Annotated in this window: 83 protein-coding genes, 7 pseudogenes and 2 riboswitches (2 of these 92 only partly in view); of the genes and pseudogenes, 54 read left to right on the top strand and 36 right to left on the bottom strand. The window is 72.6% G+C overall.

Annotated elements, in window-relative coordinates:
• The 11 genes from ACZ3YO_RS22880 to ACZ3YO_RS22930 all read left to right on the top strand — a co-directional run.
• Positions 1-1,446, top strand: the final stretch of a protein-coding gene (locus ACZ3YO_RS22880) for an SDR family NAD(P)-dependent oxidoreductase (RefSeq protein WP_465572202.1). Its footprint begins 7,947 nt before the window's first position; the window shows 1,446 of its 9,393 coding nt (coding positions 7,948-9,393); its start codon lies off the left edge, out of view; the stop codon is at positions 1,444-1,446.
• A gap of 100 nt (positions 1,447-1,546) precedes the next feature.
• Complete coding sequence (locus tag ACZ3YO_RS22885) at positions 1,547-2,902, top strand: PfaD family polyunsaturated fatty acid/polyketide biosynthesis protein (protein ID WP_465572204.1); 1,356 nt, start codon at positions 1,547-1,549, stop codon at positions 2,900-2,902.
• Positions 2,903-3,257: 355 nt separating this feature from the next.
• Complete coding sequence (gene fabD, locus ACZ3YO_RS22890; protein WP_465572207.1) at positions 3,258-4,355, top strand: ACP S-malonyltransferase; 1,098 nt, start codon at positions 3,258-3,260, stop codon at positions 4,353-4,355.
• A 54-nt stretch (positions 4,356-4,409) separates the two neighbouring features.
• Complete coding sequence (locus ACZ3YO_RS22895; RefSeq protein ID WP_465572209.1) at positions 4,410-5,669, top strand: hydroxymethylglutaryl-CoA synthase family protein; 1,260 nt, start codon at positions 4,410-4,412, stop codon at positions 5,667-5,669.
• Positions 5,657-6,439: an enoyl-CoA hydratase/isomerase gene (locus tag ACZ3YO_RS22900; RefSeq protein ID WP_396323111.1), complete on the top strand. Its 783-nt coding sequence runs from the start codon at positions 5,657-5,659 to the stop codon at positions 6,437-6,439. Before ACZ3YO_RS22895 ends, ACZ3YO_RS22900 begins: the two co-directional genes overlap by 13 nt.
• Positions 6,440-6,442: 3 nt before the next feature.
• Complete coding sequence (locus tag ACZ3YO_RS22905; protein WP_396323110.1) at positions 6,443-7,186, top strand: polyketide synthase; 744 nt, start codon at positions 6,443-6,445, stop codon at positions 7,184-7,186.
• A 13-nt stretch (positions 7,187-7,199) separates the two neighbouring features.
• A complete protein-coding gene (locus ACZ3YO_RS22910) occupies positions 7,200-7,445 on the top strand; it encodes an acyl carrier protein (protein ID WP_396323109.1) in 246 nt (81 codons plus the stop codon).
• Positions 7,426-8,682 carry a beta-ketoacyl synthase N-terminal-like domain-containing protein gene (locus ACZ3YO_RS22915; protein WP_465572212.1) on the top strand — a complete coding sequence of 419 codons (1,257 nt, stop codon included), beginning with the start codon at positions 7,426-7,428 and terminating at the stop codon, positions 8,680-8,682. Before ACZ3YO_RS22910 ends, ACZ3YO_RS22915 begins: the two co-directional genes overlap by 20 nt.
• A gap of 64 nt (positions 8,683-8,746) precedes the next feature.
• Positions 8,747-9,712, top strand: coding sequence for an acyltransferase domain-containing protein (locus tag ACZ3YO_RS22920; protein ID WP_465572215.1), 966 nt, complete (start codon positions 8,747-8,749; stop codon positions 9,710-9,712).
• A gap of 49 nt (positions 9,713-9,761) precedes the next feature.
• Positions 9,762-10,670, top strand: a complete 909-nt coding sequence (locus ACZ3YO_RS22925; RefSeq protein ID WP_396323106.1) for an SDR family NAD(P)-dependent oxidoreductase — start codon at positions 9,762-9,764, stop codon at positions 10,668-10,670.
• Between the two features lie 96 nt (positions 10,671-10,766).
• Positions 10,767-12,035, top strand: a complete 1,269-nt coding sequence (locus ACZ3YO_RS22930; RefSeq protein ID WP_465572219.1) for an acyltransferase family protein — start codon at positions 10,767-10,769, stop codon at positions 12,033-12,035.
• A gap of 102 nt (positions 12,036-12,137) precedes the next feature.
• Here the strand turns inward: ACZ3YO_RS22930 and ACZ3YO_RS22935 are convergent, their stop codons facing one another.
• Complete coding sequence (locus tag ACZ3YO_RS22935; protein ID WP_465572221.1) at positions 12,138-12,812, bottom strand: 4'-phosphopantetheinyl transferase family protein; 675 nt, start codon at positions 12,810-12,812, stop codon at positions 12,138-12,140.
• A 131-nt stretch (positions 12,813-12,943) separates the two neighbouring features.
• Positions 12,944-14,149, bottom strand: coding sequence for an alpha/beta hydrolase family protein (locus ACZ3YO_RS22940; protein ID WP_465572224.1), 1,206 nt, complete (start codon positions 14,147-14,149; stop codon positions 12,944-12,946).
• Positions 14,150-14,495: 346 nt separating this feature from the next.
• On the opposite strand from ACZ3YO_RS22940, the gene ACZ3YO_RS22945 reads away from it, so the two are divergent.
• Complete coding sequence (locus ACZ3YO_RS22945) at positions 14,496-15,806, top strand: cytochrome P450 (protein ID WP_465572227.1); 1,311 nt, start codon at positions 14,496-14,498, stop codon at positions 15,804-15,806.
• Positions 15,807-15,851: 45 nt separating this feature from the next.
• Here ACZ3YO_RS22945 and ACZ3YO_RS22950 read toward each other — a convergent pair whose 3' ends face one another.
• On the bottom strand, positions 15,852-16,298 hold the full coding sequence (locus ACZ3YO_RS22950) for an SRPBCC family protein (RefSeq protein WP_465572229.1): 447 nt from the start codon (positions 16,296-16,298) through the stop codon (positions 15,852-15,854).
• Positions 16,299-16,820: 522 nt separating this feature from the next.
• Here ACZ3YO_RS22950 and ACZ3YO_RS22955 point away from each other — a divergent pair.
• Positions 16,821-18,854, top strand: coding sequence for a HelD family protein (locus ACZ3YO_RS22955; protein WP_465572452.1), 2,034 nt, complete (start codon positions 16,821-16,823; stop codon positions 18,852-18,854).
• A 342-nt stretch (positions 18,855-19,196) separates the two neighbouring features.
• Positions 19,197-20,702 carry a cytosine permease gene (locus ACZ3YO_RS22960; protein ID WP_465572231.1) on the top strand — a complete coding sequence of 502 codons (1,506 nt, stop codon included), beginning with the start codon at positions 19,197-19,199 and terminating at the stop codon, positions 20,700-20,702.
• 177 nt (positions 20,703-20,879) lie between these two features.
• Here ACZ3YO_RS22960 and ACZ3YO_RS22965 read toward each other — a convergent pair whose 3' ends face one another.
• Complete coding sequence (locus ACZ3YO_RS22965; RefSeq protein WP_465572234.1) at positions 20,880-22,598, bottom strand: PKD domain-containing protein; 1,719 nt, start codon at positions 22,596-22,598, stop codon at positions 20,880-20,882.
• Between the two features lie 212 nt (positions 22,599-22,810).
• Positions 22,811-23,980, bottom strand: a complete 1,170-nt coding sequence (locus ACZ3YO_RS22970) for a CopD family protein (RefSeq protein WP_465572237.1) — start codon at positions 23,978-23,980, stop codon at positions 22,811-22,813.
• A gap of 319 nt (positions 23,981-24,299) precedes the next feature.
• A riboswitch (cobalamin riboswitch) is annotated at positions 24,300-24,520 on the top strand.
• A gap of 164 nt (positions 24,521-24,684) precedes the next feature.
• Here ACZ3YO_RS22970 and metE point away from each other — a divergent pair.
• From metE to ACZ3YO_RS22985, 3 genes are all read left to right on the top strand, one after another.
• Positions 24,685-27,000 (top strand): 5-methyltetrahydropteroyltriglutamate--homocysteine S-methyltransferase, encoded by a 2,316-nt coding sequence (gene metE, locus ACZ3YO_RS22975; RefSeq protein WP_465572239.1) that lies wholly within the window; start codon positions 24,685-24,687, stop codon positions 26,998-27,000.
• A 311-nt stretch (positions 27,001-27,311) separates the two neighbouring features.
• A riboswitch (cobalamin riboswitch) is annotated at positions 27,312-27,431 on the top strand.
• A gap of 96 nt (positions 27,432-27,527) precedes the next feature.
• On the top strand, positions 27,528-28,604 hold the full coding sequence (locus tag ACZ3YO_RS22980; protein ID WP_465572242.1) for a peptidase: 1,077 nt from the start codon (positions 27,528-27,530) through the stop codon (positions 28,602-28,604).
• Positions 28,605-28,638: 34 nt separating this feature from the next.
• The gene (locus ACZ3YO_RS22985; RefSeq protein ID WP_465549296.1) at positions 28,639-29,118 is read left to right on the top strand and encodes a flagellar hook-length control protein FliK; all 480 of its coding nucleotides are present in this window, start codon (positions 28,639-28,641) and stop codon (positions 29,116-29,118) included.
• Between the two features lie 69 nt (positions 29,119-29,187).
• On the opposite strand, the pseudogene ACZ3YO_RS22990 reads toward ACZ3YO_RS22985, so the two are convergent.
• The 3 genes and pseudogenes from ACZ3YO_RS22990 to aceA form a co-directional block, all read right to left on the bottom strand.
• Positions 29,188-30,055 (bottom strand): annotated as a pseudogene (locus tag ACZ3YO_RS22990) (3-hydroxybutyryl-CoA dehydrogenase).
• A gap of 22 nt (positions 30,056-30,077) precedes the next feature.
• On the bottom strand, positions 30,078-31,688 hold the full coding sequence (gene aceB, locus ACZ3YO_RS22995; protein WP_465572246.1) for a malate synthase A: 1,611 nt from the start codon (positions 31,686-31,688) through the stop codon (positions 30,078-30,080).
• Between the two features lie 162 nt (positions 31,689-31,850).
• Positions 31,851-33,143: an isocitrate lyase gene (gene aceA / locus ACZ3YO_RS23000; RefSeq protein WP_465572249.1), complete on the bottom strand. Its 1,293-nt coding sequence runs from the start codon at positions 33,141-33,143 to the stop codon at positions 31,851-31,853.
• 349 nt (positions 33,144-33,492) lie between these two features.
• On the opposite strand from aceA, the gene ACZ3YO_RS23005 reads away from it, so the two are divergent.
• The 6 genes and pseudogenes from ACZ3YO_RS23005 to ACZ3YO_RS23030 all read left to right on the top strand — a co-directional run bounded on the left by ACZ3YO_RS23005 (position 33,493) and on the right by ACZ3YO_RS23030 (position 42,094).
• Complete coding sequence (locus ACZ3YO_RS23005; RefSeq protein WP_465572252.1) at positions 33,493-34,902, top strand: short-chain fatty acyl-CoA regulator family protein; 1,410 nt, start codon at positions 33,493-33,495, stop codon at positions 34,900-34,902.
• Between the two features lie 588 nt (positions 34,903-35,490).
• Positions 35,491-36,726 (top strand): annotated as a pseudogene (locus tag ACZ3YO_RS23010) (prenyltransferase/squalene oxidase repeat-containing protein); the annotation flags it as partial.
• Positions 36,727-37,145: 419 nt separating this feature from the next.
• A complete protein-coding gene (locus ACZ3YO_RS23015; RefSeq protein ID WP_465572255.1) occupies positions 37,146-38,363 on the top strand; it encodes a hypothetical protein in 1,218 nt (405 codons plus the stop codon).
• 10 nt (positions 38,364-38,373) lie between these two features.
• Positions 38,374-39,591, top strand: coding sequence for a CbiQ family ECF transporter T component (locus ACZ3YO_RS23020; protein ID WP_465572455.1), 1,218 nt, complete (start codon positions 38,374-38,376; stop codon positions 39,589-39,591).
• Positions 39,588-41,231 (top strand): ABC transporter ATP-binding protein, encoded by a 1,644-nt coding sequence (locus ACZ3YO_RS23025; protein ID WP_465572257.1) that lies wholly within the window; start codon positions 39,588-39,590, stop codon positions 41,229-41,231. Before ACZ3YO_RS23020 ends, ACZ3YO_RS23025 begins: the two co-directional genes overlap by 4 nt.
• The gene (locus ACZ3YO_RS23030) at positions 41,228-42,094 is read left to right on the top strand and encodes an ECF transporter S component (protein WP_465572259.1); all 867 of its coding nucleotides are present in this window, start codon (positions 41,228-41,230) and stop codon (positions 42,092-42,094) included. Before ACZ3YO_RS23025 ends, ACZ3YO_RS23030 begins: the two co-directional genes overlap by 4 nt.
• Before the next feature lie 120 nt (positions 42,095-42,214).
• On the opposite strand, the gene ACZ3YO_RS23035 is transcribed toward ACZ3YO_RS23030, so the two are convergent.
• Positions 42,215-43,114, bottom strand: a complete 900-nt coding sequence (locus tag ACZ3YO_RS23035) for a CAP domain-containing protein (protein WP_465572262.1) — start codon at positions 43,112-43,114, stop codon at positions 42,215-42,217.
• A 200-nt stretch (positions 43,115-43,314) separates the two neighbouring features.
• The gene (locus ACZ3YO_RS23040) at positions 43,315-44,427 is read right to left on the bottom strand and encodes a basic secretory protein-like protein (protein ID WP_465572265.1); all 1,113 of its coding nucleotides are present in this window, start codon (positions 44,425-44,427) and stop codon (positions 43,315-43,317) included.
• Between the two features lie 264 nt (positions 44,428-44,691).
• On the opposite strand from ACZ3YO_RS23040, the gene ACZ3YO_RS23045 reads away from it, so the two are divergent.
• Positions 44,692-46,758, top strand: a complete 2,067-nt coding sequence (locus tag ACZ3YO_RS23045) for a serine/threonine protein kinase (RefSeq protein ID WP_465572267.1) — start codon at positions 44,692-44,694, stop codon at positions 46,756-46,758.
• A gap of 55 nt (positions 46,759-46,813) precedes the next feature.
• On the opposite strand, the gene ACZ3YO_RS23050 is transcribed toward ACZ3YO_RS23045, so the two are convergent.
• The 7 genes from ACZ3YO_RS23050 to ACZ3YO_RS23080 form a co-directional block, all read right to left on the bottom strand.
• On the bottom strand, positions 46,814-49,816 hold the full coding sequence (locus ACZ3YO_RS23050) for an AfsR/SARP family transcriptional regulator (RefSeq protein ID WP_465572270.1): 3,003 nt from the start codon (positions 49,814-49,816) through the stop codon (positions 46,814-46,816).
• Between the two features lie 250 nt (positions 49,817-50,066).
• Positions 50,067-51,902, bottom strand: coding sequence for a glycoside hydrolase family 15 protein (locus ACZ3YO_RS23055; RefSeq protein WP_465572273.1), 1,836 nt, complete (start codon positions 51,900-51,902; stop codon positions 50,067-50,069).
• A 280-nt stretch (positions 51,903-52,182) separates the two neighbouring features.
• Positions 52,183-53,220, bottom strand: a complete 1,038-nt coding sequence (locus tag ACZ3YO_RS23060; protein ID WP_465572276.1) for a sugar ABC transporter substrate-binding protein — start codon at positions 53,218-53,220, stop codon at positions 52,183-52,185.
• Between the two features lie 79 nt (positions 53,221-53,299).
• Positions 53,300-53,998: a FadR/GntR family transcriptional regulator gene (locus ACZ3YO_RS23065; RefSeq protein ID WP_465572279.1), complete on the bottom strand. Its 699-nt coding sequence runs from the start codon at positions 53,996-53,998 to the stop codon at positions 53,300-53,302.
• 143 nt (positions 53,999-54,141) lie between these two features.
• A complete protein-coding gene (locus ACZ3YO_RS23070; RefSeq protein WP_465572282.1) occupies positions 54,142-55,173 on the bottom strand; it encodes an ABC transporter permease in 1,032 nt (343 codons plus the stop codon).
• Positions 55,157-56,728, bottom strand: a complete 1,572-nt coding sequence (locus tag ACZ3YO_RS23075) for a sugar ABC transporter ATP-binding protein (RefSeq protein ID WP_465572285.1) — start codon at positions 56,726-56,728, stop codon at positions 55,157-55,159. Before ACZ3YO_RS23075 ends, ACZ3YO_RS23070 begins: the two co-directional genes overlap by 17 nt.
• Positions 56,729-56,811: 83 nt before the next feature.
• Positions 56,812-57,858, bottom strand: coding sequence for a sugar ABC transporter substrate-binding protein (locus ACZ3YO_RS23080; protein ID WP_465572288.1), 1,047 nt, complete (start codon positions 57,856-57,858; stop codon positions 56,812-56,814).
• Between the two features lie 520 nt (positions 57,859-58,378).
• Here ACZ3YO_RS23080 and ACZ3YO_RS23085 point away from each other — a divergent pair.
• The 10 genes from ACZ3YO_RS23085 to ACZ3YO_RS23130 all read left to right on the top strand — a co-directional run bounded on the left by ACZ3YO_RS23085 (position 58,379) and on the right by ACZ3YO_RS23130 (position 67,311).
• Positions 58,379-59,230 carry a fumarylacetoacetate hydrolase family protein gene (locus tag ACZ3YO_RS23085; protein ID WP_465572291.1) on the top strand — a complete coding sequence of 284 codons (852 nt, stop codon included), beginning with the start codon at positions 58,379-58,381 and terminating at the stop codon, positions 59,228-59,230.
• Between the two features lie 11 nt (positions 59,231-59,241).
• A complete protein-coding gene (locus ACZ3YO_RS23090; RefSeq protein ID WP_465572293.1) occupies positions 59,242-60,582 on the top strand; it encodes an L-fuconate dehydratase in 1,341 nt (446 codons plus the stop codon).
• Positions 60,579-61,340, top strand: a complete 762-nt coding sequence (locus ACZ3YO_RS23095) for an SDR family NAD(P)-dependent oxidoreductase (protein ID WP_465572295.1) — start codon at positions 60,579-60,581, stop codon at positions 61,338-61,340. The genes ACZ3YO_RS23090 and ACZ3YO_RS23095 overlap by 4 nt, the downstream gene beginning before the upstream one ends.
• Positions 61,337-62,332, top strand: coding sequence for an aldo/keto reductase (locus ACZ3YO_RS23100; protein WP_465572299.1), 996 nt, complete (start codon positions 61,337-61,339; stop codon positions 62,330-62,332). The genes ACZ3YO_RS23095 and ACZ3YO_RS23100 overlap by 4 nt, the downstream gene beginning before the upstream one ends.
• Entirely contained in the window at positions 62,332-63,072 is a 741-nt protein-coding gene (locus ACZ3YO_RS23105) for a (Fe-S)-binding protein (protein WP_465572302.1), read from the top strand. Before ACZ3YO_RS23100 ends, ACZ3YO_RS23105 begins: the two co-directional genes overlap by 1 nt.
• Positions 63,069-64,556 (top strand): lactate utilization protein B, encoded by a 1,488-nt coding sequence (locus ACZ3YO_RS23110; RefSeq protein ID WP_465572304.1) that lies wholly within the window; start codon positions 63,069-63,071, stop codon positions 64,554-64,556. Before ACZ3YO_RS23105 ends, ACZ3YO_RS23110 begins: the two co-directional genes overlap by 4 nt.
• Positions 64,553-65,206 (top strand): LutC/YkgG family protein, encoded by a 654-nt coding sequence (locus tag ACZ3YO_RS23115; RefSeq protein WP_465572307.1) that lies wholly within the window; start codon positions 64,553-64,555, stop codon positions 65,204-65,206. The genes ACZ3YO_RS23110 and ACZ3YO_RS23115 overlap by 4 nt, the downstream gene beginning before the upstream one ends.
• Positions 65,203-65,514 (top strand): L-rhamnose mutarotase, encoded by a 312-nt coding sequence (locus ACZ3YO_RS23120; protein WP_465572309.1) that lies wholly within the window; start codon positions 65,203-65,205, stop codon positions 65,512-65,514. Before ACZ3YO_RS23115 ends, ACZ3YO_RS23120 begins: the two co-directional genes overlap by 4 nt.
• Entirely contained in the window at positions 65,511-66,371 is an 861-nt protein-coding gene (locus tag ACZ3YO_RS23125; RefSeq protein WP_465572311.1) for an amidohydrolase family protein, read from the top strand. Before ACZ3YO_RS23120 ends, ACZ3YO_RS23125 begins: the two co-directional genes overlap by 4 nt.
• A 244-nt stretch (positions 66,372-66,615) precedes the next feature.
• Entirely contained in the window at positions 66,616-67,311 is a 696-nt protein-coding gene (locus ACZ3YO_RS23130) for a FadR/GntR family transcriptional regulator (protein WP_380392138.1), read from the top strand.
• A 145-nt stretch (positions 67,312-67,456) separates the two neighbouring features.
• Here the strand turns inward: ACZ3YO_RS23130 and ACZ3YO_RS23135 are convergent, their stop codons facing one another.
• Positions 67,457-68,458: a 1-aminocyclopropane-1-carboxylate deaminase/D-cysteine desulfhydrase gene (locus tag ACZ3YO_RS23135; RefSeq protein WP_465572316.1), complete on the bottom strand. Its 1,002-nt coding sequence runs from the start codon at positions 68,456-68,458 to the stop codon at positions 67,457-67,459.
• Between the two features lie 275 nt (positions 68,459-68,733).
• Here ACZ3YO_RS23135 and ACZ3YO_RS23140 point away from each other — a divergent pair, with 275 nt between their 5' ends.
• Entirely contained in the window at positions 68,734-71,550 is a 2,817-nt protein-coding gene (locus tag ACZ3YO_RS23140; RefSeq protein WP_465572319.1) for an SdrD B-like domain-containing protein, read from the top strand.
• Positions 71,551-71,829: 279 nt separating this feature from the next.
• Positions 71,830-72,555: a hypothetical protein gene (locus ACZ3YO_RS23145; protein ID WP_465572321.1), complete on the top strand. Its 726-nt coding sequence runs from the start codon at positions 71,830-71,832 to the stop codon at positions 72,553-72,555.
• Between the two features lie 54 nt (positions 72,556-72,609).
• Here ACZ3YO_RS23145 and ACZ3YO_RS23150 read toward each other — a convergent pair whose 3' ends face one another.
• Complete coding sequence (locus ACZ3YO_RS23150; RefSeq protein WP_465572324.1) at positions 72,610-73,920, bottom strand: right-handed parallel beta-helix repeat-containing protein; 1,311 nt, start codon at positions 73,918-73,920, stop codon at positions 72,610-72,612.
• 67 nt (positions 73,921-73,987) lie between these two features.
• Between ACZ3YO_RS23150 and ACZ3YO_RS23155 the strand changes: the two genes are divergently transcribed.
• From ACZ3YO_RS23155 to ACZ3YO_RS23170, 4 genes are all read left to right on the top strand, one after another.
• Positions 73,988-75,208 carry a Dyp-type peroxidase gene (locus ACZ3YO_RS23155; RefSeq protein ID WP_465572326.1) on the top strand — a complete coding sequence of 407 codons (1,221 nt, stop codon included), beginning with the start codon at positions 73,988-73,990 and terminating at the stop codon, positions 75,206-75,208.
• Positions 75,209-75,448: 240 nt separating this feature from the next.
• A complete protein-coding gene (locus tag ACZ3YO_RS23160; RefSeq protein ID WP_465572329.1) occupies positions 75,449-76,147 on the top strand; it encodes a hypothetical protein in 699 nt (232 codons plus the stop codon).
• Between the two features lie 272 nt (positions 76,148-76,419).
• The gene (locus ACZ3YO_RS23165) at positions 76,420-77,640 is read left to right on the top strand and encodes an ROK family protein (protein WP_465572332.1); all 1,221 of its coding nucleotides are present in this window, start codon (positions 76,420-76,422) and stop codon (positions 77,638-77,640) included.
• A gap of 121 nt (positions 77,641-77,761) precedes the next feature.
• Positions 77,762-79,096, top strand: a complete 1,335-nt coding sequence (locus ACZ3YO_RS23170; RefSeq protein WP_465572335.1) for an LLM class flavin-dependent oxidoreductase — start codon at positions 77,762-77,764, stop codon at positions 79,094-79,096.
• A gap of 129 nt (positions 79,097-79,225) precedes the next feature.
• Here ACZ3YO_RS23170 and ACZ3YO_RS23175 read toward each other — a convergent pair whose 3' ends face one another.
• The 7 genes from ACZ3YO_RS23175 to ACZ3YO_RS23205 all read right to left on the bottom strand — a co-directional run bounded on the left by ACZ3YO_RS23175 (position 79,226) and on the right by ACZ3YO_RS23205 (position 85,273).
• Positions 79,226-80,116, bottom strand: coding sequence for a TauD/TfdA dioxygenase family protein (locus tag ACZ3YO_RS23175; protein ID WP_465572337.1), 891 nt, complete (start codon positions 80,114-80,116; stop codon positions 79,226-79,228).
• A 36-nt stretch (positions 80,117-80,152) separates the two neighbouring features.
• Entirely contained in the window at positions 80,153-80,512 is a 360-nt protein-coding gene (locus tag ACZ3YO_RS23180) for a 4Fe-4S dicluster domain-containing protein (protein ID WP_465572340.1), read from the bottom strand.
• Positions 80,509-82,098, bottom strand: coding sequence for an FAD-dependent oxidoreductase (locus tag ACZ3YO_RS23185; RefSeq protein WP_465572343.1), 1,590 nt, complete (start codon positions 82,096-82,098; stop codon positions 80,509-80,511). The genes ACZ3YO_RS23180 and ACZ3YO_RS23185 overlap by 4 nt, the downstream gene beginning before the upstream one ends.
• Positions 82,099-82,108: 10 nt before the next feature.
• A complete protein-coding gene (locus ACZ3YO_RS23190; RefSeq protein WP_465572346.1) occupies positions 82,109-83,023 on the bottom strand; it encodes an ABC transporter permease in 915 nt (304 codons plus the stop codon).
• Positions 83,020-83,844 carry an ABC transporter ATP-binding protein gene (locus ACZ3YO_RS23195; protein ID WP_465572349.1) on the bottom strand — a complete coding sequence of 275 codons (825 nt, stop codon included), beginning with the start codon at positions 83,842-83,844 and terminating at the stop codon, positions 83,020-83,022. Before ACZ3YO_RS23195 ends, ACZ3YO_RS23190 begins: the two co-directional genes overlap by 4 nt.
• A gap of 7 nt (positions 83,845-83,851) precedes the next feature.
• A complete protein-coding gene (locus tag ACZ3YO_RS23200; RefSeq protein ID WP_465572352.1) occupies positions 83,852-84,907 on the bottom strand; it encodes an ABC transporter substrate-binding protein in 1,056 nt (351 codons plus the stop codon).
• 282 nt (positions 84,908-85,189) lie between these two features.
• The gene (locus ACZ3YO_RS23205; protein ID WP_352296006.1) at positions 85,190-85,273 is read right to left on the bottom strand and encodes a putative leader peptide; all 84 of its coding nucleotides are present in this window, start codon (positions 85,271-85,273) and stop codon (positions 85,190-85,192) included.
• Positions 85,274-85,491: 218 nt separating this feature from the next.
• Here ACZ3YO_RS23205 and ACZ3YO_RS23210 point away from each other — a divergent pair, with 218 nt between their 5' ends.
• The 5 genes and pseudogenes from ACZ3YO_RS23210 (at position 85,492) to ACZ3YO_RS23230 (ending at position 89,612) form a co-directional block, all read left to right on the top strand.
• Positions 85,492-85,875, top strand: a complete 384-nt coding sequence (locus ACZ3YO_RS23210; protein WP_465572355.1) for a cupin domain-containing protein — start codon at positions 85,492-85,494, stop codon at positions 85,873-85,875.
• Between the two features lie 527 nt (positions 85,876-86,402).
• Positions 86,403-86,705, top strand: a pseudogene (locus tag ACZ3YO_RS23215) (alpha/beta fold hydrolase); the annotation flags it as partial.
• A 73-nt stretch (positions 86,706-86,778) separates the two neighbouring features.
• On the top strand, positions 86,779-87,549 hold the full coding sequence (locus ACZ3YO_RS23220; RefSeq protein WP_465572357.1) for a thioesterase II family protein: 771 nt from the start codon (positions 86,779-86,781) through the stop codon (positions 87,547-87,549).
• Positions 87,550-87,858: 309 nt separating this feature from the next.
• Positions 87,859-88,221 (top strand): amino acid permease, encoded by a 363-nt coding sequence (locus ACZ3YO_RS23225; protein WP_465572360.1) that lies wholly within the window; start codon positions 87,859-87,861, stop codon positions 88,219-88,221.
• Positions 88,222-88,256: 35 nt separating this feature from the next.
• Positions 88,257-89,612, top strand: coding sequence for a GH1 family beta-glucosidase (locus tag ACZ3YO_RS23230; protein ID WP_465572363.1), 1,356 nt, complete (start codon positions 88,257-88,259; stop codon positions 89,610-89,612).
• Between the two features lie 84 nt (positions 89,613-89,696).
• Here ACZ3YO_RS23230 and ACZ3YO_RS23235 read toward each other — a convergent pair whose 3' ends face one another.
• From ACZ3YO_RS23235 to ACZ3YO_RS23250, 4 genes and pseudogenes are all read right to left on the bottom strand, one after another.
• Positions 89,697-90,062 (bottom strand): RHS repeat domain-containing protein, encoded by a 366-nt coding sequence (locus ACZ3YO_RS23235; RefSeq protein ID WP_465572366.1) that lies wholly within the window; start codon positions 90,060-90,062, stop codon positions 89,697-89,699.
• 464 nt (positions 90,063-90,526) lie between these two features.
• Positions 90,527-93,700 (bottom strand): trypsin-like peptidase domain-containing protein, encoded by a 3,174-nt coding sequence (locus ACZ3YO_RS23240; RefSeq protein ID WP_465572369.1) that lies wholly within the window; start codon positions 93,698-93,700, stop codon positions 90,527-90,529.
• Positions 93,697-94,047 (bottom strand): trypco2 family protein, encoded by a 351-nt coding sequence (locus ACZ3YO_RS23245; protein WP_465572372.1) that lies wholly within the window; start codon positions 94,045-94,047, stop codon positions 93,697-93,699. Before ACZ3YO_RS23245 ends, ACZ3YO_RS23240 begins: the two co-directional genes overlap by 4 nt.
• A 173-nt stretch (positions 94,048-94,220) precedes the next feature.
• Positions 94,221-94,391 (bottom strand): annotated as a pseudogene (locus tag ACZ3YO_RS23250) (pirin family protein); the annotation flags it as partial.
• Between the two features lie 117 nt (positions 94,392-94,508).
• On the opposite strand from ACZ3YO_RS23250, the gene ACZ3YO_RS23255 reads away from it, so the two are divergent.
• From ACZ3YO_RS23255 to ACZ3YO_RS23275, 5 genes and pseudogenes are all read left to right on the top strand, one after another.
• Positions 94,509-95,255 carry a hypothetical protein gene (locus ACZ3YO_RS23255; protein ID WP_465572376.1) on the top strand — a complete coding sequence of 249 codons (747 nt, stop codon included), beginning with the start codon at positions 94,509-94,511 and terminating at the stop codon, positions 95,253-95,255.
• Positions 95,170-95,628 carry a tyrosine-type recombinase/integrase gene (locus ACZ3YO_RS23260; protein WP_465572379.1) on the top strand — a complete coding sequence of 153 codons (459 nt, stop codon included), beginning with the start codon at positions 95,170-95,172 and terminating at the stop codon, positions 95,626-95,628. The genes ACZ3YO_RS23255 and ACZ3YO_RS23260 overlap by 86 nt, the downstream gene beginning before the upstream one ends.
• Before the next feature lie 531 nt (positions 95,629-96,159).
• Complete coding sequence (locus ACZ3YO_RS23265; RefSeq protein ID WP_465572382.1) at positions 96,160-96,885, top strand: hypothetical protein; 726 nt, start codon at positions 96,160-96,162, stop codon at positions 96,883-96,885.
• Positions 96,886-97,071: 186 nt separating this feature from the next.
• Positions 97,072-97,257 (top strand): annotated as a pseudogene (locus ACZ3YO_RS23270) (family 1 glycosylhydrolase); the annotation flags it as partial.
• A 319-nt stretch (positions 97,258-97,576) separates the two neighbouring features.
• Positions 97,577-97,705 (top strand): annotated as a pseudogene (locus ACZ3YO_RS23275) (family 1 glycosylhydrolase); the annotation flags it as partial.
• Positions 97,706-97,883: 178 nt separating this feature from the next.
• Here ACZ3YO_RS23275 and ACZ3YO_RS23280 read toward each other — a convergent pair.
• Complete coding sequence (locus ACZ3YO_RS23280) at positions 97,884-100,025, bottom strand: MMPL family transporter (protein ID WP_465572385.1); 2,142 nt, start codon at positions 100,023-100,025, stop codon at positions 97,884-97,886.
• A gap of 256 nt (positions 100,026-100,281) precedes the next feature.
• On the opposite strand from ACZ3YO_RS23280, the gene ACZ3YO_RS23285 reads away from it, so the two are divergent.
• The 4 genes and pseudogenes from ACZ3YO_RS23285 to ACZ3YO_RS23300 all read left to right on the top strand — a co-directional run bounded on the left by ACZ3YO_RS23285 (position 100,282) and on the right by ACZ3YO_RS23300 (position 102,681).
• The gene (locus ACZ3YO_RS23285; protein ID WP_465572388.1) at positions 100,282-100,956 is read left to right on the top strand and encodes a TetR/AcrR family transcriptional regulator; all 675 of its coding nucleotides are present in this window, start codon (positions 100,282-100,284) and stop codon (positions 100,954-100,956) included.
• 376 nt (positions 100,957-101,332) lie between these two features.
• Positions 101,333-101,464, top strand: a pseudogene (locus ACZ3YO_RS23290) (family 1 glycosylhydrolase); the annotation flags it as partial.
• 51 nt (positions 101,465-101,515) lie between these two features.
• Positions 101,516-101,791, top strand: a complete 276-nt coding sequence (locus ACZ3YO_RS23295; RefSeq protein WP_465572391.1) for a hypothetical protein — start codon at positions 101,516-101,518, stop codon at positions 101,789-101,791.
• A 140-nt stretch (positions 101,792-101,931) separates the two neighbouring features.
• Positions 101,932-102,681 (top strand): SpcZ, encoded by a 750-nt coding sequence (locus ACZ3YO_RS23300; protein ID WP_465572393.1) that lies wholly within the window; start codon positions 101,932-101,934, stop codon positions 102,679-102,681.
• A 33-nt stretch (positions 102,682-102,714) separates the two neighbouring features.
• Here ACZ3YO_RS23300 and ACZ3YO_RS23305 read toward each other — a convergent pair whose 3' ends face one another.
• The 5 genes from ACZ3YO_RS23305 to ACZ3YO_RS23325 form a co-directional block, all read right to left on the bottom strand.
• The gene (locus tag ACZ3YO_RS23305) at positions 102,715-103,587 is read right to left on the bottom strand and encodes a TauD/TfdA dioxygenase family protein (RefSeq protein WP_465572396.1); all 873 of its coding nucleotides are present in this window, start codon (positions 103,585-103,587) and stop codon (positions 102,715-102,717) included.
• Between the two features lie 48 nt (positions 103,588-103,635).
• Positions 103,636-104,328, bottom strand: a complete 693-nt coding sequence (locus tag ACZ3YO_RS23310) for a hypothetical protein (RefSeq protein ID WP_465572399.1) — start codon at positions 104,326-104,328, stop codon at positions 103,636-103,638.
• On the bottom strand, positions 104,291-105,340 hold the full coding sequence (locus tag ACZ3YO_RS23315) for a GSCFA domain-containing protein (protein ID WP_465572401.1): 1,050 nt from the start codon (positions 105,338-105,340) through the stop codon (positions 104,291-104,293). Before ACZ3YO_RS23315 ends, ACZ3YO_RS23310 begins: the two co-directional genes overlap by 38 nt.
• 67 nt (positions 105,341-105,407) lie before the next feature.
• Complete coding sequence (locus ACZ3YO_RS23320; protein ID WP_465572404.1) at positions 105,408-114,596, bottom strand: amino acid adenylation domain-containing protein; 9,189 nt, start codon at positions 114,594-114,596, stop codon at positions 105,408-105,410.
• Positions 114,596-115,343, bottom strand: the 3' portion of a protein-coding gene (locus ACZ3YO_RS23325) for a non-ribosomal peptide synthetase (protein WP_465572406.1). The gene runs 3,263 nt beyond the window's last position; only the last 748 of its 4,011 coding nucleotides appear in the window; its start codon lies beyond the right edge, outside the window; it ends in the stop codon at positions 114,596-114,598. Before ACZ3YO_RS23325 ends, ACZ3YO_RS23320 begins: the two co-directional genes overlap by 1 nt.

Here is a 115,343-nt window from a genome sequence, read left to right on the forward strand (position 1 = left end):
CGGCCCGAGAACGTGGCCCTGTTCTGGGCCCGGGGCGGGAGCGTGCCCTGGGACGCCGTCCCGCGCGAGGGCCGGGCGCCGCGGATGCTGCGGACGCTGCCGACCTACCCGTTCGACCGGAAGCGGCACTGGCTGCCGGAGGTGACCGAGGGTCGGCCGCAGGCTCCCGTGGCGCCGTCGGCCCTGCCCGTGAGCAGCGAGGCCGCCCCGGCGCACACCGGCGCCGCGGAGCGGATCGCGGCTCTCGTCGCCGACCTGCTGGGCGTGCCGGTGGACGCGCTCGACCTCGACGCCCCGCTCGAGGACCTCGGGTTCAGCTCGATCCTGGCCATGCAGCTGGTGAAGGGCGTCCAGACGGAGGTCGACCCCGCGGCCGACCTCCAGGCCCTCGCCGACTGCCGGTCCACCCGGGACCTCGTGCGCCGCTTCGGCTCCGCCGCCCCGTCCGGTGCCACGGCCGCCGTCCCCGCGGCGCCGGCGCGCTTCCCCGAGGTGATCCGCCTCAACGCCGGCGCCGAGGGCCGGCCGGTCTTCTGGTTCCACGGCGGGCTCGGCGGTCTTGAGGTCTACGGCGCGATCGCCGACAGCTTCGGGCGGCCCTTCTACGGGATCCAGGCACGCGGCTGGATGTCCGACGCCGCTCCGCTCAACGGCATCACGGCGATGGCGGCCCACTACGCGCACATCATCCGCACCGTCCAGCCCGAGGGGCCCTACGATCTGGGCGGCTACTCGCTCGGCGGTCTGCTCGCGTACGAGGTCACCCGTCAACTGCAGGAGCAGGGCGAGACGGTGGAGACCGTCGTGATGGTCGACGCGATGTACGGTGACCGGGTCAAGGAGATGACCATGTCGCGCAGGGACATGGTGCTCCAGCAGGTCAACGCCCTGCTGTTCGCGGCCGTCAGGCCGGCGCCGGAGCGCTTCGCGGAGGCGTTCATCGCCGCCGCCGAGGTGGACTGGAGCCAGGGCGACGACGAGCTGCTGGACCGGCTGATCGCCGTCGCGCAGGAGCGCGGCCTGGGCGGCTCCGCGCAGGCGCTGCGCGCACGCGTGGAGCAGAACGTGCGCGTCCAGGAGGCCTACGGGGTCCTGGAGTACGACGTGCGGCCGCTCGCCCGGCCGGAATCCGTCACCTGCTTCTACTTCCGCAACAAGAGCGGCCTCTTCTACGGGGAGCTCGAAGCCGTCTTCTCCACCCAGGAGGACGGCACGGCGCTGGACCAGGTGAACTACTGGGAGGAGTGGCAGAAGCAGCTGCCGAACTTCCACCAGACCGACGTGGACTCCTCGAACCACTTCGTGATCCTCAGCGACCCGAAGTCGCTGGCGGCCATCCGCTCCTTCTGCGAGCTGTTCTACTCCGGCAGCCGGGAGGAGAAGCGGATCGCGGCCGCGAAGACCTGGGTCGGCCGGCGCAGGCGGGGGTCGCGCAGCAAGAAGTGACCGGGGCGCGGTGCCCGTAGGAACGGTAGGAACAGTGGGCGGGGCGGCCGCCTCCCGGAAGCGGGGGCGGCCGGCTCCCGGCCGTCGAGCAGGGGGCTGCATGGACAGGGTGGCACGGAGGCTCGGGAGCGAGCCCTTCCGCAGGGACTTCGGAGTCGACTACGCGTATCTGTCGGGATCGATGTACCGGGGAATCGCCTCGAAGGAGTTGGTGGTCGCCATGGGGCGCAGCGGCTTCATGGGCTTCCTCGGTGCGGCGGGCCTGAGCCACGACCGGGTGCGGGGCGACATCGCCCACATCCGCCGGGAGCTGGCGCCGGACCGGCCGTTCGGCGTCAACCTGCTCTGCAACCTTCAGGATCCGGCGCGGGAGACGGCCAACGTCGAGCTGCTGATCGGCGAGGGCGTCCGCTTCGTCGAGGCCTCGGCCTTCGTCAAGGTGACGCCGGCCCTGGTCCGGTACCACCTGAGCGGGCTGCGCCGGGCGCCCGACGGCACCGTCGTGCGCGGCAACCGGATCCTGGCGAAGGTCTCCCGGCCGGAGGTGGCCCGGGAGTTCATGCGGCCCGCGCCCGCGGAGATCGTCGCGGGGCTGCTGGCCGAGGGCCGGGTCACGCCCGAGCAGGCGGAGCTGGCCCGGGGCATCCCGGTGGCCCAGGACCTCTGCATCGAGGCGGATTCGGGCGGCCACACCGACCGCGGCGTGCCCACCGTGCTGCTGCCGTCGATGCAGGGCCTCCGCCGCGACCTGACGCGGGAGTTCGGCTATGCCGAGGCGATCCGCCTCGGGTCCGCGGGCGGGATCGGCACCCCGCAGGCGGTGGCCGCGGCCTTCACCATGGGTGCGGACTTCGTGATGACCGGTTCGATCAACCAGTGCACGGTGGAGGCCGGGATCACCGACGCGGTGAAGGACCGGTTGCAGGGAATCGACGTCCAGGACACCGACTACTGTCCGGCGGGTGACATGTTCGAGATCGGCGCGCTGGTCCAGGTGCTGAGGAAGGGCGTGCTCTTTCCGGCCCGGGCCAACAAGCTCTTCGCGCTCTACCGGACGTACGACTCCTGGGACGCGATCCCGGAGGGTACCCGGCGGCAGATCCAGGACACGTACTTCAAACGGAGCGTGGACGAGGTCTGGCGGGAGACCAGGGAGCATCTGGAGCGGACGGGCCGGGTGGCGGAGATCGGGCGGGCCGAGCGCAGCCCGAAGCGCAAGATGGCGCTGATCTTCCGCTGGTACTACGGCTACACCAGCCGGCTGTCGTTCTCGGACCCGGAGCGCGACCCGGCGAACGTCCAGGTGCACACCGGCCCGGCGCTCGGCTCCTTCAACCAGTGGGCGAAGGGGACGCCGCAGGAGAGCTGGCGCAACCGGCACGTGGACCGGATGGCGGCCGGGCTCATGCGGGAGGCCGCCGAGATTCTGACGCAGCGTCTGAACGCCCTGGCCTGAGGGCCGGGGTGGTGGACCGTCGGCCCCCGCGCGACGGTCGATGGGGATTGTCACACTGGTCACCCCGTGCAGCCAGGCACTATGATCTGATTATCCGTCACGGTCGGTGACCAAGGGGGGGCCACAAAGGCTGATGTCACGTCATCCGGCGACCGGTGGTACGCGGTCGAGCGGGGCGGGACGAGGTGCCGGCCGGCGAGAAGCACGGGGAGCCGCGGGCATTTCCGGGACGGGCCGGTAAGGGGCAGCGCGCTCGGCGCCCCGGCGCACCACATTCATCGCAGCACGAGCAGTCGAGCGGTCGAGCGGTCGAGCAAGCATCGCCAACACACCGAAAGACGAGAAAGGGTTCTCCATGCGGACGTACGTCTTCCCCGGGCAGGGATCGCAGCGGAAGGGAATGGGCGGCGCGCTGTTCGACGAGTTCGAGGACCTCACCCGGGCCGCCGACTCGATCCTGGGCTACTCGGTCAAGGCCCTCTGCCTGGAGGACCCCGAAGGCCTGCTCAAGCAGACCGAGTACACCCAGCCCGCGCTCTACGTGGTCAACGCCCTCTCCTACTACCGCAAGCTCCGGGAGACCGGCCTGGTCCCGGACTTCGTGGCCGGTCACAGCCTCGGCGAGTTCAACGCGCTGCTGGCCGCCGAGTGCTTCGACTTCGAGACCGGCCTGCGGCTGGTGAAGAAGCGCGGCGAGCTGATGGCCCAGGCCACGGGTGGCGGCATGGCGGCCGTCCTGAACGCCTCCGAGAAGGAGATCAGAACCGTCCTGGAGCAGAACGACCTCACCTCCGTCGACCTGGCGAACTACAACACGCCGTCGCAGATCGTGATTTCGGGCCTGGTCGAGGACATCAGGGCCGCGCAGCCGCACTTCCAGACGGGCAATCACCTCTTTGTCGCGCTGAACACCAGCGGCGCCTTCCACTCCCGCTACATGGAGCCGGCCCGGGCCGAGTTCGCGGAATTCCTCGCCGGCATCCCCTTCTCCGAGCTCCGGATTCCGGTCATCTCGAACGTGACCGGTAGGCCGTACGAGAACGACCTCGTCAAGGAGAACCTGGCGAAGCAGATCGTCAGCTCGGTGCGGTGGACCGACACCGTGGAACACCTCCTCGGTTACGAGGGAATGGAGTTCGAGGAGATCGGGCACGGCGACGTCCTCACCAAGCTGGTGAAGAAGATCCGTCGCGAGATCCCGAACCCGGCCCGGCACGCGGCGCCCGCCGCCAAGCCGCTGCCGGCGGCGAGGCCGCGCCCGACGGCGGCGGACCTGGTCCGGCAGTGGAACGAGGCGCACCCGGTCGGGACCCTCGTGAAGTCCACCGCCGGCGACTACGGAGACCTCCGGACCGCGACCGAGGCGACCGTCCTCTTCGGTCACCGGCCGGCCGTCTACATGAACGGCTACCGGGGCTACTTCGATCTCACCGAAATCGAGCCCGTCCACTAGGTCCTGCGCAGCGAACCGGCCCGAGCAGTCCAGTAAGCCCCAGGGAGAGAAAAGATGACGACCGTCGGAATCGAAGCGATGAACGTCTTCGCCGGCACCTGCCAGGTCAACGTGGAGAAGCTGGCGATCCACCGTGGACTCGACACCGCGAGGTTCGACAACCTCCTCATGAAGGAGAAGACCGTCGCGCTGCCGTACGAGGACCCGGTGACGTTCGGTGTCAACGCGGCGAAGCCCATCATCGACGCGATGTCCCCCGAGGAGCGGGACCGCATCGAACTCGTCATCACCGCGACCGAGTCGGCCTTCGACTTCGGCAAGTCCATGAGCACGTACTTCCACAGCCTGCTCGGACTCAACCGCAACTGTCGTCTCTTCGAGATCAAGAACGCCTGCTACTCGGGCGTGGCGGCCCTGCAGATGGCGGCCAACTTCATCCTCGCGCAGACCTCCCCGGGCGCGAAGGCCCTGGTCATCGCCACCGACATCACGCGCTTCATGGTGGCCGAGGGCGGCGACGCGCTGTCCGAGGACTGGTCCTTCGCCGAGCCGAGCGGCGGCGCCGGCGCCGTGGCGATGCTCATCAGCGACACCCCGAACGTCTTCCAGATCGACGTCGGCGCCAGCGGCTACTACGGTCACGAGGTGATGGACACCTGCCGTCCGCTCGCCGACAGCGAGGCGGGCAACGCGGAGCTGTCGCTCCTCTCCTACCTCGACTGCTGCGAGAACGCCTTCCTGGAGTACCAGCGGCGCGTCGGCGACGTCGACTTCGTGAACAGCTTCGGCTACCTGGCCTTCCACACCCCCTTCGGCGGGATGATCAAGGGCGCGCACCGCAACCTGATGCGCAAGTTCGTCAAGGCGCGCCCGGCGGCGATCGAGGAGGACTTCCAGCGCCGGATGCACCCGGGGCTGACGTACTGCCAGCGCGTCGGCAACGTCATGGGCGCGACCACGATGCTCTCGCTCGCCAGCACCATCGACAACGCGGACCTCTCCAGCCCCCAGCGCGTCGGCGTCTTCTCCTACGGATCCGGCTGCTGCTCGGAGTTCTTCAGCGGCGTCGTCCGCCAGGAGAGCCAGGACCACGTGCGCCGCTTCGACATCGAGAAGCACCTGGACAAGCGCTACGAGCTGAGCATGCCCGAGTACGACATGCTGCTCCGGACCAACCACGCCGTGAAGTTCGGCACCCGCAACGCCGTGCTCGACACCGGCATCGTGCCCGAGGCCCGGAAGACGCTCGGCAGGGAACTCCTCTTCCTCAAGCGGATCAACGAGTTCCACCGGGAGTACGAGTGGCTCTCCTGAACACCGCGGAGTTCGAGACCGTCAAGGTCAGGTTCCAGGACGAGATCTGCTTCCTCCAGCTCCACCGGCCCGACGCCGACAACGCGATCAACCGCCGGCTGGTCGAGGAGTGCACCGCCGTGGTGCGCCACTGCGAGGAGCACGCCAAGATCCTCGTCCTGGAAGGCCTGCCCGAGGTGTTCTGCTGGGGCGCCGACTTCCGGGAGCTGGGCTCCCAGGAGAGCGGCGGCCACGAGAAGTCGCACGCCGAGGCCCTGTACGACCTCTGGCTCGCGCTGGCTCTCGGCTCGTTCGTCTCCATCGCGCACGTCCGCGGCAAGGTCAACGCCGGAGGCCTGGGCTTCGTGGCCGCCTGCGACATCGTCGTGTGCGAGGAACGGTCGGTGTTCAGCCTCTCGGAGCTGCTCTTCGGCCTCATGCCGGCGTGCGTCCTGCCGTTCCTGATCAGGAAGGTCGGCCCGGCCAGGGCCAACTACATCACGCTGACCACCCAGCCGTTCACCGCCCGGCAGGCGGTGGAATGGCAGCTGGTGGACGCCGGCGAGGAGAACAGCGGCAACCTGCTGCGCAAGCACATCCTGCGCCTGCGCTACCTGCCCAAGACCGGCATCACCCGCTACAAGAAGTACCTGCGCAACCTCGACGACATCCTGCTCCCCTCCCGGGAGAAGGCCGTCGAGGCCAACCGGGAGGTGTTCTCCGACCAGGAGAACCTGCAGAAGATCGCGCGCTACGTGAACACAGGGAAGTTTCCCTGGGAAGGGGAGTAGGACATGCCGGGCGCAGCCGTCGACTACACCCAGCTCGGACCCTCCGTGGTCCGGATCACCATGCAGGACAAGGAGCACAAGAACACCTTCTCCGACGAGCTCATCATCGGCCTGAGCGACGCCTTCGGGAGGGTCAAGGCCGACGAGCGGTGCAAGGCGGTCATCCTCACCGGCTACGGCACCTACTTCGCCAGCGGCGGCCGGAAGGAGAGCCTGCTGCAGATCCAGGACCGGCAGATCAGCTTCACCGACTCCGACATCTACGGCCTGGCGCTGGACTGCCCCGTTCCCGTCATCTCCGCGATGCAGGGCCACGGCATCGGCGGCGGCTTCGCGATGGGGCTCTTCTCCGACTTCGTGATCCTCAGCCAGGAGAGCATCTACACCACCAACTTCATGCGGTACGGCTTCACGCCGGGCATGGGGGCGACGCTGATCCTCCCCAAGAAGCTCGGCTTCAGCCTCGGCGAGGAGATGCTGCTCTCCGCGAAGACTTACTACGGCCGCGACCTCAAGGAGCGGGGGATTCCCTTCCCCGTCCTCCCGCGTGCCGAAGTGCTGCCCTACGCCGTCGAGTTGGCCGAGACCCTGGCCGAGAAGCCGAGGCTCTCGCTGATCACGCTCAAGGACCACCTGGTGGCCGAGCTGCGCGCGGAGCTTCCGCGCTACATCGAGCGCGAGGTGGCCATGCACGACAAGACCTTCCACCAGCCCGAGGTCCGCGACCTCATCACCTCCCAGTACTAGGAGAGCCGACAACATGTCGAACCAGGACGTCTTCAACCTGATCGTCGAGCACACCCGCGAGGTCATCCCGGAGCTGGAGGAGCACACCTTCGACCCGGCGGACTCGCTGAAGGACCTCGGCGCCAACTCCATCGACCGGGCCGAGATCATCATGATGACGCTGGAGTCGCTGGAGGTCAGCATCCCGCTGTCCGAGCTGGCGAACGCGAAGAACATCGGTGACCTGGCGGGGCTCATCCATGGCAAGTCGAACTCCTGACACCCGCGATATCGTCGTCACCGGCCTCGGCGTCACCAGTGCGGTGGGGCAGGGCAAGGACGACTTTGTCGCCGCACTCCTCGGCGGCCGCCACGCCTTCGGCACGATGCGGCGTCCCGGCCGGCAGGTGCCGCCTGCCCCGGCCGGCCGGGACGGTGCCGAACAGGCCTTCCTGGGTGCCGAGATCGTCACGCTGACCACGCCCGCGGCCATCCCGGCGCGGGTGCTGCGGACGGCCTCGCTGTCCTCGCAGGTGGCCCTGGCCACCCTCGACGAGGCATGGCACGAGGCCGGACTGGACGACGTCGACCCGCGCCGCATCGGCCTGGTGATCGGCGGGTCCAACGTCCAGCAGCGGGAGCTGACGCAGCTGCACGCCCGCCACGCGGACCGCCCCGAGTTCCTGCGTCCCACGTACGGCATGGCCTTCATGGACACCGACCTGTGCGGGTTCTGCACCGAGGCCTTCCCGATCCGGGGCTTCGCCCAGACGCTGGGCGGAGCCTCGGCCAGCGGGCTGCTCGCCGTGCTCCAGGCGGTGCGGGCGGTGCAGTCGGGCCAGGTGGACGTCTGCATCGCCATGGGCGCGCTGATGGACCTCTCGTACTGGGAGTGCCTGGCGTTCCGGGCGATGGGCGCGATGGGGTCGAGCCGCTGGGCCGACGACCCGGCCGCCGCCTGCCGCCCGTTCGACCGGGGCCGGGACGGCTTCGTCTTCGGCGAGGCCTGCGGCGCGGTCGTGGTCGAGCGGGCGGGTGCCCGCCGGCACCCCGCGCCGTACGCGCGGTTCCTCGGCGGCGCCACCGCGATGGACGGCAACCGCAACCCCAACCCCTCGTTCGACGGTGAAGTCGGTGTCGTACGGGCGGCGTTGGCGGAGGCCGGTCTCCCGGCGTCCGCGGTGGACTACGTCAATCCGCACGGCACCGGATCGCCCACCGGGGACGACACCGAGCTGCGGGCGCTGCGCGAGTGCGGCCTCACCGGGGCGCGTATCAACGCCACCAAGTCGATCACCGGGCACGGGCTGAGCGCGGCCGGCGCCGTGGAGGTCGTCGCCACGCTCCTGCAGATGCGCGAGCAGAAGCTGCACCCCACCCGTAACCTGGCCGACCCGGTGGACCCGTCGTTCCACTGGGTGCGCGAGCAGGCGGAACCCTGGTCGTTCGAGACGGCCGTCAGCCTCAGCATGGGCTTCGGCGGGATCAGTTCGGCGATCTGCCTGCGGAAATGCTGACCGCGGCGGCGCTCCGGAACGCCGCAGTCCCGCCCACGACCGACACCCCTTGGAAGCACCGGCGATGACCAAACCCACTGTGTTCATGTACTCGGGCCAGGGCTCCCAGTACTTCCACATGACCCGCGAGCTGTACGAGCAGCACCCGCGCTACCGGCTCTGGCTGGACCACTGCGACGAGATCGCCTCGCCGATCCTCGGCAAGTCGCTGCTGGACACCGTCTTCGACCCCGGCCGCCGGAAGAGCGACCCCTTCGACTCGCTCGCGGACTCCAACGCCGCGCTGCTCTGCGTCGAGTACAGCCTGACGCGGGTCGTGCAGGAGCTCGGCTACCGGGCGGACTTCCTGCTCGGCTACAGCCTGGGGGAGATCACCGCGGCCGTGGTCGCGGAGGTCTTCCCGCTGGAGCTCGGCATCTCCTTCGCGGTGGACTTCGCGCACCTGCTCGCCGAGCGGACGCCGCGCGCCGGCATGCTGGCGATCGTCGGCCCGCCGGAACTCCTGGACACCCACGCCGCCCTGTTCGCCGGCTGCTGGGTGACGGGCCGCAACTTCGACGGCAACTTCGTGGTCAGCGGGCACGCCGCGCAGATCGACGGACTCCAGGCCGCCCTCAAGCGCGAGGGCGTGCTCTGCGAGCGGCTGCCCGTGAACTGGGGCGTGCACACGGAGCTCATCGACCCCGTCGGGGCGGAGGTCCGCGGCCTCCTCGGCGGCCTGGACTTCGCGCCGCCGCAGATCCCGATCGTCTCCTCCACGGCCGCCGGGCCGGTCGACGCCGTGACGGCCGACGGGATCTGGGCCGCCATGAGAAATCCGGTGGAATTCGCGCGGACCATCGGGAAAATGACCGCCGAGACCGACGCGACCTTCATCGACCTCGGACCCAGCGCCACGCTCGCGACCTTTGTGAAGTACCTCCTTCCGCCGGGCAGCGGCTCTGTGCAGACCAGCACCATCAACCGTTTCGGAAACAACCTGAAATCGATGAGCGATTTTCAGGAGCAGACGGCCTCGACAAGAGGCTGACGGCCTCGGACCGAGGCCGATCATCGGAGTCCTGGAGGAGAACCCGGTCATGGCAGCGCAGAGCAGCGCAATCAGAATCTACAAGGACGCCACCGCGATCATCACGGGCGGCGCGTCGGGAATCGGCCGCGCACTGGCGGAGGACCTCGCCGCCCGCGGCTGCGAGGTGGTCCTGGCCGACCTCCAGCTGGAGCAGGCCGAGGAGACGGCCGCCCGGATCAGGGCCGCCGGCGGGAAGGCCACCGCGGCCCGGCTGGACGTGACCGACCACGCCGAGTTCGCCCGGCTGGTCAAGGACACGGTCGCGCGGACCGGGCGCCTGGACTACCTGTTCAACAACGCCGGCATCAGCCACGGCATGGGCGCGGGTGCCCGGCACTACCGGATCGAGGACTGGCGCCGCGTCATCGACGTCAACCTCGGCGGCACCGTCAACGGCGTCCAGGCCGCGTACAACGTGATGATCGACCAGGGCTTCGGCCACATCGTGAACACCGCCTCCATGGCGGGCCTGGTCCCGAGCCCCGGCACCACGTCCTACGTGACCACCAAGCACGCCGTCGTCGGCCTCTCGCACAACCTGCGCGCCGAGGCCGCGCAGCTCGGCGTGCGGGTCAGCGTGCTCTGCCCGGGCGTCATCCGGACCCCGTTCATCGAGGGCGGCGCATACGGCCGCGAGGTCGAGGGCGTGACCGGCGAGCAGACCAAGGAGATGTGGGAGGAGAAGAAGCCCATCTCTCCCGAGGAGTTCGCCAAGAAGGCGCTCGACGCGGTCGCCAAGAACCAGGGCGTCATCATCGTCCCCGGATTCTGGAAGCTGTTCTGGTGGCTCTTCCGCATTTCCCCGTCGTTCTGCCTCAACATCGCGACGAAGAACTTCAAGGACCTCGGACGGAGCACCGCCTCCGGCGGTCCTCGCCGTGCGGAGAGCGCCGCATCGGCCGCACCGGAAAAGTAACGCCGGGTTCTCTTCGGCACGTACCGCCTTTCCACTGTCCGACGCGACCGATTCTTCCGCGAGGAAATCATGAAACAACAGAGTAGTAGCCCGTCGGTGGCCATTCCTGCGCAGGCTGCGGCTCCCCCGAAAGCGCCCTCCGAGCGGTACCACGGCCTGGACGCGCTCCGCGGCTTCGCGCTGCTGCTCGGTGTGCTGCTGCACGCGACGCTCGCCTTCATCCCCGGGTTCACCTACACCGGCTGGCCGATCGTCGACAACTCCCCGAGTTCGCCGCTCGCCTTCGCCTACTTCGTCATCCACCTCTTCCGGATGCCGGTGTTCTTCCTGCTGGCCGGCTTCTTCGGCCGGATGCAGTACCGGCGGCTGAAGGCGCGCGGGTTCTTCAAGGAGCGCAGCAAGCGCATCCTGCTGCCGCTGCTCTTCGGCACCCTGCTGGTGCTGCCGATGAACGTGATCCTGATCGCCGTGGTGCTCGGGATCAAGGACCCGGTGACCAGCCTCGTCCCGGCCCGGGCGATCGTGCCCATCCCGCTGGCGCACCTCTGGTTCCTCTGGGTGCTGTACTGGCTCTACGTGGCGGTGCTCGTCGGGCACAAGCTGCTCGGCCTGTTCCGCAAGGGCGGGGCGTCCTCCCCGGAGGGCGGCGCCGTGGAGCGGGCAGTCGGCTGGGTCTGCGCCCGCGGCCTCGAACCGGTCGTGCTGGCGCTGCCCGTCGCGGTCTGCCTCTACTTCTTCGACCAGTGGCACCTGTGGGAGGGTCTGCCCACGCCCAACACCGACCTGGTGCCGCAGCTGCCGACCATCGTCGGCTACGCGGTCGCGTTCTCGTTCGGCTGGTACCTGCAGAAGAACCCCGGGACCCTCCAGGGCTGGCGCCGCCGCTGGGTCGCGTACGTCGCCGCCGCGGCCGTCGTGACCGTCGCCACGGCCGCCCTCGGCGGCTTCGACCCGGAGTCCTCGCTGGTCACCGTCGACGGTCACGCCGCGCTGGAGCCGCTCACCGGTACGACCAAGCTGCTCTGCGCGCTGGGCTACGGGCTGGCGGGCTGGCTCTGGACGCTCGGGCTCGTCGGTGCCGCGCTGCACTTCTTCGCGGACTTCAGCCCGGTCCGGCGCTACATCGCGGACGCCTCGTACTGGATCTACATCATCCACATGCCGCTGGTGATGGCCCTCCAGGTCGTGGTGCGGGACTGGCCGGTGCACTGGGCGCTCAAGTACCCGCTCATCCTGGCCGTCGCGCTGCCGATCCTCTTCCTGAGCTACCACTACCTGGTCCGCTCGACCTGGATCGGGAAGATGCTCAACGGCCGGCGCTACCCGCGGACCCTGCCCGCCGACCCGGCCCGGGCCCAGGGCTGATCCTCCCGGCCGATCGCACGCCGATCGCAGGCCGATCCTCCGGGCCGCTGCCGACAGGCAGTGGCCCGGAGCCGTCTCCGCGCCGAGTCACCGCCGGAGCCGTCACTGCCCGGAGTGTCGCTCCAGTGCGATCGCGGTGACGACGAGACCGCCGCGGCAGAGCCACCGGCCGCTGAACCCCTCCAGGTGCCTGCCCCCGGCGCTCACCCCCGGGACGAGCAGTCGCGCCGAGAACGTACCCGCCTCCGGATCGAACCCCAACTCCGCCTCCGAGAAGTCGAGTTCGCGCGCCGCCAGCGGATACCAGGTCTTGAACACCGCCTCCTTGGCGCTGAACAGCAGCCGGTCCCAGCAGACGTCCGGCGCTGCGGCCGCCAGTTCGCGCAGCCGGGCGCGTTCCGCGGGCAGCGAGACGAACTCCAACAGGTCGTCCGGAAGCGGCTCGTTGGGCTCGGCGTCGATGCCCAGCCCCAGGTAGTCCGACGCGCGGCCCACGGCGGCGGCCCGGTACCCGGCGCAGTGGGTCATGCTGCCGACGACGCCCGCCGGCCACTGCGGCGCACCCCGCGTCCCCGCCACCAGCGGCGCCGCCGCGACCCCCAGCCCGTTCAGGGCCCGCCGCGCGCACATCCGGACGGTGGCGTACTCCCGCCGCCGCTTCGGCACGGCGAGCGCGACGGCGGCGGCCTCCTGCGGGTACAGCGCGGCGAGGGCCGCCTCGTGGTCGGTGAACGCGTGCGCCGTACCGGCGGGCGGGGGTATCAGTTCCTCGATCACGACGCTTCCGCGGTCTCCTCGTTGTCACGGACGGACCCGCCCCGGAGTCTTCCGCCCGCCGTCGAGCGGCGTCAACCCCGGGACCGGCGCGGGGACCGCGGCGCGGGGCGTGGGCGCCGCGGTCCGTCGCCTCACGGAAGGAACTGCACTTCGGGGAAGGCAGAGGACGGGCCGTCGAGGAGGTGTCCTCGGCGGTGCCGCAGGTGCAGGTCGAAGAACGCGAGCGGGTAGGCCTGCTGGATCCGCACCGCCCGGACCGGATCGAGGGTGCCGATCCCGCCATGCAGCTGCTCGTCGCTGATTCCGGCCGACTTCGCCAGCTGCGGGAGCAGCACCTGGTTGTCGCCGTACGAGCTGTGGACCGCGCCGTCGGCCTGGACGTTGAGCCGCCATCCCCGCAGGTGCGACCAGAACCCGGCGACACTGGGCTCCTGAGCACGGGTGAAGTGGGCGGTCATCATCATGAACGGCCGGTCCAGATCGGCGGTGATCATCGGATCCATCGGGCCGTCGAGGCTCAGCCCGGCCCTGACCCGCTGGTCGTCGATCATGACGCGGGCGGTCGCCGTCCCGCCCTTCGACGCGCCGAACATGCCGATGCGGCGCAGGTCGAGGGCGCCGGCCAGGCCGGCCGGCAGCGGCCGGTGCCCGGCATCGGGATTGCGCCCGGTGGCGAGGTCCTCGATCCGGTCGAGGACGAACCTGATGTCCGTGGCGAAGTCCGCCGGGCCCAACGAGTGTTCCGGGTCCCTGAGCGGGGCGATGATCCGCCCGTCGGGGAACTCGGCGAACGTGTCGTGCGTGTGAGCTACCGTCACGACGACGTACCCGTGGCTGGCGAGCTCCTGAACCACGATGGTGTTGTCGGCGCGGTGGTCGTGCGCGCCGTGCGAGAACACGACGACGGGCAGTCCGCAGCCCGTCCGCGCGACCGGAGCGCCCTCGCGGCCGGCCGTCAGCGGCGAGAGTGCGGCGTCGGCGGGGAGCCCCGCGGACGCCAGGTACGCCCGTAGACTGCCGGCGGTCATCCAGGGCGCCGCCGGATACCGCCCGACGTCCCGGGCGGGGTACCACACGCTGGCCATCAACTCGCGGAAGCGGCCCGGTCCGGCCACGGGATCCGGGCGTGAGGAGTCGACGAGGTGCAGCGACACCGTGCCCACCGGGTGCGGTCCGGTGGGCGCGGGGAGGGTGAGCCGTACCGGGCCCGACGCGGCCGGAGCCGCCCACGCCGGGCGTGCGACTCCCAGCGGCACGGTGATGCCGGCCGCCAGTACCGCCCCCATCATGTGACGTCGTGTCAGTTGCTTGCGGCCCGTAAGCGGCGTGGTGGTCATGGTCTCTCCCTGGGTCTCCCGGGCCGGTGCGGCCCATGGTTCTCGATCTTCGGATGTGCCCGTGGTCGCGCACCGGTGCGCAGCCCGAGGGGTGTGCCGTTCGGTCGAGCCCCGCCCGTGCCACTCTCCGGACGAAGGAGGCCCCTGGCGGATGATCACCACCTGCGCACGGATGGAATGCTGGCATGCGCCGCGCCCGGGGGCATCCGGCCGCCGGATGATCCACCGCGCGCCGTCGGCCTGCAGGCGTACGCCCGTAGGCTGACGCGGTCCCGGCAGACGAGCTCCGGTCCACTCATGGCGGCATCCTGGTGCGGGGCCGGGCGCTGCCGTACGGTACGTCGGCGTGACGCTCGACCAAGCGAACGTGAACCGGATCTTCCTCCCCGGGACCTATGCCGACGGGGTGCCGTACGGGCTCTTCCGGGAGCTGCGGACGGCCGCCCCGGTGTGGTGGGTCGAGGAGCCGGCGGTGGGCAACTGGCCCCCTGGGCCCGGCTACTGGGCGGTGCTGCGGCACGCCGACGTGAAGCACGTGCTGCGCAGCCCCGAACTGTTCTCCTCGCACCTGGGCGCGACCCAGATCCGGGACCCGGACTCCGCCACGGACCTCGAGTTCGCCCGCACGATGATGCTCAACCAGGATCCGCCGGATCACTCCCGGCTGCGCCGCATCGTCGCGGGGGCGTTCACTCCGCGCGCCCTGCGCGAGTTGGCCGCCGGCATCGAGCAGCACGCGGCGGACGCCGTCCGGCAGGTGCGTGCCCAGGGTGAGACGGACGTCGTCCGGCTCGTCGCCGACCTGCCCGTGCGGACGCTCGCCTGGATCATGGGGGTGCCGGACCGGGACCGGCAGCTGCTCCAGGACTGGGCGAACCGGGTGATCGGCTACCAGGACGCGGACTACGCCCACTCCAGCACCACCGACCCGGCCCACCTCACCGACCTCGGCCGGGCCGCGCTCGCCCACCGCCCCACCACCTGGACCACCCCGGACGGCCGCCCGGTCAACCCCCGCTCCCGCGCCGCCCTCGCCGACATGTTCGCCTACGCCCACGCCCTCGCCGAACGGCCGCGCCCCGGAAGCCTGTTGGCGCGGATGCGGGAGGGCGGGCTGAGCGCCGCGGAGTTCGAGACCATGTTCTTCCTGTTCGCGGTCGCCGGCAACGAGACGGTCCGCAACGCCCTGCCAGGGGGCCTGCATTCGCTGCTGACCCACCCCGGGCAGTACCGGCTGCTGCTGGAGCGGCCGGAGCTGACCGCCCCGGCCGTCGAGGAGATGCTGCGCTACTGGCCGCCCGTGCTGGACTTCCGGCGCACCGCCACCCGGGACGTCGAGCTGGGCGGGCGGCGGATCCGGCGCGGGGAGAAGGTGGTGGTCTACCACGCGTCCGCCAACCGGGACGAGAGCGTCTTCCCCGACCCGGACCGCTTCGACCTCACCCGCACCCCGAACGACCACGTCAGCTTCGGCCACGGCCCGCACTTCTGCGTCGGCGCGCAGCTGGCGCGCCTGCAGATGACGATGATGCTCCGGCACGTCCTTACCGAACTGCCCGGGCTGGCGTTGGCCCCGGGCGCGTCACCCGACCGGCTGGTGTCGAACTTCCAGAACGGTCTCAAGCGACTGCCGGTCCGGTGGCAGCCCCGCCGCTGACGCGTGGCCGGTCCTCTGGCGCGGGTCCCGGCGGCAGCCTCGCCTTCACCGGCTGGACAGGGCGGTGGCCGCGGCGTCGAGGATGGTGCGGAAGGCGCGGGTGATGAGCGGCCGGGCGAGCAGGCGGGTCAGCGGGGCGCCGAGCAGGGGGAGGGGGATCTCGGCGCGGGTGGTCCACCGGACGTGGGTGCCGCCGGCGACCTCGGTGAAGGTCATGCGGCCGAGTTCGTGGCGGGACGGCGGCAGGCTCCGTTCGACGACGTACTCGGTGGCGTACGGCGGGTCGTAGTGGGTGATGCGCTCGCTGAACCAGCCGATGAGCCAGAGGTGGCTGCGGACGGCGCCGACGCCGTAGGGCGCGTCCTGGCCGCGCCGTGCCAGGCGGCAGCGCAGCACCAGCGGTGAGGCCGTGTAGTTGGTGGTCGTGGTGAGCCAGGTGAACACGTCGTGGACGGGGGCGTGGATGACGCGTTCGACGGTGATGGTTTCCATGGTGGCTGTCCTCCTCGGCCGGGCGGGCGGGGCGCCGGGTCCTCCTCCGGGCGCGCCAGGGAGACGACCCGCACCGGTGAAGCGTGACCGCCTCTCGCCGTGACGTGCGCCATAGTCGCGAGGCCCTCCAGTCCGTGGGGCGGTTCCCGTGCGGGGCGGAGGAAGTCGCCCAACTACCCTGTGGGGAAAGAATAGTGATCGCACGTCATCTTTTTGCCGAGGTCTTCACTCCTCCGGTCGTGGTCGGCGGGCCGTGGCTGTCCGGTGCCGCGGCGGGGCGGACGGACCGCCGGTGGGCGGCTGGCCGGCGAGGTGTGCAGGCGCCGGCCGGACGGTCTGACCGACCTTCACTTTGCCGACCTGCGGCGGCAGTAGCTCTCGAGGCCAGGGTGCGAGACGTAAGTCAAGCCTTACTTTCGAAGAGGTTTGGCCGCATAGTGGTGGCTCGAACTTGAGAGGGGCCCTGATTTGTCGCAGGTCAACGTTGGTGCCGCGGGTGTCGTGGAAGCGGAGCGGGCCGAGGTGTCCGCCGTGTACGGGCTGCTCGAGCAGCGGCTCGCCGGTGCGCGGGCGGAGCTGGTCCAGGTGCTGGCGGCGCCGGCCGAAGGTGCGAGCGAGTCGTACGAGCGGGAGCTCGCCGCCGGGCGGCTGACCAGCGAGGTGCGCCGGCTGGAGGGGGCGCGGGAGGGGCTGGTGTTCGGCCGGATCGACGCCGGGGACGGCTTCTCCCTGCGGATCGGCCGGATCGGCCTGCACGTGGACGAGAGCGACCTGCCGCTGCTGGTGGACTGGCGCGCGGACGCCGCCCGCCCGTTCTACGAGGCGACCGCCGTCCACCCGATGGGCCTGCGGCGCCGGCGTCACCTGCGGATGGCGCAGGGCTCGGTCGTCGGCGTGAGCGACGAGCTGTTGGACGGCTCCGCCCCCACCGACGAGGACGTCGTCGGCGACAGCCCGTTGGCCGAGGCCCTCCAGGCGCGGCGCACCGGCCGCATGGGTGCGGCGGTCGCCACCCTCCAGGCCGAGCAGGACGCCATCGTGCGGTCCCGGCACCGGGGGGTGACGGTGGTTCAGGGCGGGCCCGGCACCGGAAAGACGGTGGTCGCGCTGCACCGGGCCGCCTACGTGCTGTACGCGTTCCCGAAGGCCGCCGAGCGAGGCGTACTGGTGCTCGGGCCGAACGCGCGGTTCCTCGACTACATCTCCCAGGTGCTGCCCTCGCTCGGCGAGAACGACGTGGTGCTGGCGACCTGCGCGGAACTGGCCGGCGTCGAGCCCGGCGCCGTGGAGCCGGCCGGGGCGGCGCGCCTGAAGGGCGGCGCGGTGCTGGCCGAGGCCCTGGCGGGCCTGGTGCGCGCGCGGCAGGCACCGGAGGGCGGGTTCGCCGTGCGGGCGGGCCAGGAGTGGGTGCGGCTGGACGACGAGGAGGTGGCCAGGGCCAGGGACGCCGCCGCCCGCCTCGACCTGGGCCACAACCGCGCCCGCCAGGTGTTCAAGGAGCTCCTGGCCGACGCCGTCACGGACGCGATGGAGCGCGGCGCCCTGGAGGCGCTGGAACTCATCGACGCCCAGGTGCTCCAGCTCACCGGCATCGACCTCGACCGCGTCGCCGCCTCGGACCTGCGCAACCTCGGCCTGGAGGGCGCGCCCGCCCCGGACCCCCAGGACGAGTTCGACGCGGACGCCGTCCGGGCCGGCCTGCTGGACGATCTCGGTGTCGAGCGGGCGGTGGAGGAGCTCTGGCCGCACCTGCTGCCCGAGGACGTCGTCCGCGACCTGCTGGGCAGTGCCGACCTGCTCGCCCGGTACCTGCCGCAGCTGACCGACGAGGAGCGGGCCGGTCTGCTGCGCGCCCCGGACGCCCCGTGGACCGACGCCGACGTGCCGCTCCTGGACGAGGCGGCCGCCCTGGTCCACGGCGCGCCGGAGCGGGTGTACGGGCACGTGGTCGTCGACGAGGCGCAGGAGTACACCGCCATGCAGTGGCGGATGGTCGGCCGCCGGTGCCCGGCGAGGTCGATGACGCTGGTCGGCGACTTCGCCCAGGCGGGCCCGGCGACGACCGCGCGCGGCTGGGAGGAGGCGCTGGCCCCGCAGTTCGGCACACGGTTCGCCCTGCACACCCTGACCGTCAGCTACCGCACCACCGAGGAGATCCTGGCCGCCACCCGGGAGCTGCTCGCCGAGATCGCCCCCGGCCAGACCCCGAGCCGCTCGATCCGCCACGGCGATGCGCCCCGCACCCTCACCACCGCTCCGGACGCCCTCACCGCCGCGCTCGCCGCGGAGCTGGATGCCCAGGCACTGGCGCACCCCGGCGAACTGGCCGGCGTGATCTGTGCGGACGCCAGGATCCCGGAGCTGGCCGCCGCGGGTATCGCCGACCGGGCGCGCCTGGTCCCGGCCTCCCAGGCGCGCGGCCTGGAGTTCGACACCGTCCTGGTCGTCGATCCCGCGGAGATCACCGCGGCCCGCCCGGGCGGCGAACGGGATCTCTACGTCGCCCTGACCCGGCCCACCAAGCGGCTCTGCACGGTCACCGTCACGCTTGCGTGACCCGGCCGGAGCGGCGCGGCCCGGCCCGGGCGTGTCTGTCGGGCGGCGCGGCCCGGTCAGCGGGCGCTGCGCGGTCATGCGGCCCGGCCCGGCCATGCGGCGCCGCCCAGCCGGGGGGCGCTGCGCGGTCGGGCGGGTACGCACGGTGGGCCTGTGCGCCGCCGGCCGTAGCACCCGACAGCTCTGCCGGGCCGCCCGGAGCCGCGCTGTGGAGGATCGGACGGTGTTCCCGCGTGCCGCCGGCACGAAGCATGGATGGGTTGGCGCGGCCCGGTCCGCGCCGGCAGCCAGTGGCGATCCCCTCCCCGTTCCGCCGCTGCGAGCACCAGGAAGACGATGCACATGTCCCAAGCCCCGTCCGCCGGCGGCCACGCGCTGATCGAACAGCACGGCGTCGACACCATCCCCGAGGCCGAGCGCACCAGTACGCCACGTGATGTGCTGTCCATCCTGGTCGGCTCGAACCTCGCGTTCGGCGTCGTGGTCTTCGGCTGGCTCCCGGTCTCCTTCGGCCTCTCGTTCTGGGCCGGTGCCACCTCCCTGGTGCTCGGCACCGCCCTCGGCATCGCGCTGACCGCGCCGCTGGCCCTGGTGTCGCTGCGCACTGCCACCAACCTGTCCACCAGTTCCGGTGCCTTCTTCGGCGTCCGCGGGCGGCTGCTCGGCTCGGTGATCGGGCTGCTGCTGTCGCTGGGCTACACGGCCCTGGCGCTCTGGGTCGGCGGCGACGTGGTGGTCGGCGCGCTCAACCGGATGCTCGGGCTGCCCGCAGGCGGCGTATCGTACGTGGTGACCTACAGCGTGCTGGCCGCGCTGAGTGCGACGGCGGCCGTCTTCGGCTACCAGCTGTTGCTCAGGATGGAACGCGTGCTGATGTGGGCCATGGGCGCCCTGCTGCTGGCCGGCCTCTTCGCCTTCGCCCCGCAGTTCGACGGCTCCGCGCACGGCGAGTACCTGCTCGGCGGCTTCTGGCAGACCTGGCTGCTGGCGGTGGTCGCCGCCGGGCTGAGCGGCCCGATCGCATTCATCACCCTGCTCGGCGACTACACGCGCTACGTCTCCCCGGCCAGGCACAGCGGCGGGCGGGTGCTCTGGGCCACGGCCGCCGGGCTCTTCCTGGGCCTGCTGATCCCGCAGCTGTTCGGCGCCTTCACCGCCGTCGCCACCGGTGCGGGCAACGACTACGTCGGCAGCCTGATCAAGGGCGCCCCGTTCTGGATCCTGCTGCCGCTGCTGCTCAACGGCCTGCTCGGCAGCGCCGGCAACACCGGCCTGATGCTCTACAGCATGGGCCTCGACCTGGACGCCATCCTGCCGCGCGCGACCAGGCGGCAGGCCACCTACGTGGTCGCGGCGACGGCGACCCTGCTGGTCTTCCTCGGCCACTTCGTCTGGAGCGCCCAGTCCGCGGTGACCTCCTTCGTCCTCGTGCTGACCGCGATCGGCACCCCGTGGGCGGTCATCACCCTGATCGGCCACCGGCGCTGCCGCGGTGACTACGACCGGCAGTCGCTGCAGGTCTACAACCACGGCACCCGCGGCGGCATCTACTGGTACCGCGCGGGCTGGAGCGTCCCGGCCGCCGTCGCCTGGGCCGCCGCGAGCGCGGTCGGACTCTGCGCCGTCGACACGCCCGTCTACCGGGGCCCGCTGCTGCCGCTGACCGGCGGCATCGACCTCAGCTTCGTCCTGTCGGGCGCGCTCGCGGCGGCGCTCTACGTGCTGCTGTCGCGGTCCTCCCGAGGCCGCGCGGCCCGGCCGGCGGCCCCGGTGACGGGCGCCGGCGCCGTGGCGGCGCCGGGCTCCCCCGCCCCGGCTGCTCCCGCCCCGGCCTCGCTCGACCGCTGAGCGCAGCGGCGCCGGCCGGGAGCCGGACCTCTCCGGACCTACCGGCACCACCGGCCCGGGGAGCCGGCCCCGGGCCCCGACCGCTCACCCCTGCGCTCCGGGGCCGGAACGCACCGGCCGCCCGGCCCAGGAGGGGCGGGCGGCCGGTACGCGCCGCCGCACGGTGCGGGTGGGGCGTCAGTTCTTGTCGTACATGCCGATCAGGTCGACGATCAGGTCGGTCGGCTGCCAGCCCCGGTTCCACACGTCGACCATCGAGGTGGTGCCGGTGCTCGCCTGGACGAGGTTCGCGACGGTGGCGTCCTTCGTCCAGTTCAGGACGGAGGAGTCCGGCGGGGTCGGCCGGACCGCCGTACCGTGCATGTAGTCGTTGATCGTGTTCGGATCCGGGGCGACCGAAAGGTGTCCGCTGCCCTGCGGGTTGGTGACGGTCGTGTTCAGGACGACTGCTTCGAGCGCCATGCCGGACGCCCCCATGAGCATGTTGCGGTAGTCCTGGCCGGCGAGCGGCCAGGGGTACGGCGTCCGCGAGTCACTGAGACGCTGGGGCTCGACCGGCAGGTAGGCGGCCTTGCCGTCGGCGCTGTAGTAGCCGGTGACGTCCACGATCACGTCGGCCGGGTCCCCGGCGTTGTTGCGGACGTTGATCCTGCCGTCCGGTCCGACCGGCACGATCACCGCGTTGGCGACCGTCTGTCCGGCGGTGAAGTTCACGCTCGACGTGGACGGCGCCTGCTGACCGCTCGGGAAGACCGTCAGGTTCCCGGCGCCCTGCGGGTCGGTCACCGTGACGTTGAGGGCCACGGCCGTCACGCCCTGGGCCGGCAGCCCGCCCTGGCCGGCGATCTGGACGCCGAAGGTGGTCTGGGCGGCGGCCTGGCCCTTGGCCGAGCCCAGCCCCTCCCGGGTGTCGACCAGCCGGGACGGCTTGACGGAGGTGTAGCCGTCGGCAGCCGAGCGGGTGAAGTAGCCCGTCACGTCGGCGATCAGGTCCACCGGGCCCGCGCTGCGATTGGCCAGCTCGACGTACCCGTCCTCGCCGACCGGCACGATCGCCAGGTTCGGCACCGTCTGTCCCGCCGCGAAGTTGACGTTCGAGGTGGCCGGCTGCGCCTTGCCGGAGGCGTACGCGATGACGTGCCCGGCCGCCGAGGTATTGGTGGCGGTGATGTTCAGGGCCACGGCGGTCACCCCGGCCGGGATGCCGGCGTTGCCGGCGATCTTCACCCGGGTCGTGGTGAGCGGGGCGACGGGGCCGCCGGCCGAGGTGCCGGTGCCGTTGCGGGTGTCCAGCAGCCGGGTGGGCGCGTGCGGGGTGAACTCGGAGCCGTCCACCGTGATGTCCTTGGTGGTGACGGAGGTCGTCTTGGTGAGCAGGTCGGTCGCCGTGACCGTGATCTTGTGGGCGCCGGCCTTGGCGTACCTGTGCTTGAAGTGCGCGAAGTCGCTGGCGGGGCCGAGGTCCTGGTCGGTGGTGCCGTCACCCCAGTCGACGTCGTACTGGACGCTTCGACCGGCCGGCTCCAGGTCGGTGTTGACGGTGGTCGCCAGGATGATGCTGTGCGCGTAGGTGTTGTAGGTGCCCACGCCGACGTCGAAGTGCGAGCTCTGTGCGCGTGCCGACGAGCCCGGTCCGTCCGGCGCGCTCTGGGCATCGGCGGTCTTGGCCCTGGCGCCCCGCGCCGTGGCGTCCTTCGCGGCGGCGCTCTCGGCCGCCTTCCGCCCGGCCGCCTCCTGCGTGTCGGGGTTCTGGGCGGAACCGGCCCCGGCCCCCGGGGTGGCGGTCGCTGCCCCGCCGGGGTTGACGGACGGACCCGCGGCCTGCGCCGTGGCGGGTACGAAGCCGACGGCTGCCGCGACGACGGCGGCGGCGATCATGATGCGGTGACGGTGCACCGGCCCCCCAATGCTGAACGTGTTCACAAAATTAGTGATCAGACTATATGTCTGGTGGTTCACGTCCGACGGGGCATTTCCGCTCCATGCGGCGTCCCCGTGAGCGGCGTGTCCGTGGGGGCGCGACCGGCGATCCGCCGGGCCGGCAACGCCGGGACCCGGCCGGCGGATCGGCCGGGCCGGAAGCGCCGCCCGCGCGGTGCGCAGCGGGGTCAGGCTGCGGCCACGGCCGGGCGGCGGGACAGGGCGTCGGAGGCCTTGGCCGTGGCGTAGAGCGATACGGCCAGCGCGAGGACGAGGACGGCGCCGGCGGCGAAGACGCTGCCGGAGGAGACGGCCTTGGCACTGCCGGCCTCGGTACGGGCCGAGCCGGCGATGAACGGCATGACCACGAGGACGGCGACGCCGAGGGCGACCTCGCCCCAGACGACCTTCGGGAAGTGCCGCAGGGTCAGGTGGAGGAGGGAGGAGGTGTCGTCGGCGAGGCGGGCCCGGGTGATGCGGGGCATCAGCCAGAACTGGTTGAAGGCGCCCGCGGCGACGAGGCCGGCGACCAGGAGGATCTTGACGAGCAGGGCGATGCCGTAGCCGGTGGTCCACAGCTGGGAGATCGCACCGACGTGCTTCCAGCTGAGCCAGAGGCCCGAGATGGTCACGGCGCCGACGCAGACCATGGCCACGAGGCTGAACCGGCGCCACATGTCGGCCCAGAGAAGGCCGGCGCCGTCGCCGAGCCGGCCCCGGGTGCCGGCGAGCGCGACCAGGAGGGCGAGGCCGCCGAGCCAGACGACGCCGGAGACGATGTGGGTCTGGTCGAAGGCGAGGTCGAGCCACTTGTCCAGGTCGGCGGGCTTGGTGGCGGGCACGGCGGCGATCAGGGTGACGGCCAGGGAGAGCGGCAGCGCGGTGAGGGCGATGGTGTCCGTGTGGCGGCGGACGGCCGGGACGAAGAGGGCGATGAGGACGGCGGCCGTCACGGCCAGGGCGGCGTTCTGGACGAGGTAGACGGTGCCCTGGGCGATCCAGGCGCCCTTGGCGGCCGGGGCGTGGAGGTAGTCCCAGATCCGGTCCGGGGCGAGGGCGTCGCCGAACGGCATGCCCTTGCCGGCGCGGGCGAGACGGGCGGCGAGCTGGAAGTAGCCGGCGGCCAGCAGCACCACCCCTGCCCAGGCGAGGTAGGTCGCCGATCTTCTTCGCAGGACCTCGGCGTCCTGGCCGCCGGTTTCCGCGGCGCGCAGCGCGGGGCGCACGGTGGTCGCGTACGTGACGGTGGCGCCGATGGCTCCGCTGAGGCCGATGAAGTAGCCGGCCTTGGTGAGGATCCGCCAGACCTGGGGCATGGTGTATCCGGCCGTGGTCGCGGCCGACAGGACGTGATGCATGAGGTGAGGCTAGCCTAAATAAGGGCGCCCTTATTCGCCTGGGTGGCACCGCTTGTTCAATCGTCATCATCTTGTGAGCTGCCGGCCGGTCGGCTCCCGCCCCGGCGCACCTCGCGCCGTTCCGCCTGGTGAGACGGCCGCCGGTGGGGCGGCCGGGGTTACCGCTCGCGGACGGCGGTCCCGGGCCCGGCGCCGAGCGGGTCCGGGCGCCCTCGGTGCCGACGGCAGCAGGCCCGTGATCCGGCCGGCCGCGGCCGAAGGCGTCCCGGAATGTGGATGAGTCGAGCGAATCCGTGTCCGCCGCCCACCGGATTCCCTATAGGCTGGCCGGGCAGCTGGTTCGCCCTGCCCGCCAGGCAGGCGCGTCGCAAGAGGGAACCCGGTGGGAATCCGGGACTGCCCCGCAGCGGTGAGTGGGAACGAACGCCGTCATACGCACTGGGCCCGGCCGGGTCTGGGAAGCGACGGCCAGTAGGTGTCCGCCCTTCACGGGCGGCCGTGCCCGCGAGTCCGAAGACCTGCCCGTTGCCCGCACGCGACCGATCGCGCGCGGCCATCCCGGTGACCTCGTGGGCGGGTCGGCGTACATACCAGGCGGGTTCGGCGCCGTTCGTGCGCTCGTGGCCCCGCCCGGTTCGTCACCCCTTCGCGCCTTCGTCCCGTCACCGGGGACCACAGGAGACAGGCTCGCGAAGGAGAGTCCCTTGACAGCGAAGTCCGCAGCCGCGGCAACCCGGGCCACCGTCCACGGCTACCCCCGGCAGGGCCGGAACCGGGAGCTCAAGAAGGCGATCGAGGGGTACTGGAAGGGTGCGGTCACGGCCGACGCCCTCCTGACCACCGCCGCCGACCTGCGCCGGGAGAACTGGCAGCAGCTCGCCGAGGCCGGCATCCGGGAAGTCCCCACCGGCGACTTCTCGCTCTACGACCACGTGCTGGACGCCACCGTCGCCGTCGGCGCGATTCCCGCCCGCCACCGCGCGGCGGTCGACGCCGACGCGCTGCACGGCTACTTCGCCATGGCGCGCGGCACCCAGGACGTCGCGCCGCTGGAGATGACCAAGTGGTTCGACACCAACTACCACTACCTGGTGCCCGAACTCGGCCCCGACACCGTCTTCACCGCGAACCCGGCCAAGCAGGTGGCCGAGCTGCGCGAGGCCGTCGCGCTCGGCCACGACGCCCGCCCGGTGCTGGTCGGACCGGTCACCTACCTGCTGCTCGCCAAGCCGGCGCCCGGGGTGGCGGAGGACTTCCGGCCGCTCACCCTGCTCGACCGGCTGCTGCCCGTCTACGCCGCGCTCCTCGCCGACCTGCGCGCCGCCGGCGCCGCGTGGGTGCAGCTGGACGAGCCCGCGCTCGTCCAGGACCGCACCCCGGCCGAGCTGAACGCCGCCGCCCGCGCCTACCGCGACCTCGGCGCCCTCGCCGACCGGCCCAAGCTGCTCGTCGCGAGCTACTTCGACCGCCTCGGCGAGGCCCTGCCCGTGCTCGCCAAGGCGCCGGTCGACGGCCTCGCACTGGACTTCACCGGTCCGGCCGCCGGCAACCTCGACGACCTCGCCGCCGTCGGCGGACTGCCCGGCAAGCGCCTGGTCGCCGGTGTGGTCGACGGCCGCAACGTCTGGATCAACGACCTGCAGAAGTCGCTGACCACCCTGGCGACCCTGCTCGGCCTGGCCGGCACCGTCGACGTCGCGCCGTCCTGCTCCCTGCTGCACGTCCCGCTGGACGCCGCCGCCGAACACGACCTGGACCCGCAGATCGCCCGCTGGCTCGCCTTCGCCCGCCAGAAGGCCGGCGAGACCGCGCTGCTCGCCCGCGGCCTGCGCGAGGGCACCGACGCGATCACCGCCGAACTCGCAGCCAACCGCGCCGTCCTCGCCTCCCGTGCCGGCTCGCCGATCACCCGCGACCCGGCCGTCCGCGCCCGCACCGCCGCCGTCACCGAGGCCGACGGCCGCCGGGCCCAGGCCTACCCCGAGCGCGCCGAGGCCCAGCGCGCCCGGCTCGGCCTGCCGCTACTGCCGACCACGACCATCGGCTCCTTCCCGCAGACGGCCGAACTACGCGTCGCCCGGGCCGACCTGACGGCGGGACGGATCGACGCGGCCGCGTACCGGGAGCGCATCGAGGCCGAGGTGCGCGAGGTGATCGCGTTCCAGGAGAAGGCCGGGCTGGACGTCCTCGTCCACGGCGAGCCCGAACGCAACGACATGGTCCAGTACTTCGCCGAGCAGCTCACCGGCTACCTGGCCACCCGGCACGGCTGGGTGCAGTCCTACGGCACCCGGTACGTGCGCCCGCCGGTCCTCGCCGGGGACATCTCGCGACCGCACCCGATGACCGTCGACTGGTTCCGCTACGCCCAGGACCTGACGGACCGTCCGGTCAAGGGCATGCTGACCGGCCCGGTCACCATGCTCGCCTGGTCCTTCGTCCGCGACGACCAGCCGCTCGCCGAGACCGCCTTCCAGGTCGCCCTCGCCCTGCGCGACGAGGTCGCCGACCTGGAGGCCGCCGGCGCCGCGGTCGTCCAGGTCGACGAGCCGGCCCTGCGCGAGACCCTGCCGCTGCGGGCCGCCGACCGCCCGGCCTACCTGGACTGGGCCACCGTCGCCTTCCGGCTCGCCACCTCCGGGGTGCGCGCCGACACCCAGATCCACACCCACATGTGCTACGCCGAGTTCGGTGACATCCTCCGCGCCATCGACGAGTTGGACGCCGACGTGATCTCGCTGGAGGCGGCCCGCTCGCACATGCAGGTCGCCGGTGAGCTGGCGGGCGCCGGCTACCCGCGCGAGGTCGGCCCGGGTGTGTGGGACATCCACTCGCCGCGGGTGCCGAGCACCGACGAGGCCGTCTCACTGCTGTGGGCCGGGCTCGCGGCGATCCCGGCCGAGCGGCTCTGGGTCAACCCCGACTGCGGCCTGAAGACCCGCGGCTGGGCCGAGACCCGCGCCTCGCTGGAGAGCCTGGTGGGCGCCGCCCGCCGCCTGCGGGGCGAGCTGGCCGGCTGACGCTCCGCGCGGGGCCGGGGGTGGGACAGGGCCGGGCGCCCTGTCCCACCCGGCGGTCGGCCGGCGGCCGGTCCGCACGGGCCGCCGACCGGACGGCCTCAACCTGATTCGGGCGGTCCGAGATTCTGGTGGATCTCCGTCGTGACCGCGGAGAAGTCCGTGGTCGTGAAAGGCAGTCAGGGGACAGGGGGAGGCCGGGTGACCGGCTGCGTGATGTCGGTCGCACCGGTGACCCGGCCCGGGCCGGGGGATGCCGTGATGTGACCCACGATCCCTTGACCCGGTCTTCCGCGCCTCGCCATGATGGGCCGTCATGTTCTGACTCCGCCGCTGGGGGAAGTCCGGTCGAATTCCGGCGCTGACCCGCAACGGTAGGCCGCCGACGGCTGTCGGCGGCGAGCCCGAGTACCCGTCGGCGGAGGTGTGTCCCCTCCTCCCGTCGTGGTCTGCGGGCCGGAGCTCCGAGGGCTGCCCGGCGCTGTGCCGACGCTCTCCGGGCCCCTGCGTCCAGGCCCGGAAAGGCCCCCATGCCCGCGCTCCGCCGCACCCTCGGTCTGCTCGCGATACCCGCGCTCGCCCTCGCCACCGCGCTCCCGGCGGCCACCGCCGCGCACGCCGCACCCGCCGCCCCGGCGTCGTCCCCGACGATCCGGCCGGACGCCGCCGCGGCCGGCTGGCTGGCCCGCCAGCTCGTCGACGGGGACCACTTCGAGTCGGTGTTCAACGGGACGGCCTACCCCGACCAGGGGCTGACGATCGACGCCGTGCTCGCCTTCGCCGCCTCCCGCAGCTCCGACGAGGCGGCCGCGAAAGCCACCGCCTGGCTGGCGAAGCCCGAGATCCTGGCCGGCTACCTCGGCGACGGCACCACCGAGGCCTACGCGGGTGCGACCGCCAAGCTGCTGCTGGCCGCCGAGGTCCGCGGCGAGAACCCGACCGCCTTCGGCGGCGTCGACCTGCCGGCCCGGCTCCGCTCGCTCCAGAGCCCGAGCGGCCGCTTCTCCGACCGCTCGCAGTGGGGGGACTACAGCAACGCCTTCGGCCAGTCGCTCGCCGTGATCGCCCTCAAGCGCACGCCCGGCGGCGCCCCGGCCGGCGCCGTCGACTTCCTCGCCGGCAGCCAGTGCGCGGACGGCGGCTTCCCGGTCGCCTTCGGCCAGGCCACCTGCACCAGCGACGCCGACGCCACCGCGCTGGCCGTCCAGGCCCTGGCCGCGACCGGCCGCACCGCCAAGGCGAACGCGGGGCTCGGCTGGCTGACGGCCCACCAGAACACCGACGGCGGCTTCGCAACCGCCGGGGCGACCGTCTCCAACGCCAACACCACCGGCCTCGCCACGCAGGCGCTGCTCTCCGGCGGCCGCTTCGGCGCCGGCCTCAAAGGCTGGAGCAGCCTGGTCAAGCTCCAGCAGGGCTGCTCGGCCGAGGCGGCCGTGCGTGGCGCCGTCGCCTACGACGCGAGCGGCTTCAACGCCGGCAACGGTGCCCGGGCCACCGCCCAGGCCGTCCTGGGGCTCGGCGGCGCTCCGCTGGCCACCCTCTCCGCCACGGGTGCGCGGCCCGACGCGCCCACCCTGGCCTGCCCGGCACCGGCCGCCCGCTGAACGCCCGACCCCTGACCACACGAGGAGCACTCCGATGACCGACACCCTCACCCCGGCCCGCCCGGCCCGCCGCACCCTCGGCTCGATCGCCGCCGCCGCGGCCCTGACCGCCGGCCTGCTCGGCGCCTCCGCCGTCCAGGCCCCGCAGGCACAGGCCGCCGCCTGCACCGGCACCACCGGCGTCACCGTGGTGGTCGACTTCACCGCGGTCGGCGGCGGCATCCAGACCGGCTGCGCCCTCGGCGACCCGGCCAGCGGCCTGGCCGCGCTGACCGGCGCCGGCTTCTCCTACGCCTTCCACCCGCGCTTCCCCGGCTTCGTCTGCACCATCAACGCCCTGCCGACGACCTGCACCAACCCGACCGGCAGCGCCTACTGGTCGTACTGGCACGCGCAGCACGGCGGCGCCTGGTCGTACAGCAACCTGGGCGCGGGCAGCTACAACCCGGCCCCGGGCGACGTCGAGGGCTGGGCCTTCGGCGCGGGCTCGCAGCCGGGCATCACCGCCCCCTGACACCCGTCCGTACACCGGTGCCCCGGTCCTCCGCGACGGAGACCGGGGCACCGGTGTGCTCGGGTGGGCTCAGGCGGCCCGGTGGGGATGGAAGCCGCGGCCGGTCTTGCGGCCGAGCAGCCCGGCCTCGACCATCCGGGAGAGCAGCGGCGGCGGCGCGTACAGCGGCTCCTTGTACTCGTCGTACAGCGACTGGGCGATGGCCTGGACGGTGTCCAGGCCGATCAGGTCGGCGAGTTGCAGCGGGCCCATGGGGTGGGCGCAGCCGTGGACCATGCCGGCGTCGATGTCCTGGACGGTGGCGTGCCCGGCCTCGGCCATCCGGATCGCGGCCAGCAGGTAGGGCACCAGCAGGGCGTTGACGACGAAGCCGGCCCGGTCGCGCGAGCGGATGACGTGCTTGCCGAGGACGTCGAGGGCGAAGGTCTCCACCCGGTCGAGGACGGTGGGGTCGGTGTGCAGGGACGACACCAGCTCGACCAGCGGCATGACCGGCGCGGGGTTGAAGAAGTGCAGGCCAAGGACGTGGGAGGCGCGGGTGGTGGCGATGCCGAGCCGGGTCACGGGGATGGCGGAGGTGTTGGTGGCGAGGACGGCCTGCTCGTCGGCGAAGGACCTTGTCCAGGGTGGTGAGCACGTCCGTCTTGACGCGCTCGTCCTCCACGACGGCCTCGACGACGAGCTGACGGTCGGCCAGCGCCTCCGGGTCGTCGGCGAAGAGCAGGTGCGCCCAGGCGTCCTCGTGCTGTTCACGGGTGAGCCGGCCACGGTCGATCGCGCGGTGCAGGGAGCGGTCGATCCGGGCCCGGGCGGCGCGCAGCGCCTCCCGTCCGTGCTCGCAGACCACGGTGTCCAGTCCGGCGCGGGCGAAGACCTCGGCGATGCCGGAGCCCATCTGCCCGGCGCCGACCACGGCGACGCGGCGGATCTCGGTCATGGCGTGTCCTTGCTTGGGCGGCTCAGGCCGCGGTGCGGACGCGGACCAGGTGACGGGCGTAGGCCTCGGTGGTGAGGAAGGCGGGCAGGTCCGGGCCCAGGGCGGTCTCCTCCAGGATCCGCACCGCGTCGTCGACCAGCGCCGGGTCACCGCCCTCGGCGAGCAGGGCGGCCCGCTCCCGGTCGATCAGTCGGCGCACCGTGCCGGCGGTGGCGAGCGTGCCGCCGGTGAGCCGGGTGCAGTGGTGCTGCCACTGCCAGATCTGGCAGCGGGCGATCTCGGCGGTGGCGACGTCCTCCATCAGGCCGAAGACGGCGACCGCGCCCGCGCCGCCGAGCCAGGCGGTGAGGTAGCGCAGCGCGACGGCGACGTTGGAGCGCAGGCCCTGCTCGGTCGGCAGGCCCGCGGAGAGCCGCTGGACGGCCAGCAGGTCGGCGGCGGTGACCTCGACGTCCTCGCGGGTGCGCTCCAGCTGGTTCGGCCGGTCGCCGAGGACGGCGTCGAAGGCGGTGCGGCAGGTGTCGACCAGGGCGGGGTGGGCGACCCAGGAGCCGTCGAAGCCGTCGCCGGCCTCCCGCTCCTTGTCGAGCCGGACGCGGGTGAGGGCCACCTCGTTGGCGTCCGGGTCCCGCTGCGGGATGGCGGCGGCCATGCCGCCGATGGCGTGGGCGCCGCGCCGGTGGCAGGTGCGGACCAGCAGGTCGGTGTAGGCGCGCATGAACGGCTGGGTCATCGTGATGGTCGCGCGGTCGGGCAGGACGAACCGCGGCCCGTGGTGGGCGAAGTTCTTGATCAGGCTGAACAGGTAGTCCCAGCGGCCGGCGTTGAGGCCGGCGGCGTGCTCGCGCAGCTCGTGGAGGATCTCCTCCATCTCGAACGCGGCCGTGATGGTCTCGATCAGGACGGTGGCCCGGATCGTGCCGTGCGGGATGCCCAGTTCGGCCTGGGCGAAGGTGAAGACGTCGTTCCAGAGCCGGGCTTCGAGGTGGTTCTCCAGCTTCGGGAGGTAGAAGTACGGGCCGCTGCCGTTCGCGATCTGCCGGTGGCCGCAGTGGAACAGGTAGAGGCCGAAGTCGACCAGGGCGGCGGCCATCGGGCGGCCGCCGATCCGCAGGTGCTGCTCGTCCAGGTGCCAGCCGCGCGGGCGGACCACGATCGTGGCCGGGGTGCGGCCGATGCGGTAGCGGCGGCCCCCCGGCGCGGTGTCGTCGATCCGGAGCAGGACGGCATCGAGCAGGTTGAGCTGGCCGGAGACGAGGTTGCGCCAGGTGGGGGAGGTGGCGTCCTCGAAGTCCGCCAGCCACACCCTCGCCCCGGAGTTGAGGGCGTTGACGGTCATCCGGCGCTCGGGCGGGCCGGTGATCTCCACCCGGCGGTCGTGCAGGCCGGGCCCGGCCCCGGCCACCCGCCAGCCGGGGTCCTCACGGACGGCGCGGGTCTCCGGGAGGAAGTCCAGGATGCCGCCCGCGGCCAGGGCGGCGGCCCGGCGGCCGCGCTCGGCGAGCAGGCCGGCACGGCGTTCGTCGAAGGCGTCGTGCAGACGGACCAGGAAGCTCAGGGCCTCGGGGGTGAGGATCTCCTCGAACCGGTCTTCGTGCTCGCCGAGGATCTCGATACGGCTGGTCAGGGTCATCCGGCTCTCCAGGCTGGTGGGGCCCGGGGCCGCGCCTCGTGACGCGGCCCCGGGCGCGGGGCGGCCCGGGCGGGTCGCGTCCCTCAACGGGACCCGCGGGCCGGGGTGGGCGGCGGCCGAGGAGCAGCCTCCGGGAACGGAGGGACGGCCGCCGGGGGTGGCTCAGTGGAACTGCTCGGCCTCGGTGGAGCCGGTCAGGGCGAGCGTCTCGGCGTTGGGGTTGAGCGCGGTGGAGACCAGGTCGAAGTAGCCGGTGCCGACCTCGCGCTGGTGCTTCACCGCGGTGTAGCCGTCCGGCACGGCGGCGAACTCGGCCTCCTGGAGGTCGACGTAGGCGGTCATGCCGTGCTCGGCGTAGCCCCGGGCCAGCTGGAACATCGAGTGGTTGAGGGCGTGGAAGCCGGCCAGGGTGATGAACTGGAAGCGGTAGCCCATCGCGCCCAGCTCGCGCTGGAACTTGGCGATCTGGTCGTCGTCCAGCGCGGCCTTCCAGTTGAAGGACGGCGAGCAGTTGTAGGCGAGCATCTTGTCCGGGTGCTCGGCCTTGATCGCCTCGGCGAACTCGCGGGCCTGGGCGAGGTCCGGGGTGCCGGTCTCGACCCAGATGAGGTCCGCGTACGGGGCGAAGGCCAGGCCGCGGGAGATGACCGGGGCCATGCCGGGCTCGACCCGGTAGAAGCCCTCGGCGGTGCGCTCGCCGGTGCAGAACCGGGCGTCGCGCTCGTCGACGTCGGTGGTCAGCAGGTTGGCGGCGAGCGCGTCGGTGCGGGCCACGATGACCGTCGGCACGTCGGCGATGTCGGCCGCGAGACGGGCGGAGTTGAGGGTGCGGATGTGCTGGGCGGTGGGGACGAGGACCTTGCCGCCGAGGTGGCCGCACTTCTTCTCGGAGGCGAGCTGGTCCTCGTAGTGGACGCCGGCCGCGCCGGCCGCGATCATGCCCTTGGTGAGCTCGAAGGCGTTCAGCGGGCCGCCGAACCCGGCCTCGGCGTCGGCCACGATCGGGACCAGCCAGTCCGGCCCGTCGTTGCCCTCCGCCGCGTCGATCTCGTCCGCCCGCAGCAGCGCGTTGTTGATCCGCCGCACCACCTGGGGCACGGAGTCGGCCGGGTAGAGGCTCTGGTCGGGGTAGGTCTGGCCGGCCTGGTTGGCGTCGGCGGCGACCTGCCAGCCGGAGAGGTAGATGGCCTGCAGCCCGGCCTTCACCATCTGCACGGCCTGGCCACCCGTCAGTGCGCCCAGCGCGTGGACGTAGTCCTGCTCGTGCAACCGGCGCCAGAGCCGCTCGGCCCCGCGCCGCGCCAGCGTGTGCTCCTCCCGCACGGTGCCGGCGAGGCGGACCACGTCCGCCGCCGTGTACGTCCGCTCGATGCCGGCCCACCGGGGGTCGGACGCCCACCGGGCGGCCAGCTCCGCCGCCTGCTGCTCCTGCTGCTGCCGAACCGACTGGGTCATGAATCCGCTCCCGGGAGGTACTCGTTGCGAAGGATGTGAGGATGCTCACGTCGCGAGGTGGAGGTGTGGCCGGGGCGCCGGGCAGGCGGTCTGGACCGCCGAGACGTCGGGTGCCCCCGAGCCCCCGCCGCCAAGCCCTGAGTGCCCGGCGGGGAGAGGCTGTTCGTGGTGCGCCTTCCGGCCGCAGCACCGACTCTGGCACCCCCGGCCACTGCCGTCACCGCTGGACGGCGGCCAACTTCTGCGAAGCGGATCCTGCGAATCTGCGAAGCCTGCGAAGACGTCCGTGCCGTGCCTCTGGCTATGCTGCGGGCACCGGACAGGGGCGAGGACGACGGGAGACGGCCGGATGGGGAGGACGTTCGCCGGTGCGAGGCTGCGCCGCCTGCGCGAGGACCGGGGGCTCAGCCAGGCCGCGCTCGCCCGGCTGCTCGAACTCTCTCCCAGCTACCTCAACCAACTGGAGCACGACGCCCGGCCGTTGACCGTCCCGGTGCTGCTGCGCCTGACCGAGGCCTTCGGCGTGGATGCCGGGTACTTCGCCCCGCCGGACACCGCCCGGCTCACCGCCGAACTGCGCGACTCGCTCGGCGAGGAGCTCGCCGCCGGGCGCCTCACCCCGGGTGACCTCGACGACCTCGCCACCCGGCTCCCCGCCGTGGCCCGGGTGCTGATGGACCTCGGCCGCAGCCGTCGCGCCGTCGCCGAGCAGCTCGCCATCCTCGCCGGGGACCGCGGCCCGGCCGTCGGCACGGCCCGCACCCCGCACGAGGAGGTCCGCGAGTTCTTCTACCGCCGCCAGAACTACGTCCATGAACTCGACCTCGCCGCAGAGGAGTTGGCACTCTCCATCGGCCTGAGGCGGGGCGGGGTCAGGGCGGTGCTCGCCGAGCGGCTCACGGCCGGGCACCAGGTCCAGCTGGCCACCGGGGGAGAGCGCCTGCACGCGTACGACCCGGACACCCGCGTGCTGCGCCTGTCGGACCGGCTGCGCCCGGGCCAGCAGGCGTTCCGGATGGCGACCCAGCTGGCCTACCTGGAACACGACGGCTTGCTCGGTGAACTGGCCGCCCAGGACAGCCCGCCGGGGTCGACCGCCTGGTCCCTGACCCGGATCGGCCTGGCCAACTACTTCGCCGCCGCACTCGTCCTGCCCTACGGCGTCTTCCACGCCGAGGCGGAGACGGCGCGCTACGACATCGAGCACCTGGCCGACCACTTCGGCCTGGGCTACGAGACCGTCTGCCACCGCCTCAGCACCCTCCAGCGACCGCGCCTGCGCGGGGTGCCGTTCTCCTTCGTCCGGGTCGACCGGGCCGGCAACGTCTCCAAGCGCCAGTCCGCGACGGACTTCCACTTCTCCCGCACCGGCGGCACCTGCCCGCTCTGGAACGTCTACGAGGCCTTCGCCGCCCCCGGTCGCGTCCACGTCCAGGTCGCGGCGATGCCCGACGGCCGGCGCTACCTGTGGACCGCCCGGGCCGTCACCCGCTCGCCCGGCGGCTGGGGGCGCCCCGGCAAGACCTTCGCCATCGGCCTCGGCTGCGAACTGCGCCACGCCCCACGGCTGGTGTACTCCACCGGCCTCGACCTCGCCGACGAGGCCGCCGCCACCCCGATCGGCCTCGGCTGCAAGGTCTGCGAACGCCCCGCCTGCCCGCAGCGCGCGGCGCCCGCCGTCGGCCTCCCCCTGGAGGTGGACGAGCACACCAGCACCTTCGCCCCCTACCCCGTCCACGCCGAGCCGACGGGGCCCTGAAGCGCCCCGGCCCCTGACGGCCCGGCGGACTCACGAGGTGGCGAAGGCGACATGACGCTTCGTTGACGCCGATTCCGTGCACATGGTCTGATGAACCGGTTTTTCATCCTCGGTAGTCAGGGGAAGCCGGTCCAACTCCGGCGCTGACCCGCAACCGTAGATCCACCCGTGACGGGTGGGTGAGCCGGAATGCCTGCGCCGAGGGTCTGTTCGGAGAGCACTTGCGTCGTCGCGGACTACGACGTGGTCAGGACGGTCCCCTGCCCGGGGAGCCGTCGGCTACGCCGTCGTACCCCGCGTCGACCGACCAGGGAGTCGCCGGTGAGGGTCAACAGCAGTCGTACGCGTCACAGAGGGCGGAACCTGGCATCCCTGCTGGTCACCGGGACCGTCGCGGTCGCCGCGGGCGGCACCGTCGTGCTCGGGCATCCCGGCGCGGCGGCCGCCGATCCGATCGAGGAGTGCACCGCCACGACCGGCGCGATCGTCGCCGTCGACTTCGGCCACTGGGGCGGCGGTGTCGTCCGCGGCTGTGACGCCCACCCCACCACCGGGATGAACCTGCTGCACAACGCGGGCTTCACCGCCACCGGCGACACCGGCAGCACCGCCGGCGCGGCCCAGGCGCTCCGGGCCACCGGCCAGGCGGTGAAGGAGACCGCCGCCAAGACCTGGCTGGCCGCCCGCCAGGGCAAGGACGGCGGCTTCGCGCCCGACGAGTCGACCGCCGACGCGGACCCGGCCGCGACCGGGCAGGCCGTCCTGGCCCTGACCGGCACCGACCTGACCAGCGTCCGGCACAACCCCGACGGCGCCACCACGACGCCGACCCCGCCCGCGGGGAAGACCCCCGACCTGGCCAAGGGCAGCGCCTACCTGACCGCCCCGGCGCACCTGATCGACGGTCACTACTACGAGGCCTTCCCGAGCTTCGCCGACTTCGGCCTCACCATCGACGGGGCCTATGCCCTCGCCGCCACCGGCACCGACGACGCCGCGCTGCGCAGGATCGTCGACTTCCTCGACCAGCAGGGCAAGGACGCGGGCGAGCGCACCGTCAACGACTGGACCGGCATCGGCACCGAGTACGCCGGTGGCGGCTCCATCGGCAAGGAGGCGCTGCTCGCCGAGGTCGTCGGCCGCAACCCCCGGGCCTTCGGCGGCCACGACCTGATCGCGGCCCTGGCCCAGGCGGTCTGCGCCCAGGCGGCCCCGGACACCGGCTGCGCGGCTGCCGGCAACTACACCTGGGCCACCTCGGTGTTCTCCCAGTCGCTCGGCATCATGGCCCAGCTGCGCGCCGGCGACACCGCGAACGCCGCCGCGCCGATCGCCTACCTCAGGGGCCTCCAGCACGCCGACGGCTCCTGGCCGAGCCTGATCCCCGCCACCGGCGACTCCGACGTGGACAGCACCGCGATGGCCGTCATGGCGCTCGCGCTCGTCCCCGGGGACGAGGCCGCCCAGGCGGTCGACAAGGGGCTGACCTGGCTGGCCGGGCGCCAGCTGGCCGACGGGGGCTTCCCCGGCGCGGCCGGCGACTCCACCAACTCGGCGGCCCTGGCCGTTCAGGGGATGATGCTCCGTCAGTCCTCCTACCAGGCGCAGATCGCCAGGGCGCTCGACTTCCTCGCGGGCCAGCAGAACGGCGACGGCGGCTTCAACGTCGCCTCCGCCGGTCAGCAGGGCTCGGACGTCCGGGCCTCCACCCAGGTGCTCGGCGGTGCCACCGGGATCTCCTTCGGCACGCTCCACCGTGACCTCGGCAGCACGCCGACGCCCACCCCGACCGGCACCGGAACGCCCACCCCGACCGGCACGCCTACGCCGACCGGCGCGCCGACGCCGACCGCCACGGTCACCCCGACCGGTACGCCGACCGCCACCGCCACCGCCACCGCCACGGCGACTGCCACGGCCACCGTGACGGGTACGCCGACGGCCACCGGATCGCCCGCGCCCACCGGCACCTCCCCGGTCGTTCCCCCGTCCACCGGCGGTGCGACCACCCCGCCCGCCGGCGCTCCTGGCCCCGGTGACACCGCCGACCCGGTGCGCGGCGGTGCCCCCGTCGGCGGCAGGCCGGTCGACGCCGCCCCCGTGCAGACCGGTGGCGGAGGCCTGGCCGGCACGGGGACCGAGGCGCTGGCGCTGACCGCCGCCGCCGGGATGCTCACCGCCGCCGGCGCCGCAGCCGTCCTGGCCGCCCGCCGCCGCACGGCCTCCGCCCCGGGGCGTCACCGGTGATCCGGCGACTCGGCCGGCTGCTGGGAGCCACCGGCCTGACCCTCGCCCTGGCCCTCGGCGGGGTCGGCGTCGGTGCGGCCCCGGCGGTGGCGGCGCCGCTGCCGATCGAACAGTGCACCACCACTTCCGGCGTGGTACTCGCGGTGGACTTCGGCAAGTGGGGCGGCCCGCTGCTGCGTTCCTGCGGCACTACCCCGACCAGCGGTTACACCCTGCTCAACCAGGGCGGTTGGAAGACCACCGGGACGGGGCACGACGGTCCGGCGTTCATCTGCCGGATCGGCTACAGCGGCTTCCAGGGCGGCAAGCAGTACCCCACGCCGGACCAGGAGAAGTGCGTCCTCACCCCGCCCGCCACGGCCTACTGGTCGTACTGGCACGCCGATCCGGGGGAGAACACCTGGTCGTACAGCCAGCTCGGTGCGATGAGCTACCAGCCGAAGCCCGGCAGCGTCGACCTGTGGATCTTCGGCGGGACCGACATCGAAGGCACGGAAGGACGACCCACCTTCTCGCCCGACACCGTCCGCGCCCACAACACCGCGCCGGGCGGCGGCACCGCCGTCACCCCGCCGCCGGCCGACGGCGGTACGGCGGGCGGCAGCGGGTCGGGGTCCGCGAGCGGCGGCTCGGGCGGTACGAGCGGCGGTGCTTCCGCCGGCGGCACCGGCGGCACGAGCGGCGGCAGCGGCTCCACGGGTGGCTCCGGCTCCACGGGTGGTTCGGGTTCCGGCTCCGGTTCCGGCTCGAAGAACGGTGGCACCGGCTCGACGGGCGGTGGCACCGGCGGCGGCAGCTCGGCCGGCACGGCCGGGGGGACCAAGCGCCCGCCCGCGTCCGGCACCACGGGCGGATCGTCCGGCAGCACGGGCGGCCGCACCACACCGGTGAGCCCGTCGCCCGGGGATCCGGCACCGGACACCCCCGAGCCCGAGGCCGCCGGGACACCCACCACCCCGGCAGAGACGCCCTCCGAGCAGCCGTCCGACACCCCGGCGGCCACCGACCCCGCCAGTGCGGCGCCCACCGTCACCGAGAGCCCGTCCACCCCCGTGAACGCCGGCGGCCCGGTGGTGGTGGACGCGGCCCCGGCCGCCGACGCGCCGCACGACGCCGGGTCGATGGTCCCCGCCGCGGTCGGTGCCGCCCTGGTGGTGGCGCTGGGCGTGGCCACCGTGATCGCCGCACGACGGCGCCGTCGACAGGCCGAGTGATCCGGTGACCGTGCTCGACAAGCCGGGCACCGGCTCCCCGCAGTCCGCCCCCGGGCGGGCCGCGGGGAGCCGGCGCAGCCCCCGCAACCTCCACCCGCTGGCCTGGTGGACCTGGGCACTCGCCCTGGCGACCGCGGCCAGCCGCACCACCAACCCGCTGTTGCTCCTGCTCGTTCTCGCCGTGCTCGGGTACGTGGTCACCGCCCGGCGCACCGAGGCCCCGTGGGCGCGCGGATTCACCTACTACCTGTGGGTGGCCCTGACCGTGGTGGCGATCCGGGTGGTCTTCCGGTGCGTCTTCGCCACCGGCATCACCCCGCACGACCACCTGCTCTTCTCGCTCCCGCACATCCCCACGCCCGCCTGGTACGCGGGTATCCAGATCGGCGGCCCGGTCTCCCTGGAGGCTACCCTCTCCGCGGCCTTCGACGGGCTGCGCCTGGCCTGCCTGATCTGCTGCATCGGCGCGGCCAACACCCTGGCCAACCCCAAGCGCGCCCTGCGCGTCCTGCCCGGGGCCCTGTACGAGCTGGGCGTCGCCGTGACGGTGTCGCTCAGCGTCGCCCCGCAGCTGGTGCAGAGCGTCCAACGCGTCGCCCGGGCACGGCGGTTGCGCGCCGGGCAGAGCAAGGGAATCCGGGCCCTGCGCAGTATCGTCGTCCCGGTCCTGGAGGACGCGCTGGAGCGTTCGCTGCACCTGGCCGCCGCGATGGACTCGCGCGGCTACGGACGCTCGGGGACCGCCACCCGCCGCTCCCGCCGAACCACCGGAGCCCTGATGCTGCTCGGCATGTGCGGCCTCTGTGCCGGGGTGTACGGGCTGCTGGACGGCACCGCCCCCGCGGCCCTGGGACTGCCCGCGCTGCTCGCGGGTGCCCTGCTGTGCACCGCCGGGCTGGCGCTCGGCGGCCGGCGTGTGCGCCGCACCACCTACCGGCCGGACCGCTGGCGGGCCGCCGAGTGGGGCGTCGCCGGCTGCGGTTTGGCCGCCGCCGTCCTGTTGTTCGGCACGGTCGGATACGACGCGACGGACCTCAACCCCTCCCTCTATCCGCTGAGTTGGCCGGCGCTTCCGGCCGTCCCGGTGCTCGCGCTGCTGCTGGCCGGCGCCGCCGGGGCCGTTGCGCCGCCGCCCGGCCGCTCGTCCGGGCCGGTCGGCGCCACCCGGGTGGCGGGTGGCACCGGCGCGACCAGGAACAACCGCCCGCAGACCGAGGTGACCAAGTGATCCGATTCGACCGGGTCGCCGTGGTGTACGACGGCGAGACCAACCCCGTGCTGCGCGACGTCGACCTGTACATCCCCGAGGGTGAGCTCTGCCTGGTGGTCGGCCGGACCGGCGTCGGCAAGTCGACCCTGCTCGGCGCCGTCAACGGCCTCGTCCCGCACTTCACCGGCGGCACCCTGCGCGGCCGGGTGACCGTCGACGGCCGGGACACCGCCCACCACCCGCCGCGCGAACTGGCCGACGTGGTCGGCGTGGTGGGACAGGATCCGCTGGCCGGCTTCGTCACCGACACCGTGGAGGAGGAACTCGCGTACGCGATGGAGCAGTTGGCCGTCCCGCCGGATGTGATGCGCAAGCGCGTCGAGGAGACCCTCGACCTGCTCGGGCTGGCCGACCTGCGCCACCGCGCGCTGCACGAGCTCTCCGGCGGCCAGCAGCAACGCGTCGCCATCGGCTCCGTCCTGACCGCCCACCCCCGCGTCCTGGTCCTGGACGAGCCGACCTCCGCGCTCGACCCGACCGCCGCCGAGGAGGTGCTCGCCGCCGTCACCCGCCTGGTGCACGACCTCGGCGTCACCGTCCTGCTCGCCGAACACCGCCTGGAGCGCGTCGTCCAGTACGCCGACCGCGTCGCCTACCTGCCCGGCGACGGCACCGTCGTGCACGGGCCGCCCGCCGAGGTCTTCCGGGGCACCGCGATCGCGCCGCCCGTCGTCGACCTCGGCCGGCTCGCCGGCTGGACGCCGCTGCCGCTGTCCGTCCGCGACGCCCGCCGCGCCGCGGGCCCGCTCCGGGAGCGGCTGGCCGGACGCCCCGCGCCGGCACCGCGCCGCGAACCGGCCGCGGGAGAGGCCGTGCTGACCGCCGAACGGATCGTGGTGCGCTACGGCGAGGTACCCGCCGTCCGGGAGGTCGGTCTGGAGTTGCGCGCCGGGCAGGTCACCGCCCTGATGGGCCGCAACGGCTCTGGCAAGTCCTCCCTGCTCTGGGCCCTCCAGGGCTCCGGCCCCCGCCAGGGCGGCAGCGTGAAGGTCGCCCGGGCCGACGGCGGGCCGGCGAAGGACCCCAAGCGCCTCTCCGCGTCGCAGGCCCGGCAGCTGGTCGGGCTCGTCCCGCAGACCCCGACGGACCTCCTCTACCTGGAGTCCGTCGCCCAGGAACTCGCCCAGAGCGACCTGGAGGCCGACCACGCCACCGGGCCGACCGCACGGCGGATCCTGGACCGGCTGGCCCCCGGCATCCCCGACGAGGCCCACCCCCGCGACCTCTCCGAAGGCCAGAAGCTGGCGCTGGTCCTGGCGATCCAACTGGCCGCCGCACCCCGGGTGGTCCTGCTGGACGAGCCCACCCGGGGGCTCGACTACCACGCGAAGGAGTCGCTGACCGGCATCGTGGACGCCCTCGCCGCCGAGGGCCGCACCGTCGTGGTCTCCACCCACGACGTCGAGTTCGTCGCCTCCGCCGCCGACCGGGTGGTGGTGATGGCCGAGGGCGAGATCGTCGCCGACGGCCCCACCGCCGAGGTCATCGTCTCCTCGCCCACGTTCGCGCCCCAGACCGCCAAGATCCTCGCCCCGCTGCCCTACCTGACCACGCGGCAGGTCGCCACGGCCCTCGAACCCGTGGAGGCCGCCCGGTGACCGCCGTCCGCATCCCCGGCCGGGCCCGCATCGTCGTGGCGCTGGCCGCGTTCATCGGGCTGGTCGCCTTCACCTGGCCGTTCGTCGTCGCTCCGGGAAGGTTCGGCTCCTCCTACGCCCCGCCGCTGATCTTCGGTGCCCTGCTGATCCTGGTCCTCGCCGTGGTGATCGCCGAGATCTCGGCCGGCGGCATCGACGCCAAGGCCCTCGCCATGCTCGGCGTGCTCTCGGCCGTCAACGCCGGCCTGCGCCCCCTCGGCGCCGGCACGGCCGGCGTGGAGACGGTCTTCTTCCTCCTGGTCCTCGCCGGCCGGGTCTTCGGCCCGGGCTTCGGCTTCACCCTCGGCTGCACCTCTCTGTTCGCCTCGGCCCTCCTCACCGGCGGCGTCGGCCCCTGGATGCCCTACCAGATGTTCGGCTGCGCCTTCGTCGGCATGCTCGCCGGGCTGCTGCCCAGGCTCCCGCGCCGGTGGGAGGTGCCGACGCTGGCCCTGTACGGGGCGGGCTCCGGGTACCTCTTCGGCTTCCTGCTCAACCTGTCCTTCTGGCCGTTCTCGACCGACCCGAACAGCTCGATCGCCTACCTGCCCGGCCTGCCGTTCACCGAGCAGTGGCACCGCTACCTGCTGTTCGACCTGGCCACCTCGCTCGGCTGGGACACCGGCCGGGCGGTCACCACCGGTGTCGCCGTCCTCGTCGTCGGCCCCGCCGTCCTCACCGTCTTCCGCCGCGCGGCCCGCCGTGCCAACTTCGAGCCGACCGTGCGCTTCGAGCCGACCGCGCGCCACGAGGGACCGGACGCCTCCGCCGCCCCGGCGGAGGCGGGCAGCGCCGCACAGCCGGCCGGAACGGCGTCCGCCTGAGTCCGAACGGACGTCACCGGGCCCGAGGCCGAGAGGCCCCGGGCCCGGTGACGGTGGACGGTGGCGAGCGGTTCGGGCGGAGCGGACCGCCCCGCCGGGCCGGCGGGGCGGTCCCGACGGTCAGCGGGAGCCGAAGTCGGCGTTCCAGGAGGCCGTGCCCGTCCGGGCCAGACCGACCTCGGCGTAGTTGCCGAGCATGATCTCCAGGTGGCCCGACGACCTGATCCAGCCGTCGACGGCGGCGTCGATGTCGGTGGGGCCGTAGAAGGCGATCTCACCGAACGCCCTCCAGCCGTAACCGAGGCCCCGCGCGATGTTCCCCGAGTCGCAGAAGTGGCCCGAGACGTGGCGCTGGTCCATCTGGTCGGCGTTGCACTTGGCGGCCTGGGCGAGCGTCTGGTTGAGGCGTACCGCCGGCTTGCCGTACTGGGCGCGCACGGCGTTGAGCCGATCGAGGAAGCGCTGCTCGACGGAGGTGCCCGTACCCGGCCCGCTCAGGTCGAACCGCTGGGACATGCTGCCGTCACAGTTCTCGACGGTGACCTCCCGGTCGAGGCCGTGGTAGGTCAGGCAGCGGTTGTCGCGGGCGTTGTGGATGTAGGTGCCGCCCTCGGCGGCGGACTCCAGGGTCCACTGCTGGTTGTCGCCCGCCCACCAGTGGATGAACTGGGTGGACCGGCCGTCGTTGAGGTCCATCTCCAGGACGCGCTCGGTGCCGTTGACGTTGCGGGCGAAGTCCACCCGGCCGCCCGGCTTGTTGGAGATCCAGAACGAGGTGGAGGCGTCTCGGTAGTTGCGGGCGATGATCCGGGAGGCCTCTCCGTCGGAGCTGGCCAGCGCGTGGTGGTTCTGGTGGTCCTGGATCGTGATCATCTGCTCGACCACGTCCGCCGGCGCGGCGTTCGCCGGTGTGGCGAGCAGCGTGAGGCTGCTCACCGATATCGCGGAGACGGCGAGCGCCAGCCCCGCCCGCCGGGTGCGCGGGCGGGGGCGGAGGTTGTGGGTGGAGGGGTGGGACACGGGGCTCTCCTGCTGTCGGTGGACCGCGGCGCGTCTGCGGCGGCGGGCAACGACAGGACACCAGCCGTGTGTTGACGATCGATCAGCAGGATGTTGACGGCCGCGGAGTCCGGGCACCGCCGCCGGCCCGTCACCGCCGCCGGCCCGTCAACGCAGACGGCCCGGCACCACGTGGGTGCCGGGCCGTCGGGAGGGTGGACCTACTTGGGCATCTCGTTCCACAGCTGCTGGGCGCTCTTGCCCGTGAGCTGGACCCAGATCTGGTCGTTGTAGTTCGTGGTGTTCAGCAGGTGCGCCAGGTCGGGCTTGTCGTAGGTCCTCGAGACGTGGTCGATGAACCGGGCGGTCGCCTGGTAGCCGCTGTCGTAGTTGGTGTTCGGGCCGAAGTGCTGGGCGCCGGTGCCCGGCTGGAAGTTGTAGTCGCGCACCCAGTCCGCCAGGCCCTCGCCCAGCCAGGACGGGCGGGAGGTCGGGTTGTCCCAGACCGCGACGTGCACGGCCTCGTGCACCAGGAAGCCGGTGTCGTTCCTGTTGCCCCGGGTGTAGTCGATGTTGACGTGGACCTCCTTCACCCCGTTGCGGACCGTGGTGTAGGCGGGGTAGTCCTTCAGGGTCGGATCGAAGATGATCCTGAAGTGGGTGGGGGCGCCGAAGGCCCCCTTGGTGATCAGCCTGGAGATCGTCGGGTAGTAGTCCGCGACGGTCTGCTTCTGCTGCTCCAGCCACTGGCCGAGGTCCGGGGCCTGCGAGTAGTCCAGGTCGACGGCCGGGCGGTCGGTGGTCGGCGGGGTGGTGCCGGTGGTGCGGTCGAGGTTCCAGGACTGCGCCGGGTCCCCCGCGTTGCAGGAGGCGACCTTGGCGTTCAGGTCCGCACCGCGGGTGAGGCAGAGGTTGTTGTCCGAGACGCTGTGCAGCAGCCAGGCCCGGCCGTTGCCCATCGCGGTGTTCTCCAGCCACCACCTCTGGTTGTCCGCGCCGACGTAGTTCCAGGCGCCGACGGTGTTCCTGCCCCGGTCGCGGTCGACCGCGTTGTTGGTGCCGGGCACCTTGACCGACCAGGTGCCGTTGCCCTCGTCCTTGACCGACCAGACCTGCTGGGCGGAGGACTCGTTCCAGTCGCGGACCACCACGTTGGAGCCGGCGTTCCGGCCGTCCCACTGGAGGGCGCCGCCCGCGTAGCTGGAGATCCGGTAGTCGGAGCCGCTGGACGGCAGCGGCTCGGCCGCACTCGCGGTCCCGGCGCCGAAGGCCATCCCGGACACGACGGTCGCGGCGGACAGGACGACGGCGGCGGCCGTACGACGGGTGATCATCTCTGGGTTCTCCTCCCGGGCGGCTCCCCCCTGGAACCGGCCCGCGGCCCATGTCACCGGGCGGCGGTGTACACGGTGTCGACGGTCCGTCAACGGATTCGTTGACGGATCCTTTGACGGACCATCGGCTCCGCAGGGCCGGACCACCGCACCGTGGCCGCTGCGGCTCGGCCCCCGGGGGAGTGGGGCGGCCGGCGTTCGGCAGGCGGCGGGGCGGCCGGGCGGCGTTCGGCAAGTCAGCGTTTATTCGCAGGTGGGAGGGTCATGGGCGCGACCGAGGGCCCGGCCCGGGCCATGGCGGCGGGCGCGACGGAGAACGGGTCGGGGAGGATCATGCGTGGCACCACGCTCGGGGACCGCTATCGGCTGGACGAGTGGCTCGGCGGTGGCTCGATGGGCGACGTCTGGCTCGCCGAGGACGAGGTGCTCGGCCGCCGGGTGGCCGTCAAGGTCCTGAAACCCGCGCTGCTGGACGAACCCGGCTTCGCGGAGCGGTTCCACGAGGAGGCCCGGGTGATGGCCCGGCTGCGGCACCCGGGCATCGTCGGCGTGCACGACTTCGGCTCCGGCCGCACGGACGGCGGCCAGTCCTGGACCACGGCCTGGGGGAACACCGGCCGCCCGATCGCCTACCTGGTCATGGAGCTGATCGACGGCGAGCCGCTGAGCGAGATCCTGACACGGCGAGGTCGGCTCACCACCCCGGAGACGCTCGGGATGGCCCTCCAGGTCCTGGCGGCGCTCCAGGCGGCGCACGAGGCCGGCGTCGTCCACCGGGACATCAAGCCGGCCAACCTAATGGTCCGCGAGGAGCGGGTGGTCATCGCCGACTTCGGCATCGCCCGCCCCGGCTGCGACACCCGGCTCACCGTTCCCGGGATGGTGCTCGGCACCGCCGCGTACCAGGCGCCGGAGCAGGCCTCCACCGGCACCGTCGGCGCCTCGGCCGACCTCTACGCGCTCGGCGTCGTCCTCTACGAGTGCCTGTCCGGGCGGCTGCCGTTCCACGGGGAGACCGCGCTGGAGGTGATCCTCAAGCACCTGACCGAGCCCGCGCCACCACTGCCGGCGGACGTCCCGGCCCCGGTCCGGGCCCTGGTCGAACGGGCGATGGCGAAGGACCCGGCCGAGCGCTGGCCGGACGCCGCCACCATGGCGGCGGCCGCCCGGGCCGCCGTCGACGGCGAACCGGGCGAGGGCCCGGCGTCGGGCACCGCGGGGCGTGCGGTGGTCGTGGCCGCGCCGCGCCCGGTGGTCGTGACGGGTGCGGCCGCGGCCGCGCGCCGCCCCCTGGCCCGGTGGCGGGCGGCCCTCGGCGGCCGCCGGCGGCGGCCCCTGATCGCGGCGGGGGCGGTCCTGCTCTGCTGCGCGATCGCCGCCGGCACGGTCACCGCGCTGCGCCTCCACGGCGACCGCGCCGCCGACGGCGGGCCGGTCGCCGGCGGGGCGCCGATGTCCTCGCCCGGTCTGGCCATCCCGCTCTCCGCTCCCGACGGCCAGGCCCCCGAGTCGGGCGCGCCGTCCTCGCCCGGCGCCTCCACCGCCGCCGGGTCGCCCGCGCCGACCACGCCGGGCGCCCCGGTGGCACCGGGCCCGGGCCCGGTGGCCGGAGGCGGACCAGGGGTCGTCACCGGGGGTGGGGCGCCCGGTACCCCCGAGGCCCAGGGCAGCGCACCGAACGCTCCCGCGCGACCGTCGACCGGCGCGCCGTCGCCACCGCCCGGGGCGGCCTCGCCGGCGCCCGGCGACCCGGCCCCCGCACCGGCCTACACGGCGGCTCCCCCGCCCCCGCCCGCCTACCGCACGACACCGCCGCCCTCGCTGTCGCCGGCCCCGGCCTACACGGCGGCTCCCCCGCCGGTCTACACCGCTCCGCCGAACTACTCCACTCCGCCCATCAAGCCGCCGACGGGGCCCGTCGGCCCGCTGCCTCCGCGCGCCAGGCTGAGCACCGGCGGGTCCGTCCTGTACGACCAGGAGTCCCTCGACCAGGACGGCAACCCCGTCGTCACGACCCGCGACGACGGCGGCCCCGCCGCCGTCTGGACGCTGAACCCGTACCAGGGGGGCGGGTACTTCCTGGCCAACGGCGCCACCCAGTACACGAGGGTGCTGGACCTGGAGGAGACGTACTCCCGGGCGCAGCTGCGGCGCTCGCCGCCCTACAGCTCGAACCAGATCTGGTCGTTCGTCCCGGTGGCCGGGGGCTACATGATCGTCATCACCAAGGACTCGCTGCGCTGCCTGTCCGCCGCGGCCCCCTCCACACCCGCCGTGGTCCGCCCCTGCGACGGCTCGCCCGGGCAGACCTGGACGGTCACCGCCGCCTGATCGCCGACCCCTGATCGCCGACCCCCGGTCCCGTGACCGGGGGTCGGCCGTCTGCTCAGGCCGGGAGCCAGGAGGGCCAGCGCTGCCGGGGCGGGCCGGCGGGGTGGTCGCCGCCGAGGAGGGGCAGCAGGCGTTCGGCCTCGGGCGAGCCGATCGGCGCCAGGATGCCGTGGGCCTCCGCCCAGCAGGAGCGGGCCCGGGCGAGGTCGCCGGCCGGGCCCGGGCCGCCGAAGCGGCGGTCCGCGAGCGCGTCGCCGAGCGTGGCCAGGGCCAGGCCGCGCCCCCGGTGGTCGCCGTCCAGGGTCAGTGCGTCGACCGCGCGGCCCGCCGCGTCGACCGCCTCCGTACCGCGCCCGGCCGCGCGCAGCGACTCGCCGAGCCGCAGCAGGATCCGGCCGGTCCGGCGGTGGTCGTGCGGGTCGGTCAGCGCGAGCGCGGCCCACTGGTGGGCGACCGCCTGGTCGTGGTCGCCGCGGTCGTGGGCGATCGTCCCGAGCGCGTCCCGGGCGCGTGCCTCCAGCTCGCGGTCGGCCAGTTCATGGCTGACCAGCAACGACTGGTCGACCACCCGGTTCGCCGCGTCGAAGCGGCCCTGCCGGGCGAACGCCCCCGCCAGGTCGAGGAGTTCGGCGGCCAGCGCGCGCCGGTCGCCGATCCGCTCCCAGACCGAGACGGCGGCGGAGAACCCGGTCACCGCCTCGTCGGGGCGGCCGATCTGGACGAAGCAGTCGGCCAGTGAGCCGTGTGCGAGTGCGAGCAGCGGCTGCGGCAGCCCGTGCGTGGTGCACAGGTCTCGGGCCCGGAGCAGCTCGGCGAGCGCCGAGGGCGCGGAGCCGACCTCGGTCAGCAGCCGGCCGAGCACCAGGCGGGCCCGGGCCTCCGCCGTCCGGTCGCCCTGGTCCAGGGCGGCGCGCAGCAGGGCGTTGGCGGCGTGGCCGAGCGGGCGGGTGGCGTGGCCGGAGTCGGCCAGCAGGCAGCAGCCCAGCAGCAGTTCGGCGAGCCGGTCGAGGGCTCCGGCGGTGCCGGCGGGGCGGCCGGGGAGCTTGGCGCACTGGCTCACCAGCGCACCGACGCCCAGGTACTCCCCGACGGCGAGTCCGGACCGCGCCGCCGAGGCCCCGAGCGCGGCCGACACCCGCGCGTGGTAGTGGTCCGCCAGCCGGGTCAGGGCGCCCGCCGCCTCGTCGGCGCCGGCTGCCTCCTCGGCACCGGCCGCCGGGCCGCCGTCCCGGCCGCCGTCCCGGCCGACCCGCTGGGCGAAGGCCCGCAGCAGGTCGTGGTAGCGGTAGTGGTCGGGGTGCGCCGAGATCTCCAGCATCGAGCAGTCCACCAGGCACTCGGCGAGTTCCACGGCGGCCGGTTCGGGCAGGTCGAGCACGGCGGCGACCGCCGCCGGCGACAGGTCGGGCACCTCCGGGACGGCCAGCAGCCGGAAGGCGCGGGCCTGTTCGGCGTCCAGCTGGTCGTAGCCGAACCGGAAGGAGGACTCGACGGCGAGGTCCCCGCTGCGCAGCGCGTCCAGCCGGTACCGGTCGCCGGTGAGCTTCGCCAGCAGCCGGGCGATGGTCCAGCCCGGGCGGCAGGCCAGCCGGGCGGCGAGGATCCGCACCGCCAGCGGCAGCTGGCCGCAGAGCCGGACGAGTTCGCGGGCCGCCTCCTCCTCGGCCGCCACCCGCTCGGCCCCGACCACCCGGGTGAGCAGGGTGACCGCCTCCTCGGCCGGGAGGACCGGGAGTTCGGCGAAGCGGGCGTTGGGCAGCGCGCCGAGCCGGGTCCGGCTGGTGACCAGGACGGAGCAGCCCGCGCTGCCCGGCAGCAGTGGCCGGATCTGCTCGGCGTCGCGCGCGTTGTCGAGCAGGACGAGGACACGGCGGCCGGAGAGCAGCGAGCGGTAGCGGGCCGACCGTTCGGCGAGGCCCGCCGGGATCGCCTCCCCGACGACGCCGAAGGAGCGCAGGAAGGCCGCCAGCGCCTCCTCGGGCCGGGTCGGGCGGCCGTCCGCGCCGTGCAGATCGAGGTAGAGCTGGCCGTCCGGGAACTCGGCGGCGAGGCCGTGCGCGACGTGGACGGCGAGCGCGGTCTTGCCGACCCCGCCCATGCCCGCGACGGCCGCCACGGGCACACTGCCCGGCTCCAGCAGGGCCGCGCGCAGCATCTCGGCCTCCGCCTGCCTGCCGGTGAAGTCGGCGGTGCTGGCAGGGAGTTGAGCCGGGGTGAGAGTGGAAGCCGGGTCCGGCCCGGCCGGCGGTTCGGCGGGCTCCCGGGGAGGTGCAAGGAGCGTCCGGGCGACAGGCGCCGCCAGGGTCTCGTCCGCTGCGAGGATCCGGCCGTGCAGGTCGCGCAGGCCAGGCCCGGCGCCGACGCCCAGCTCGGTGCGGAGCCGGCGGTCCGCCGCCCGGTACACCGCGAGCGCCTCGGCCTGCCGGCCGGAGCGGAAGAGCGCGAGCATCAGCAGCTCCGAGAGCCGCTCGCGCAGCGGGTGTTCCTCGACGGTTGCGCTCAGCTCGGCGACCGACTCCGCCCACCGGCCGCCGTCGACCTCCGCCTCCAGGCACGACTCCGTGACGGCGAGCCACCGTTCGTCCCACTCCCGGCGCTGGCGCTGCGCGTAGGGGCCGGGCAGCCCGGACATCGGCTCGCCGCGCCACAGCGCCAGCGCCGCCCGCAGCGTGGCGGCGGCCTCGGAGTGGCGTCCGTCCGCGCGCAGGGTCCGGGCCTCGGCCAGCAGCGCCTCGCACCTCCCGGTGTCGAGGCCGTCGCCGACCGCGAGCAGGTACCCGCCGCCGACGGAGGTCAGCGCCTCCGCCCCGATCACCCGCCGCAACCGGTGCACGTACGTCCGGATGACTCCGGTGGCCCTGGCGGGCGGCTCGTCGCCCCACAGGTCGTCGATCAGCTGGGCCGCCGAGACGTGCCGGCCCGACCGGAACAGCAGGGCGAGCAGCAGGCTCTGCTGCTGCGGCGAACCGAGCGACAGCTCCGCCTCGCCCCGCCACCCGCGTACCGGCCCCAGCACCGCGAACCTCAGTCCGCCCGATGTCCCGCCCTCGCCAGCCAACCGACTCCCCCTTCACCCGACGACACGCCCCCATCGGCATGATACCGATCGGTATCCCCCCTGATCAGGCCATATTCGGCAGCCCGCCCGAGGGGCTCGGCGGGGCCGGGGCCGTCCCGGCTCGCCGGCCGAGCGCGCCCGGCGATGCCGCCGTCCCGGCCGTCGACCGGCCGCCCCCGGCCGTCGACCCGCCGCAGCGCGCCGGGCACCGCGGTCCGGGCGGCGACGGCAGCATCACAGCGGCGCCGCGTCAGCCCAGCGCGCGGTCGAGGTTGAAGGCGGCGCTGATCAGCGAGAGGTGGGTGAAGGCCTGGGGGAAGTTGCCGAGCTGTTCGCCGGTCGGGCCGATCTCCTCCGCGAACAGACCGAGGTGGTTGGCGTAGGTGAGCATCTTCTCGAAGGCGAGCCTGGCCTCCTCCAGCCGGCCGGCGCGGGCCAGCGACTCCACGTACCAGAAGGAGCAGATCGAGAAGGTGCCCTCGGGGCCGTGCAGGCCGTCCGGGCTGGTGGCCGGGTTGTAGCGGTAGACCAGCGAATCGGAGACCAGGTCCGTGGTGAGGGCGTCCAGGGTGGAGAGCCACTTGGGGTCGGTGGGCGAGACGAACTTGGCCATCGGCATCATCAGCAGCGAGGCGTCCAGCTCACCGTCGTCCAGCGCCTGGACGAACGCGCTCCGCCGGGTCGACCAGCCGCGCTGCATGATCTGCCGGTAGATCGCGTCCCGGGCCTGCCGCCAGCGGGGCAGGTCGGCCGGCAGGCCGCGGCGGTTCGCCATCCGCATCGCCCGCTCCAGCGCCACCCAGCACATCAGCCGCGAGTACACGAAGTCCCGGCGGCCCGCGCGGGTCTCCCAGATTCCCTCGTCGGGCTGGTCCCAGTGCTCGCAGAGCCAGTCCGCCACCGCGCCGACCTCGTCCCAGCGGTCGCTGCCGATCGGCTGCCCCCACTTGTCGTACAGGTAGACGGAGTCGATCAGGGCTCCGTAGATGTCCAGCTGGAGCTGGCCGGTGGCGGCGTTGCCGACCCGGACCGGTGCGGAGCCGAGGTAGCCCTCCAGGTGCGACAGCTCGTACTCGGGCAGCTCACTGCGCCCGTCGATGCCGTACATGATCTGCAACGGGCCGGTCGCACCGGTGCCGCGCAGGATGCCGCGCTCGTCGAGGAACCCCATGAACGCCTCGGCCTCCGAGGTGAACCCCAGGCGCAGCATGGCGTAGACGCAGAAGGCGGCGTCCCGGACCCAGACGTACCGGTAGTCCCAGTTGCGCCCGCCGCCGATCTGCTCGGGCAGGCTGGTGGTCGGTGCGGCGACGATCGCACCGGTCGGCGCGTAGGTGAGCAGCTTCAGCACCAGCGCGGAGCGGTTCACCATCTCCCGCCAGCGCCCGTGGTAGCGCGACCCGGCCAGCCAGTGGCGCCAGTAGCGGACGGTCGCCTCGGCCTGCTCCTGCGCCTCGGCCCGCGGACACGACCGGGCCGGGACGCCGTCGCCGATCTGGTCGAGGGCGAACACGTGGGACTCGCCCTCGACGAGCTTGAAGTGCGACCGGACGTCCGGGCCGTCGCTCTCCAGCGGTGCGGTGGCGGTGAGCGCGAGCGTCAGTGACGGGGAGCGGAACACCGCCGCGTGACCTTCGAGGTGCGTGGTGTGCGCTTCGGCACCGTAGCCGAAGCGCGGGGCGATGCGGGCGCTGAACGGGAGGGCTCCGCGGACGCAGAGCACCCGCCGGATCAGCCGGTGCCGGGCGGCCTCGCGCGAGTCGTCGACCACCGGCATGAAGTCCTGGATCTCCGCCACCCCGTCGGCGGCGAAGAACCGGGTGATCAGCACGTTCGTGTCAGGGAAGTAGAACTGCCGGGTGCGGGTCGGGACCTCGGCGGCCAGCTCGAACGACCCGCCCCGGTCGGCGTCGAGGATGGACCCGAAGACGCTGGGCGCGTCGAAGCGCGGGCAGCAGTACCAGTCGATGGTGCCGTTCGTGCCGACCAGGGCGGTCGTACGAAGATCGCCGATCAGGCCGTGTTCGGAGATGGGCAGGTAGCGGCAGCCGTCCGCCTGCTCGAAACCGGTCGTGTGGAACGCCATGTCGGCCTCCCTGCCGCTGCGGCGCGGGCCCGGAGATGCACCTTGCTCTTTATGCTAGATCGCTGCCCGAGGCACGGCTCGGGGCGGAGCCGTGCGCACGGGACTCGGCAGCCGCCTCGTTCCGGGCAGCCCCGCCGGCACTTCCCGGGCCGGCCGCGGCGGCTGCCGCCGAGCGGTCGATCGGCGCCGGCCGCGGGAGCCGGCCGGCACCGACGCGGCGCCCGTGGCCTCCTGCGGGCCGACGACCGTCCTGGAGACCCGGTTCCGGGACCCTCCCCGGTCAGCCCGTGGCGTGGTTGGCCCAGAGCGACGGGTCGTCCACGTTCTCCTTGGTGACCAGGGCCGAGGGGAGCTGGTCCTCCATGCCGTTGGGCAGCTGGATGATGGTCGACCGGTGGTCGGTGGGCCCGGGCTGGAAGGTCTTGCCTTCCGCGGCAGCCTTGGCGTAGTAGAGGGCGTACTTGGCGTAGAGGTCGGCGGGCTGGGAGACGGTCGCGTCGATGTCGCCCTTGCGGATCGCGTTGAGCTCGGCGGGGATGCCGTCGTTGGAGACGATGGCGATGTGGCCGGGCTGGCCGGCGGGCTTGAGCAGGCCCTTCTGCTGGAGCAGGGCGAGGGTGGGCTGCAGGAAGACGCCGCCGGCCTGCATGTAGATGCCGTTGAGGTCCCGGTTGGCGGCGAGGGTGGCCTGGAGCTTCTCGGAGGCGACGTCGGCCTTCCAGTCGGTGGCCAGCGCGATCACCTGGATGCCGGGGAAGTTGCGCTTCATGCAGGCGGCGAACCCCTCGGAGCGTTCGTATCCGTTGATGGAGGTCAGCGCGCCCTGGAGTTCGGCCACCTTGCCCTTGCCGCCGAGCTGCTTGCCGAGGAACTCGCAGGCCTTGGTGCCGTACGAGCGGTTGTCGGTGCGGACCACCATGTAGACGGTGCCGTGCTCCGGTTCGGTGTCCACGCTGATCGCGTGGATGTTGGCACGGAACAGCTCGGAGAGTGTCGTATCGGTGGTCATGGTGTTCTGCGGCGCCATGACGATGGACTTGGGATGCTGGCCGGCCAGTGAGTGGACGTTGGCGGCGAACGTCGCCTCGTCGCCGTCCGAATGGGTCGGGGGCAGGACACTCAGCTGCTGGTCGTTGATCTCCTGCTGGAGGTACTTCGCGTACGCCTTCCAGAAGTCGGAGTCGGCGCGGGGGATGTCGATGGCGATCTGCGGGCGGGACTTGCCGGGGTCATCCGTGCCCCCGCAGGCGGTGAGGCAGCCGGCGAGCAACACGGCGATGCAGCCGGCGCAGGTGGTCCGGGTGGTGCGGCTCTTCATGTGTCAGACCGTTCTGAGTGGTGGGGTCGTGCGTACCGAGGGGGATGGGAACGGATGTGCGGGAGCCGGCGGGTCGCCGTCAGGCGATGGTGCCGAGCGCCAGGGGGTCGGTGCCGGCGGCCAGCCAGTCCTCGACGGCGGCGACGTGCACGGTGCTGGCACTGGCGGCCAGGACGGCATCGCGGTTGGCCAGGGCCCGCCAGATGGCCTCGTGCTCGCGCTGGGCCTGTGCGCGGGCGGGTGTGTCGTGCGTACCGCGCACGATGCGCAGCCGCTGGGTGTGGGTGGAGAGGACGCCGAGCAGGGTGGACAGCACGGGGTTGCCGACGGCATCGGCGATGGTGCGGTGGAACTCGATGTCCAGCTCGATGAACTCCTCGATGCCGGCGGCGGCGGCGCTCCGGTCGAGGACGGCCCGCAGCGTTCCCAGGCGTTCGTCGGTGAGCAGGCCGGCCGCGAGGGCGGTGGCCTGCGGCTCCAGCAGGCGGCGCACCTCCAGGAGTTGGCGGGCCGTGTGCCCGTGGGAGACGTCGGCGGTGAAGGCCATGGCTTCCAGCAGGAGGTGGGGTTCCAGGCCGGAGACGTACGTGCCGTCGCCCTGCCTGGGGACGAGGATCCGCATTGCGGTGAGCGCCCGGACGGCCTCGCGCAGCGAGTTGCGCGACAGCCCGAGCTGGTCGGCGAGATCGGCCTCGTTGGGGAGTCTCGCGCCGGGCAGCAGGGCGCCGGAGACGATCATTTCCTTGATCTTCTCGATGGCCCGGTCGGTCACCGCCATGGGTGTTCGCCTCCTGCGTGCCGGAATGGGAGTGGTGGTCGGGGGAGTGGGGCCGGAGGCGGGGAAGGAGAGGCCGAAGCGGCGCGACCGGTCCCCGGCGGGCCGGCCGCGCCGCTTCGGCGGCTCTCAGGCTGTCGGACCGGTCACTCCTGCTTCTCGCCCGAGGCGAAGCGGGAGATGATCAGCGCGACGATGATGATCGCGCCGTTGAGGAACTGGTTCCACAGCGGCGGCACGCCCGCGAGGGTCATGACGTTGACCACGAGCTGGAGAGTCAGCACACCGGTCAGGGCGCCGAAGAGGGTGCCCCGGCCGCCGTTGAGGCTGACGCCGCCGATGACGGTGGCGGCGAAGACCTGGAAGATCCACCCGTTGCCCTGGTCGGCGGAGATGGAGCCGTAGTGGCCGGTGTAGAGGACGCCGGCGAACGCGGCCAGCAGGCCACCGAGGATCAGCACGACCCAGGTGATCCGGTCGACCCGGATGCCGGCGGCGCGGGCGGCCTCGGAGTTGCCGCCGATCGCGTAAAGGGCACGGCCGTGGCGCAGCCAGGCGAGGGCGCAGCCGCCGGCCAGGAAGAGCAGGGCGCAGATCCAGATCGCCGCCGGGACGCCGAGCCAGCTGGTGCTGCCGAGGTAGGTGAAGGAGCCGGGCAGGTTGACGATCGACTGGCCCTGGGAGATCGCGACCTGGAGGCCGCGGAGCAGGGTGAGCGCGCCGAGGGTGACGATGAAGCCGTTGAGGCGCAGCTTGAGGATGAGGAAGCCGTTGATCGCCCCGATGAGCGCGCCGACGGCCAGGCACAGCGGGATGGCCGTCCAGGAGGGGAAGAGGCCGAGGCCGTTGAAGCGCGCGCCGTGGTCGGGGAGGACCAGCCAGACGGCGATGACGGGGGCCACGCCGATCGTGGACTCCAGGGACAGGTCCATCCGGCCGACGATCAGGATCAGCGCCTCGGCCAGGACCAGCAGGCTCAGTTCGGTGGCCTGCTGGCCGACGCCCAGGAGGTTGTCGGAGGTGAGGAAGGCGGGTGAGACGGCGAAGCCGATGACGCCCAGGACGAGCAGGACCGGGACGAGCGACAGGTCGCGGTAGCGGGCGAGGTCGAAGCGCCGGCCGGCCGGTGCGGCGGGGGCGGTGGCCGCGTGCGCACGGACCTCAGTGGTGGGAGACATTGCGTTCCTTCGTGTCGGTCGGGCCGGACATGCCCTCCATGGCTGCGACCAGCTGTTCATCGCTCCAGCCGTGCTCGAACTCGGCGACGACGCGGCCGTGGAACATGGCCACGACGCGGTCGCAGACCCGCAGGTCGTCGAGTTCGTCGGACACGATCAGGGCGCTCCTCCCGGCGTCGGCGACCTCGCGGACGGTGCCGAGCAGGGACTCCTTGGACTTGACGTCGACGCCGTTGGTGGGCCGGATGGCCACCAGGACGTGCGGCTCGGTGGCCAGCGCCCGCGCGATGACCACCTTCTGCTGGTTGCCGCCGGACAGGGCGGACACCGGGGCCGAGGGGCCGGGCGTCTTGATGTCGAGGTCGCCGATCATCCGCTCGGCGAAGGCCCGGGTCCGCGAGGGCAGGACCGTGCCGAAGGGCCCGAGCTGGTCGGTGACGGTCAGGGTGGCGTTCTCGGCGACGCTGCGCTGCGGGATGAGGCCCTGGATGTGCCGGTCCTCGGGCACGAACCCGATGCCGGCCGCGAGAGCGGCGGGAACCCGCCCGGTGCGCACCGGGCGGCCCGCGACGCTGATCGTGCCGGCCTGCGGGCGGTGCAGGCCGGCGACGGTCTCGCCGAGCCGGACGTTGCCGCTGGCGGCCGCCCCGGCCAGGCCCACGACCTCGCCGGCCCGCACGGTCAGGGAGACGTCCTGGTAGGCGCCGGCCAGGCTCAGGCCCGAGACGTCCAGCAGCGGGGCGCCGTCGGGGCGCGTCCGGCCGGTCACCGACCAGGCGGGCTCGCTTCCCCGGGCGCTCTCGCCGGTCATCGCCTCCACCAGGGCCTGCTGGTCGAGTTGGGAGACCGGTGCGGTGATGATGTGCCGGGCGTCGCGGTAGACCGTGACGGTGCTGCAGAGGTCGTAGACCTCCTGCAGGTGATGGGAGATGAACAGGAAGGCGACGCCCTGTTCCTGCAGTGAGCGCAGCTTGTCGAAGAGCCGTTCGATGCCGCGCGCGTCGAGCTTGGCGGTGGGCTCGTCCAGGATGATGAAGCGGGCCCCGAAGGACAGCGCCCGGGCGATCTCGACGAACTGGCGCTGCTCGACACTCAGGTCCTCGGCGCGCGCGGTCGGGTCGACGTCCACGCCGTACTCGGCGAGCAGCTCGGTGGCGCGGCCGCGCAGCTGCTTCCAGCTGATCGGGCGCAGGACGCCTCTGCCCCGCCTGTCCAGGCTGTGCCTGTTCAGGAACAGGTTCTCGGCGACGGTCAGCGCGGGGATGATGGTGGAGCGCTGGTAGACGCAGGCGACCCGGGAGCGCCAGGCGTCGGTGTCACCGGGGGCCGGGGCCTGCTCGCCGTCGAAGCGCAGGGTGCCCGTGTCGGGGTTCTGCAGGCCGGTGAGGATCGACACGAGCGTGGACTTGCCCGCGCCGTTGCGGCCCACCAGGGCGTGCGACTCGCCGGGCGCGACCGAGATGCGGGCGTCGCTGAGGGCGACGGTGGCGCCGAAGCGCTTGCTGATCCCGTCGGCCTCGACGACGGGGCCCCGGACGGGGCTGGGGTCCGCCATGGCGGGGACGTCCTTTCCACAGGATCCGTGAGCGGCGGCCTCGGAGGGGAGTCCGGGCCGCCGCTCACGGGAGGTCAGTGGGGTTACTTGCCGACGCCGTTGCCCCAGAGGGACTTGTCGTCGACGTTGTCCTTGGTGACCAGGGGCGCGGGGAGCTGGTCCTCCAGTCCGTTGGGCAGCTGGATGATGGTGGACTGGTGGTCGGTCGCGCCGGGCTGGAAGGTCTTGCCCTCGGCGGCGGCCTGTGCGTAGAACAGCGCGTACTTCGCGTAGAGGTCGGCGGGCTGGGAGACGGTCGCGTCGATGTCGCCCTTGCGGATCGCGTCGAACTCCTGCGGGATGCCGTCGTTGGAGACGATGGCGATGTGACCGGGCTGCCCGGCGGGCTTGAGCAGGCCCTTCTGCTGGAGCAGGGCGAGGGTGGGCTGCAGGAAGACGCCGCCGGCCTGCATGTAGACGCCGCCCAGGTCCGGGTTGGCGGCCAGGGTGGACTGGAGCTTGGCGGAGGCGACGTCGCCCTTCCACTCGGTGGCCAGCTCGATCACCTGGATGTCGGGGAACTTCTCCTTCATGCAGGCGGCGAAGGCCTCGGAGCGGTCGCGGCCGTTGACGGAGCTCAGCGCGCCCTGGAGCTCGGCGACCTTGCCCTTGCCACCGAGCTGCGTGCCGAGGAACTCACAGGCCTTGGTGCCGTACGCCTTGTTGTCGGCGCGCACCACCATGTAGACGTTCCCCTTGTCGGGGCGGGTGTCGACGCTGACCACCGGGATCTTCTTGGCGGACAGCTGGTCGAGGGTGGAGGCGATCGCGCCAGTGTCCTGCGGGGCCATGACGACGGCCTTGGCGCCCGTGTTCTGGAAGACCTGGACGTTGGCGACCAGCTTGGTGACGTCGTTCTGCGAGTTGCTCACCGGCAGGGTGTTGAGACCCTGGGCGGTGGCGTCCTGCTTGACGTACTGCGCGTAGGAGTTCCAGAAGTCGGAGTCCGCACGCGGCAGGTCGATCCCGAGTGCGGGCTTGCCACCGCCGGCGGAGTCCGACGCGCTGCCGCGGTTGCAGGCCGTGGCGGCCCCCGCCAGGACGATCACGGCGGCGGCCGTGGCCGCGATTCTGGAGGAGCGAGGCTTCATGGTGCTGATCTCCTTGGCTGGGATGTCCGGCTCCCCTGCGGGGGCGGGAAGCCGGTGTGGTGGGAGGCCGGGAGGCCCGTCCCCGGGAGGTGAAGCGGGGGTGGTTGAGCCGGATCTCCCTTCCCGGCCGTCATCCAGGAGGGAGGCCATGGATGCGGCGGTCGTGGCAGGCGCGCCGGATCGTGCTCGTGCTCCCCGCAGTCATCGGATGGATTGCGATCACGAGGACCATACGAGCTTGGCACCTGACTGACAATAGGGATACCTCGGGCGAATCTCAACCGTAACGTCAGGGCTTCCGTGCCGGGTTGCCGAGAGCTCTTGTCTCCGTTCTGAGCTGGATATTTGATGAACAGTGAGGAGATATTCGGCTCCCGGGCCCCGGCGGGTGCCGAGAGACATCGGAGGACTTCTTGCGGCGGGTGGCCAGCGCTCGTATGGTCAGGGCGTCACGGATACATCCGATGTGTTGGCCCGGTGAAGAGTCCCGGCCCGCAGACCTTAGGACGGGAGTCAGAGCGTGAAGCTACTGCGGATCGGACCGGCGGGAGACGAGGTTCCGGCGGTCCTCGGCGATGACGGCCGGGTCTTCGACCTCTCGGGCCTGACCGGTGACATCGACGGGGCGTTCCTCGCCTCGGACGGGACCGACGGCGTCCGCGCCGCCCTGGCCGCCGGAGAGCTCCCCCCGATCGACCCGGCCGGCCTGCGGATCGGCGCACCCGTCGCCCGGCCGGGCAAGGTCGTCTGCATCGGCCTCAACTACCGCGACCACGCCGAGGAGACCGGCGCTGCCGTCCCCACCCGGCCGGTGGTCTTCATGAAGGATCCGTCCACCGTGGTCGGCCCCCACGACCGGGTGCTGATCCCGCGCGGCTCGGCCAAGACGGACTGGGAGGTCGAACTCGCGGTCGTGATCGGCCGTGAGGCCCGCTACCTGGACTCGCCCCAGCAGGCCCTCGCCCATGTCGCGGGCTACGCGATCAGCAACGACGTGTCCGAGCGGGAGTTCCAGTTGGAGTACTCCGGGCAGTGGGACCTCGGCAAGTCCTGCGAGACCTTCAACCCGCTCGGCCCCTGGCTGGTCACCCCGGACGAGGCCGGTGACGTGCGGGCCCTCGGCCTCCGTCTGGCCGTCAACGGCGAGACCCGCCAGGACGGCAACACCGAGGACATGGTCTTCGACGTCCCGTACCTGGTCTGGTACCTCAGCCAGTACATGGTGCTGCGCCCCGGAGACGTCATCAACACCGGCACCCCGGCCGGCGTGGCCCTCGGTCTGCCCGGCACCCCCTACCTGCGCGCCGGCGACGCGGTCGAGCTGTCCATCGACGGCCTCGGCACCCAGCGCCAGACCTTCGCCAACGCGTGAAAGGCACCACGTTGTCCGCAACCACACCGCGGATCACCGCCGTCGACACCTACGACATCCGCTTCCCCACCTCGCGGGAGCTGGACGGGTCCGACGCCATGAATCCCGACCCCGACTACTCCGCCGCCTACGTCGTCCTGCGCACCTCCGACGGCGAGCCCGAGGGGCACGGGTTCACCTTCACCATCGGCCGCGGCAACGACGTCCAGGTCGCCGCCATCGACGCGCTGCGCCCGCACGTCGTCGGACGTTCCGTCGCCGAGCTTTGCGCCGACCCCGGCTCCCTCTCCCGCGACCTGATCGGCGACAGCCAGCTGCGCTGGCTCGGCCCTGAGAAGGGCGTGATGCACATGGCCGTCGGAGCCGTCCTCAACGCCGTCTGGGACCTCGCCGCCAAGCGCGCGGGCAAGCCGCTGTGGCAGCTGCTGGCCGACGCCGACCCCGAGTGGCTGGTGTCCCAGGTCGACTTCCGCTACATCGCCGACGCGCTGACGCCCGACGAGGCCCTCCAACTGCTGCGCAAGGGGAGACAGGGAGCCGCCGACCGTTCCCGGCACCTGCGGGAGGTCGGCTACCCCGCCTACACCACCTCGCCCGGCTGGCTCGGCTACAGCGACGAGAAGCTCACCCGCCTCGCCGAGCAGGCGGTGGCCGACGGCTTCACCCAGATCAAGCTGAAGGTCGGCGCCGACCTGGAGGACGACATCCGCCGCTGCCGCGCCGCCCGCGAGGCCGTCGGCCCGGGCATCCGGATGGCGATCGACGCCAACCAGCGCTGGAACGTGGCCGAGGCGATCGAGTGGACGAACGCTCTCGCCGCGTTCGACCCCTACTGGATCGAGGAGCCCACCAGCCCCGACGACGTCCTCGGCCACGCCACCATCCGGCGCGGTGTCCACCCGGTCAAGGTCGCCACCGGCGAGCACGTGCAGAACCGCATCGTCTTCAAGCAGCTGCTCCAGGCCGGCGCCATCGACGTCCTCCAGCTGGACTCGGCCCGGGTGGCCGGCGTCAACGAGAACCTCGCCATCCTGCTGCTCGCCGCCAGGTTCGACGTCCCGGTCTGCCCGCACGCCGGCGGGGTGGGCCTGTGCGAACTCGTCCAGCACCTGTCGATGTTCGACTACGTCGCGCTCTCCGGCACCACCGAGGACCGGGTGATCGAGTTCGTCGACCACCTGCACCAGCACTTCCTCGACCCGGTGGTCATCGACAACGGCCACTACCGGGCACCCACCGCGCCCGGGTTCTCCGCCGAGATGGACCGGGCCGCCATCGACACCTACCGCTACCCCGACGGCGCCTTCTGGGCAGCCGACCCGGCCGGCGGCGACAAGGAGGAGCTTTCATGAGGACCGACCTCGACGGGCTCACCGCCCTGGTCACCGGCGGCGCCTCCGGCATCGGCCTGGCCACCGCCCGACTGCTCGGCGAACGCGGTGCGGACGTCGCCGTCCTCGACCTCGACCCGAGTGGTGTCCCCACACCGCTGCGCGGCTTCACCGCCGACGTCGCCGACGACCACTCCGTACGCGCGGCCGTCCAGGCGGCGGCCGAGGCACTCGGCGGGATCGACATCCTGGTCAACAACGCCGGCATCGGCGCCGCCGGAACCGTGGAGGACAACCCGGACGAGCAGTGGCACCGCGTCCTGGACGTCAACGTGCTCGGCATCGTCCGCACCACCCGCGCCGCCCTGCCGCACCTGCGCCGCTCCGCCTCCGCCTCGGTGGTCAACACCTGCTCGATCGCCGCGACGGCCGGACTGCCGCAGCGCGCGCTGTACTCGGCGAGCAAGGGCGCCGTCCTCTCGCTCACCCTGGCCATGGCCGCCGACCACGTCCGCGAGGGCATCCGGGTCAACTGCGTCAACCCGGGCACCGTCGACACCCCGTGGGTCTCACGGCTGCTCGACGCGGCCGACGACCCGGCCGCCGAGCGCGCCGCACTGAGCGCCCGCCAGCCCACCGGGCGGCTGGTCACCGCGGAGGAGGTCGCCGCCGCCATCGCCTACCTCGCCTCCCCGGCCGCCGCGAGCGTCACCGGCACCGCGCTCGCGGTGGACGGCGGCATGGCCGGCCTGCGTCTGCGACCGGAGCCGCGCCCGTGAAGCCGCGCCGCAACCCGCTCGGCCGCAGCACGGCCCGGGTCACCGAACTCGCCTTCGGCGCCGCCGGCATCGGCAACCTGTTCACCCCGGTCACCGACGAGCAGGCCGAACAGGCCGTCACCGCCGCCTGGGAGTCCGGCGTACGGTACTTCGACACCGCCCCGCACTACGGTCTGGGCCTGTCCGAGCGGCGACTCGGCGAGGCCCTGCAGGCGTTCCCCCGGGAGCAGTGCACGATCTCCACGAAGGTCGGACGCCTGCTGGAGCCGGCCCCCTCCGGCGGCGACGACCTGGCCAACGGCTTCGCCGTGCCCTCCACCCACCACCGCGTCTGGGACTTCAGCGCCCAGGGGGTGCGCCGCTCCATCGAGGACAGCCTGAACCGGCTCGGCCTCGACCGGATCGACATCGCCTACCTGCACGACCCCGACGACCACGCCGAACAGGCACTCACCGAGGCCTACCCGGAACTCGAACGCCTGCGGGCCGAAGGCGTCCTGGGAGCGATCGGCGTCGGCATGAACCAGGCCGAGCTGCCCGCCCGGTTCATCCGCGAGACCAACCTCGACGTCGTCCTGCTGGCCGGCCGCTACAGCCTCCTCGACCAGAGGGGCCTTGCGGAACTGCTGCCACTTGCGCACCGGCGCGGCGTCGGGGTCGTGATCGGCGGCGTCTTCAACTCCGGCCTGCTCGCCGACCCGCGGCCCGGCGCCACCTTCGACTACACCGCGGCCCCCGCAGACCTGCTCGCCAGGGCGACCGACCTCAAGGCCGTCTGCGAGCGGCACGGCGTACCGCTGCGGGCCGCCGCCCTGCGGTTCCCGTTCGGGCACCCGGCGGTGACGAGCGTGCTGGTCGGCACCCGCAGCGCCGGCGAGGTCCGGGACGCCGCCGCCATGCTCCGGCACCCCGTTCCGGCGGCGCTCTGGGCGGAGTTCAAGGAACGCGGTCTGCTGCCCGCGGACGTCCCGACCCCCGAGGAGGTGAGCTGATGCGCATCGCCCTGTTCATCACCTGCTTCAACGACACCCTCTTCCCCGAAACCGGCCGCGCGGTGGTGACCGTGCTGGAGCGGCTCGGCCACCGCGTCGAGTTCCCCCGGGAACAGACCTGCTGCGGCCAGATGCACTTCAACACCGGCTACCGCCCCGAGGCCCTCCCGCTGGTGACCCGCTTCGCCCGGACCTTCGCCGACTACGACGCCGTGGTCACCCCGTCCGCCTCCTGTGCCGGAATGGTCCGCGACAACCACCCCGTGCTCGCCCGGGAGCACGGACGGCCCGACCTCCAGCAGCAGGTCACCGAACTGGTGCCCCGGGTGTACGAGTTCACCGAGTTCCTGACCGACGTGCTCGGCGTCACGGACGTCGGTGCCCGGTTCCCGCACCGCGTCGCCTACCACCCCACCTGTCACTCCCTGCGCGGCCTGCGCCTCGGCGACCGCCCGGACCGCCTGCTGCGCGCGGTCGAGGACATCGAGCTGGTCGACCTCCCCGCGGCCGACTCCTGCTGCGGCTTCGGCGGCACCTTCGCCGTCAAGAACGCCGACACCTCCGCCGCGATGCTCGCTGACAAGAACGCCGCCGTCCTGGACAGCGGAGCCGACGTCCTGTGCGCCGCCGACAACTCCTGCCTGATGCACATCGGCGGCGGACTGTCCCGCCAGGGTTCGGCCGTGCGGACTGTGCACCTGGCCGAGATCCTCGCCGCGACCGAAGGAACCGCACGATGACCAGCCCCGGTAGCCGTGGCGTCGTCTGGCTCGGCTCCCCGTCCTTCCCCGACGCCGCCCGCGAGGCGCTCGGCAACACCCAGCTGCGCGCCAACCTGAAACGCGCCACCACGACCATCCGCGACAAGCGGCTCGCGGTCGCCTCCGAGCTGGACGACTGGGAGCACCTGCGCGACGCCGCCGCCGCGATCAAGAACCGCACCGCACGCCACCTCGACCACTACCTCGTCCGGTTGGAGGCCGCCGTCACCGCCGCGGGCGGCTCCGTGCACTGGGCGTCGGACGCCGCCGAGGCCAACCGCATCGTGACCGAACTCGTGCGGGCCACCGGCGAACGCGAGGTGGTGAAGGTCAAGTCCATGGCGACCCAGGAGATCGGCCTCAACGAAGCCCTCGCCGAAGCCGGCATCACCGCCTACGAGACCGACCTCGCCGAACTCATCGTCCAGCTCGGCGACGACCGCCCCTCCCACATCCTCGTCCCCGCGATCCACCGCAACCGGACCGAGATCCGCGACCTCTTCGCCACCGAGATGGCCCACTGGGGGCAGCCCGCGCCCGAGAACCTCGGCGACGACCCGCGTGAACTCGCCGAAGCCGCCCGCCTGCACCTGAGGGAGAAGTTCCTCACCGCCAAGGTGGCCGTCTCTGGCGCCAACTTCGCCGTCGCCGACACCGGCACGGTCGTCGTCGTGGAGTCCGAGGGCAACGGCCGGATGTGCCTCACCCTGCCCGAGACGCTGATCACCGTCATGGGCATCGAGAAGACCGTCCCCACCTGGTCGGACCTTGAGGTCTTCCTCCAACTGCTGCCCCGCTCCTCCACCGGCGAGCGGATGAACCCCTACACCTCCACCTGGACCGGGCTGGGTCCGACCGGAGTGGCCGACGGCGACGGGCCGAGGGAGTTCCACCTGGTGCTGCTCGACAACGGCCGCACCGACACCCTCGCCGACGAGGTCGGACGGCAGGTACTCGGCTGCATCCGCTGCTCGGCCTGCCTCAACGTCTGCCCCGTCTTCGAGCGCACCGGCGGCCACGCCTACGGCTCGGTGTACCCGGGACCGATCGGCGCCGTCCTCACCCCGCAACTGGTCGGCGTCGGCAGCGACACCAGGAGCGGGGCGGCCACCCTGCCGTTCGCCTCCACCCTGTGCGGCGCCTGCTACGACGCCTGCCCCGTGAAGATCGACATCCCGGAGGTGCTGGCGCACCTCAGGGCCAGGGCCGTCGAGGCCAAGCGGCGGCCGCTCGACCCGGAGGGGCTGGCCATGAAGGCCGCCGCCACCGTCCTCGACTCCCCGCGGCTGCTCTCCGCGGCCCAGAAGGCCGCCGCGCTCGGCGGCAGGGTCCTCGCCAGGGACGGGCGGATCGGCCGGCTGCCCGGCCCGTTGCACGGCTGGTCGGACACCCGCGACACCCCCGCACCTCCGGCCGAGTCCTTCCGCACCTGGTGGCGCAAGAACAGGGAAGGTGAACGATGAGCAGCCGTGAGGCAGTCCTCGGCCGCATCCGGGCGGCGCTCGCCGACGTCCCCGCCGACGAACGGCCCGACGACGTCCCCGTACCCCGCGCCTACCGCCGCAGCCACACCGAGCCGGGCGAGGACACCGTCGCCCTGTTCGCCGAGCGGGTCGCCGACTACCGCGCGAACGTCACCCGCACCGACCAGGCGGGCCTGCCGGCCGCCATCGCCGCCGCTCTCACCGCGTGCGGCGCGAAGAACCTGGCACTGCCCGACGGCTTTCCCGTCGAGCTGCTGCCGCCCGGCGACTGGCAATGGCACCGGGAACCGCTGGACGTCCAGGCCCTGAACGCCCTGGACGGCGCCTGCACCCTCGCCGCCGCCGGCATCGCCGTCACCGGGACCATCGTCCTCGACACCGGCCCGGGCCAGGGCCGCCGCGCCCTCACCCTCGTCCCCGACTACCATCTGTGCGTCGTCCGCGCCGGACAGATCGCCGCGGACGTCCCCGACGCCCTCGCCCGCCTCGACCCCGCGCTGCCGCTGACCTTCATCTCGGGACCCTCCGCCACCAGCGACATCGAACTCGACCGCGTCGAGGGCGTGCACGGCCCCCGCACCCTGCACGTCGTCATCGTCGACCACCCCACCCACCCGGAGAAGCCATGAGGGTCGCCCTGCACACCCGCCTCCGCCCGGACCGGATAGCCGAGTACGAGGCCGCCCACCGGGACGTGCCCGCCGAACTCGTCGCAGCCATCCGGGCCGCCGGCGTCACGTCGTGGAGGATCTGGCGCAGCGGGTGCGACCTGTTCCACCTGCTGGAGTGCGAGGACTACCCCCGGCTCCTCGCCGAACTGGAGCACCTCCCGGTCAACGTCGCCTGGCAGGAGAGGATGGGCGAACTGCTCGACATCAGCCACGACTACTCCGACGCCGGTGCCGGGGCCGGCCTCCCCGTGGTGTGGGAGCTGTGACCGGACGTCGGATCGTCGACGCGCACCACCACGTCTGGGACCTCGACACGCGGCCGCAGCCCTGGATCAGCGGCGAGGCCCTCGCTCCGCTGGCCCGCTCCTTCACCGCCGCCGACCTCGCCCCCGAAGCCGCGGAGGCAGGGGTGGCCGCCACGGTCGTCGTGCAGACCGTGTGCGTCCCCGAGGAGACCCCCGAACTGCTGGCGCTGGCCGACGGCAGCGACCTGATCGCCGGCGTCGTGGGCTGGACCGACGTCACCGCCCCCGACGTTGCCGACGCGCTCGCCGCCCTGCGTGAACTCCCTGGCGGGGAGCGGTTGGTGGGCATCAGGCACCAGGTCCAGGAGGAGCCCGACCCCGCGTGGCTGCTGCGCCCCGACGTCCAGCGCGGCCTGCTCGCCGTCGCCGAGGCCGGCCTCGCCTACGACCTCGTCGTCAAGCCGCACCAGCTGCCCGCCGCCGCCCTCGCGGCCGCCCGGCTCACCGGCCTGACGTTCGTCCTCGACCACCTCGGCAAGCCCCCGGTCGCCGACGGCACGCTCCACCCCTGGGCAGCGGACCTGCGCCGCCTGGCCGCGCTGCCCAACACCGTGGCAAAGCTCTCCGGCCTGGTGACCGAGGCCGCCCCCGGCCGGTGGCGGACGGAGGACCTCACGCCGTACGCCGACACCGCCCTGGAGGCCTTCGGCCCGCAGCGGCTCCTCTTCGGCTCCGACTGGCCGGTCTGCACCCTGGAGGCCGGCTACACCGAGGTCGTCCGGATCACCCGGCGCCTCGTGGACGGGCTCAGCGCGGGGGAGAGGGACGCGGTGTTCCGGCACAACGCCGTCCGCGTGTACGGGCTCGGGCTTGTCTGACGACTCCTGCCGCGCCGCGCATCGTCAGACGAGGCCTCGGCGCCCCGCGTCGGCCCGCCGCCCCGTCGCCCCGCCCCGGGACCGTAGCCGGCCCGGACGAATCACGGCCTGCGCGGGGCAGCCGCCGTACGGAAGGCGCCCGGTGGATCTTGCCGGACGGCCTTGGGCGATCGCGATCAGGGCCGGCTCCGGGCAGGTGCCGGGGAGACTATGCTGCAGGGATCAGGACCAGGGAGGCAACGGCGTGCCAGTCACCGACTCGGCGATCGAGAAGATCAAAGCCATGATCGTCAATGGTGAGCTGCACCCCGGTTCGCGACTCCCCAACGAGGCCGACCTGGCCGAGCGGCTCGGTCTGTCGCGCAACTCCCTGCGCGAAGCGGTGAAGGCCCTCTCGCTCATCCGGGTGCTCGACGTACGCCAGGGCGACGGCACGTACGTGACGAGCCTGGAGCCCAACCTGCTGCTGGACGCGCTGGGCTTCGTCGTCGACTTCCACCAGGACGACTCGGTGCTGGAGTTCCTGGAGGTCCGCCGCATCCTGGAGCCCGCCGCCGCAGCCATGGCCGCCCGGGTGATGCCGGACGAGGACATCGCCGCGCTCGGAGAGGTCCTGGAGAGCCTGAGCGACGACGCCGGTCTGCAAGAGCTGATCGACAATGACCTCGAGTTCCACCGCAGGATCGCGGCCGGTTCGGGCAACACCGTCCTGTGCTCGCTGATCGACGGCCTGTCCGGCCCGACCGCCCGGGCGAGGATCTGGCGCGGGCTGACCGAGGAGGGCGCGGTCGACCGGACCCGCCAGCAGCACCGTGCCATCCTCGACGCCATCGCCCACCGCCGACCCGACCTCGCGCACGCCTGGGCGACGGTGCACGTGGCAGGTGTCGAGCAGTGGCTTCGGGACACCCTCGGCGCAGCCGGATCCTCGCTCGGCTGACGCGGGGTGCGTGCCTCAAGGGACGCGACCTCCGCGCAGCCGGGGCGGTGGCCGAAGGCCTGAGGCCGGTCTGCCGGTCTGCCGGCTCACGCGGCGACGTCGAGGGCCCCGCACCGGGCCGTCCGGGAGCCGCCGGAAAGCTCTGCTACCTGGGGCCGAAGGTGTTGAGGAACACCACGGGCTCACTGCCGAAGTACCCCGCCTCGTCGAGGCCGATGAGCGCCGCGAAGGCCTTGGCGGTGTACGTCCTCTCCAGGTGCAGGCCGGCCCGGGCCGAGGCACGGCGGAGGGCCTGCTCTCCGGGTGCGGTCGGGTGCGCGTAGCCGGGACCGAGCCATCGGTACTCGGCGACGACGTCGTGCGGGCCGAGCTCGACTCCCGGCAGGCCGGCCCCACGAGCGCGCAGGAGGGCCCGGGCCTTCCCCGCCCGTGCCACGAGCGCGGCGCCGTCCAGTCGGAGGGTGTCGTTGACGACGACTCCCAGGACACGCGTCCGCAGACCGGCGAGCCTGAGCCCCAGGGCCAGCCCGGCGGCGGTGCCGCCCGATCCGACCGGTGTCACGATCCACCCCGGCTCGGGCAGCAGCCCCTGGGTCACCTGGTCGGCCAGCTCGAGCGCGCACTCGACGGACCCGAGCGTCCCCAGTGCTGAGGAGCCGCCGGGAGGGAGGACGTAGGGGAGGGTGAAACCGTGCGTGTGGCGGGCGACGAGCCAGGGCACCGCGGCGATCAGCCGGGTCCTGGTGTGCAGGAAATGCAGAGCGGCACCGGAGGACCGCAGCCGCCGGAGCTGCGCCCGGACCTCGTCGTCGACCGGATGGTCGACCAGCGCGAGGGCGACGTCGAGCCCCTGCTCCCGGCCGTAGAGCGCGGCCGCCAGGCCCCAGTTCGTCCCGAGCCCGCCGACGCTGAGGATCGTCCGGGCGCCCCGGCGCCGGGCCTCGGGCAGCAGCCACTCGAGCTTGCGGACCTTGTTGCCACCCCAGCCGCCGCTGCCGTAGCCGCTCTCGTCCTTCAGCCACACCGGAGAACGGAAGCCGACCTCCGTCAGGGGGCGAACCGGCGTCGGCCCGTCTCCCAGCGGGAGGTACGGCAGGGACGCGGCGAGCGCCGGCCGGAGCCGGTGGAGCAGCGGACGACGTCTCATGAGGGCGACTGTAGGGGAAGTCCAGGTGCGAGGGGAGAGCTCCGAGTGCCCGTTCGATCCCGAACCCTTCAAGCCCGCCGCACCCGAGGCCGCACCCCGTGCGGGGCCGTCCGGCTCCGTCGGAACGTCTGACGTGGTGTCAAAGTTCCTAGTTTTCCTGCGAACTTGTGCGGAGCCCCTTTAAGATCCCTTTAAGGAATGAGCGGCTTCCCGCCCATGCGTGAACTCCTTCGCGAGGTAGGGGCGGCAGGCCCGAGCGCACGATGAGAGCAGGGATGACAACGACACGTGAACAGAGGCCCGGTGCCGCGCGCGGCCCGGAGCGGCGGCGGCCGGGTGTGTTCGGCCGCCGCGCCGTGGGCGGCACCGCGGCGCTGGTCGTCGGAATCGGCGCCGGCTCGTTGGTGGCGGCCCCGGCCGCCTTCCCGCAGGCAGGCGACGGGACGGTGACGGTCCGCGTGGTGCGGGCCGTGGACACGAGCGGGGTGTGGACGCCCGCGCTGGAGCCCGGCCTGGCCGGCGTGAAGGTGACCCTCACGGACGACGCGGGCGCCGGCATCGAGGGCACCACGGCGGCGGACGGCACGGTGACGCTGGCGCCGGCCAAGCTCACCGGCGGCAAGTACCGCGTCCAGGTGGTGAATCCGAAGCCGGGCAAGCTCTTCCCGGCCTTCGCCTCGCGGCAGGGCCTGACCGGCGCTCCCACCCAGCTGAGCAGCAACGAGGAGTTCGTCGACCTCTCCGGAGGCAAGAACGTGGCGTACACCACCGGGCTGTGGAGCCCCGGTGACTACTGCCAGAAGAACGCACCGCTGGTGACGACCTGTCAGCCGACCACGCGCGAGGGCGGGACGCAGCGCACGCTGGTGTCCTTCCCGTACAGCGCGCGCGGGCAGGACGGCGTGGACGTCAACGTGACCGACCTCGCCACCAACGCGGAGACCGGCGCGCTGTACGGCATCGCGTGGAACCGGGCGGACCGGCGGGTGTTCTCCTCGGCCGTCGCCAAGCGCACCACGGACTACGGCCCCGGCGGCGCGGGCGCGGTCTACGTGACCGACCTCGCACAGAAGCGGACCACGCTGTTCGCCACCGTCCCGGACGCCGGCGCGACCGTCCACGGCGCCGGCACCGACGACGCGTTCCTGGCGGTGCCGGGCAAGGAGAGCCTCGGCGGCATCAAGGTCACCGACGACGGTAAGGACCTCTTCGTCGTCAACCTCAACGACCGCAAGCTCTACCGCTACGACGCCACCGGGCCCACGGCGGCCGCACCGAAGGCCGCCTACCCGATCCCGGACCCGGGCTGCCCCGCGGCCGGGGACTGGCGGCCGTTCGGCCTCGGACTGCAGGACGGCACCGGCTACCTCGGCGGAGTCTGCTCGGGCGAGTCGACCGGCAGGGCGGCCGACCTGCGCGCGGTGGTGCTGCCGTTCGACCCGGCCACCGGGGCCTTCGCGGCGGCGGTCCTGAACCAGCCGCTGGACTACCCGCGCCAGTCGACCGTCGGAGGGGGCGCCTGCGACGGAGCGGGCTGGTTCCCGTGGACCAACACCTACCCGACCTCGCAGAACGGCCAGCCCTGCACGTCCTACATGGCCCAGCCTGAGCCGGAGTTGGGCGAGATCGCCTTCGAGACCGACGGCTCGATGCTGCTGTCCTTCCGCGACCGCTTCGGCGACCGCGCACCGGCCGGACCCACGCCGGGCTCCGTCTCCGTCGTCATGTCGGGCGGTGACCTGAACAAGGCCTGCCCGGCCAACGGCACGTACGTGATGGACACCAACAGCGGTTGCGGACTGTCCCCCCGGGGCACCCGCTTCTTCGACACCGGCTGGGGCGGTCACCACAACACGGCGTTCGCCGGCATGGCCTTCTCCAAGGCCGAGAACACCATCGCGACCTCCGCCTTCGACCCCAACCACACCGCCTTCGGCTACGGCACGTCGTTCCTCCAGCGGAACGGCACGCAGGACCCGAAGTTCGGCCTGCGGCTCAACCCGGCGGGCACTACCACCCCGTTCGGCAAGGGTGCTTCGATGGGCGACCTTGAGGTGCTCTGCGACCAGGCCCCGCTCCAGATCGGCAACCGGGTCTGGTACGACCCCGAGCGCAGCGGAGTCCAGCGCCCGGGCCAGCGCCCCGTACCGGGGGCGACCGTCAACCTCTACGACGAGACGGGGAAGCTCGTCGGCACCACCAAGACCACGGCGCGCGGCGAGTACTACTTCGACGACTCCAACGTCACCGGCGGCCTCGAGCCGCGCACGAAGTACACCGTCAGGCTCGACAACCCGGCCGACTACGCCAAGGGCGGCCCGCTGTACCAGTGGGTGCCGACCGACGCCGACGTCGGCGACAACCGGTTCGTCGACTCCAAGGGCGTCGTCCCGGCGGGCGGGCAGTACGCCGAACGAGCGCTCACCACGGGCGGACCGGGCGAGAACGACCACACCTACGACTTCGGCTTCCGACAGCAGGAGGGCGCGCTGCGCCTGGTCAAGCACGACCAGGACGGCGAGCCGCTGGCCGGCGCGAAGTTCCGGCTGTGGAAGGAGAGCAACGGCACGGACGGGCTGCAGAGCGACGGCGAGAAGCCCGACACGGCGGTCGGCGACCCCTGTACGACCGGGGCCGACGGCATCTGCAAGGGCAGCGGTGTGCCGGGGGCGTACTACTGGCAGGAGCTGGCGCCGCCGGAGGGCTACGCCCAGCCGGCGGTGACGGTGTTCGGGCCGCTGGTGCTGAACGCCGAGAACCTCGCCACCGGAGTCGAGGTGACGGCCGTCAACCGGCTGATCCCCACGCCGACCCCGACGCCCACGCCGACGCCGACGCCGACGCCGACCGGAACGCCCACGCCCACGCCGACCCCGGCACCGACCGAGGTGACGCCGATGACGCAGGCTCCGACGCTGCCGAGCCCGGCGGCGACGCCGCCCGCCCCGCAGGCCCCCGCCCCCGGATCGCACCTGCCCGGCACCGGTGCGAGCGAGGGGATCCCGGTGATGCTGGCCGGTGCGGGCACGGCGACCGCGCTCGGCGCGGTGCTGGTACTGCTGGCCCGCCGGCGCAGGGCCCGGCAGCAGTAGCACGCCCTGCGTGGCGGTCCTGAAGGACCGGCACCGATCGGGCGGGTCCGTGGACTCCGGTCCCCGGACCCGCCCGACTGTCGTGACCGACCGACGAGAGAAGGCAAGCGCATGGCCCGGACGGCGGAGCCCCGCAAGGCGGCAGCCCGGAAGGCCGAGGGCCGGAAGGCCGAAGCCCGGAAGGCCGAGGGCCGGAAGGCGGAGCCCCGGAGAGCCGAGTCCGGGAGGGTGGCGGCCGAAACCGGTGGGCCGCGTCGCCGGTCCGTCCGGCTCAGGGCCGTGATCGCGCTCGTGGCGTGCGCCGTCGCGGCGGGCGGCGTCGTCGCCTACCGGACCGTCGCCGACGGCACCGGGGAGCGGGCGGTGACCGTCGACGAGGCCTCCCGGCTGGCCCTCTCGCGCCTGAACCTGTTCCAGGCCAGCCCGGTCACGGTGGCACTCACCGCCGCCGAGGGCGGGGGCGTCGACGTCCGGGTCGAGGGCGTCGTGGACTACCGCACCCGTCGGGGCGTGGGCCGCTACCGGGTCACCGGGGCGAGCGGCCCGCTCGACCACGGCCTGGTCGTCTGGGACGCCGGCGGCCTCGGGCTCGCCCCCGAACCGGCCGGTGCCGACGGCCCGGCCTGGCAGCAGGCCGAGCGCGTCCCCCGGCAGGGCTGGTCCCCGCGCACCTACACGGCGGACCCGCTGGACGCCGGGCTCCAGTTGCTGGTCCAGCTCGGCGCCGACCGGCCGGACAACCCGCTGTTGCTCGCCCAGTCCGGGGCCCGTTGGCTCGGCAGCGACCGCCTGGACGGCCGGACCTACGACCGGTTCGCCGGTCCGCGCGCCCAGGGCGCCGCGCCCGACGGCGGGCGGTCACCGCTGACCTACTGGGTCGACGGCGACGGCACGCTGCGGCGGATGACGATGCGGATGCCGGGCCTGGGCACCCCGACCACGGTGGAGTTCGCCGGGCAGGACACCGGCGCCAGGCTGCCCGAGGCGCCCTGGCTCACCGGCTGACCCCGGCCCGCCGCCCGCCCCCTCGGCCGTCCCTCACCCCGCCAGCCGCGTCCCTCACCCCGCCGGCCGCGCCGGGAGCGTGCCGGCGTCCGTCGGGAGCGGGTACGCCCCAGGGTCCACCGCGCCCGGCAGGCCGGTCGCCGGGCGGCCGGGCACCGTCGCGTCGGGCAGTGACGGCTGCGCGGGCGGCGCCGGCACCCGGCTGAACGGGACACCGGGCGGCGCCTGAACCGGAGCCGTGCGGCCCGGGGACAGCGGCCCGCGCCCCTGGCCGCCGCAGGCCGCCGCGGCCTCCAGGCCGTCCGGGCTCTGCGTGGCGGGCCGGTTTCCGCCGAAGCAGTTGCCGGGGTCGGCCGAGGCGAGTACCAGGTCGGCGCCGTTGCCGTCCACCTGGTTGCCCTCGACCCGGTTGCCGCTCGCCGGGTGCCCCGGCGGGTCGGTGACGATCACCCCGGCCGCGCGGTTGCCCCGGACGAGGTTGCGCTCCACCCGGTTCGCGGTGCCGCCGCCGATCCCGATGCCGATCCCGAAGCCCCCGTCCGCCTGCTCGGGCGTGTCTGCGGCGTTGTTGTCGACGACCACGTTGCCCGCGATCACCGCGCCGTGCTGCGGGGCCAGCGCCTCCAGGTCGTTGGAGTTGACTGTGACGCCCACCCGGTTGCCGGCCACGCGGTTGCCCAGGATCGACAGGCCGTCCGAGGCGTTGGTCAGCTCGACGCCGACCGCGTTGCGCTCCACGGTGTTGCCGCGCACCAGGGTGTCGCAGGGCTTGCACTGGCCGACGTAGATGCCGGAGTCGGCGTGCCCGGAGGCGTAGGAGTCCTCGATCACGCCGGCGCGCGCGTCGAAGGCGTAGATGCCGTACAGGCCGTTGTTGTACGCCGTCACCCGCGTCGCGCGGAAGCCCTCCACGGGCGGGAAGCGGGCGGTGTCCAGCGGGTCGTACGCCGAGCCGCCCGCGCCGCGCTGCTGCAGCTTCGCGTCGGTGACGCCGGTGAACAGGACGCCGTTGGCGAGGTAGCCGTGGACGGTGAGGTTCTCCACCACCGAGCCGGGGCCGGTGACGGTGATGCCGTTGGCCAGCTTGAGCCCGCCGTCGAGAACCACGGTGGAGCGGTCCGTCCCGCGCACCACGACGTTCCGCTTGGTGACGTGGACGCTCTCGGGGTAGGTGCCGGGGCCGATCAGCACCGTGTCGCCCTCGCGCGCGACATCCACGGCCTTCTGGACGGTGGGGAAGTCCTCCGGCACGCGGACCACGCTCCCGGCCGGATGCCTGGCGTCGTCCGAGGCCGGACCCGCGGAGGAGCACCCCGCGGTCAGGGCGACCGCGACGACCAGGGCGGTCGCGGTCACGGTGGCCATGGGAGTTGACTGACGATCAGGCGACGTGATTTGCATGGCATGTGTTCTATCGTCTCCAATAGGGCGCATGCCCACCGAACCGGAAAACGCGTCGCCGTCGAGCCCGCCCGTCGCGCCCGGTCTCGGGCGGCGACGGGCGCTGCTGGCGGCCGGTGCGGTGCTCGCCGCCGGCGTCGGGGCGGCGGCCGGCGAACTGGCGGACGGCGACCGCCCGCCGGGCCGCGCCACCGCGCTCGGTGGACCACCGTCCGAGGCGCCGGCTCCGTTCCACGGCGCCCGGCAGGCCGGTCTGACGTCCAGTCAACTCCCGGCGACGAAACTCGTCGCCTTCGACCTCCCGCCGACCTCCGCCGCCGCGGACCGGGAGGCCCTGCGCACTCTCCTCGCCGGCTGGACCCGCATCCTGGCCGCGGCGACGGCCGGGTCCGGCCCCTCGCCCGACCCGCGCCTGCGGGCCGACGGCACCACCCGCCTGACCTCGCTGGTCGGCCTCGGCCCCGCCCTCGCCACCAGGCTCGGCCTCGCCGTCCCCGCCGCACTGGCCGAGCTGCCGCCGTTCCCCGGCGACCGCCTCGACCCGGCGCGCAGCGGTGGCGACGTGCTGCTCCAACTCTGCGCCGCCGACCACTGGACGCTCGCCGTCGTCACCGAACTCGCCACCACGGCCGCCCACTCCGCCGGCGCCACGCCCCGCTGGTCGCAGTCCGGCTTCCTGCCCGGGACGGAGCCGGGCGCCACACCCCGCAACCTGTTCGGTTTCAAGGACGGCACCGCCAACCCGGACGAGGACGCCGCCCGGCAGTGGGTCTGGGGCCCGCCGGGGCCGCACGAGAACGCCACCGTCCTGGTCTACCGGCGGATCCGGATGGACACCGCCGCCTTCGCCGCGCTCCCCGAGGAGAAGCAGAACCTCGCGATGGGCCGCCGTGCCGGCGACGGCGCCCCGCTGACCGGCACCGCCGAACACGACGAGCCCGACCTCTACGCCAAGCACCCGGACGGCGCCTACGTCATCCCGGCCGCCGCCCACGTGCGCCTCACCGGCCCCCGTCTCGACGGCGGCGCCCGCATGCTCCGCCGGGGCTACAGCTACGACGACGCCCCCGGCGACCGTGGCCTGCTCTTCTGCGCGTTCATGCGCGACCCGGGCCAGTTCACCCGCGTCCAGGACCGCCTCGCCGCCCGCGACGCCCTCAACCCCTTCGTCGAACACACCGCCTCCGCCGTCGCCTACGTCCTCCCCGGCGCCTCGGAGGGCACTGCCCTGGGCGACCATCTGTGGTCGTGAGGCCCCGGGGCCTTCACGCCCGGCTTCACGCCCGCCCTCACGCCCGGCGGACCGGGCACGCGGTCACCGCGCCGCTCGACGAACCGGCAGTCGGCCTGCTGCGCTGACCCGGCCTGCCGATCGGACTTCCACAGGTTCGTCACAAGGACGCCGTGCCCCCTCCCCCCGACGGCCACGTCCCTGGAAGCATCGTTGCCGGGCGTCGGGGAGGTGCCCGGGTACGCGATCGAGGGGGTTGCGATGAACGCGCGAATCAGGGACGCGAGGCCGCCCGGCGGATTCCGACGGATCGCCGGGCCGGTCGTCCGTGTGCTGACGCAGGTCCTGTTCCTGGTGGCCGGACTGGCCACCACCGTGCTCGGCTTCACCTGGTTCGTCGACGGCTACCACGCGGTGGGCGCCTACCGCCACGCCCCGATGTGCGGCACCGCGGCGGCCACGCCCGGCACTGACTGCGTACTGCACGAGACCGGCAAGGTGACGGCGCGGAGGGCCGACAACAGCGACGAAGGCACCACCTACCTGCTGACCGTGGCACGCGAGACGGCCCCCAAGCACAGCTACACCGTCGGCAAGGCCTTCTACGACGACGCGAAGGTCGGCCTGGACGTGGACCTGGCGGTCTTTCGGGGGCACGTGTCCGAGCTCTCCTACCACGGGCACCGCGCCCAGAACCCGAGCACGCCCTGGCTGACCAGCCTGAAGGTGGCCATCCTGGCCGGCCTGGGATCGGCGCTCACCGCCCACGGCCTGACCTGGTGGCGTTCCGGCGCGCAGGCGGGCCCTTTCCTCATCGCCGCCTTCCTCACCTTCCTCTCGTTCTTCGGCAGCCTCATCCTCATGTCGACGCAGTGGCCGCTCGCCGTCACCCTGGGCATCCCCGCCCTCGGCTGGCTCGTCATGACCGCCGGGAGCACGGCCGCCGCCTGGGACGAATGACGCTCCCGGCCCCGACCCGACCGGGAGCTCCACACCTGCGGGACAGGGAGGACGGGTTACTCCCGCCCCCCTGGAACCCTCCCTGGGTGAACACCGTGGAACACCCGCCGTACGGCGGTGCTCTCCCGGCTCGCCGGTGCGGGATCGCGGCTACGACGGACCGACGGTCCCGGCCTGGGCGAACTCGATGACGCCCCCCGCCCGGGCACCCGCCCGGGCCGCTTCACGCCCTCGCCACGCCCGTGCAACACGCCGCTGGGAGCATCGACCGCATGCTCTCCCTGGTTGCCCCGCCCACGCACGACAGGGCCCCGCTGCCCACCGAGGGCGGCGGGGCCGGGGCCGTGCTGCGCGCGGTCCTGACCGGCGGCCCGCTGACCCGCAGCGCCGTCGGCCGGGCCACCGCCCTCAGCCCGGCCGCCGTCTCCCGGCACACCGCCGACCTCACCGCCCTCGGGCTGCTGCGCGTACTGCCCCCGCCGGACGGTCCGCCCAGGGCGGGGCGCCCGCAGCTGCCGCTGGACATCGACACCCGTCACCACCTCGCCTGCGGGGTGCACATCGGCGTACCGTGGCTCACCTTCGCCCTGCTGGACCTGCGTGGAAGGGTGGTCGCCCACGAGCGCCTGCCCCGGCGCGGCGACGCCGGCGCCGTCCTGGGCACCATCCGGGCCCACCTGCCGGGTTTCCTGGCCCGTCGGGCCACCGGCCACTCCGTGCTCGGCCTCGGAGTGGTCACCGGCGGCTGGGTGGACTCCGAGAGCGGCAGCGTCGTCGCCCACGGCCCGCTCGGCTGGCACGACGTCCCCGTCCGCGACGTCCTGGCCGACGCCACCCGGCTGCCGGTGCACGTCGACAGCCACGCCCGGGCGCTGGCCCAGGCGGAGCTGCTGTTCGGCGCCGGCAGCACGGCCACCGAACTGGTCCAGCTGTTCGTCGGCAACGTCGTCGACGCGGCCATCGCCACCGGCGGCAGCGTGCTGCGCGGGCGGCGGTCCCGCGCGGGCGACATCGGCCACCTCGCCGTACCCGGCTCCACCGAGCCCTGCTCCTGCGGGCGTACCGGCTGCCTCCAGGCCACCGTGGCGGACCGGACCCTCGCCCGGCGGGCCCACGTCCTCGGCCTGATCCCCGCCCCCGACTTCGGCCTGCTGCTGGACCTGACCGGCACCGGGAACCCCGCCGCGATCCGGCTCTTCGAGGAGCGGCTCCGGCTCGTCGCGCCCGCCGCCGGCCTGCTGCTGGACGTCCTCAACCCCGAGGTCCTGGTGGTCAGTGAGGCCGGGATGTCGGTGGCTCCCCGCCTGCGCCCGTACCTGGCCGAGCAGGTCCGGCTGCACTCCAACGCCGCACCCGAACAGCTGGTCACCGCGACCGCCTTCGGCGTCGAGGTGCTGGCGGTGGCGGCCTGCGCCGGGGTGCTCGACAGCGTCTACCAGCGGCCGATGGAGCTGCGGACGGCCGGGAGCCCGACCGCCCGGACGATGCGTTGAGCCCTCGTCAACGGCGCATTAATTCCACCGGCAGGTGAATCGTTGAACGGCCGGAGGACGGGCCGGAGAATCGGGTCATCCCCTTTCCACGCCCGCCTTCCGAGCTCCGGAGCGTTCCGTCATGCCCGAAAGTCCCACCGAGCGCCAACTCCACTTCAATCTCTTCCTGATGGGTGTCGGCCACCACGAGGCCGCCTGGCGCCACCCCCGCACCGACCCGTCCGCCGCAGGTGACGTCGCACACTTCCAGCGGCTCGCCCGGGCCGCCGAGGCGGCCTCCTTCGACTCGGTGTTCCTCGCCGACGGCGTCGAGGCCCGCTCCGACGGGGGCTGGGGCCTGATCAGCCACTTCGAGCCGTTCACCCTGCTCACCGCGCTGGCCACGGTGACCACGCGGATAGGCCTGATCGGCACCGTCTCCACCGGTTTCTCCGAGCCCTACAACCTGGCCCGGCAGTTCGCCTCGCTGGACCACATCAGCCACGGGCGGGCCGGCTGGAACATCGTCACCTCGGCCGGCGACCGCGCCGCCCAGAACTTCGGCCGCAGCGCCAACCAGGACCACGCCGTCCGCTACGAGCGGGCCGCCGAGTTCCTCGACGTGGTCACCGCGCTGTGGGACAGCTGGGAGGACGACGCGCTGCTGCTGGACCGCGCGAGCGGGGCCTTCGCCGCCCCGGGCCGGGTGCACGACATCGACCACGTCGGCAAGCACTTCCAGGTGCGCGGGCCGCTGAACATCCCGCGCAGCCCGCAGGGCCACCCGCTGCTCGTGCAGGCCGGATCCTCCGACAACGGCAGGGCCTTCGCCGCCCGTTGGGCGGAGGCGGTGTTCACCGCGCAGCAGACGCTGGCGGAGGGGCAGGCCTTCTACGGCGACCTCAAGCGCCAGACCGCCGAGGCCGGCCGCGACCCGGCCCAGGTGAAGATCCTGCCCGGCGTCGTCCCCGTCCTCGGCTCCACCGAGGCGGAGGCACGCGCGCTGGAGGAGGAGCTGGACGCGCTGATCAACCCGGCCCGCGCGGTCGGCGTGCTCTCCACCGTGCTCGGTGTCGACCTCACCGACCACCCGCTGGACCAGCCGCTGCCGCCGCTGCCGCCGGTCACCGAGATCAACGGTGCCAAGAGCCGCTTCGAGCTGATCCGCGACCTCGCCGAGCGCGACCGGCTGACCCTTCGCCGACTCGTCGGGCGGCTCGGCGGAGGCCGGGGCCACCAGGTCGTGGTCGGCACCCCCGAGCAACTCGCCGACCACATCGAAACCTGGTTCACCCAGGGCGCGGCCGACGGCTTCAACATCATGCCGCCGGTCCTGCCCGGAGGCCTGGACGACTTCGTCGAGCAGGTGGTCCCGATCCTGCGGGCACGCGGCCTGTTCCGCGAGGGCTACACCGGGAACACCCTGCGCGAGCACTACGGCCTGCCACGCCCGGCCGGGCGGTACACCGCGGCGTGACGGCCGCACGCCGGGCCGGCGCCCGGCCGCGCGGGGAAGGCCCGGACCACTCCTTGAACCTAAGCAGTGGTCCGGGCCTTCCCCGTGGCGCCCGTCCACGCGGAGCCCTCCGCGTGGACGGGCCGCCGGTCAGGGCGTGTAGTGCGAGGCGTCGTCACCCTCCAGCGCCTGGCTGGACTCCCCGGTCACCCCCACCGGGACGTCACCGGCGACGGTGACGCGGTGCAGGCGGCGCGGCAGGCCGTCGTAGTCGTCCGGCGCGTAGTGCTGGGTGGCGCGGTTGTCGAACAGCACCACGTCCCCCAGCTCCCAGCGCCAGCGGACCACGTTCTCGGGCCGGGTCACGTACGCCTGAAGGCTGCGCAGCAGGTCGTGGGACTCGGCGCTCGGCAGGCCGACGACCGACTGTGCGAAGCCGCCGATGAACAGCCCGCGCTCACCGCTCTCCGGGTGCACCCGTACCACCGGGTGGGCGGTGCGGTACTTGCGGGCGGTGAAGACCCGGCGGCGCTCCTGGTCCGCGGCGTCCAGCTCCTTGCCCTGCGCGTAGTCGTAGTCGTTGGTGTGCACGGCCCAGAGCCGGTCGGCGAACTCGCGAAGCTGCTCCGGCAGGTCCCGGTACGCGGTCTGGGTGTTGGCGATCAGCGTGTTGCCGCCGTACGGCGGGACGATCAGGCTGCGCAGGGTACTGGCCTTCGGAGGCGTACGGACGAAGGTCACGTCGGTGTGCCAGCGGTTGGCCCGGCCGCCGTCCTCGCTGTCCACCGCCAGGACGTTCGGCTGCCCGTCGAGGGCGGGGACGGTCGGGTGCGCGGTGGTGAGGGTGCCGAAGTTGGCGGCGAAGCGGGTCTGGCCGTCGTCGTCCAGCTGCTGGCCGCGGAAGAAGAGCGCCTTGTGCTCCACCAACGCGGCGTTGAGCTTCTCGACGGTACCCGCATCGAGTGCGGCGGCGGTGTCGACGCCGAGGATCTCGGCGCCGATCCGGCCGCCGACCTTGCGGATCTCGAAGGTGCTGGTCATCGGATCTCCTTCGGACGGTGTGTACGGTGCGGACATTCAGGAGGTGATGGGGGTGGCCGAGGCGGCCGGCCCCACGGCCGGGCCGATCGCGCGCAGCGCGCCCGGGGTCCGGCCCCGTCCCCAGCCGATCTGCGCGCGGTAGCTGCCGAGCAGCCCGGCCTCGGTCAGCCGCCGCTCGTCACGGACGGCCGGGTCCTGCGGCTGCGGGTGGGTGTACGGGGCGACGAACAGCGCGTCCACCGGGCAGTTGGCCTCGCACTGGAAGCAGGTCTGGCAGTCGTCCTGCCGGGCGATCGACGGGACGCCGTCCGCGCCCCGCTCGAAGACGTCGGTCGGGCAGACCTTGATGCATCGGTCGCAGGCGATGCAGCGCTCCGGGGAGACGAGTTCGATCACGCGGCGGCCTCCGTGGCGGTACGGGCGAGCGGGCGGGTCCAGACCTCGTCCAGACCGCCGGTGGCGATCCGGTGGTGCTGCGCCGGATCCTGGTCGGGGTGGTCGAGCCGGCGGGCCATCCCCCGGGATTCGGTCCGGGCGAGCGCCGAGCGGTACATCCAGCGGGCGTTCGCGGCGAGCGCCGCCGCCTGCCGGGCCCGGATCGCGTCCGTACCCGTGGCCCGCAGCCCGGCCCGCAGCCGTGCCCAGGTCTCGTCGAGCACGGTGAGCGCACCGGTGAGGCCATCCCCGTGCCGGAGGTAGTTCTTGTCGTACGGAAGCACCTCGCGCTGGACGGCGGCGACGATCTCGCGGGCGTCCCCGCCGGGCGTCCCGGTGGGGCGCAGCCCGGCCCGGCCGGCCGGGGCGAGCGTACGACGACGGGCACCGGGTCCGAGCGCCCGCGCGTACCCGGCCGCGCCTCGCCCGGCCCAGGTGCCCGAGGACATCGCCCAGGCCGCGTTGTGGCTGCCGCCGCCGGTGAAGCCCCCGCAGATCTCCTCGCGGGTCGCGGCGTCCCCCGCCGCGTACAGGCCGGGGACGGTGGTGCGGCAGTCGTCGCCCGCGATCCGGATGCCGCCGGTGCCTCGCACGGTGCCCTCGGCGAGCAGGGTGACGGCGAACCGGTCGGTGAACGGGTCGATGCCGAGCCGGTCGAAGGTTAGGAAGAAGTTCGGCTGGGCCAGGCGCATCGCGCGGCGGGCCGCCTCGTCGGCGCGGTCCAGCCGGCAGTACACCTTCTGCCCGGCCAGCAGCGAACGGGCGATCACCGAACGGCCGCCCTGGCTGGCGGCGCCCTCCAGCGCGGCGCCGTCCCCAGTGGTGAAGGTGGCGTACGAGTAGAAGGCGGTCTTGGTCACCGAGGTGTGCTCCGGCGCGATGCCGTAGGCGTTGGAGAACTCCATCCCCGAGAGCTCGGCGCCCACCTCGGCCGCGTAGAGAGCGCCGTCCCCGGTGTTGGTGTTCGTACCGAGTGCCTTGCTGAGGAACGCGCAGCCACCGGTGGCGAGCACCACGGCCCCCGCCCGCACCAGGAAGGGGTGCCCGGCCTGCCTGCGGTGGCCCGCCGCACCGGCGACCGAACCGTCGGCGGCGGTGAGCAGTTCGGTGACGGGGCTGTGGTCGAGGATGCGGACACCCGCCCGCCGCACCCGGATCCGCATCCGGCGCATGTACTCGGGGCCCTGCAGACCGTTCCGCAGCTGGCGGCCGTCCGGACCGGTCGGGAAGGGATAACTCCCGCTCTCCGCCAACTCGTTCATGTTGGCGTAGGTCTGGTCGAGGACCCTGGCCATCCAGCGCCGGTCGGCCAGGTGGCCGCCGAGCGCCTCCCGGCTCGCCATCGCCGCCTCGCGGCGCGCCGGCTCCGGGTCGACGTACCAGACGCCGGTGCCGCCGGCCGCCGTCGAGCCGCTGGTCCCGCAGTACCCCTTGTCGGCCAGGACGACGTCCACGCCGGCGCGGGCTGCGTCCAGCGCCGCCCAGGTGGCCGCCGGGCCGCCGCCGATCACCAGGACGTCGGCCGCGAACTCCTGCTGTGTACTCACGTCACACCTCTCAACTGCCCAGCGGGGCGCGCCAGGCGGTGAACCGGCGCTCCAGCGCGACCAACAGCTGGTTGAAGACCAGCCCGATGACGGAGATCGTCACGATGCCCGCGTACATCTGCGGGATCGCGAAGTTGTACTGCGACGCGTTGATCAGATAGCCGAGCCCCGCCTTCGCCCCCACCATCTCGGCGGCCACCAGCACCAGGATCGACACCGCCCCGGCGAGCCGGACACCGGTGAAGATCACCGGCACCGAGGCGGGCAGGATCACCTTCTGGAACAGGCGGGGTGCGGAGAGGTCCAGCGAGCGGGCGAGCCGGATCAGCGTCGGGTCCACACTGCGCACCGCGCTGATGGTGTTGAGCAGGATCGGCCAGAGGCAGGCGTACAGCACGATCGAGATCTTGGACGTCTCGCCGATGCCGAGGATCAGCACGAACACCGGGAGCAGGGCGAGCGCCGCCGTGTTGCGGAACAGCTCCAGCAGCGGGCTGAGCAGGTTGGCCACCGGCCGGTACCAGCCGATCAGCAGCCCGAGCGGCACGCCGATCACCACCGCCAGGCCGAAGCCGCTGAGCGAACGGGTCAGGCTGGCCGCCGTGTTGTCGGCCAGCTGGCCGTTCTGCAGCAGCCCGTACCAGGCGTCCAGCACCTCGCTGAACGGTGGCAGGAAGGTCGGGTCCACCAGCTCGAAGCGCGGGGCGAGCTCCCAGAGCAGCAGCAGCACGAGGATCGCCACGGACTTCGTGGCGCCTCTCAGCAGCAGCCCCGCGAGGCGCCGCAGCACCCCCGGCCCGTGGGCCGGGGCCGGCGTGCCCGTGGCACCGGTCGGCCGGTCCTTCGGCTCGGCAGACGAAGCCGGGGCCGGCGTCGGGGCCGTCCGCACGGCCACCGCCGGGCGCGGGTTCAGGTCGGTGCTCATACGCGGCTGACCTCTCTCTCCAACTGCTGCGCACGGCTGACCTCGTCGTGCAGCAGGCTCCAGATCTGGTGGCGGTAGCGGGCGAACTCCGGGCTGGAGCGCAGGTCGTGGCCGGCTGCGCGCTCACCCAGGTCGATCGGGACGACTTCCTTCACCCGGCCCGGGCGCGAGGTGAGCACCGCGACGCGGCCGCCCAGGTAGACCGCCTCCTCGATGCCGTGGGTGATGAACACGACGGTCTTGCCGGTCCGCTGCCAGATCCGCAGCAGCTCGTCCTGGAGCGACTCGCGGGTCTGCGCGTCGAGCGCCGCGAACGGCTCGTCCATCAACAGGACGGCCGGGTCGTACGCGAGACTGCGGGCGATCGCGACCCGCTGCTTCATGCCGCCGGAGAGTTCGTGCGGGTGGCGGTCCTCGAAGCCGGTGAGACCGACCAGGTCGAGGTACTCCCGCGCTCTGGCGGCCCGTTGACGCCTCGGCACGCCGGTGGCCTCCAGGCCGAACTCCACGTTGCCCTGGGCCGTCCGCCACGGCAGCAGTGCGTACTGCTGGAAGACGATGCTGCGGTCGATCCCCGGGCCGGTGACCGGCCGGCCGTCGAGCAGGATCTCACCGGAGGTCGGAGCCGTCAGACCCCCGAGGAGGTCCAACAGGGTGGACTTGCCGCACCCGCTCGGTCCGACCACGGCCAGGAACTCGCCCTTGGCGACGTCGAGTTCGACCGAGTCGAGGGCGGTGAATCCGGAGCGCCGGCGGTCACCCGCGCGCCCCCGTAGCGGGAACGTCTTGGTGACCTGGCGAAAGCTGATGTGATCGGTCATCGCGGGCTCAGCTCCCTGCGGCGGTGGGCGAGGCGGCCGGGTAGCCGTTGAACCGGTTGGTGTAGAGGTCGGCTGCCCTGACCTGCCCGGCTTTGATGTCACCGTGGGCCGTCAGCCAGTCGATCCAGAGCTGGAAGGTCCGGTCCGTGATCCGGCCGCCGGGTTCGGCGACGCCGAAGGACTTCCAGTACTGGAGCGCCGCGACGTCCTCGTTGCGGCCACGTCGCTTGATGATGTCCGCGCTGCGGGCGATCACCTCCTCGCGCGGCGTCGTCCTGGCCCACTCGATCGCCTGCGCGACCCCCGTCACGAAGACCCTCGACGTGGTCGGGTTCTGCCGGAGGAACTTGTCGGTCAGCACGAACGTGCCGGCGCTGAAGGCGCCCAGCAGGTCGAAGTCGCTGAACAGCGGCCTGATCCCGCCCGCCGCCAGCGCCTTGTCCCGTAGGACGCCGCCCAGCGAGGCGACCTCGATCTGCCGCTGCCGCAGCGACTGCTCGGTGTTGACCGGGGGCACGACGATCCGCTCGACCCGGCGCAACTCCGGTGCGGCGAAGCCGTTGCGCTGGAGGTAGGTGTCGAGCACCGCCTCGACGTGGGCGCCGAGCGTGTTCATCCCGACCTTCTTGCCGATCAGGTCCCGGGCGGAGCGGATCGGGCTGTCCTCCAGCACGTAGTAGCCGGTGAAGGAGGCGGCGTCGACGCCGTAGTAGCTGATCGCCGCCTTCACCGGCGCCCCGGCCGCGATCAGCTTGACGACGGCGCCGTTGAACGCCCCGCCGAAGTCCGTCTGCCCGGTCGCCGCCGACTGGATGTCCTGCGGGCCGCTGATCGTGTTGCCCACCCACTCCAGCTTCACATCGCCGAAGTAGCCGAGGTCCTCGGCGAGTTCGGGCAACGTCACCTGCCCCACCCAGCCCTGGTAGCGGAGCTTCTTCGTCTCGGCCCCGCCGCCTGCCGCCGTCGCCCGGCCGCAGGCGGCCGCCGCCGCCGCGACCGCGGCCAGCGTGAGGAACCGGCGTCGGGAGGTGGGTCGGGAGGCGGGCCATGAGGTCACGGGCATGGGAGGTCCTTTGCGGGGTCGGCAGAGTACGCCGACGGGGACGGGCAGCAGGGCTGCCCGTCACGCGGCGAGGCGGGTGAACGGCCGGTGGTGGACGGGAGCACCCGGCGCACAGGCCGGGGCGGAGGCTGAGGAGGACGGCACGGCCGGGTACGGCGACAGCCCGGAGCGGCCGCCGCGACGGCGGGGCGACCGTGCCGGCAGGGCGACCGTGCCGGCAGGGCGACCGTGCCGGTTCAGGCCGGCAGGTGAGAGCAGCGCGTCAGCGCGAAGGGGCGCCGGTCAGTGGCAGACGGCACAGATGGCGCTCGCGTGCCGTCGTAGATCGACGTGCAGGCGGCCCACAAGGCGCTCGGATTGGCTCACGTCCGACAGCCTGGCAGCCGACCCCGACCAGGTCAACGAATGTTCAGCCGCCGGAAGAAACCCGCTTCCGCCGGGGGTGCCACGCGCCCCTGGTCACGGCTTCGCCGGGCGTGCCGGGGTACGCCCACGGACGGCCCCGGATGCGTCGGGCCCGGCGAGGTGGTCAACTCACGACGAGGGGACGTCCCGAAGAAACCGCACGGAGTGGAGGCCCACCGATGCCCAAGGTGTCCAAGAAGACGGCGACGCAGGTCCAGGAATTCGGGCCGGTTGTCGACCGGCGCGCGGAGATGGGGGGCTACACGGTCGAGTTCGTCTCCTTCGGGGCCGATTCCGACCTGGACGGCCCGCTGCAGGCGCTGCCCGGCGGGGCGTGCCAGTGTCCGCACTGGGGCTACGTCATCGCCGGCCGCATGCGCTACGTCTTCGGAGACCACGATGAGGTGTACGAGGCCGGCGACGCGTTCTACCAGCCGCCGGGGCACCGGCCGTACGTCGAGGCGGGCACCGAGCTGCTGCAGTTCAGCCCGACCGACCAGCTCGCCCGGACCGAGCAGGCGATCGCCGAGTGGATGAGCCGGCAGCAGGGCGGCACGCCCTAGCCGGCCGCTGCGGCCCGCTCAGGAGGATCGTTGCGGGCCGGGTAGTCCGGTCGGCCGAGGACGGTCGGCCGACTCCGCTCGGCCGATTCCGCTCGGGCGATTCCAGCCGGGAGGCGACGGGACGGCGGGGTCACGGGTGCCGGCGCGTCGCGTCCTCGGCCGTGCGCGCCGTGTGCGCGAGCGGATGTCGGGTGCGGGTACGAGCATGGGGGTAGGAAAGGAGCGCGGGCACCGGATTCGAATGTTGCTGCCGCGGAGGGCCGATGCGCGGGGACGGACGGGTCGCGAACGCCTGGCTCGCTCTGCTGAGCCGGGACTGGCTGGGACTGCCGATTGCGCTGCTGGTGACGGCGGTGGGTGTCGGCCTCGTGGCGCTGGAGAGCGCCTGGGCGGTGGTACTCGGGTGGATGGCTGTGACTGTCGGTGCAGTGCTGGCAGCGGGAGCGGTGCGGCACCTGGTGCTGGTGGCCCGCGAGGCGCGGGCGCGGCCGGTGCCGGGGAAGCTGGTCGACGTGGGAGGCCACCGGATGCACCTCCTCGCGGAGGGGGACGCCGGGGACGGCCCCACGGTCGTCTGGCTGCCGGGGGGACACGCCTCCGGCGAGGACTTCCGGCACCTGCACGTGATGACGGCGGCGCGGACCCGCTCGGTGCTGGTCGACCGGTTCGGCTCGGGCTGGAGTGACGTCGGGCCCTTCCCGAGGACGACGGCGGCCGAGGCGGAGGAACTCCTGGCTGCGCTGGAGGCGGCGGGGGAGCGGGCTCCGTACGTGTTCGTCGGCCATTCCTTCGGCGGGCTGCTGGTCGCCAATGCCGCCAGGCGGCGGCCGGACCTGGTGGCCGGGCCCTCGCGGCGTTCAGCGCCAAGCTCAACTCCACACCGTCACGCGGCCGGTGGTAGCCGTGGGACACCCGGTCACCCGGCCGGCACCAGCCCGGAGCGAGGCCGGCGCGTGGTTCCGCGTGCACCGGCGCGCGCAGCAGCCGAGGCTCCGACTGGTCTGCTTCCCGCACGCCGGCGGCACCGCCGACTTCTTCGACAGCTGGCCCGCACGGCTGCCCGCCGACGTCGAGCTCCTGGCGGTCCGCTACCCGGGACGGCAGAACCGGCTCCTGGAGCCCTTCGCCCCCGACCTGCCGACCCTCGCGGACGAGATCCACACCGCCCTGGAACCGTACCTCGACCGGCCGGTGGCACGGTTCGGCCACAGCATGGGCTCGGCGGTGGCCTACGAGGTCGCCCTGCGGCTCGACGGCCGCGACCGCCCGCCCACCCGCCTGCTGGTCTCCGGCCGCGTCGCCCCGCACCGCGCCGCGCCCACCGACCTGCACGCCCGTGACGACGAGGCACTGATCGCGGACGTCCGGCAGCTGGGCGGGCCCGGGGCGGAGGCCTACGACGACCCGGAGCTGCGCGAGCTGACCCTCCCGGCGCTGCGCGCCGACTACCGTCTCATCGAGACGTACCGCCCACGGCAGCCGAGACCCCTGCGCGCACCCATCACCGCGTACGCGGGGGAGAGCGACCCCGACTGCCCGCCGGACGGTGTCCGTGCGTGGTCCGAACTGACCGTCCCCGGCGGCTTCGAGCACCGCTGGTTCACGGGCGGACACTTCTATCCGACCCCGCCCGAGGCCGAGCTGCTCGCCGACCTCACCGCGCGGCTCGCATGACGGCGGCGGCTCGGCCGGGCAGGAGCCCGGCCGAGCCGCCGGCACGGCAGCGAATCCCCAGCCCGCGGCGCCCGCTTCACCCGCGTCATGGAGCCGCCCCGGGCTGCGGCCCGAACCTTCGTCCGGCACTCGATCATCATCGGGTGAGCCCCCGAACGGCGGCGTCCGTCCGGGGTGTGCTCGTGTGAATCGCCCACGGCGAACCCGGCCCGGGTGCCCCGGGAGGGAACACTGGGCGGCTCGTGCCGCTGCCCACGGAGGCGGAGGCGCCAAGGTGAGGAGAGGCGGCCGAGGTGGCGGAGGTTGGTGGTGGCGCAGTTCGCGGCCCGCATCCCGCTCAGTGGCTCCTCGTACCAGTGGGCCTCGCGGCTGGCCAACCCCAGGGTCGGCTGGTGGTTCGGCAGGCCGACCTTCTGCTACCTGGCGACCGGCGTGGTGGCGATCGACAACGCGCTGGCGAGCCAGGCGTTCATGCCGCTCGCCGGCATCGACGAGAACGAGGAGACGGCGCGCCTGATCACGCTGGTGGTGCTGCTCGTCCGGGCCCTGCTCGCGATCGCCTCGACGTGCCTCGTCAGCCTGATCAACTCGGTCGCCGGGGGCCTCGAACTGGCGCTAGTCGTGGTGGTGGCGATCGCGCTTGCCTCTGGCGCTTCGGCGTCGAGTCGATAACATGAGCTCTCCTCACGTTATCTCAGGAGGCTGTCATGCCGGACCGCTTCGACCTGCCGGCGGGGTTCCGCTGGGGTGCCGCCACCGCCGCCTACCAGATCGAGGGGGCGGTGGAGGAGGACGGCCGCGGGCCCTCGGTGTGGGACGCCTTCTCCGCCCGCCCGGGCGCCGTCCGCGACGGGCACACCGGTGCGGTGGCGTGCGACCACTACCACCGGTTCCCCGAGGACATCGCTCTGATGAAGGGCCTCGGGCTGGACGGCTACCGCTTCTCCATCGCCTGGCCCCGGGTGCTGCCCACCGGTGCGGGTGAGGTCAACCCCGCCGGACTCGCCTTCTACGACCGCCTCGTGGACGACCTGCTCGCCGCCGGCATCACCCCGCTGCCCACCCTCTTCCACTGGGACCTCCCGCAAGCCTTGGAGGACGCCGGCGGGTGGCTGAACCGCGACACCGCGTACCGCTTCGCCGAGTACGCGGCAGTGGTCGCCGACCGGCTGGGTGACCGGGTGCCCGCCTGGATCACCCTCAACGAGCCCTTCGTCCACATGGTCTACGGCTACGCCCTCGGCATCCACGCCCCCGGCCGGGCCCTGATGCTCGACGCGCTGCCCGCCGCCCACCACCAGCTGCTCGCCCACGGCCTCGCCGCCGCCGTGCTGCGTGAGCACGGCCTGGAGGTGCTGATCGCCAACAACCTCACGCCCGTGTGGCCCGCCTCGTCCGCCGAGGCAGACCTCGCCGCCGCTGAGGCCTACGACGCCCTGCACAACCGCCTGTTCACCGATCCGCTGCTCCTCGGCCGCTACCCCGACCTGTCGGCCTACGGTGTCGGCCCCGACCTCGGCGGCAGCGTCCACGACGGCGATCTGAAGCTGATCGCCGCCAAGCCGCTCGGCGGCCTCGGCGTCAACTACTACAACCCCACCCGCATCGCCGCCCCCACCGACCCCGGCCTCCCCTTCACCGAGGCCCCCATCGACGGCGTGCCCCGCACAGCCTTCGACTGGCCCGTCGTCCCCGACGGCCTGCGCGAACTCCTCGTCGGCCTGCGCGACCGCTACGGCTCCGCCCTCCCGCCCATCACCATCACCGAGAACGGCTGCTCCGTCGCCGACGAGGTGACCGCGGACGGCACCGTCCCCGACCAACCCCGCATCGACTACCTGGCCGGCCACCTCGACGCCCTCGCCCAGGCCGTCGCCGAGGGCGTCGACGTCCGCGGATACTACACGTGGTCGCTTGCCGATAACTTCGAGTGGGCAGAGGGCTACCACCAGCGCTTCGGCCTCGTCCACGTCGACTTCGCGACCCAGAAGCGCACCCCCAAGGCCTCGTACGCCTGGTACCGAGACATGATTGCCACTCACCAGTGCCATAGGGCTGGGTAGTTGAGATCGACGGCGGCCGTGGCACATGTCGGGACCGGTCCAGGTTGATGAGTGCGCTGGTCGAGCGCGGGCAGGTGGCCGCGCTCAGCCATAGGGTGTGAAGACAGGGTGTTCGATGGTTGAGAAGGCCGTCACCAGCGGTTTGAGCTGAATCGGATTTTGTAGAGGCCTTGAAGCCAGGCGTGATCGCCGTGTTGGCCCAGTTGTGGGCCTGTTTCTGCTCGACGCTGCTGGCATCGCGTGGTACAGGTCGATCAGGTCCGGATCGAGGCCCAGCGGGTCGGGGCTGAGAGAGTGGGCGGTGGCCGGGTCGTAGTACCGGAAGACGTTGTAGTGCAGGCCGATCTCGGCGTCGTGGAACTGCCCGGGGAAGCACAGCGGGCAGTCGATGCTCTCGACCGCGTCAGGCAGCGGGTGGCCGCACAGCGCGGTGCGCTGCTGCCAGGCCACGGCGCCGTGCTCGTCGACCAGTTCGGTCGGGGCTCGCCGACTACGTCGGTGACGATGGCGTGGAAGCGGCGGTCGATCTCGTGCTGCGGGGCGTCGGAAATGGGCAGCAGCCAGTCGGTCTTGGTGAGCGGGCGCTGCCGCGTGAGGGTCCACTCGGCCCCGGCGGCGTGCTGGTGCGCGCACGATCGTCGAGTCGACCGCGACCACGCGGTCCAAGTCGCCCTCGGCTTCGGCCGTCCAGTGCCGACCTCCATGGCCGGTTGTGGACGTCCTTCCACGACCCCGAAGCGCTCCGGCAGGTCCGTTTACGGCGTCCCGGTCCGGTACTTGAACACGATCGCGTCGATCACCTCCCGATGATCACGCCACCGTCCGCCCCCGCCGAGGCGCCGGGTACGGCAACAACGGCTCTGCCCGCGCCTATTGCTCATCAACCAACAATCAGATGATCCGCAGGGAACGGCCTACCCCGGAGCCCCTGGCTCCAAGGGGACCCACCTCGTCATCGAGTCCCAGGCCTGCAGGACATCAGCCAGGACGTCCACCGAGGCCTCGGACTCGGGCCCGACGGTGCTCGCCGTGATGAGCAGCATTCCGCCGTACTGCTCCACCAGCGCGATGAACGCCTCGGTTGCCGGAGCGCTCCAGACCTCCCCGAACACCACCACCGCAACCTCGCCGGGGCCGGTGAGTGCCCAGGCGCGCCCGTCGGAGGACTTGGGCGGCAGCCCGGACCACAACGGTCGCAGGTTGAGCACCTGGGCGTAGGCCGACCGGGGCCCGTACGCCGCCGTCGCCGTCCAGCGGTCCTCGCTGCGGACCAACTGCGCAACCTCGAAAGACGGGTTGACCACGAGGGCGGGAACGCAAAGCGGGCCGAATCCCTCCCCCATGGGCACTCCGGCGGTGAATGCTGTCCAGCTGATGCCCACGTCTTTGGCCGTCTGGGTCAGGGCTGACTCGTTCCAGTGCGGGTACCGGCACAGTCCGAAATGGAAGAGCCGCGCGTTGGCCGCCATGAAGGTGTCGTCCACGTAGAGTGCAGGAACACCGTCACCCAGGGGGTACCCGCAGTCCTGGCAGTCACCGGCCCAGAGCAACTGCATGAGCGAACGGGCTTCCTCCGGTCCGATTCTGTCCAGGCAGACCTGACTGAAGGCCAGGTGCCGCAGTCCGGGCGAGCCCTCCTCTGCTTCCAGGACCACCCAGTCCGAGGGACAGCCACGCTCCTGCGCCCGGCTCCACCATTTCTTCCCCAGGCGGACGTCGCCGAAGGAGTACGCCGTCACACCGGCCATCAGACAGCCGATCGGATCACCCAGCTCCCCCTGCTCGACCGCTGCGGCGTAGGCACCCGACACGTAGGCATTCGCCGTCTCGTGGTCCTTCCTACGCAGGAGGACGCCCGCGTACGAGAGGGCGGCGAGCGGGATCTTGCCGTCGGCAGCAATTCTCAGGGCTTTGACGGCTTCGTCCGACTGCCACTTCGACCTCAGCCAGTCCGAGTAGTGCAGCGCACTGGCGGGATCTCCGGCCTCGGTACCGCGCTTCCAGAGCGCCACCGCCTCGTCCTGGTCGCCCAGTTTCTCGTGGACCAGACCGAGGGCTCCGATCGACATCCGCTCCCCACCCTGGATCGCGCGCTCGTACCACTCCAGGGCCGCTTCCAGATCCCCCCGCACGAAGGAGACGGCACCCATATTATGTGCCCCCATGGAGTCGCCCAGAGCGGCAGCGCACTCGAAGCAGCGGGCGGCGCCGTCATAGTTTTCCTCCTCTGCCAGCAGAGCCCCCAGATTGATCAGGCCGTCTGGATCGTTTGCCTCCGCGAGGGGACGGAGCACCTCCTTGGCCACCTCCGGCCGGCCCGCCACCTTGGCGACGGTCGACACCAGCACCCGGCGCGTATCGTCCACGACGCGCAGCGCCTCTTCCCACACCTGCTCCGGGAGTTCATTCGGACGGGCCCGGCGCGCAGCATCGGACACCAGGTAGTCGAACGGCTTCCACGTTCCGCCCCGGCCCGGCACCAGGGGACTGGTCACGCCCAGCACGATCCGGGACGCCCACTTCCATGCCTCCGCCATGCCCTCCGGACGCAGCGCCGGACCGCCCGCCAGGTCGAGGAAGTACTCGTGGAGGCGTTCCAGGGAATCCGGTGGCAGCGCACTGTCCACACCCGTGCGGGCAAGGGCGACCGCAGCCTCGACGAGAGCGGCCCCCCGGGGGTTGCCCCGCACCCGGGAGGCGGCCTTCCACCGCTTGAGGACCTGTGGCCCCGCCGCCAGGTACTCCGCCACCCCGTGCGCCCGGTCGGCGCTCAAGGCCGCGACGACGCGCGGGTCCTGGCGCGCCGACGCGGCCTGCCGCTCGTCGTCGGTCCAGATCCGGTCCAGCGTGAGGTGGTGCGCAGCACGGATCACCCTGCCCGGCGAGGACGGCAGACGCGGCCCGGTGCTCTGCGAGAGTGACGGCCCGTCCTCCTCATCTGTGTAGTGCTCGTAGAACTCGGTGCGCAGCGTCGCGAGCACGACCGTGCCCCGGCGGACGAGCCGGTCGAGCAGGGACGGCGTCAGCCCGTCGGACCGCAGGTAGGTGTGCAGGTCGTCGAGCCACACGACGCTCTCGTAGTCGCTTCCGGAGGGGGAGTGCAGGAAGGCCAGGTCGGCGTCGGGATCCGGCTTGCAGACCGACCGGTCCGGGAGATTGCGGACCATGCCTTCGAACAGGGCCCGCGACTTGCCCGCCGCCGAATCCCCGGTCAGGAGCAGCATGCCGCCGTTCTCCGCCAGCGCTTCGAGTCGGGCGTCAAGTTGGGCGTCGACGTCGCGTGGCACGTACTTCACCACTTCCGGATGACCGGCGGCGTCCGGCGCGCGATGGACTCCGAAGGAGATCGGGTCGGCGTCGGCGACCCGGAGCCAGTCGCCTTCGCGGGAGGTGGCGGCCTCATGTACCGCGTGCGGTGCCGACCTGCCGATCTCCACCACTTCCGGCCGCAGCCCTGCGGCTGCCTGCACCGCCCGCTGGAACCCGGGGTCAGCCACCACGACGGAGATTGGAACGGCTTCCACCCGTGCGTGCGCCCACTGACCCGGGTCCCCGGAGACCACGCCGATCAGGAATTCTCCGGCGAAGAGCGCGGCACCCGACATCCCCTGCCAGGGCGATGCGCCGGGAGTGCCGGCCGTCGGCGGGGGTGTGTGGGAGCTGTCCAGGATGTAGCGGCCGCGCAGGATCGACGACCCCGGCTTCAGCGTGCCGACGATCTGCTCAGTGTCCGGTCTCGTCCCGTCCCGCAGCGAGATGAGCGGGTACCCCACGGCTTCGCAGTTCTCCCACGCGGCCAGGCCCACCGTCCGGCCCCAGCGGACGTCGGAGATCCGGCACGTCGTGGCGTCCCTGACCAGGTCATCGTCCGCTTCGAGTAGGGCCGCATCGCACGCCTCGTCGTAACGGCGCCACCTGAGGTGGCAGTTGCGCGTCCCCGCTCCTCCGGGGACAGCGACGCGAGCGGCCCCGCCATCCCCGTCGAACAGGTGCGCCGAGGTGAGCACCAGGCGGGAGCTCAACAGGAAGCCGCTGCCCTGCCGCGCTCCCTGGACGATGGCGACGCGTTCGACGGACCGGACGCTCATCCGCAGCGCAGTCCGGACGGATGCTCGAAGTCACCCAGGTCGACCGCGGCCCGGCTGCCGATCTCGATCGGCCCGCCGAGGGCCGAGTCCTTCGGCTTCAACTTCACGGACACCTTGTGGACGGTGTTCTGCGCCACCCCCACCTGGGCGTCGCCGGAGACCACCCAGGCCTTGAACCCCGCCTTGGTCGTCGCGTCGCGTCGCAGCTCGACCGAGAAGTCCAGCGTGATCTCGTCGACCTCGAACCTGATGCGCTGGCTGTCCGCAGCGTCCGCGGCGGCCATCAATTGGTCCCGCAGACCTTGCACGGCCTCGGTGAGTTCCACGTTCTCCAACGGATCGCGCATGTCTCCGACTCCCCCCGTTCGGCCCGCCGTCAAGCGCTATCCTTATCACATCGCCCCTGGCGCGAACGGGTGATCCGAACAACGCCGCCGAACGCACCAGAGCGCGGTGGGGGCGTGTCGAGCACCATCGATGCGCCCATGACACGGCCCACCGCACAGCTACCGGCGCCAGCTCAGCGCTCGTGGCCCTGCGGCTTCAGTGGCGTCAGCGGCAGCTCCGGGGCGGGCAGGCGGGCGAGGGCGTAGCCATGGACTTCGCCGAAGCGGGTGCCGGACTGCCAGTCGGCGCGGGTCTGGGCGATCTCCTCGTTGGTGCGGCCGATGAAGTTCCACCGCAATACCACGTGGTTTGCGTTTCTTCTCAGGTCAGGGGTGTGGCGGACCATCTGCGGTCAGCAAATCGTCAGCATTGGACGCGATGGAGACCACACACGACGGCACCGAGGACCCTGGCCCGCGGCATGGGCACCTTCTTCAAGGAGTGCGAGCACCCGCAGGCGCGGTGGTCGAAGTGCCCGCACGACTATAAGATCCGTTTCCGGAACGCCGCGGGGAGGCAGACCGAGGAGTCCGGATTCGCCGCCCAGGACCAGGCGATCGACCGGCTCCTCGAGATCTACTGCGCGAAGCGCGAGAACCCCTGGAACCAGAGCAAGGCCGAGCGCAACCGCAAGTACGGTGCGATGAACTTCGGGACGTCCACCGAGGAGTGGAAGGCCGGCCAGCGCGCGCTCGCCCCGGCGTCGCTGCGGCACCTCGAATCCCTGCTGGAGCACTACCTCTACCCCGCGTTCCACAGCCGCCGGATGGCCACCTTCGACCACAAGGTCGTCGACGCCTTCATCCGGACCATGGCGCGCAACGGCGTCGGCCTGGCCACCCAGTCCAACGCCTTCGACAAGCTCAAGGCGATCCTGCTCGACGCCCACCGCCTCGGCCTCTACGCCGAGAACCCGCTCGACGGCGTCACCCCGCCTCAGTACGACCCGAAGCGCGCGGTTATTCCTTCGATCGTCCAACTCGGAGGGATACGCGAAGCCGGTAACGACACCTTCAACTTCGTCGCCGAGCGGCTGCGGGCTGCGCAACGGCGAGGCCCTCGCCGTCAATGTCAACAATATCGTGGCCGACGACGTCTACCGCGTCACCGAGCAGGTCAACCAGACGACCAAGGACTGCGCGCCGCTCAAGCACCGCAAGGAAGGTGACTACCGGGACGTCCCGCTGCCGGCCCGGACCCGGCTCAGCCTGCTCTCGTACGCGGACACCTACGGCACCATCGACGGCTACGTGCTCCGCCACCCGCTGGACATCGCGAAGCCGTACCCGTCCTACTACCTGCAGAACCAGTGGGACCGGATCAAGCGGGCAGGCGACGTCGACATCCCCGAAGGCATGACGCTCTACGGTCTGCGGCACTTCTTCGCCTCGAACTGCCTCAGCCACAACATCCCGATCACCAACGTGGCCGAGTGGATGGGGCACAAGAGCATCGACGTCACCTTCAAGATCTACCGCCACCTCATGCCCGGCTCCATCGGGCACGCCGCCCAGGTCCTCGACCTCGGCCTCGCAGCCTGAAGCACGTGGGGCCCTGGTCGCCGGCGAACAGGGCCCCACGTCTTTCGCCGCCCGACATCAACTGCCGGACATCCGCTGCTGCTTCACCCAGGCATTGGCCTCGGCGACCTTGAACTGCAGCTTCGCATTGCGCTCGCTCCCGAAGCGGTACGGGACGAGGCCGACCTTGGCCGCCTCGCGATAGACCTACTGAACGGACATGTTCAGATGCTCTGCGGTCTGCTTGATGGTCATGAACTGCGAAGCCACGGGCTCTCCTCTGCGTCGGCCAGCCGCCACGGGTGCGATCAGGAGAGCCAAAGCTGCTCCATCGACAGGGCTTGGGAGTGCTGCGATCCCGTGGTAAGTTGCCCTCGCGATGCAGGCTCGGGCTTCAGTGCCGGGCCTGACGGCCCCGCCTGGTCGACCATGCGAACGGACCTGTAGTCCGAGCGACACGTGACTGTGCGGACTCTCCCTATCCCTGTGGTGACGCTGACGCACGATCCTGCGCAGTGGCACTGCTCATGAGACGTCTGACAGGACCGAACAGTGATCAACTCGTTCATCGCACACACGAGCCCCGGGCGGAGCAGGGTTTTCGCCCTCCGCAAGGAGCCCCGCGATTATGACCGTCTGGAGGCGGTCACCACGCTTGGAGGCGACGACCTCCGCCACACCGACCAGCTCGTCGGATCCCTAAACAACTACCTGGCGGACCGCGACGACACCGCGTTGCAGGTAGTACTGGACTACCTCCCCAAGGCCGTGCAGATGGCCACGAAGCAGTACCTCAAGGAGAAGTGCCCGCCGCAGATGGGTGCCTTCACCGGCTTCGGGCCGATCGAGATCGTTCGTGGGGCTGTCTACTTCAGTCGGATCGACGAGGAGCTCGAAGATTACCTCGAAGGCGCCTACGCGATCGGCCTGGGAATCCGCATGTCGAACGAGCGCGACAGTGATGGCGACATCGACTGGGTGCTCCAGCTTCGCAACGACGAGGTCTCAGTGCCCGCCAGCGCCGAGCCGCGCTCGTGGGAACTCCCTGCGGAGGTTGAGCTCCTGGAGACCTGGACGAGCAAGGAACCACACCCCGGTCTCGGGCCCGTTCGTGCTGCCCTCGGCGTGGCAGCCAGCGCCAGCGCCGAAGGACGCTGGGTGAGGGTCCACACATTGCTCCACAGCCACCGCGACATCGACTACGAGGGCAGCGGGACCTCGGAGTTCGTCGTCGACGTCTTCAATGCGCCTATCCCGCTTCGGAACTCCGAATACTAGTTCATAAAACTGCCGGACGTTGGTTACATGTGGGCCTCCGACCGTGACGGAGATCTGCCATGCCCCCTTCGCCGCAACAGCAGCAGGACCGCCAGGCCCAGCGACGCCTGGCGGTTTTGAGAAACGCCGAGGAAGTCATCGGGAACGTCTCGCTGACCTGCCGGTACTACGGGATCAGCCGCAACTGGGTTGATACGCGGCCTGGGGCTCGACGGGTACCGGTTCTCGATCGCCTGGTCGCGCGTGCAGCCGGCCGGCCGGGGCGAGGTCAACGGTACCGGGCTCGACTTCTACGAGCGGCTGGTGGACGGGATGTTGGAGGCCGGCATCACTCCGCTGCCCGCGCTCTTCCACTGGGACCTGCCGCAGGCGCGACCGCCTGTCTTCGCCGTGGTCGTGCACTGATTCACGCGTTTCCCGCCTCCCTGCAGCCAGCCGTTCAACTTTGGCGGCGGTGATCCTATACGCCTGGGTTGCCACCATCAGAGGACGGCCCTGACGGCGAGCCGCGAGGAGCCACTGATGGTTACCAGGCCACTGCTGAAGCGCAGGCTGGCAGGCACGGAGACCACGATCTTCGCCGAGTCTTCGACCAATACCTGCCGCGGCGGAGGTCGGGCCGTACCAGCTTGTTGCGGGCCGCTGGCCTGGCAGACCACCGCCACGGATAGAATGACAGGGTGTCCGACGGGCCGAGGGCTACCACCAGCGCTTCGGCCTCGTCCATGTCGACTTCGAGACGCAGGTGCGTACCCCGAAGGCCTCGTACGCCTGGTACCGGGACGTGATCGCTGCCCATCGGGCGAGGTTCGCGGAGTAAGCGGGCCGGGCGACCGCGCTGGCCGTCATCCCGCCCTTCGTCGGTGACCACCCCGTGTGGTTCCCCTCCGCGGTCATCGTGGCCGGCGAGGCCGCCTGGATGCTGGTGCCGCTCGCCGCCTTCCGCCGTGACCAGCGGACCGCAGGTGTCGTGGGGCGCCCGCGGTCCGCTGGTGCCACTAGCCGACCACCGCCGGGGAGCGGGGCGCCTCGGGGGCGGGCTCCGGCTCGTAGTACTCGGTGTGTCCTTCGACGTGGAGGTGGGGCAGACGGCCGTCCAGCCAGCTCGGCAGCCACCAGTTGCCGCGGCCGAGCAGGTGCATCACGGCCGGTACCAGCAGCAGTCGGACCAGCGTGGCGTCGATCAGGATGGCCGACCCCATGCCGACGCCGATGACCTTGATCGGCAGGTCGGGCGACGGGACGAAGGCCGCGAACACGGCGACCATGATGGCCGCCGCCGCGGTGATCACCCGCGCGGTGCCCGCCAGTCCGCTGACGATGGACTCCGCGTTGTCGTTGGTGCGGAGCCAGGCCTCACGCATCCGACTCACCAGGAAGACCTCGTAGTCCATCGAGAGGCCGAACAGGACGGCGAAGGTCAGCACCGGGACGAAGGCCGGCAGCGGGGTGGGGCTGTCGATGCCGATCAGTCGGCCGGCGGTGCCGCCTTCGAGGACGAGGGCGACCACGCCGTACGCGGCGCCGACGGAGAGCAGGTTCATCACAGCGGCCTTGAGGGCGACGGCGAGGCTGCGGAAGGACACCAGGAGCAGGAGCATCGACACCGTGACCACGCCGCCGACGAGAAGCGGGATTCGGCGGGCGATGTTGTCGGTGCTGTCGATCGCGCTGGCGGTCGCCCCGCCTACGTGCACCCGGACCCCGGGGCCGACCGCACCCGGGATGACGTGATCACGGAGGTCGCGGACCAGGGTCTTGGTGGCGCTGGACTGCGGACCGCTCTCCGGGACGACGGTGAGCAGCAGCGAGCGGCCGTCGGAGCCGGGCACCGGAGGGGTCACAGCCGTGACGCCGGGCACCGCCTTCAGCACGGTGGGCAGCGAGGCTGTCGCCTCTGGGGGGGTGCCCGGCGCCAACTCGGCGACCAGGACCAGCGGTCCGTTGCTGCCCGGTCCGAAGCCGGCGGCTACCGCGTCGTACGCCAGCCGGTTCGAGCGCCCGGCGGGGTCGTTGCCCGCGTCGGGGAAGCCGAAGCGCACGCCCAGGAACGGCGCCGCGAGCGCCAGCAGGATGACGACCCCGGTGACGGCACCGAGGACGCGGTGACGCTCGACGAGCCTGCTCCAGCGCAGCCAGCCGGCGCCCACCGAGCTCTCGCCCTGGGTGGCGCGGCGCTGGGGCAGGGGCAGCCGGAGGCGCTCGATGTGTCGGCCGAGGTAGCCGAGCAGGGCGGGGAAGAGAGTGGCGGACGCGGCGATCACGACGAGCACGGAGAGGATCGCCGAGACCGCGGCGCCGCGCATGAACGACAGGCCCATCGCGAACAGCCCGAGCATGCTGACCACCACGGTCATTCCGGCGACCACGACCGCGCGCCCCGCGGTGTCCAGCGCGGCGACCGTGGCGGCTTCGGGTTCGAGCCCCTCGGCGCGCCACTCGCGGAACCGGGTGACCAGCAGCAGCGCGTAGTCGATGCCGACGCCGATGCCCAGCATCGCGGCGAGCGAGGTCGACCAGTCCGGGACCGGCATGATCGCGGCGAGGACCGGCAGCAGGGCGCTGCTGACCGCGAGCCCGCCGAGCGCGGTGAGCATCGGCAGGCCGGCGGCCACGACCGAGCCGAAGGTGATCACCAGGATCACGGCGGCGGCCGCGATGCCGATGCCCTCCGAGCCGATGGCCCCCTGCTCGGCCTGCTGGACCGTCATGCCGCCGAGGTGGACGCGCAGGCCGCCGCCGACGGGGCGGGCGAGGTCGACCAGCCGTTGGGTTTCCGCCTTCGGCATGTCGGGGGCGACGGCGACGTCCAGGTGGATCTGCCCGAGGGCGGTGCGGCCGTCGGCCGACACCTTGCCGCGCGGGCCGTACGGGTCGTCGATGCCTCTGACGTGCGGCACCTCGGCCATCCGGGCGAGCAGGTCCTTGACCCGGTCGCGGGTGGCGGTGTCGGTCACGGTGCCGTCGGAGGTCAGCACCAGGTTGATCGATTCACCGCCCAGCCCGGGAAAGTCCCGTGTCAGCTGCTGCTGGGCCTGCTTGGAGTCCGAGCCGGGCGCGGTGTAGTCGGCGCTGTACTTGGCGCCGAGGCCGGCCGAGAGGCCGAAGGCCGCGCCGGCGGCGAGCAGCCAGAGCAGCACCGTGCGGCCCCGGTTCCGGAAGCTCCAACCGGCTATTCGGCCTAGCGGGCCGGGCCTGTGCGACCCGCTCTCCCCGGCGGCTGTCCGCCGATCCTCGCGCAGTCCCTGGGACATGTGGTCCTCCGTGCGTCGTCAGGGGCTCCGCCCCCCAGGCAAAGCGTTACGCTTCATAACGCGCCTTATGAAGCGTAACGTTTCCCTCGACGGGTACGGATTGTCAACGCGGTGACTGGCGCGGCGGGCGGACGGAGATGCGATGACGGGTGGGTCGACCGACGAGAGCGGGGGGCGGAGCCGCCGTGAGCGGCTGCGCGCCGACACCGTGGAGGAGATCAAGCGCGCGGCCCTGAGCCTGATCGTCGAGCGCGGCGCCGCGAACCTCCGCTTCACCGACATCGCCCGCAGCATGGGGATAACCCCGCCCGCGCTCTACCGCTACTTCGCCGACCGGGACGAGCTGCTCACCGCCCTGGTCGCCGACTCGTACGACAGCCTGTCGGACGCGTTGACGGCGACCCGCGAGACCGTGCCGCCGGGCGACCTGAACGGCCGCTTCGTGGCCACCTGCATTGCCTACCGCACCTGGGCGCAGCGGAATCCGGAGCGCTTCGCCCTCATCTTCGGCTCCCCCGTGCCCGGGTACGCGGCCCCGCCGGACGGACCGACTGTGGCCGCCGGCCGGCGGGCGATGGAGCACATGGTCGAACTCGTCGCCGACACGGTCGAACGCGGCCGGCTCGGCAGCCCGCTGGTGCCGGACGCGGCGGAAGCCCTGATGCTGGCCTGGGCCACCGTGCACGGGTTCGTCACCCTCGAGGCGCACGGCCACTTCCACACGCTCGACCAGCACGCGCGGGACCGCCTCTTCGCAGTCCAGGCGGGCGTCGCCGCACGCACCGCAGGCCTGTCGCCGGCCGTGGACCAGTGGTGATCAAGGCCCGCGCGGAAGACGGCCATGGCTTGGGCGGCGAGGACGGCACCATCCGCAACTCCTGCGCCTCCCCGACGTGCCGGCTGGTCCGGACCAGCCGGCACGCGACGAACTGACATGAATCCCCGGCTACGGCTCCCACGAGCGGTTGCTCGACCTGGTGTGACCCGAGGTCGGTGGCCCGATAGCACCGGCGTTGACCGCGTCCTTTGTGACCGCGGCGGCCGGCTCGCCGTCCTCGACGTTGTTCCTTGAGGAGGGCGGGCCGCCTGCACCGAGGTGCCATCGACTTCCGTTGTTTCCAACTACTTTGGTAAGCAAGAGGATTGACGATGGAAAACGGGCTTCTGAGGTAGAATGACACCCCGTTCGACGGGCCGAGGGCTACTACCAGCGCTTCGGCCTCGTCCACATCGACTTCGAGACGCAGCGCCGCACGCCGAAGGCCTCGTACGCCTGGTATCGCGACCTGATCATCAATCATCGAGTTGTCACAGAGGGCAGTTGAGCTAGCGGCTGTGGTGGCATTCGTAGGGTCGATCCGGGCTGACGGGGTGTCGTGGAACAGGCGCCCGTGGTTGCGCAGCGGACCCCGGCCGAGATCATGCGGATCACCGAGAGCGCCCTGCGGGCACTCGACCCCGCGCTGCGCATCGCCGTCGAGAAGGAGATGGCGGCGATGGACGACGGCAGGATGTCGATCACCACGCCGCAGCGTGGCCGCGAACTGGTTGACGAGCTGGGCCGAGTCGGACGGCGTCACCCGTGCTGGCGATCCATCGGCACTGGACTCGCCCGTCGTTCTGGTGATGGCCGCCCAGGTCTGGGGACTTGACCGCCCGCCTGGCGGCAGAGGCTCCACAAAACTCGGCGCGACTCATAAAATGATCACCGGCTTACTCACCCCTCGGGAGTTGACCACGGCTCAGCACTCGCCGCGTCGGCCCGCAGATCACCAGCCCAGGAGTCGCGCCCATGACCACACCTGAAGCCGCCACGGAACGGGAGACGTTCGAGGCCTTCCTCTCCTCCCTCGGAGCCGACGGACCTGCGGCTGGACCCGAGTGGCTCAGGGGCGTGGGGGAAGCGCTTTTCGAGGCGATGGAGGCCGACGCGGCGAGGGATTGGGCGCGTCGGGTGCACCTTGAGCTGGTGCGTCTGGACGGGGAGGTGCCGTTCGGCGTCGTCCACGACTGGCACCACCGCAGCGTGCAGCCGGTCCTGGTCGAGGCGAGCGAGCGGCGCGGTGGGGTCGCCGCTCGGCATCAGGCCGTGGCGGACCTGCACGAGCGGGCGTCGAACGGCGAGTGGATCGGCGAGACGGCCTGGGCCGCCGAGCTCCGGCCCGCGCTGCGGGAGCTGTACGGGTACGCCTACGCCTATGCCGACGCCTACGCCGCGGCCGCCTCGGCGGCGGGCGCGTACGCGTTGGCGAACGGCTACGGCGAGGCCGAGGCCGCCGCGTACGGTGCGAGCTACGCCGAGCTGAACACCGAGGCCAACGCGCGGGCCCACGCCGACGCGAACGCCCTCGCCAACGCCCCGGCCGTGGCAGGCGCGTTGGCGGCCACGGACCCGGCGGCCTACGCCGCCACGTACCCGGCCGCGCGGGTCCGGGCCGTCGTCCGGGCCCACGCGGAGCAGGACCGGACGAGGACGAGGGACGTCGGCGCGCGGCTGGCCGACGGCCTCGCCGACAGTCTGGCCCGGGTCGCGGCGGCCTGACGGTGAGCGGCGGACCGAACTCCCCGGGCCGCCTCAGCCCATCAGCGGGCCGCCGTTGATCGCCACGCGCTGCCCGTAGCGCGTGAGGGGGTGGTAGTCGTACGTCGCGTGGTGCTGGACGCAGCGGTTGTCCCAGAAGACCAGCGTGTTGGGGGTCCAGCGGACGCGGCAGTGCAGCAGGGGGCGCTCGGATATGACCTTGAAGAGCATGTCGAGCAGCGCCCGGCTCTCCTCGGCGGACAGCTGCGGGATGCGCCCGGTGTAGGCCCGGTTGACGTAGAGGATCTTGCGGCCGGTCTCCGGGTGGCGCACCACCAGCGGGTGTTCGCTCTTCGGGATGACGTAGTCGGCCGGCGGGGTGTAGCCCTGGAAGGCGATCCGGCCGTCGTGCACGGCGGTCAGACCGTCCAGCAGCTCCCGCATGGTCGGCGACAACATCTCGTAGGCCAGGTGCATGTTGGCGAACAGGGTGTCGCCGCCGCTGCCGCCCTCCGGGATGCGGGTGATGTAGAGCATCGACCCGAGGGAGGGTTCGGCGTCGGCGGTGCCGTCGGCGTGCCAGCCGTTGCCGGCCACGTTCTCGGCCTCCGGTGTGGTGCTGATCTCCAGGATGTACGGATCGGCGTCCACCGGAGGCGGGTTGACGGGGCGGAGCTCGCCGAAGTGGGCGGCGAGGCGCTTGTGGTCCTCGGCCGTGATGATCTGGTCGCGCAGGACCAGCACGTGGTGGTCGAGGAAGGCGGACTTGAGCTCCGCCAGCTGCTCCTCCGGCAGTTCCTGTGAGAGGTCGATGCCGGTCACCTCGGCGCCGATGACCGGGGTGAGGGACTTCACCTCGATGGTCCGGTACTTCCGCGCGGGCCTCGTGGTGAGCTGCTTGACGGCGTCGAGTTCGTACTGCTCCATGGGGGACTCCTGAGTGGGGTGAGGGGATTCGGGTCGGGGATGGAAGAACTACAGGCCGCGCTCCTGCAGTTCGGCCAGGATCAGACGGCCGAAGGCGAGATTGCCGTGGATCGCGTCGTCGGGTTCGCACAACTCGGGCCGCTGGAAGCCGTGTTCGTCGGTCGTCCGGGCCCGCAGGTCTACCATCTCGACGCCGAGGCTGGTCAGCGCATCCCGGACGACGTCCTGTGCCGCCATGAAGACCAGGGGGTCGGCGTGCGCCGGTACACGTTGCGGCGGCATCACGGCCAGCACCCGCAGGCCCAGGCTGAGTGCGTGGCTGTAGAAGGCCAGCGCGGCGCGGACCGAGGCGCGGACGATGTCGGCGAACAGCGCGCTGGACAGGAAGCCGGGCGTCAGACCGTGCGGGCCCCGGTAGAGCTGCCAGTTGTCGGCGGTGGCGACGAAGTGGACGCTGAGCCCGAGGGTCGAGACCACCGGTACCGCGACCGCTCCGAGACCGGCCACCTGCAACCTGGACAGGAAGCCGCGGTAGTGCTGCTCGGCCTCGGGCGTGCGGAACACGAGGTCCGCGTCGCGCGGTTCGAAGAAGTCGGCGATGAACTCCCGTCCGGCACCGAGCGGTCCGCCCTCGAAGGGCAGGCCGGCCGCGCGAGCGGCCCGCCCGATCGGGCCGGCGTGCGAGTCGCCGAGCAGCAGGAACCTAGCGGGGGCGGTAGTAGTCGAGGACGGCGTCTTCACAGGGGTCTCCTCCCGGTCCTGCAGTGGGGGTCAGGGACGGCCGAGGTGCAGGGCCGGGCGCGGCGAAAGCGGCCAGGAAGTGGCGCAGGACGAAGGCGACGCCCTCGGGGGTGACGGTCCGCAGATTCGGCTCGTACCAGGCGCCCTTGAAGGGGGTTCCGGTGACGAGCTCGTACGAAGGGAAGTAGTCGACGTGGGCGTGGTCCCGAGCCAGCTGCCCGGCGACCGCACGCAGGACGGACTTGGAGTAACTGTTGGCGCTCAGCACGTGCTCGCCCGTCGCGGTCGCGGTGAGCGGGACCGGCGAGACGGTGAGGAGGATCCGCAGGTCCGGATTGGCCGAGCGGGCAACGGCGATGGCCGCGAGCAGGTCGCGGTGCACCTCGTCGAAGGTGGCGTGGTGGAGGACGTGCCGATCGGCGTCGAAGGTGCCGCGTACGGTACCGGGGCAGACCGGGTAGGTGGTGCCGTCGGCGCGGTCCCGCCACGCCTCGGTCAGACCGAGGGTGAAGACCAGGCAGCTCGCCGTGGTGATGCCACGGCGGATCGCGGCGAGGGTCGCCTCCCGGGCGTCCAGCATCTCCTCGGCGGACGCGTAGCCGTCCGGTTCGACGGCCGGGCGGTAGGGGTCGTAGTGCCGACCGTCCTCCGTCCACGCCGTGCGGGGTGCGGCGGTGTGGCCGAAGGCCCAGGACAGCCACTGGTGCAGGACGGCGGGGGTGTAGATGTTGCCGGTGCGGAACGAGAACAGGCCGTAGCGTCGGTTCCTCCGCTGCTCCCCGGTCAGCCCGGGAGGGGCCGGTTCGGCGTCGTACCAGTTCATGCCGCGTTCCAGCAGGGCGCGGCCGATGTGGGCGGCGAAGCAGGAGCCGGCGGTCAGGACGGGATCGTCCTGGCCGAGGGCGAACTTCGGTGTCCAGAGGCCGTCGATGGCGAGCAGGTCGGGCTCGGCCACGGCCGGGCGCCAGAAGGAGCGAACCGGCAGTGCCTGGTAGGGGTTTGCTGGGCTCACGGTAGTGCGTCTCCGATGGTGGGGCGGCCGGTGACGGCCGGGCAGGTGCGGACGGTGGGCCGAGGCGTCATGAGGGCTCGGGCACCTCGTCCAGAGCCGCGTTGATCGCGGCCGCCACCGCGTGCACGTACGGCGGCCGGACGACGCCGTAGTGGGTGGTGGCGAGCCGGTGCCGGCTGCTCGGCGCCGGGAAGTGCTCCTCCCACAGCGCCAGTTGCTCGTCCGGCGTGCCCTGGTGGGGAAGTCCCCTTACCGGTTGTTCCGCCAGCCACAATTGGCCTGGCGTGGCCGACAGTTGCGATAGCTCGTGGTCGGCCATGCTCGCCAGGTTGGCTCGGCAGCACTGGGTGAGCCGTTCGGCGTACGCCTTCGCTTCGTCGGTGAACGTGGCGCCACTGTCGCCGAGTTCATGGGCGAACACCGCTTCTAGCTGCGTCTCGTCGTAGCCCTGGAACAGCGGGCCGGAGCCGGGCGCGGGCGGGTCGAGCAGGTAGAGCCCCTGCGCCGGCCGGCCGGCGGCCTCCGCCTCGGCCGCCATGCCCATCGCCGCCCAGGCGCCGAAGGACCAGCCCGCCAGGTACAGGCGCCGCGTGCCGTCGGCGAGCTGTCCGTGCAGCGCGGCGTGGTAGCGGCGGGCGCGTTCGGCCAGCGGCCACGCGGGCGGGGCGGGTTGGTGCGGGCCGGTCCGGCGCAGGGCGGGGTCGGCGATGAGGCAGACGGTCAGCCGCCGGTCGATCGCGGACACCAGGGGCCGGTAGGCCTGGATGTCGCCACCGACCGGGTGCACCAGGCACAGCACGTCGCGCCCGGTACCTTCCTGCCAGATCTCCACCGTCACGTCGTCCGCCTCGCCCGCCCCGCGCGGGGCGGCCTCATCGAGCCGGGTCAGGATCTCGTTGACGGAGACCTGGTGGCTCAGCCGGGACAGTTCGAGTTCGACGCCGAAGTGCTGTTTGACCGAGCCGATCAGGTCGAGCATGGTCAGCGAGTCGGCGCCCAGGTCGTACAGGGCTTCATCCGGGTCTATGTGCTCGACGCCCAGCCACTCGCGGAGCCGGTCGGTGAGGAGGTCGGCGGGGGAGAGGGCTTCCTCGGCCGTCGTGGCGGACAGGGCGGTCGGAGCCGGGGCGGGGGCGGTGTAGAACACCCGAGACTTCTCGATGTCCGTGGTGGAGACCAGGAGTTGCGGTAGCTGGAGAGCCACGGCGCGGGCGAACACCCGCTTTCCCTCGTCGGCCGTCAAGCCGGTCGCCAGATGGGCTTGGTGCCGGGCGTCCGTGGCGGGCGCGCGCAGTGCCATACCCGTCTCCCGCCACACGTCCCAGGCGATGCCGAGCCGCGCGGTGGCCTGCGGACCCGTCCCGGTGCCGCCGGGCCGGTGGTGGGCGAAGCCGTCGAGCAGGCCGTTGGCAGCGGCGTAGTCGAGCTGGCCGACCCCGCCCAGCAGGGCTGACATGGAGGAGCAGTAGACCGCGAGAGCCGGTGCGTACTGCTCGATCAGCCGCTCGACCAGCAGCGCGCCGTTGAGCTTGGCTGCCTGGCTGGTCGCTGCGGCGTCGCGTCGGACGATGAGGCCGCCGGTGCCGACACCGGCGGCGTGGACCACACTATCGAGCCGCGCGGTACGGCCGCCCACGCGCCGCAGGATTTCCTCCACCCCGGCTTCCTGGGCGAGATCCCCTTCGATCAGGTCCACCCGGTCGGCCCAGCAGGCCAGTTGGGCCGGCAGCTGCGGCCGTCTGGCCAGCAGCAGGACCCGACCCCCAGTCTGTTCCAGCAGCCAGGCCGACACGCTCGCGCCGATACCGCCAGTACCGCCCAGCACCAGGTGGACGCCGTCCCCCTGCGGGATCGCCGGAGCGACCGCCTCGGCCACGGCTACCGGGGAGGTGACCTGCTGCCACCAGTAGCCCTGCCGTAGGGCCAGTTGCCTGGTGCGCCCGATGCCGTCCCCGGTGAGCATGGCGGTCAGCGTCGCCGCCCAGTCGGCCAGGGCGGCGCTGGGCAGATCCACCCAGCGACCGTCCACGGGAGTCTCCTGCGGAGCGACCTCGTTGATTCCGGCGAGCAGGCCCGACTCCGGTCGCTCGACGGCTCCTTCGACGGGCCTGGCTCCGTACGAAAGCCACCACAGCCGCACTTGGGGTGATCCCGGCATCCCGGCCAGCGCCTGGACGAGGGCGGCAGGCGCGTCGACGCACGCCCAGCGGGCCTGCCTCACGGAGCGCGGGCCGACCGGGCCCGCGACGCCCAGGGGCAGCGCGTGCAGCCAGTCGACACCCTGCTGTCCCGCCTGTGCGGTCACCACGTCGAGCAGTCGGCGCAGCGAAGCGGGGTCGGTCGCATCGACCTCGAAGACGTCCTCCCCGTGCCGGGCGAAGGCGTCGGTCGCGCTCACCCGGACGACCCGGGCGTAGGCTGCCTCGAACACCCGGATCGCCGCAGCGGGTGCCGGGCCGTCCGTGACCACCACCAGTACGGCGGACCTGCGAGGGCCGCCTGTGGTGGTCGCGCGGCGCAGCCGCACCCAGTGAGGCTGGCTCAGCCAGTCGGTTTCCGCGAGTCGCTGTGGACCTTCGGGCCCAGGGTGGGGCGCCGTAGCCGTGGCGCGCTCGAAGTCGTACGTCGCCAGCCCGAAGGCGGGTGGCGGGAAGTCCCACGGTGCCTGTGCCGGACCCTGCGGCCAGTCGATCTCACACCCGTCCACCCAGGCGTCGGCCAACTCGCCCGCCGTACGGCCCGCAGTCGGCACGGACGCCACGTCCGCTCCCACCGGCGCGACCGGTGCGGCAGTGCGCAACCACTCCACCGCAGCGGACGCGTCGGGACAGACTGCTGCCAGCCGCCACTGCCGGGCCGGCCGGCCGGCCTGCAGGTGCCGCAGCACCTCGCCGTAGGCCTCGGGGCGGACGGCCAGGTAGTCGGCGATGCGGGCGGCGTCGGTACGCAGGGCAGCCGCACTGCTGCTGGACAGCACGAGGCAGCCGTCCGGGGCGGTCGCCGTGGCGGCGGACGCCGGGACCGTCGGCGCGGGCGCCTCCAGCACCACGTGGGCGTTGGTGCCGCCGATGCCGAAGCTGCTGACGGCTGCCACCCGGGGACGGTCGGTCGGCCAACTGTGTCCGGTCGTGGGGATGTAGAAGGGAGTCGGGTCGGCGGCTATGTGCGGGTTGAGGGCGTGGAAGTCGACGTTGGGCGGGATGAGGCCGTGGTGGACGCTCAGGGTGGCGCGGATCAGGCCGACGACACCGGCGGCGGCACCCAGGTGGCCGATCTGGCTCTTGACCGACGTCAGCGCGCAGCGGCCGGAATCGGCGACGCCGAACGCCTGTCGCAGGGCGTCGACCTCGACCGGGTCGCCCAGGCGGGTGCCGGTGCCGTGGGCCTCGACGTAGGCGAGGTCCGCGCCGGTGCGACCGCTGCGGCGCAGGGCGGCGCGGATCACCTCACGTTGGCCGGCGAGTGAGGGTGCGCTGTAACTGAGCTTGCCGGAGCCGTCGTTGTTCAGCGCGGAGCCCGTGATCACCGCGTAGACGGTGTCGCCGTCGCGCCGGGCGAGCCGCAGCGGTTTGAGCACCACCACGCCGACGCCGCTGGCACCGATCGTGCCGCTCGCGTCGTCGCTGAAGGGCCGGCAGTGGCCGTCCACGGAGAAGATGTGCTGGGCCTGGTAGCGGTAGCCGCCGGTCAGGGCCGGGTCGACGAGCACACCGCCGGCGAGCATGACCTCGGCGTCGCCCTGGCGGAGCAAGCCCGCGGCGAGGTGGACGGCGACCAGCGAACTCGCGCAGGCCGCCTGGGCGGTGAAGGCCGGGCCGGTCAGCCCGAGATGGTAGGCGGCCTTGGTCGCGAGGAAGTCCTTCTCGTGGTGCAGGGCCATCCGGAAGCCGTCGGGCAGCCACCCGGGGTCGGCCTCCCGCAGCATGGCCTGGAAGTAGGTGTTCTCGCCCGCCCCGGCGATCAGGCCGACTCGCGGACCGGACGACGGATCGTGGATTCCGGCATGGGCCAGCGCCTGTGTACAGGCCATCAGCAGGTGGCGCTGCTGGGGGTCCATCAGTCGGGCGTCGTAGCGGCTGATGCCGAAGTGGTCCGGGTCGAAGTCCAGCGGTCCGTCCAGCTGACTGCGCGCCCCGACCAGGCCGTCCGCCGCGTCGAAGTGCTCGATGCCCCGGCCGGCGGCGGTCACCATCTCCCAGAAGGCGGCCAGGTCCGGGGCGCCGGGGAGCCGTACGGCCATGCCGATGATCGCGATCGGTTCGTCACCCGCCACGGCCTCGGCCCGAGCACCCGTCGTGCCGACGGTGCTACCGGTCGAGCCTCCGGGTCCGTCGAGGAATCGGGCCAGCCGTCGTACGGTGACGTGCTCGAACAGCTCGGCGACCGTGAAGCGCAGACCCAACTTCGTTGTACAGTAAAGGTGGTAGCGCATCAGCGTCAGGCTGGACGCACCCGCGTCGAAGAAGGAACGGTCGGGGCCGATGGCCGCGCCGGTCACCGCCTCGAACGCCTCGGCCAGCCGGGCTTCGCGCTCCGACAGCACGGGCGCGCCACCCGTACGTCCGTGCAGCTCCTCACCGGGGGAGCGCAGGGCTCCTGCGCGGTCGAGTTTGCCGCTGGGGGTGCGGGGCAGGGTCTCCAGACGCCGGAAGCGGTCGATCCGTACGTAGGCGGGCAGCAACGCGGCCAGGTGGGCGGTGAGTTCCCCGGCCGTGGGTGTCCGTCCGCGACCTTGGAAGCAGGCCACCAGCAGCTTGCCGTCGCGTGCCACCACGGCGTTGACGATCTCCGGGTGCCGCAGCAGGGCCACCTCGATCGAGCCCAACTCCAGCCGGTGACCGCTCAGTTTGATCTGCTGGTCGTCGCGGCCCAGGTAGTGCAGCAGGCCCTGCCGGTCGAAGCGGGCCCGGTCGCCACTGCGGTAGAACAGCCCCAGGCCCGGCAGTTCGACGAAACGCCCGTCGCCCAGTCCGTCCTCGCCGAGGTAGCAGCGCTCGGCCATCGTGCCACCGATGAGCAGGTCGCCGGGGCAGCCGGCCGGGACGGCCTGGTCGGCCTCGTCCACCACCCGCAGCACGGCGCCGGCCACGGGTCGGCCGATGGCGGGGCGATCCGGCCAGTGAGCGGGGTCGCCTTCGAGGCACAGGCTGCTCACCACGTGCGTCTCGGTCGGGCCGTAGTGGTTGAAGAGACGGGCACCCGGCAGGCCGGCGAACCAGCGTCGAATGGCCTCGGTGCAGACCAACTGCTCCCCTGCAGTGACCACTTCACGCAGCCGAGCGGGGTAACGACCGAGGTGGACGGCGTGCTCGGCGAGGAGTTGCAGGGCCACGTAGGGCATGAAGACGCGCTCCACCCCCGCCGACTCCAGCTGCGCCAACAGGGCCGGCCCGTCCTGCCGCCAGCCGGGCCGCACCAGGTGCAGGCGGCCGCCTCCGCAGAGCGTGCCGAAGATCTCCTGGAAGGAGACGTCGAAGGAGAGCGCGGAGAACTGCTGGGTCACGGCGGGCGCCCCCAGGCCGCCCGCCTCAGCCTGCCACTGGAGCAGGTTGCACAGGGTCCGGTCCGACACCTGGACGCCCTTGGGAGTCCCGGTGGAGCCCGAGGTGAAGAGGGTGTAGAGCGGCCGGATGCCGTCGTGCGGAGGAAGAGCGGGCGCGGGAGTGCCTACGGGGGTCAGCGTGACGGCGTGTCGCGTCACGCCGCCCGGGTCGACGGCGTCGAACGCCGCCTCACCGCCCGGCGGCAGCAGAACGCACAGCGGCTCCGCCTGTTCTAGGATCAGCCGCAGCAGGTGCGGCGGGTAGGACGGGTCGAGCGGCACGATCGTCAGGTTGAGCCGGGCCAGCGCCAGCAGTGCCACCACGTGCTCGACGCAGGGGTCGAAGTACAACGCGACGCGGCACGGGAGGTCGTCCTCGTCCGGTGCCGGGCACGCCGACCGCAGTTCGACGGCGAGCGCGGCCGCGTGGGCGTCGAGTTCGGCGTAACTCAGCGTGCGGAGACCGTCGTCCAGGGCGGTTGCGTCCGGGGTCCGGGCGACCTGCCGGGCGAAGCCGTCGGCCACGGTCGTGTACGTCATCTCCGCCGTCGGGCCGTCGCCGTGCTGCGGCAGGCTGTTGCGGTAGGGAGCCGCCAACTCGGCTACGGTGGCGGGCTCGTCGGCGGCGAGCAGGTCCAGGCCGCGCCGGAACAGCCCGGCCATCGCCTCGACCTGGGCGGCGTCGAAGTGGTCGGCGGCGTACTCCCACACGCAGTCCAGGTCACCGGCGTGCTCAACCACGAACAGGGTCATGGGGCACTTGGCCTCGGCCGGCGCCCACCACAGCGGGCGGGCGGTGCAGGATGGCAGGGCCAGTGCCCCGAAGTCGGTGTTCTCCTGGACGAAGAGGACGTCGAACGGCGACTTCCCCGCCGCTGGGCCCAGGTCGGCCAGCACGTCGGACAGCGTGACGTCCTGCCGGTCCAGCACCTCGCGCACCCCAGCGGCCAGGCGTCGCAGTTGGTTGCGCAGCTCCTCACCGGGGGTGAGGGACAGCGGCAGCAGCACGGTGTTCGCGAACATGCCGACGCCCGCCTCGAACTCCTGCACCGGCCGGTTGGCCACCGGAGTGGCCACCCGCAGCCTGGTCCGGCCGGTCACGGCGTACAGGCTCCAGGCGAAGACGCCCAGCAGCAACTGGAAGCGGGTCAGGCCCAGTTCGCTGCAGAGCCGGTCGACGTGGGCGCGGCGCACGACGTCCAGCGTGGTGTGCAGCAGCCGCCCCTCGGAGAACGGGCGGGCGTGGCTCGGCTGCAGCGGCTCGGCGACGTCGTCCAACCCGGCGTAGTGGGCCAGCAGTTCGGCGCGCTGCGCGCGATATCCCGGGTGGTCGGACCACTCGGCCTGCCAGTGTGCGAAGTCCAGCGGCGTGAGCGCGGGCGTGGGCTGCGCCCGGGGCGGTCCGCTCCCGCCGCTCGGGGCGGGCTCGTACCCGGCCGACAGGTCGCGGAAGAGCACGTTGAGCGACCAGCCGTCGACGGCGATGTGGTGCAGGTGGAGCAGCAGGACGCCGCCCCCGTCCTGCGGCAGCCAGCAGGCGCGCAGCATCCGGGGCCGCGCCAGGTCGAAGGCAGGAGCGAAGAACGCCTCGGCGAAAGCCTGTTGGCCGTTCTCGTCGTCGGGCGTGCCGGTGCCGGGGTCGGTCCAGGGGTCGTACGGCTCGCCCACCACCTGGCGCAGGCCCTCGGGCGTCGCCTCGAACCCGGTACGCAGCGCCGGGTGTTGGTTCACCAGGCGTCGAAGCGACCGTCGGAGAGCCGCCGCGTCGACCGGACCGTTGATCCGCACGGCGGTGGTCACGTCGTAGGCGCGGGAGCCTGGTGAGCGCTGCTGGAAGAGCCACAGCCGCTGCTGCTCGCTGGTCGCCGGGGCTGTGCGGGCCTCGGTGGGCCCGGTCGGCACAGGATAGTGCGCCTGTCCGGAGGCGCGGGCGGTGGCGATGGCCTTGGCGAGCGAGGCGAAGTCCCCTCGTAGGACGGTGGACTGTGGCAGGTCGCAGCCCCAGCGGCGCCTGACCTCGAAGCGCAGCCGCAGCGCCTTCAGCGAGTCGCCGCCGACGCTGGTCCAGCCGTCGTCGAGCCGGGGGTCGGGCATGCCCAGGACCTCCGCCACCAGCTCCAGCACCTCACGCTGCCAGGCGGTCGCGGCGGTGCCCGGTCCGTTCGTCCGTCGCCAGGCCCGGTCGTCGCGGTTCAGCAGCGCGGCCTGGTCGACCTTGCCGTTGGCGTTCAGCGGCAGCGCGTCGAGCAGATAGAGGTGGTGGGGCCGCATGTAGGCGGGCAGCCCGCTCGCCAGGTGGCGGTCGAACTCCTCGAAGGTCAGCTCGCCGTCGAGCACGAGGTAGGCGAGCAGCTCGTTCGGGCCGTACTCTCCGTCGCGGCGGGTGCAGACGTACGCCTGCCGCACGGCCGGGTGCTTGACGATCTGCCGTTCCAGCTCGCCGGGTTCGATCCGGAAGCCGCGGACCTTCACCTGGCGGTCGGCGCGTCCGACGTACTCCACGACGCCGTCGGGGTCGGCACGGACCAGGTCGCCCGTCCGGTAGTGGAGGTCACGGCCGTCGTCGTACCAGGGCAGCCGGACGAAACGCCGTCCGGTCTCCTCGGGCAGGTTGCGGTAGCCGGCCGCCAGACCGGCTCCGGCCAGGTGGAGTTCGGCGACCTCGCCGGGTGCGGCCTCCCGGTCGGTACCCGGCACGACGAGGACCGCCCGCGTGTCGGGCAGTGGGCGCCCGATCGGGACGACGTCCGCGGCGAAGTCCCGGGGGATGGGGTGGTAGAGCGCGAACGTGGTGGTCTCGGTCGGGCCGTAGATGTTGTGCAAGCGGGTGGGGCTGTCCGCGTTGTGACGGTACCAGCGGTGTATCAGGTGGGCGTTGAGCTGCTCGCCGCCCACCAGCACCTGCCCCACGCCGGCGAAACAGCCGGGGACGGCGTCCACCACGGCGTTGAAAAGTGCCACGGTGACGAAGAGGGTGTCGATCCGATCGCGCAGCAGTGCGGCCGCCAGCCGGTGCGGGGTCTGGACGTCCGCGTCGTCCATGATCACGCAGCAGCCACCGGTCAGCAGCGGCGCCCACACCTCGAAGTTCAGCGCGTCGAACGCGGGGTTGGACATGCAGGCGTAGCGCGCACCCTGCTCCAGCTCGATGTACCCCGGGCGGGCCAGCCGCAGCACGCCGCTCTCCGTCACCTCCACTCCCTTGGGGAGGCCGGTGGTTCCGGAGGTGTAGAAGAGGAAGGAGACTGGCGCTCCGGTGAACATGGGCTCCGGCGTGGGGTGTTGGCCGGGCGAGGTGGCGAGCAGGGCGGCTGCCGGGAGGGGGCTTACGCCCTCCGGCAGGTCCTCGGGTGCTGCCTCCGCGTGGATCAGTGCCACGGCGGCGGAGTCGGTCAGGATGTGACGACGGCGCTCCGGCGGGCTCTGCGCGTCGAGCGGCACGACCTTGGCGCCGACGCGGAGGACGCCGAGCATGGCGCAGACCAGCTGCCAGGAGCGGGGGAGGTGGACCGCCACCGCCTGGCCGGGCTGGACTCCGCTGCGGCGCAGCCCGTCGGCCACCGCCGTTCCGGCCTCGTCCAGGGCGGCGTAGTCGAGCCGCTGGTCGCCGTCTATCAGCGCGAGCGCGCCGGGGGTCTGCAGCGCCCACGCGTGCACGCCTTGGGCGAGGCCGGTGACGGGCGGTGCGGTGACGGGTTCGGCAGTGCTTCGCATCACGCCTCCCGCACGGCGTGCAGGTCGCCGGTCGAGGACACCGACGGCACGGGGGAGGCCGGCTCCGGCACCCGTGGCAGTTCCGCCGCGATCAGCTCCGCGATCCGCGGCACCGCGTCGCTCTCCAGCATGTCCCAGTGGCTGCAGCCCACCGGCTCCACCAACAGGCCGTCGCCGGCGCGCCGTTGCCAGAACGCGCGGGCTTCGCGCTCTGCCGCCTCGTCACCCCCTCCCTCGGACGCCTGGACGAACACCAGCCGGGCCGGTGACGGCGGCACGAGGTAATCGCGGGCGGACATCCGGTTGTGGTTGTAGATCCGGAAGTACCGGTCGATCTGGTCGTCCTCGATGCCCGGGTACATCCCGTTGAACCTGACCAGCTTCTCGCGGAAGTCCGCCGCCTCGACGGGCTCGATCGCGGCCCGCTCCTGCGGGTCGTCGGTGCCACGGGTGTCGAGCAGGACCACGCTGAACCGGGGGTGCCCGGCCTCGGCCAGCAGCCGTCCCATCTCGTGGGCGACCAGTCCGCCGTAGGAGAGCCCGCACAGCACCAGCGACTCGTCCGCGCGCGGCCCGACCAGCTCCAGGTAGTGCCGCGCCATGGCCTCGACGGTGGGCAGCGGCGTTTCGCCGGGGTCCAGGCCGGGTGACTGGATGCCGTACACGCCGATCTCCTCCGGCAGCGCGGCGGCAAGCGAGAGGTAGCAGAAGGCGGTGCCGCCGGCTGGGTGGACGCAGACCACCCGC

The sequence above is a fragment of the Kitasatospora sp. NPDC022785 genome (assembly GCF_055561295.1).

Excerpts from the sequence above, each read along its gene's own strand:
- ACZ3YO_RS22885 (WP_465572204.1), top strand. The coding sequence starts at position 1,547 with ATGGACAGGGTGGCACGGAGGCTCGGGAGCGAGCCCTTCCGCAGGGAC.
- fabD (WP_465572207.1), top strand. The coding sequence starts at position 3,258 with ATGCGGACGTACGTCTTCCCCGGGCAGGGATCGCAGCGGAAGGGAATG.
- ACZ3YO_RS22895 (WP_465572209.1), top strand. The coding sequence starts at position 4,410 with ATGACGACCGTCGGAATCGAAGCGATGAACGTCTTCGCCGGCACCTGC.
- ACZ3YO_RS22905 (WP_396323110.1), top strand. The coding sequence starts at position 6,443 with ATGCCGGGCGCAGCCGTCGACTACACCCAGCTCGGACCCTCCGTGGTC.
- ACZ3YO_RS22910 (WP_396323109.1), top strand. The coding sequence starts at position 7,200 with ATGTCGAACCAGGACGTCTTCAACCTGATCGTCGAGCACACCCGCGAG.
- ACZ3YO_RS22915 (WP_465572212.1), top strand. The coding sequence starts at position 7,426 with ATGGCAAGTCGAACTCCTGACACCCGCGATATCGTCGTCACCGGCCTC.
- ACZ3YO_RS22920 (WP_465572215.1), top strand. The coding sequence starts at position 8,747 with ATGACCAAACCCACTGTGTTCATGTACTCGGGCCAGGGCTCCCAGTAC.
- ACZ3YO_RS22925 (WP_396323106.1), top strand. The coding sequence starts at position 9,762 with ATGGCAGCGCAGAGCAGCGCAATCAGAATCTACAAGGACGCCACCGCG.
- ACZ3YO_RS22940 (WP_465572224.1), bottom strand. The coding sequence starts at position 14,149 with ATGACCACCACGCCGCTTACGGGCCGCAAGCAACTGACACGACGTCAC.
- ACZ3YO_RS22950 (WP_465572229.1), bottom strand. The coding sequence starts at position 16,298 with ATGGAAACCATCACCGTCGAACGCGTCATCCACGCCCCCGTCCACGAC.
- ACZ3YO_RS22960 (WP_465572231.1), top strand. The coding sequence starts at position 19,197 with ATGTCCCAAGCCCCGTCCGCCGGCGGCCACGCGCTGATCGAACAGCAC.
- ACZ3YO_RS22970 (WP_465572237.1), bottom strand. The coding sequence starts at position 23,980 with ATGCATCACGTCCTGTCGGCCGCGACCACGGCCGGATACACCATGCCC.
- ACZ3YO_RS22980 (WP_465572242.1), top strand. The coding sequence starts at position 27,528 with ATGCCCGCGCTCCGCCGCACCCTCGGTCTGCTCGCGATACCCGCGCTC.
- ACZ3YO_RS22985 (WP_465549296.1), top strand. The coding sequence starts at position 28,639 with ATGACCGACACCCTCACCCCGGCCCGCCCGGCCCGCCGCACCCTCGGC.
- aceB (WP_465572246.1), bottom strand. The coding sequence starts at position 31,688 with ATGACCCTGACCAGCCGTATCGAGATCCTCGGCGAGCACGAAGACCGG.
- aceA (WP_465572249.1), bottom strand. The coding sequence starts at position 33,143 with ATGACCCAGTCGGTTCGGCAGCAGCAGGAGCAGCAGGCGGCGGAGCTG.
- ACZ3YO_RS23005 (WP_465572252.1), top strand. The coding sequence starts at position 33,493 with ATGGGGAGGACGTTCGCCGGTGCGAGGCTGCGCCGCCTGCGCGAGGAC.
- ACZ3YO_RS23040 (WP_465572265.1), bottom strand. The coding sequence starts at position 44,427 with ATGATCACCCGTCGTACGGCCGCCGCCGTCGTCCTGTCCGCCGCGACC.
- ACZ3YO_RS23045 (WP_465572267.1), top strand. The coding sequence starts at position 44,692 with ATGGGCGCGACCGAGGGCCCGGCCCGGGCCATGGCGGCGGGCGCGACG.
- ACZ3YO_RS23055 (WP_465572273.1), bottom strand. The coding sequence starts at position 51,902 with ATGGCGTTCCACACGACCGGTTTCGAGCAGGCGGACGGCTGCCGCTAC.
- ACZ3YO_RS23060 (WP_465572276.1), bottom strand. The coding sequence starts at position 53,220 with ATGAAGAGCCGCACCACCCGGACCACCTGCGCCGGCTGCATCGCCGTG.
- ACZ3YO_RS23065 (WP_465572279.1), bottom strand. The coding sequence starts at position 53,998 with ATGGCGGTGACCGACCGGGCCATCGAGAAGATCAAGGAAATGATCGTC.
- ACZ3YO_RS23070 (WP_465572282.1), bottom strand. The coding sequence starts at position 55,173 with ATGTCTCCCACCACTGAGGTCCGTGCGCACGCGGCCACCGCCCCCGCC.
- ACZ3YO_RS23075 (WP_465572285.1), bottom strand. The coding sequence starts at position 56,728 with ATGGCGGACCCCAGCCCCGTCCGGGGCCCCGTCGTCGAGGCCGACGGG.
- ACZ3YO_RS23080 (WP_465572288.1), bottom strand. The coding sequence starts at position 57,858 with ATGAAGCCTCGCTCCTCCAGAATCGCGGCCACGGCCGCCGCCGTGATC.
- ACZ3YO_RS23095 (WP_465572295.1), top strand. The coding sequence starts at position 60,579 with ATGAGGACCGACCTCGACGGGCTCACCGCCCTGGTCACCGGCGGCGCC.
- ACZ3YO_RS23105 (WP_465572302.1), top strand. The coding sequence starts at position 62,332 with ATGCGCATCGCCCTGTTCATCACCTGCTTCAACGACACCCTCTTCCCC.
- ACZ3YO_RS23110 (WP_465572304.1), top strand. The coding sequence starts at position 63,069 with ATGACCAGCCCCGGTAGCCGTGGCGTCGTCTGGCTCGGCTCCCCGTCC.
- ACZ3YO_RS23115 (WP_465572307.1), top strand. The coding sequence starts at position 64,553 with ATGAGCAGCCGTGAGGCAGTCCTCGGCCGCATCCGGGCGGCGCTCGCC.
- ACZ3YO_RS23120 (WP_465572309.1), top strand. The coding sequence starts at position 65,203 with ATGAGGGTCGCCCTGCACACCCGCCTCCGCCCGGACCGGATAGCCGAG.
- ACZ3YO_RS23135 (WP_465572316.1), bottom strand. The coding sequence starts at position 68,458 with ATGAGACGTCGTCCGCTGCTCCACCGGCTCCGGCCGGCGCTCGCCGCG.
- ACZ3YO_RS23140 (WP_465572319.1), top strand. The coding sequence starts at position 68,734 with ATGACAACGACACGTGAACAGAGGCCCGGTGCCGCGCGCGGCCCGGAG.
- ACZ3YO_RS23150 (WP_465572324.1), bottom strand. The coding sequence starts at position 73,920 with ATGGCCACCGTGACCGCGACCGCCCTGGTCGTCGCGGTCGCCCTGACC.
- ACZ3YO_RS23155 (WP_465572326.1), top strand. The coding sequence starts at position 73,988 with ATGCCCACCGAACCGGAAAACGCGTCGCCGTCGAGCCCGCCCGTCGCG.
- ACZ3YO_RS23160 (WP_465572329.1), top strand. The coding sequence starts at position 75,449 with ATGAACGCGCGAATCAGGGACGCGAGGCCGCCCGGCGGATTCCGACGG.
- ACZ3YO_RS23165 (WP_465572332.1), top strand. The coding sequence starts at position 76,420 with ATGCTCTCCCTGGTTGCCCCGCCCACGCACGACAGGGCCCCGCTGCCC.
- ACZ3YO_RS23170 (WP_465572335.1), top strand. The coding sequence starts at position 77,762 with ATGCCCGAAAGTCCCACCGAGCGCCAACTCCACTTCAATCTCTTCCTG.
- ACZ3YO_RS23175 (WP_465572337.1), bottom strand. The coding sequence starts at position 80,116 with ATGACCAGCACCTTCGAGATCCGCAAGGTCGGCGGCCGGATCGGCGCC.
- ACZ3YO_RS23190 (WP_465572346.1), bottom strand. The coding sequence starts at position 83,023 with ATGAGCACCGACCTGAACCCGCGCCCGGCGGTGGCCGTGCGGACGGCC.
- ACZ3YO_RS23195 (WP_465572349.1), bottom strand. The coding sequence starts at position 83,844 with ATGACCGATCACATCAGCTTTCGCCAGGTCACCAAGACGTTCCCGCTA.
- ACZ3YO_RS23200 (WP_465572352.1), bottom strand. The coding sequence starts at position 84,907 with ATGCCCGTGACCTCATGGCCCGCCTCCCGACCCACCTCCCGACGCCGG.
- ACZ3YO_RS23210 (WP_465572355.1), top strand. The coding sequence starts at position 85,492 with ATGCCCAAGGTGTCCAAGAAGACGGCGACGCAGGTCCAGGAATTCGGG.
- ACZ3YO_RS23230 (WP_465572363.1), top strand. The coding sequence starts at position 88,257 with ATGCCGGACCGCTTCGACCTGCCGGCGGGGTTCCGCTGGGGTGCCGCC.
- ACZ3YO_RS23240 (WP_465572369.1), bottom strand. The coding sequence starts at position 93,700 with ATGAGCGTCCGGTCCGTCGAACGCGTCGCCATCGTCCAGGGAGCGCGG.
- ACZ3YO_RS23245 (WP_465572372.1), bottom strand. The coding sequence starts at position 94,047 with ATGCGCGATCCGTTGGAGAACGTGGAACTCACCGAGGCCGTGCAAGGT.
- ACZ3YO_RS23255 (WP_465572376.1), top strand. The coding sequence starts at position 94,509 with ATGGGCACCTTCTTCAAGGAGTGCGAGCACCCGCAGGCGCGGTGGTCG.
- ACZ3YO_RS23285 (WP_465572388.1), top strand. The coding sequence starts at position 100,282 with ATGACGGGTGGGTCGACCGACGAGAGCGGGGGGCGGAGCCGCCGTGAG.
- ACZ3YO_RS23300 (WP_465572393.1), top strand. The coding sequence starts at position 101,932 with ATGACCACACCTGAAGCCGCCACGGAACGGGAGACGTTCGAGGCCTTC.
- ACZ3YO_RS23305 (WP_465572396.1), bottom strand. The coding sequence starts at position 103,587 with ATGGAGCAGTACGAACTCGACGCCGTCAAGCAGCTCACCACGAGGCCC.
- ACZ3YO_RS23320 (WP_465572404.1), bottom strand. The coding sequence starts at position 114,596 with ATGCGAAGCACTGCCGAACCCGTCACCGCACCGCCCGTCACCGGCCTC.